The sequence below is a fragment of the Streptomyces sp. NEAU-YJ-81 genome (assembly GCF_017592595.1).
Classification (GTDB): domain Bacteria; phylum Actinomycetota; class Actinomycetes; order Streptomycetales; family Streptomycetaceae; genus Streptomyces; species Streptomyces hygroscopicus_B.
Map to the genome: position 1 here is coordinate 115,343 of NZ_JAGFNO010000007.1, position 113,201 is coordinate 228,543.

Consider the following 113,201-nt stretch of genomic DNA (forward strand, 5'->3'; position numbering starts at 1 on the left):
GGGCCGGTCCGCTCCGACCGGCGGCCAGGGGACCCGGCCGCCTCAGACCCGCGGCCACCGAGCCCGGAGCGGACCCGGCCGCCTCAGACCGGCGGCCAGGGGATGGCGGGCCACTGGCCGCTGGGCTCGGGGTGCTTCCCGGTCCGCAGCAGCGTGGCCACACGGGCCCTCAGGGCCTCGATCTCGGCCCCGGTGATCAGCTCCGCCAGCCGGGCGCAGAGCGGGCCGCCGTCGGCGAGCTGGTCCGCCAACCGGCGCAGCACCTCCAGCACATCGTCCGGCAGCGGCTCCCCGGCCCAGCCCCACAGCAGCGTGCGCAGCTTGTCGTCGGCGTTGAAGGTCACTCCGTGATCAATCGCATAGAGCCGGCCACCGGCCGCGGGCAGCAGATGGCCGCCCTTACGGTCGCCGTTGTTGATCACCGCGTCGAGGACGGCCAGCCGGCGCAGCCGTACGTCGTCGGCGTGGACCAGCAGCGCCGTACGGCCCTCGCCCACCTCGGCGTAGCCGATCGCCTTCCAGCCGGGGCCCGGTTCGTCGCCCTCGACGAGCGCGAGCAGCTCCCCTCCCCCGGTCTCCCCGGATCCATCGCCGTCGGCGTCGCCGTCCGCCCCGTCGGAGGCCACCTCGACCTCTATCCAGAGCTGGCACATCCCCTGCCCGTACGGCCCGTCGCGCAGCACAGTGGGCGGCACCAGGCCCCAGCCGGTGGCCTCGGAGATCTCGTACGCGGCGACCTCGCGCTGGGCGAGCGTGCCGTCCGGGAAGTCCCACAGCGGCCGTTCCCCGGCCACCGGCTTGTAGACGCAGGGGGCGCTGTGGCCGTCGTACTCGACCGTGCAGTACAGCACCGCGTTGGACGCCTCCCGGACCTGTCCGCGCACCGTCAGCTCACCGAGAGCCAGCAGCTCGGACGGGGGCAAGAGGCGCGAAGCCTCCGTTGAGGGTGGTGGTGGGAGACGGGTGGGCGGCGTCAGGCTCCGCGGCGGTATCCGTTCTGGCGCGGACATACGTGTCCCTCCGGGTCGAGCGGCAGACTGCACAGCGGGCAGGGCGGCCGGCCGGCGTTGACGACCTCCAGGGCGCGCTTGGCGAACGCGCGCGCCTGCGTCCCGGTGAGCCGCACCCGCAGCATGGGCGGGCCGTTCACATCGTCCTGGAGCAGCCGCTCCTCGGCCTCGGCCAGATCCTCCTCGGACTCGGCCTCCAGCTCGACCAGGGCCTGCGCCTCGACGATCATCCGCTGTTCCTCGCCATCCCAGGCGAGTGCCATGGTGCCGACCCGGAACTCCTCCTCCACGGGGGCTTCCAGCGGTGCGGTGTCGGTGAGTTCGGTCGGTGCGACGGCGGGGACCGGGGCGTTTCCGCCGGTGCGCCGCACCACCTCGTCCAGCAGCTCGTCTATCCGCTCGGCCAACGCGGCGACCTGCGTCTTCTCCAAGGCGACACTGGTGGTCCGGCCACTGGCGGACGCCTGCAGGAAAAAGGTACGGCGACCAGGCAGCCCGACCGTACCGGCGACGAAACGGTCCGGCGGGTCATAGAGGAACACCTGACGGGACAACGTCCTGCTCCATTTTGGTTCGACTGCTCGGCTGACTGACTGCTGACCGCTGGGTGCCACGACCGCCCGGTCAGGGCTGTCACGGCGCCCTCGCACCGCGGCACCACCCTACTGCGCACGGAGATCACGGTGCTCCCGCGTCGCCGCCCACCGCCGCGTCCCCGCCCCGGTCCCCGGTGGTCTCCTCGCGCGGCGCCAGTCCCGCGAAGTCGCCGGTGTCGCCGAGCCGGACGACGAAGGGCCGGGTCGGGGTGTACCGGATCGCGGTGACCGAGCAGGGCTCGACCGAGATCCGCTGGAAGAGATCGAGATGCAGTCCGAGGGCGTCCGCGACCAGTGCCTTGATGACGTCCCCGTGGGAGCACATCAGATAGACCGCGTTGGCGCCGTGCTCCTGCTCGATCCGGGCGTTCCAGTCGCGCACCGCCTCGACCGCGCGCGTGTGCATGGCGCGCATGGACTCGCCACCGGGGAAGGCGGCGGCGGACGGATGCTGCTGGACGACGTTCATCAGTGGTTCATCGGCGAGCTCGGCGAGCTTACGGCCCGACCAGTCGCCGTAGTGGCACTCCCCGATCCGGTCGTCGGGGTGCAGCGGCAGTTCGGGGCGGGCGGCGAGCAGCGGGGCCAGCGTCTCCCGGCAGCGCTGCAGGGGGCTGGTGACGGCGGCGGCCAGGGGCAGCCCGGCCAGCCTGCCGGGCAGCGCCGCGGCCTGGGCCGTACCGCGCTCGTCGAGGGCGACACCGGGGGTCCAGCCCGCCAGGACGCCCGCGGTGTTGGCGGTGGACCGGCCGTGCCGTACGAGGATCAGCATGGGCATGCCTGCCACCCTACGACCCTTCCGGCGCCGCTCAGCGGGGGTGCGCTCCGATCCCGCACAAGGGCCCCCCTGTGCGTACCGGCATCACGCGAGGCAGAATGCGCTGCGTGATCGTGGATTGTGCCATCTACCGGGACGGGTGCCGCACCGAGGGCCCCGCCGACTTCTCCGACGCCCTCGACGAGGCGCGCGCGAGCGGGGACGCCTTCTTGTGGATCGGCCTGCATGAGCCGACCGAGAAGGAGTTCGAGCTGGTCACCAGCGAGTTCGGACTTCATCCGCTGGCCGTGGAGGACGCCCTGTGCGCCCACCAGAGGCCGAAGCTGGAGGTCTATGACGACTCGCTGTTCCTGGTGCTCAAGCCGATCCAGTACGACGACAAGGCCGGCACCGTCACCGCGGGTGAGCTGATGGTCTTCGTCGGTGACTCCTTCGTGGTGACCGTAAGGCACGGCGAGGCGAATCCGCTCGGCGCGGTGCGGGACCGGCTGGAGAAGATGCCGGAGGTCCTGCAGCACGGTCCGACGGCGGTGATGTACGCGGTCTCGGACGCGGTCGTGGACCACTACCTGGACGTGGCCGACGCGCTGCACGGGGACCTGGAGGGGCTGGAGACGGAGGTGTTCGCCCCGAACGCGGGCGCCGGGCAGAACACCGCCGGGCGGATCTACGCCTTCAAGCGCGAGGTGATGGAATTCCGCCGGTCGGCCGGGCCGTTGGGGGAGCCGATGGAGCGGCTCACCGGCGCCGGGGTGCCGTTCGTGCACGAGGGCTCCCGGCCGTTCTTCCGCGATGTCAGCGACCATCTGACCCGGGTGAACGAACATGTGGAGGGGTTGGACCGGCTGCTGTCGGACATCCTCTCCGCCCATCTCGCGCAGATGGGCGTGCGGCAGAACGACGACATGCGGAAGATTTCGGCGTGGGCGGCGATGGCCGCGGTGCCGACGATGATCGCCGGGATCTACGGCATGAATTTCGACCATATGCCCGAGCTGAAGCAGCCCTGGGGATACCCGGGGGTGGTCGCGCTCATGGCCGGTGTGATCGCCGTGCTGTACCGCTGGTTCAAGCGCCGCGGGTGGCTCTGAGCCGGTGGCGCTGCCGAAGCCATAGTCGGGCTCAGACGAACTCGGGCGCCTCGGGTGCCCCGGAAGCGCTCTGGGCGGGCCCGCCGAGCGCGTTGCGCCGCTCGGGCATCCGCAGGGACACCATGCGCCGCCAGCCCCCCAGCCGCTCGTACATGTGCAGGGCGTGGATCCCGGCCGCGAACAGCGCGGACTTCGGCTCGGGCCAGCCGAGAACGCACCCCATGTGGGCCATCACGGCCAGGCTGACGTCCCGGTAGACCTCCATCTCGACGAGCGCGGTCTCCCGCAGGGCCCGCTGGATGGTCCGGCCGTATCCGGCGGCGGCCAGGCGCAGCAGCTCCTCGTGGCAGTAGGCGAGGTGGTTGTCCTCGTCCTCGGCGATCATGCGCACGGCACGGCCGAGGTCGGGGTGATCGCCGAAGTACCTGCGCAACATCACCATCTGCGCGGAGGCGCGCTGTTCGGTGACCCGGCTGTGTGCGAGGTAGATCACAATGTCGTGCTCGGTGAGCGGCTCATCGCGGCGCAGCTTGTCATGGGCGAGGCCGATGCCGCGCGCCTCCAGGAGCATCGTGTAGTCGGCCTCGCGCGGCACCTCCATGGGCTCCAGATCGCGCTTGCTCAGCAGGGCGTTGAAGATCCGGCCGTGTTTGTCCTCGTCGGCGCCATGGCGGGCGATCTTGGGGGCGAGGTCGCGCAGGCTCTCGGGCACGAGGGCGGCGATCCGGCCGTTCTCCCAGCCTCCCTGGGCCTCCCCGCTGGCCGCGACGGAGCAGAAGAGCCGGAACGACTCGTCGTCGTCGAGGATCTCCTGGAACACGCTTTTCGCCGAGAGCATCGCCGCCACCTCCGTGCGCTTGTCGTGCGCCGCCGTGCCGACATCCACGCAGGGGCTGCGCAGAAAAAGTCAACGGCCCGGTGGGCGCGGCGGCAACAGCTCAGGCTCACGGCTCGGCCGAACGGAGGACGGCGCGGGCGCCGCGTCCCCGTAACTGCTGGGCGGCGTAGGCGTTGTGCTGGATGACGGCCGTGGCGGGGAGACCCCCGAGCCCCCACCACGGCCGCAGAACTCTCCCGGCGCGGCGCCGAGCCGACTCCCCGGCCGAGCCGACTCCCCGGCCGAGCCGACTCCCCAAGGGCCTTCGACGGCCGCTGTGCGGCTTGCCACGGCCTCGCGTGCGCCATCGCGGCCTTACGGCGAGCAGGGCCGCCCCTGGCGCTCGTCGTCCCCTCAGCGCCCGATGGCGGCCCTTGGCGCTCGTCGCCGGCCTTTACGCGACTCCGGCCCGCTCCAGGGCCTCCACGCCCGCCCGCAGCCCGGCGAGGCGCTCCTCCAGCGTGAAGCCCGAGGGTGTGAGCGACAGGGTGGTGACCCCGGCCTCCGCGTACGCCTGCATGCGGTCCGCGATGCGCTCGACGGGGCCGAGCAGCGAGGTGGAGTCGATCAGCTCGTGGGGGACGGCCGCGGCGGCACCCTCCTTGTCCCCGGAGAGGTACTTCTCCTGGATCTCGGCGGCCTCCTTCTCGTACCCCATGCGCTGCGCGAGCTTGTTGTAGAAGTTCTGCTTGGCGCTGCCCATGCCGCCCACGTAGAGCGCCGTGTACGGGCGGAACTGGTCGGCGAGGGCGCGGACGTCGTCGCCGAGGGCCATGGGAACGGTGGGCACCACGTCGAAGCCCTCGAGGTCCTTGCCCGCCTTCTCCCGGCCCGCACGCAGCGAGCTGAGGGTGGTCGCCTCGGCGTGCTCGGGCGCGTAGAAGAGAACCAGGGCGCCGTCGGCGATCTCGCCGGTCTGCTCCAGGTTCTTCGGGCCGATGGCCGCGATGTACAGCGGGATGTACTCCCGCACCGGGTGCACGGTGAGCTTGAGGGGCTTGCCGGGGCCGTCGGGCAGCGGCAGCGTCCAGTTCTGGCCCTCGTGCGTCAGCCGCTCGCGTGACATCGCCTTGCGGATGATCTCCACGTACTCGCGGGTGCGGGCGAGCGGCTTGTCGAACCGCGTCCCGTACCAGCCCTCGGACACCTGGGGCCCCGAGACGCCGAGCCCGAGGCGGAAGCGGCCACCGGAGAGGGTGTCGAGAGTGGCGGCCGTCATGGCCGTCATGGCCGGGGTACGGGCCGGGATCTGGAAGATGGCGGAGCCGACATCGATGCGTTCGGTCTGCGCGGCGACCCACGCGAGGACCGTGGCCGCGTCCGAACCGTAGGCTTCGGCGGCCCAGCACACGGCGTAGCCGAGCCGGTCGGCCTCGCGGGCGACCTCGAGGTTGTCCGCGTCCATTCCGGCGCCCCAGTAGCCGAGGTTGATGCCGAGCCTCATACCGCACCCCTTACTGATCAGTAACGTCGCTGTTCCGGGGACTCTAGCGCGCATGGCCGGGATACGTCAGGGGTGGGTTATCCACAGGCTGCCACGAGGCGCTTTCCGGACAGTAATCTCGACGTTCATGGAGCTAAGGCACCTCGGCCGCACGGGCCTGCGCGTCTCCCGGCTCGGGCTCGGCACGCTCACTTGGGGGCGGGACACAGACGAGCACGACGCCGCGGATCAGCTCAAGGCGTTCTGGGAGGCGGGCGGGACACTGGTCGACACCGCCGATGTCTACGCGGACGGCGGCGCCGAATACCTCCTGGGGCAGTTACTGGAAGGGCTGTTGCCGCGGCGCGATCTGCAGATCGCCACCAAGGCCGGCAGCGTGCCCGATCCCGACCGCCGCTTCGACGGTTCGCGCGGCCATCTGCTGGGCGCGCTGGACGCCTCCCTGGAGCGGCTGGGCACGGACTATGTCGACCTGTGGCAGGTGCACGCCTTCGATCCGTTCACCCCGCTCGAGGAGACCTTGCAGGCGCTCGACATCGCGGTCAGCAGCGGCCGGGCCCGCTATGCGGGGGTGTCCAACTTCAGCGGCTGGCAGCTCGCGAAGGCCGCCACCTGGCAGCTAGCCGCCTCCGGTGCGCACACCCGGCTGGCCAGCACGCAGATGGAGTATTCACTGCTCCAGCGCGGTGTGGAGCGCGAGGTGCTGCCCGCCGCCCTCGACCTCGGCGTCGGGCTGCTGCCGTCCTCGCCGCTCGGCCGCGGTGTGCTCACCGGCAAGTACCGCCATACGACGCCCGCCGACTCGCGCGGCGCCTCCGAGCTCGCGGCCTTCGTCGCCCCGTATCTGGACGAGGAGGCGAGCCGGATCGTCGAGGCGGTCGCCATAGCCGCGGACGGCCTGGCGACCACCGCGCTCAATGTGGCGCTCGCCTGGGTCCGCGACCGCCCGGGGGTCACCGCGCCGATCGTCGGCGCGCGCAACGCACAGCAGCTGAGAGCGGCGTTGTCGGCGGAGAGCCTTAGTCTTCCGGACGAGATCTGCCAGGCGCTCGACGATGTGTCGGCGCCCGTGCACCGCTATCCCGATCAGGACTGGAGCACGCTGTGAGTACCGACCGCCTCGCCGGCGAGGCCGCATCCGCGCCCGAGGAGGCCGAGCCCAATCCCGCCGAGCCGGCGGAGCCGGGCGGGCCCGGGGCCCCGGAGCCGGGTGGGCCCGGAGGTCCCGACGCCGCCGGGACGGACCCGGACCACGCCCCGGGCGACCACAGCGAGCCCGGCGGCGCGGACGCCCTGGCGGGGGCGGACCGGAACGACGCGGGAACCGCGGCCGCCGGGCCCGCCCGACGGGGCGGGGCCGACGCTGCCGAGGCTCCCGCCGCCGGAACGGGCGGCACCCACGGCGGGAGCGCCGACCGCGAGCCGACCCCGGCTGCCCCCGGGGACGGGGTCGGCGGGAAGGGGCGGCGGTCGGCGGCGGCTGAGGCGTTGGCCGCCGCTGTGCGGGCCGTGGAGAGCGGTGAGCGGTCGGCGGCGTCGTTCTTCAACGACGCCCCCGCGCGCCGTCCGGCGGCGCCTGCCGCCCCAGCCGCACCCGTGCGCGAGCAGCCCCGTGCGGCGGCCCCCGCGCCCGCTCCCGTGCGCCCGCCGTCGGCCCGTCCGGCGTCCGGGCCAGGGGGCGAGGTCGCCGGCAGCAGCGACGTCCGGCAGGTGCTCGCGGCGGGTGGAGCCCCCGAGACCCTGGCGGGGCCGGTCGCCGAAACGCTCGGGGAGCGTGCCGCCGAGGCGCTGCGCGAGGACCCCTGGCAACTGCTGGCCGTGCCCGGCGTGCGCCCCGAACAGGCGGACGGCTTCGCCCGCTCCCTCCTCGGCCCGGCCTGCGAGCCCGGCGACGAGCGGCGTGCTCTGGCGCTCACCGGCTGGCTGCTCGAGCGCGCCGCCCTCGAAGGACACACCGCGCTGGAGTCGTCCACGCTGCGCGACGCGCTCGCCAAGGTATCCGTGCCGGACCCGGACGAGGCACTGCGCACCGCGATCGCGGAGGGCGCGGTGCTGGTCTTCCAGGACGCGCTCGACGCCCCGCCGGGGGCGCGTCCCCAGGCGGCCGACGACGAGGACGCCGAGCAGCCGGTGCGGGTGCTGCTGGGGCTGGACCGCTATGCCCTGGCGGAGGAGAGCCTGGCCGACGCTCTCGCCCGGCTGGCGAGCACCTTCGCCCCGTCACAGGGCGGCGCGGCAGACGGCGAGGCGCCCGCGGGCGCCCCCGGCGCGCCCGAGTGGGAGAGCGCGGCCGGCGCCGCGCCGACCGCCTCCGCCGCGGAGCTCATCCGTACGGTCGCGGCCCACGGCCTGGTCGCCCACAGCGGTGGCGAGGCGGCGCGCGCCGAACCGGCGGCACTGGTCGCCGCCGCCCGCGCCCTGGGCCTGCGGGCCTACGCGGCCGCGCACAGCGAGGACGGCAGGCGGCGGCTGGCCGCCGCGCTGAGCGAGGCCCCGGGCACCGGCCCGGAGGCCACCTCTGCGGATCCGGAGGCCGCCTCTGCGGCCGTCACCATTGCCGGGCTGCTGGCCGACGCCGAGGGTCCCGGACGCGACGAGGAGGGCGCGCTCGCGCTCGATCTGCTCGCCGTGCTGGACGCCCCGCGGCTCGATGTGGAGACGGCCGCGATGCTCGTCGAGTCGCTGCCGGACGGCGCCCGTCTGGTGCTGAGCGGGGATCCCGGAGTGCTGTGGTCGGCCGGCCCCGGCCGGGTCTTCGCGGATCTGGTGGCGGCCCGCCGCTGCCCGCAGGTCGTCTCCCGCACCCCCGACCCGGGCCCGATCGGCGAGCTGGTCTCGGGCATCGGGATCGGCGAGCTCAACCAGGTGGAGGCGCCCGGCAAGGAGGTCGTGATCGTGCCCGTGCGGGACGCGGGCGAGGCGGTGCACCGCACCGTGCAGCTCGTGGCCGACTCGGTGCCCCGTGCGATCGGCATCCCGGCCGAGCAGACCCAGGTGATCACCCCGGGCCACGGTGGCGCGGCCGGCACCCGCGCGCTCAACGCCGCACTGAAGACCCGGCTCAACCCCGGCCCCGGCCGGTTCGGCGGCTTCGACCCGGGCGACCGCGTGGCGTACACCCCGGCCCCGGGCCGTACGGTGCCGGGCACCGTGGTCTCGGCGGACGCCGAGGGGCTGCGTCTGGACTGCGCGGGCAGCCCCGTCGTGGTGCCACGCACGGAGGTCGGCGAGCTGGTGCGGCACGGCTGGGCCCTCACCGCGCACCAGGCGGCCGGAGCGCGCTGGCCCGCGGCCGTGGTGGTGCTGCCGGGCGACGCCACGGCGGGGCTGACCCGCGCCTGGATCTACACGGCCTTCAGCCGCGCTGAGCGCCATCTGTCGGTGGTCCACGGCGCGGACGCGGCGCTGCCCCGGGCAGTGGCGGAGATCCCCTTCAAGGAGCGCACCACACGGCTGCGCGCCCTGCTCCAGGCCCAGGTCCCGGCCGGGTCCGCGGGCTGACCGGCGGCCCGGCCGCGGCCCGCGACAGGCCCCCGGGAACACCATGGCCCCGGATCGCCCAGCCTGAGGCGGGGCGATCCGGGGCCGGGCGATCGGTCCGGAGCCGCGGTGCTCAGCTACCCGGTTCCAGCACCTCCAGCTCGTCCTCGTCCTCGAGCTCTTCGTCCTCAAGCTCCTCGTCGAAGACCGAACTCATGTCGAAGCGGCACACGACCATATGCGGATCCGCCTGGTCGAAGGGGGCCGAGAGCCACTCCCCCGGCTCCGGGGGCTCCTCGGCCGCCACCACCCAGAGCGTGGAGTCGCCCTCCTCGAGGCCGAACTCCTTGTGGCGAGAGGCGATCTCATCCGCCTCGAACTCGCCGAAGACCACGCCCAAGGCGGTGTGCACACTCTCCCCGGCGGCCGCGCCGCCGCCCTGCCTGTCGCTCCCTGTGTCGATGTCCGGATCCAGGTCAGCGATCCGCTGCGCCTGCGAGAGCAGCCGCTGCGGTTCGACGACGACGTAGTCCCTGCGGATCAGCACGCTCAGCGCGCTCGGCTCCTCCGGCCCGGCGTAGGCGGGGAGGCGGTCGTCACCAGGGATCTCGAAGGGCGTCACCTCGTCGTAGGCGTCATAGAGCAGCTCGTCGTAGACCTCGGCTGCCGCGGCCAGTTCGTTGAACGCGGCGTAGACGGCCGGATCGCCTTCCCCCGACCGGCGTTCGACAGCGTCGAGGTGACGATCCAGTGCGGCTTTCACCGCTTCGGCAGCGGCGCGTACCTCGGCAGCGGATGGCTGCGCAGCATCAGACATAGTGCAGACGCTATCCGTAGCAGGGCAGTTCCCGCACAATAGATGCGATGCCGGAATACGAATTCTGTGATGTGTATGTGCCGCGCGGGGTTTCCCGCAAGGCCACTACCCGCCTGCTCACCGACCATGCTGAGTACGGACACTGGGAGTTGGATCGCCTGAGACTCAACCCCGACGGCAGCCGCAGAGTGCGATTGCGGCGCCGGATCATCCGCCAACTCCGGGCCACCTGGTAGCGGGCCGGGACAAGACGGTGCGGGCCCCGCTTGGTGCGGGGCCCGCCGTGAGTGACGCCACGGTCACCCGGCGTAGGAGATCCGGTGTGTGATGCGTGACGTGCGAGGTGCGGTGCGCGGTGTGCGGTGCCCGGCGGGTGTCGCGTTACGACCACCGCACGGCACGATCAGCACCTGTCCCACCCGTCGCACCTGGCAGCGCGATGCGTGATCAGCGCTGCGCGGCGCGGGCCCGTCGGTAGAGCACCGTGCCCGCCAGCAGCAGGCCCGCGGCGGCCGGAATGGCCAGCTCGACGGGGCCGGCACCGGTGTGCGCCAGCTGCTCCTTGCCGCCGAGGTTCGCGGACGGGTCGAGGCCGTGGTTTCCCGCCTGCTCAGCGGGGTCATCCGAGTCACCGCCACCGGGGTTCGAGCCCCCGGGGTTACTGGGGTTGCCAGGATTGCCGGGGTTGCCCGGCTCACCGGGCTGCCCGGGGTTGCCAGGATTGCCGGGCTGACCCGGGTTCCCGGGGTTCCCAGGGTTGCCGGGGTTGCCAGGGTTGCCGGGGTTCCCAGGGTTACCCGGGTTGCCGGGGTTCCCAGGGTTACCGGGGTTACCCGGGTTCCCAGGGTTACCCGGGTTCCCAGGGTTCTCCGGTACCGCCGGGACCGTCTCAGCGCAGTCGCCGCCGTCGCCGGTGTTGCCGAACCCGACCGCGCTGATGTTGTTCCCGCACACATTGACCGGAACGCCGATCGGGGCCTGGATGTTGTTGCCGGAACCGATCCCCGACGAGTCACTGGCGCTGCCCTGCGCCTGCGGACCGCCGGCCTGGGTACCGCCACCGCCGGACGAGTCGTCCGAACCGCCGCCGCACCGCCCCCCACCGGCACCGTTGAAGACGCCGATGACGCTCACCGTGTTTCCGCACAGATTCACCGGCACATGCACCGGGGCCTGGATGTTGTTGCCCGAGACGACGCCCGGCGAGTACGCGGCGCCACCATCGGCCCCCGGACCCGCCGCCTGGGCGTAGCCGCCGGTCACGGCGAGAACGCCGCTCGCCGCGGCTACGGTGATCAGGCCCTTTTTCGCAACCTGTCGCATAACTTTCTGCTCCCCTAGCTTCTGTCCCGGCCGGAGTGCGCGCGGGCGATTTCGCCCGCACCCCCATCCCCGGGCGCCCCGGAGCACGCACACTCCGAAACCACCCGGGGCTCACACTCCGGTGGACCGTGACCCGATGTCACGTGATCGATGCGGTAGTTGCCGAAGGCGGGGTACAGCACCACCCCTTGTCGGCACCGCGGCCCGGTTACGGGCCGCACACACCATGTAACGAGAAGGGAGCAATCAAGCTATCAAGCTACGACACCATTCACCCTTTTTGGTTCCTTCGGTATGTGTGATCGATTAGGCCGTTCGTGCAGCCCTCAGCAGGCGTCCAGGAACCGGTCCAGCACCCTCACACCAAACTTCAGACCGTCCACCGGCACCCGCTCGTCGACCCCGTGGAACATCCCGGCGAAGTCCAGCTCGGGGGGCAGCCGCAGGGGCGCGAATCCGAAGCAGCGGATGCCGAGGTCGTCGAAGGACTTCGCGTCCGTACCGCCCGAGAGGCAGTACGGCACGGCGCGGGCGATCGGGTCCTCGGCCTTCAGCGCCGACTGCATGGCGTCGACCAGCGCCCCGTCGAAGTTGGTCTCCAGCGCCTTGTCCGCGTGCACGTCCTCCCGCTTGACCCGCGGGCCGAGGATGCGGTCGAGGTCGGCCAGGAACTCCTCCTCGAACCCCGGCAGGAAGCGCCCGTCCACATGCGCCGTGGCCTGCCCCGGAATGACGTTGACCTTGTAGCCGGCGCTGAGCATGGTCGGGGCGGCGGTGTTCTGGAGCGTGGCCCCGATGATCTTCGCGATGCCGCCCAGCTTGGCGAGCGTCTCGTCCATGTTCTCCGGGTCGAGCGGGGTGCCGAGCGCATCGGACAGCTCGTCCAGGAAGGACCGTACGGTCTTGGTGACCCGCACCGGGAACTTGTGCCGCCCGAGCCGCCCGACCGCCTCCGTGAGCTCCGTGATGGCGTTGTCGTTGTTGGTCATCGAGCCGTGCCCCGCGGTGCCGTCCACCGTGAGCCGCATCCAGTGCATGCCCTTCTGCGCGGTCTCGATCAGATAGAGCCGCAGATCCTCGTTGACGGTGAAGGAGAAGCCGCCGACCTCGCCGATCGCCTCCGTCACGCCCTCGAAGAGGTCGGGGTGGTTGTTGACCAGGTGCTTGGCCCCGTAGACCCCGCCCGCCTCCTCATCGGCGAGGAAGGCCAGCACGATGTCGCGCGGGGGCTTGCGGCCGCTGCGCAGCCGGTCCCGGACGACCGCGAGCGTCATCGCGTCCATGTCCTTCATGTCCACCGCGCCCCGGCCCCAGACGCAGTCGTCCACGATCTCGCCGGAGAAGGGGTGGTGGGTCCAGTCCTCGGCGTTGGCCGGTACGACGTCGGTGTGGCCGTGGATGAGCAGCGCCGGACGGGACGGATCCTCCCCCTCGATCCGTGCCACGGTCGACGCCCTGCCCTTGTGCGACTCGAAGATCTTCGGTTCGAGCCCCACCTCGGCGAGCTTCTCTGCGACGTACTCGGCGGCCGCGCGCTCACCGGGGCCGGAGTGGTCGCCATAGTTACTGGTGTCGATCCGGATCAGGTCACGGCAGAGGTCGACCACCTCGTCCTCGCCCCTGACCGTTCCGGTCGTCGTCGCGCCCGAAAGCGACTCACTCACGATGCCTCCTCGTCGTTGCGCTGCCGCGGGACGCCCAGGTACGGACCCCCGCGGCAGGGGTCACCCGCCCATCCTCCTCCGCTCGCCCGCCCAGCCCAAGGCTTCAATACCGCCGTCACGCCCCCGTCACACAGCGCGGCCGCGGAGGCGCGACCGGCTGTGATCGAGCACGTCCCGATGTTTGCTATGGTTTTCCACGTCGGAACGGCCGCGGGCCGACCGGCAGACACCTGGTCCGGGTGGCGGAATGGCAGACGCGCTAGCTTGAGGTGCTAGTGCCCTTTATCGGGCGTGGGGGTTCAAGTCCCCCCTCGGACACCAGCTAATACCCCACTTCATGTGGGGTTTTCTGCTTTCCGGGACGGTGGCGTGACCAACCACGTGTCCAACAGCCTGGCGTACCCCCATGTTCAGGCGCCCGCGCCCCCGTCGACCGGCACGATCGCGCCGGTCACCATCGAGGCACGGTCGCTGAGCAGCCACGCGGCCACCTCGGCCACCTCGCGGGGCTCGGCCATGCGGCCGAGCGGGGTCGCCGCGTTAATGCGCTCGCTGACGCCCGGGGATGCCGCCTCCCACGCGTCGATCATCTCCGTGGCGGTGCCGCCGGGGGTGATGCCGTTCACTCGGATCCCCTGAGGGCCCCAGGTCACGGCCGCGGTCTCGGTGATGCTGTTGAGGGCGCGCTTCATGGCGCCGTATGCGGGGAGGGCGGGGTTCGCGCGGCGGCTGCCGATGCTCGAGGTGTTGACGATCGCCCCGCCACCGTTTTGTCGCATGAGTGCGGCCTCGGCGGTCATGGCGGTCCAGTGCGAGCGGAAATTCACGGCGAACTGCTCGTCGATGTCCTCGTCACTCGTGGTCTCGAGCGGGCCGGGCTGCTGGATCGCCGCACCGTTGTTGAACGCGCCGTCGAGCCGTCCGTGCAGCTCCTCGACGCGGTCGACCGCCGCGCGGACGCTCGCACGGTCGGCGAGGTCGAGGGTGACGGCGTCGGCGACGCCTCCGTCGGCGCGGACCTCGGTGACGATGCGGTCGAGCGCGTCCGTGCTGCGGGCGGCGAGCACGACGGCGGCGCCCTCGGCGGCGAAGAGCCGGGCCGCGGCCGCTCCGATGCCGCGGCTGGCGCCGGTGATGAACACGACCTTGCCGGTGAGCAGGCCGATGGGTGCGATGTCGATGTTGTTCGTCATGACGACAGTGTCAGGCCGGCCTCGGGCCGGATGCAGGCACAGGCGGTACCAGGATCCGTGGCCGCGCGGCGGGCAGACTTGGGGTATGAACAGGCAGGAGCTCGGGGCGTTCCTCCGTAGCCGGCGCGAGCGGCTGCGGCCGCAGGATGTCGGCCTTCCCTCCGGACCGCGACGCCGGACACCGGGTCTGCGCCGCGAGGAGGCAGCGGTCCTCGCGCACATCTCCACGGAGTACTACGTCCGGCTCGAGCAGGGCAGGGCGCCGCGGCCGTCGGGCGAGGTCCTCGCCGGGATCGCGGGCGCGCTGCGGCTCACCGACGCCGAGTCCGACCACCTCCACGTCCTCGCGGGTACCGCGCCGACTCGTACCCGGGTGCACCGGCGCGACGTCCGCCCGAGCATCCTCGCGCTCCTCGAACGGCTGCCGCAGACGGCCGCTTTCGTGGTGTCCGCCGCGTTCGAGGTGCTCGCGTGGAACGACCTCGCGGCCGCGCTCATGGAGAACTTCGCCGGGCTCGCCCCAGAGGACCGCAATCTCGCGCGCCGGGCATTCCTCGGGCCGGTGCCACCTGACACGCCGCTGTACGGGATCTCCGACGCCGCCGAGTTCCGGCACCACGTCGTCATGGAGCTCCGTGCCACCCTCGCCCGCTACCCGACGGATCCCGCGGTGACCGGCCTCGTCGACGAGCTCCGCGACGCCAGTCCCGACTTCGCCCGGCTCTGGGAGCGGCACGACGTGCAGGCCGCGCCGATGCTCACGAAGACCTTCCGCCACCCGGTCGTCGGGGAGATCACCGTCGACTGCGACTCACTCGCGCTCACCGACCGCGACCAGCACCTCGTGCTCTACAGCGCGCCGCCGGGATCCCCTGGCGCCGAGGCTCTGGCTCTTCTGAATGTGCTGGGAGCCGAGGCCGGTGAATCTCTGCGGTAGCGGACACGGCCCGGTTCCCGGCCCGGCCCGCGCCCGCACCACCTTTTCTACGTCGTGGCGAAAAAAATCGACGCGGTGTAGATTTTCAGGTGAGAGAGGCCGGAGCGTACCCGCGGCGCGGCTGCCGCGGCCGAAGGATGTGAGTTGGATATGAAGACCTTCCTGATCACCGGTGTGAGCAGCGGGCTGGGGCAGGCGTTCGCCAAGGGGGCCCTCGCGTCGGGGCACACGGTGGTCGGCACCGTTCGCCGGGAAGCCGATATGGCGGCGTTCGAGGCCCTGGCGCCGGGACGTGCCCGTGCGCGGCTGCTGGATGTCACCGATGACGAGGCCGTATGCGCCGTGGTCGACGAGGTCGAGTCGACTGTCGGTCCACTCGATGTGGCGATCGCCAACGCCGGTTACGGCTTGGAGGGGATCTTCGAGGAGACACCGCTGTCGGCGGTCCGTGCGCAGTTCGCGACCAACGTCTTCGGTGCCGCGGCGACCCTGCAGGCCGTCCTCCCCCATATGCGCAAGCGGCGCGCGGGCCACCTGATGGCGGTGACCTCCATGGGCGGCCTGATGGCGGTGCCCGGTATGTCGGCCTACTGCGGGAGCAAGTTCGCGCTGGAGGGCATGCTCGAGAGCATCCGCAAGGAGGTCGCCGCGTTCGGCATCCACGTCACGGCCATCGAGCCCGGTTCGTTCCGTACGGACTGGGCCGGCCGGTCGATGACGCGTGCCGAACGTGCCATCGCCGACTACGACGCGTTGTTCACACCGATCCGCGAGGCGCGGGTCAAGGCCAGTGGCAACCAGCTCGGCAATCCGCGGAGCGCCGCCGAAGCGATGCTGCACATCCTCGACGTTCCCGAGCCCCCTGCCCACCTGGTGCTGGGCTCGGACGCGCTGCGCCTGATCACGGCGGCCCGGCAGGCGGTGGACGACGACATCCGCACCTGGGAGAAGCTGTCGCGGACCACCGACTTCCCCGACGGAGCTCAGCTCAACAGCTGATCACCGTGCCGGGACGCGGCCGCTGAAGGCCGTGGCGAGCGCGTGGCTCCTCTGCCGGACAACGGCCCTGCCGTGGGCCCTTGTCCGGCGGAAGTACAGTGCTCGGAAGAGTCGATCAGGGGAGACCGCAGTGGGAAGGCGCAGTGCCGCCCCGAGGAAGGGAGACCTGCGCGAGCAGGCCCTTCTGGACGCCGCCGAAGCGCTGCTCGAGCACACGAGTCTCGAGGAGCTCACGGTCGAGGCGATCGCCAAAGGCGCCGGGATCTCACGCGGCTCCCTCTACTTCTACTTCGGCAACAAGCACGAGGTCCTCGCCGCTCTCGTCGAGCGCACCATGCGCACCATCCGGGCCGCGGCCGACAGCACGGCGCAGGACGCGGCATCCCCGCCCGTCGATGTCATGGAACGGGCCGTCCACGGGGTGGAGCGGGTCTGGCGTGAGCACGGCACCGTCATGCGGGCGGCTGTGGACTACTCCGCGCTGCATCCGGTGGTCGGATCCGCCTGGAACGACACGGTCGACGCCTTCGCCCAGGCCATGACCCAGGTGCTGGGGCGGGCGGGGATCCCCGATGAGGACGGGCCCGGCGGAGCCGCCGCGCTGGCCCGCGCACTGTGCTGGATGACGGAACGGACCTTCTACCGCGCCGCCTGCTCGCCCGGGGAAGATCTCGCCGAGGCGACCGCGACCACCGTCGAGATCTGGCGTCGTGTCATGAAGTGATCATGACCCGGTCCTCGACGCGCACCCGAGGACCTCGGCACGGGCATGGCCAACACCCGCATCCCTCGCCCCAGCGCCCGTAAGGGTCGCGTCAAGGGGGTGCGGATCGGCGTATGGGACCCGTCAACGACGCTTGGATCCGGCCATGGGCGGGGTTTTCTTCTATCGATAACCCGTCCGATCCGCCGCTTGCGGATTCCCCCGACCTCTTTCCAGGAGTTCGCGATGGCCGATGTGGCCTTCGTCGTCACCACGCTCGCGGTGTTCGCGCTGGTGGCCTTTGTCGCCAAAGGGGTGGCGAAGCTGTGACCGTCGAAAACGTCGTCGGCCTCGTCGTCGCCGTCGCCCTGTTGGGCTATCTCGTCCTCGCCCTGATCTTCCCGGAGAGGTTCTGACGGTGACATCAGCTGCTACCGCGGCGGGAGGCATGGGTCCCGTACTCGCGGGCGTGCTCCAGCTGCTCGCCCTCATAGGGGCGCTGGCGCTCGCCTACGTCCCCCTCGGCAACCACATGGCCAAGGTCTACTCCTCCGAGAAGCACTGGCGTGTGGAGAAGTGGATCTACAAGGGGATCGGTGCCAACCCCGACACCGAGATGCGCTGGGCCTCGTACCTGCGCGGGGTGCTGGCCTTCTCGGCGGCCGGTGTGCTCTTCCTGTATCTGCTGCAGCGGCTGCAGGGCAGCCTGCCCGGTTCGCTCGGGTTCTCCTCGATCGAGCCGGCGCAGGCGTTCGACACGGCCGCGTCCTTCGTCTCGAACACCAACTGGCAGTCGTACTACGGCGAGCAGGCCATGGGCCACGTCGTGCAGACCGCCGGTCTGGCCGTGCAGAACTTCGTCTCGGCCGCCGTCGGTATCGCCGTCGCGGTGGCGCTGGTGCGCGGCTTCGCGCGCTCGCGCACCGGTGAGCTCGGCAACTTCTGGGCCGATCTGGTGCGCGGCACGGTCCGCGTCCTGGTGCCGGCCGCGGCGATCGCCGCCGTCGTGCTGGTCGCCTGCGGTGCCCTGCAGAACTTCTCGGGCATCCACGAGGTGGGCCAGTTCATGGGCGGCTCGCAGCAGTGGAACGGCGGGGCCGTGGCCTCGCAGGAGGCCATCAAGGAGCTGGGCACCAACGGCGGCGGTTACTTCAACGCCAACAGCGCCCACCCGTTCGAGAACCCGACCCCGTTCACCAACCTCTTCGAGATCTTCCTGATCCTGGTCATCCCGCTGGCGCTGACCCGCACCTTCGGCATCATGGTCGGCTCGGTCAAGCAGGGTTACGCGATCCTGGCGACCATGGTCACCATCTGGGTCGGCTTCGTCGCCCTGATGATGTGGACCGAGTTCGCCCACCACGGCCCGGCCCTTCAGGCCGCCGGTGGCGCGATGGAGGGCAAGGAGGCCCGCTTCGGTGTCGGCGCCTCGGCGCTCTTCGGGGTGTCGACCACGCTCACCTCGACCGGAGCGGTGGACTCCTTCCACTCCTCCTTCACGGGCCTGGGCGGCGGCATCACCATGCTCGGCATGATGCTGGGCGAGATCGCACCCGGTGGTACCGGATCCGGTCTTTACGGCATGCTGATCATGGCGATCATCGCGGTGTTCATCGCCGGGCTGATGGTCGGCCGTACGCCCGAGTATCTGGGCAAGAAGATCGGCGCCCGCGAGATGAAGCTGGCGGCCTGCTACATCCTGGTCACCCCGGCGCTGGTGCTGATCTTCACCGCCGCCTCCATGGCCCTGCGGACGCCGCCGAACTCGATGCTCAACTCCGGTGCGCACGGCTTCTCCGAGGTGCTGTACGCGTTCACCTCCGCCTCGAACAACAACGGCTCCGCCTTCGCGGGCCTGAACGCGAACACCGACTGGTTCAACACCACGACCGGTCTCGCGATGCTGCTCGGCCGCTTCGTGCCCATGGTCTTCGTCCTGGCGCTCGCGGGCTCGCTCGCCGAGCAGAAGCCGGTGCCGGCCACCGCGGGGACGCTGCGCACCGAGAAGCCGCTGTTCACGGGGTTGCTGGTGGGCGCGATCCTGATCATTACCGGTCTGACGTACTTCCCGGCGCTGGCGCTGGGGCCGCTGGCCGAGGGGCTGGCGTGATGACCACCCGCACAGAAAACCACGAGGACTCCATGTCCACTGCCACTCCGACCAGGGCGCCGCGGGGCGGCGTTCCCACCGGGCACAGCCCGGCCGAGGACCGTGTCGGCGCGGGCCTCTTCGATCCCGGACAGCTGCTGAAATCGCTGCCGGACGCCTTCCGCAAGCTGGACCCGCGGGTGATGGTGAAGTCGCCCGTGATGTTCGTCGTGCTGGTCGGGTCCGTGCTGACCACCGTGTTCTCGTGTCAGGATCCGGGCGACTGGTTCGGCTGGGCGATCAGCGCCTGGCTGTGGCTGACCGTGATCTTCGCCAATCTGGCGGAGGCGGTCGCCGAGGGCCGTGGCAAGGCGCAGGCCGACACCCTGCGCAAGGCCAAGACCGACACGGTGGCCCGGCGGCTGGCGGCGGACGGCACGGCCGAGGAGCGGATCCCCGGCACCGAGCTGAAGATCGGTGACCTGGTGGTCTGCGAGGCCGGCGATGTCATCCCCGGCGACGGCGATGTGGTCGAGGGCGTCGCCTCGGTCGACGAGTCGGCGATCACCGGCGAGTCGGCGCCGGTGATCCGCGAGTCCGGCGGCGACCGTTCGGCCGTGACCGGCGGCACCAAGGTGCTGTCCGACCGCATCGTCATCAGGATCACCACCAAGCCGGGCGAGACCTTCATCGACCGGATGATCAACCTGGTGGAGGGCGCCGCGCGGCAGAAGACGCCGAACGAGATCGCGCTGAACATCCTGCTCGCCTCGTTGACGATCGTGTTCCTGCTCGCCTGTGTCACGCTGCCGCCGTTCGCCGATTACGCGGGCACGCATCTGACGATGGTGGTGCTGGTGGCGCTGCTGGTCTGTCTGATCCCGACGACGATCGGCGCGCTGCTCTCCGCGATCGGCATCGCGGGCATGGACCGCCTCGTCCAGCGGAACGTCCTGGCGATGTCGGGCCGGGCGGTCGAGGCCGCCGGTGATGTCTCCACACTGCTGCTGGACAAGACCGGCACGATCACCCTGGGCAACCGGCAGGCAGCGGAGTTCGCGCCGGTGCGCGGCACCACCGAGGCCGAGGTCGCCGACGCCGCCCAGCTCTCCTCACTGGCCGACGAGACCCCCGAGGGCCGGTCCATCGTCGTCCTGGCGAAGGAGAAGTACGGGCTGCGCGAGCGCCACCAGGGCGAACTGGTGGGCGCCGAGTGGATCGAGTTCACCGCGCAGACCCGGATGTCGGGAGTGGACGTCGGCGAGCGGAAGATCCGCAAGGGCGCGGCCGGTTCGGTCATCGCCTGGGTCCAGGAGCGGGGCGGCACGGTCGCCGAGGACGCGGACCGGATCGCCCACCGGATCTCCGAGGCCGGCGGCACCCCGCTGCTGGTGGCGGTCCAGGACGCCGACGGGGCGCGGGTGCTGGGCGTCATCCACCTCAAGGACGTCGTCAAGGAGGGCATGCGGGAGCGGTTCGACGAGCTGCGCCGCATGGGCATCAAGACCGTCATGATCACGGGTGACAACCCGCTGACGGCCAAGGCCATCGCCGAGGAGGCGGGCGTCGACGACTTCCTCGCCGAGGCCACTCCCGAGGACAAGATGGCCCTGATCAAGCGGGAGCAGGCGGGCGGCAAGCTGGTCGCGATGACCGGCGACGGCACCAACGACGCCCCGGCGCTGGCCCAGGCGGACGTCGGGGTGGCGATGAACACCGGTACGTCGGCCGCCAAGGAGGCCGGCAACATGGTCGACCTCGACTCCAACCCGACCAAGCTCATCGAGATCGTGGAGATCGGCAAGCAGTTGCTGATCACCCGTGGCGCGCTGACCACCTTCTCCATCGCCAACGATGTCGCGAAATACTTCGCGATCATCCCGGCGCTGTTCGCGGCGGTCTACCCGGGCCTGGACAAGCTGAACATCATGCAGCTGTCCTCGCCGGACTCGGCGATCCTGTCCGCGGTGATCTTCAACGCGCTGATCATCATCGCGCTGGTGCCGCTGGCCCTGCGGGGCGTGCGCTACCGGCCGATGAGCGCGGACAGGATGCTGCGGCGCAACCTCGGGATCTACGGCCTCGGCGGCCTGATAGCGCCCTTCATCGGCATCAAGATCATCGACCTGCTCATCTCCCTCATTCCCGGGATCGGCTGACCGCCATGAACCATTCCGTCATGAACACCGCCCGGCTGTTCGGGGCCGGCCTGCGGGCCCTCCTCGTGCTGACCCTGGTCACGGGCGTCATCTATCCGCTGGTGGTCACCGGCATCGCCCAGGGACTGTTCCACGACAAGGCGAACGGCTCCGAGATGAAGGCGGACGGCAAGGTCGTCGGCTCCTCCCTGATCGGGCAGCCGTACAACCTGCCGCTGAAGAAGGGTCAGGAGACCCCGGACCCCGATCTGAAGTGGTTCCAGGGGCGCCCGGCGAACGGCCTCGGCACCAACAGCTTCAACACCCAGTACACGCTGCTGCTGTCCGGAGCCACCAACCTCTCCGCCGACAGCAAGGACCTCCTCCAGCAGGTCAAGGACGCCAAGGCCGCGGTCGTCAAGAACAACTCGGTGCCCGGCTACACCGTCAGGCCGTCCCAGGTCCCCGCCGACGCGGTGACGTCCTCCGGCTCCGGCCTGGACCCGGACATCTCCCCGCGCTACGCCGAGATCCAGGTCCACCGGGTCGCGGAGCAGAACGGGCTGTCCGTCGCCCAGGTCGAGAAGCTGGTCGAGGACAAGACCGAGGGCCGCACGATCGGCTTCATCGGCGAGCCGCGGGTGAACGTCCTCGCACTCAACATCGCGCTCAAGGACCTCGTGGCCGAGCACTGACGGCGTTACGCGCCCCGAGCGCCCCGAGAAGCGGGAGCCGGCGGCCGGAGACATTCTCCGGCCGCCGACTCCCGTCGTCATGTCCCGAGGACCGAAGTGGACCACTGGATCCTCGCGGACTCCGTCGGCTACGCGGCGCCGCCGCAGATCCGTGAACTCGTCACCGCCCCGCTCGCGCAGGTGCCCGCCGACCGCCTCACCGTGCAGATCCACGACGGGCGCGGGATGGGTCTGGCGGCCCTGCTCCCCCTGCTGGAGCTGGGCGTCCGTACCATCGACACCTCGCTCGCCGGCAGCGGCGGCCATCCCGCCATGCCCGGAACCCACGGCGGCGGTATGTGCACCGAGGACGCGGTGCAGCTTCTGGAACTGGCCGGGGTGCGCACCGGAATCGACCTGACCCGGCTCATCGACGCCGCCAACTGGCCGGCGGAGGAGGTCGGCTCGCCCGGCAAGGGATTCGTCCGGCACACCGGCCCGGTACCGGCCCCCGGCCGGCCGGGAAGGCCACTCGCCTTCACCTGGTGATACGCGGGTGAGCCGCTACGCGGGGGAACCGCTGCGCGGCCGCTCGGGCAGCACGGCCCGGTCCGGCGAGGGCGCGGTTGCCGTGGTGGTCACGGTGGTGGTGAGGTCTTCGATGCGGTCGGCGAACCCCGGTTCGGGCAGGGGGAGATCGATGTCGGGGTCGTCGGTGAAGTCGACGGCCCGGGCGACGTAGTGGATGACGGCCGTGGTGGCGGGCGGCACCTCTTGCTCCCTTTTCAGGCCGTGCAGGATGCGGAGGGCGGCGGCCATCTCATGGTCGGTGGCGGCCCAGTCCTCCACGGTGTCGGTGACCGGCGGGATCTCGTTGCCCGCCTGCTCGTGCCACCACTCGAGCCAGGCGTGCGCCTGGCCGTCCTCGCCCAGGGCCATGTGGTGGAGGTAGAGGCAGTACGCGGCGGCGGGGTCACCGGCGCCGGCGGCGAACTGCCACCAGAACTGGGCGTGGTCCTCATGGCCGGCCAGTTGCAGAACACACCCGAGGACACGGGAGCCGGGCGGTTCGAGGATGCGGCGGGTGAGGAAGTCCCGAAGCTGGGTCAGGGCATCGGGGCGGGCGATGATCGCCTCACACAGCGTGTGCAGGTCCTGCGCCATCCGTTCGTCCACGCCCTGCGCCGCGGCCCCCGCGGCCGCGGATGTCCGCTGAGCGTGCTGCGGAGGGCGCTCCTGGGGTGGGGCGCCGCCGGGGTCGGCGTGGCGGATGGCGAGCCGGGCCTCGGCGGCCTCGAAGTCGATGGGAGGGGTGGGGTTGAGCAGGGCCCGCGCGAGGATGCGGTCAATGGCTGAGGTCATCGGTCCTCCTTGGCCAGGAGTTGTTGCAGACGGCGGCGGGCGTAGCGGGCGGTGGAGCGGACTCCGGCCTCGGTGATGCCGAGGTGGGTGGCGGTCTCGGCGACGCTGTAGCCGCGGCAGTGGAGCAGGATGACCACGTCCTGCTGGCGCTCGGGGAGTTTCTTGATGGCCTGGTAGAGGTTCAGGCTCTCCTCGAGTACGGCGATGGGGTCGACCGCGTCCCTGAGCATCGCGGTCTCGAAGGTCGCGTTGTCCAGGAGGGCGGGGCCGCGGTTGCGGGCGCGGGCGAGGTCGATGGCCCGGTTCTTCATGACCTTCCAGGCGTAGGCTGCCGGATTCTCCATGCTCAGCACCTTGGGCCAGCAGCGCAGGAGTTGTTCGAAGGCGGCGTCGACGGCCTCTTCGGCGTCCGCGTGGTTGCCGAGGTAGACCACGGCCCGGTCGATGTACGCCTTCCGGTGGAGCTGGTGGAAGGCACGGAAGTCCGCGGGGAGTCCGGTGGTCATCGAGGTGGTTTCGCGCGAGCGCAGGAATTCGTTGGTCACCGCTCCCCTCCCTCCCGGTCGCTGCGATGCAGTTCCGATACGCCGACGCGGACTCCCATCGCGGCCGCGCGGCGCAGGAGGGCGATGGCGTCACTGCCGAATACCCGCGCGACGAGTACGGCGGTGACGACGTTCACCACGGTTTGAAGATTCACGGACTTCGTTGTCCTTCTGTTCGTTGTACGAGGGGTGGCCCCCACACGCCCCGCGAGTGCGCGGTGTTGCGCTCTCTGTTTCAGATAGCGCTCACGGACGCCGGTTCGTGCATCGGATGAGCTTAAAATCTTACGGAACGCATCGATCCAATTACGCAAATATGAAAAACATATGGACCTGGTCCGCTGATCCGGCCCCGATCGCGCCGCCGTGCGGGGGCGGGCTAGCCGGTGAGCGTCTGGGTGCCGAGCACGGTGAGCAGGGCGAGGCGTTCGGCGTCCTCGGTGCCGGGCTCGGCGGTGTACACCACGATGCGCAGATCGCTGCCCGCCACGGTGAGCACGTCACAGTCCAGCGTCAGCGAGCCCACCCGCGGATGGTCGATGGTCTTGCGCGATGCCTCATGGCGGCCGACGGTGCCGGAGTCCCACAGCTCGGCGAACCGCTCGCTGTTCGCGCGCAGCTCCGCGACCAGCTGCCGCAGCCGCTGGTCGGCCGGGTAGCGGGCGGCGGCCGTGCGGAGATCGGCGACCAGCGCGGCCTGGAACTCGCCGCGGGCCTCATGCGTCTGCCGGGATCCGCTGTCCTCGCCGACGAAGTGGCGCCAGACTCCGTTGCGCTCGTTGCCGCGCCACCGGGACGGATCGCCCCTCAGGGCCACGTACGGCGGATTGGCCATGAGCAGCGTCCAGGACGCGTCGCTCACGGCGACCGGTGTTCCGGTCAGCCGGTCCAGCAGCCGCTGGACGCTCGGGGTGATGTACGCCGGCACCGTCTCCGGACCCGGTGGCGCCAGCCCGGTCAGCCGGAAGAGATGGGCACGCTCGGCCCCCGACAGCCGCAGCGCCCTGGCCAGCGCCTCGACGACCTGGGACGAGGGATGGGCGGCCCGGCCCTGTTCGAGGCGGGTGACGTAGTCGACGGAGATCCCGGCCAGCATCGCCAGCTCCTCGCGGCGCAGCCCGGCCGCGCGCCGCTGCCCGCCGGACGCCAGCCCGGCGGCCTCCGGCGGGACCCGGTCCCGCCAGCGCCGTACCGCCTGCCCGAACTCCGTGGTCGCCATGACCACCAGTGTGCACCGCGGGCCAGGACCCTTCCTGGTACTCGCGGTCCCAGGAAGACGGGGCAGCTGGCTGCCCCCACGCCCCGGGCGCAGCCTGGAGACATGACGACAACACTTATCACCGGAGCCAACAAGGGTCTCGGCTTCGAGACCGCCCGCCGACTGATCGCCGCGGGCCACACCGTCTACCTCGGCAGCCGGGACGCCGACCGCGGACGCCGGGCCGCCGAGCGGCTGGGGGCGCGGCTGGTCGTCCTCGATGTCACCGATGACGCGTCCGTGGCCGCCGCCGCCAAGACCATCGAGGCCGACGGCGGGCTGGATGTGCTGATCAACAACGCCGGTATCGAGGCGCGGACGCCGGACGGCGGGGTGATCGGCGCCGCCGAGGTCACCGCCGACATGATGCGGACGGTGTTCGAGACCAACGTCTTCGGCGTGGTGCGGGTCACCCACGCCTTTTTGCCGCTGCTGCGGAGGTCCGCCGCTCCGGTCGTGGTCAATGTCAGCAGCGGCCTGGCCTCGCTGGAGCGGGTCTCCACCCCGGACGACCCGGCGCACGCCTATCCGGGGGTCACCTATCCGGCGTCGAAGGCCACGGTCAACATGGTCACCGTGCAGTACGCGAAGGCGTTCCCGCAGATGCGGATCAACGCCGTCGAGCCCGGCTACACCGCGACGGACCTCAACGCGCACACCGGCCACCAGACCGTCGAGGAGGGCGCCGAGATCATCGTCCGGATGGCCCAGGTGGGGCCCGACGGCCCGACGGGAGGGTACTTCGACATCGAGGGCACTCTCCCCTGGTAGAGCAGCGGGCCGGCGGCCTTCGACGCCGCCCTCACCGGGCCCCCGCACTCACCTCGGCCCGGCTGTCCCGGGTGCGCCACAGCCACCTGATGTCGCGGGCGAAGGACCAGCTGAGCAGGGTCAGGGCGAGCAGGGCGGCGCCGAAGGCCGGCGCGTAGGGCAGGACGTCGGCGCCGACGACCAGCAGCAGCACACCCTGGAGCGCGGCCACCGTCTTGCGGGCCGTGCTCGGGGGCAACTGGCCGTTCAGCCAGGGCAGCACCCGGGCCGCGGCGACGAAGACGTAGCGCATGGCGCCGATCAGCAGCACCCACGGGCCGAGCGAGGTGGCCACATAGACGCTGAGCACCAGGATGAGGACGGCGTCGACCTCCATGTCGAACCGCGCGCCCAGGGAGGACGAGGTGCCGGTGCGGCGGGCCACCTGGCCGTCGACCGCGTCCAGGAGCAGCGCGACCGCGGTGAGGGCCACCAGGACGGTGACCGGCGGCGGGCTCTCGAAGGAGTCCGCGACCAGCGCGGTCACCCCGCCGACGAGCGTGGCCCGCGCCAGGGTGACGCGGTTGGCCGCACCGAAGGAGGCGAGCCAGTGCCGCGACAGGGCGCGGGTGAGCACCGCCCAGGTGGCGACCGCGAAGGCCAGGCCGGTCAGCCAGCCCGCGGGTCCCAGGTCGAGCGCCGTGCCGAGCAGCACGAGCAGCAGCAGCTGCGCGGCGGCGCCCGCGGCCGTCTCGTTCCGCACCAGCGTCGTGTTGTAGGGATTGTTCAGGGCCACCGTGCACCCTCCGGGCTGTGTGGCGGAGTGGATGGGTGCCGCGTACCGTGTTCGCGGCTTCATGGTCATCGGTACGTGAGCCACCGCCCGATTGTTCAGCCCCTTTGGAGAACGTCGTATGACGCGCACCGCCCGCGCCTTCTGGCTCCGCTCCCCCGGCCGTGGCGAGATACGGGAGGTGGCCCTGCCCGACCCGGGGCCCGAGGACGTGGTGGTGCGCACGCTGTGCTCGGGGGTGAGCCGCGGTACGGAGACCCTGGTCTTCCGCGGTGGCGTACCGGAGAGTCAGCACACCGCGATGCGCGCGCCGTTCCAGGACGGTGAGTTCCCCGGGCCGGTCAAGTACGGCTATCTCAATGTGGGTCTGGTCGAGGAGGGGCCGGCGTCCCTGCTGGGGCGCACCGTCTTCTGTCTGTATCCGCATCAGACCCGCTATGTGGTCCCGGCGAGCGCGGTGACCCCGGTGCCGGAGGGCGTGCCCGCCCCACGCGCCGTGCTGGCGGGGACGGTGGAGACCGCGGTGAACGCGGCGTGGGACGCCGCGCCCCTGCTGGGCGACCGGATCGCCGTGGTGGGCGCGGGGATGGTGGGCGCCTCCGTGGCGGCGGTGCTGGCCCGGTTCCCCGCCGTACGGGTGCAACTGGTGGACGCCGAGCCGGCGCGCGCCGAGGTCGCGCGGGCGCTCGGGGTGGACTTCGCGCTCCCCGAGGAGGCGGCGGGCGACCTCGATCTGGTCGTCCACGCCAGCGCCACCGAACAGGGGCTCGCGCGCTCGCTGGAGCTCCTCGCCCCGGAGGGCACCGTGCTGGAGCTGAGCTGGTACGGGGACCGGCGGATCAGCCTGCCGCTGGGGGAAGCCTTCCACTCCCGCCGGCTGACGGTGCGCGCCAGCCAGGTGGGGACGGTCTCACCGGCCCGGGGCACCCGCCGCGGTTACGGCGACCGGATGGCGCTGGCGCTCGAACTGCTCGCCGATCCGGCCTTCGACGCCCTTGTCACCGGCGAATGCGCTTTCGAGGAGCTTCCTCAGGTGCTGCCGGGGCTCGCGTCCGGGGAGATTCCGGGGCTGTGCCACCGGGTTCGCTACGGCGCGGAATCTGCCGTGTCATCCGTCTGAACACGGGGAACGTGACGGCCGTACTAGAGGGCGTGCCCCGGCTGAGGGCCCGACGCGCCGTATCTGGAGGGTCATCCGTTGTTCAGCATCACCGTCCGCGATCACATCATGATCGCTCACAGTTTCCGCGGGGACGTCTTCGGACCCGCGCAGCGGTTGCACGGGGCGACGTTCCTCGTGGACGCCACCTTCCGCCGTGCCGAGTTGGACGACGACAACATCGTCGTCGACATCGGCCTGGCCACCCGTGAGCTGGGGGAGGTGTGCGGCGCGCTCAGCTATCGCAATCTCGACGACGAACCCGATTTCGAGGGGATCAACACCTCCACCGAGTTCCTCGCCAAGGTGATCGCCGACCGCCTTGCCGAGCGGGTCCACTCCGGAGCGCTGGGCGAGGGCGCCCGCGGGCTGTCCGCAATCGCCGTCACCCTGCATGAGTCGCATGTCGCCTGGGCGAGTTACGAGCGCGGCCTATGAGCCCGGCCGCACCGCGCACGGTGCACATCGTGATGCCCGGCGCCGTGGCCGACCCGGCCGCGCCGAGCGGCGGCAACGTCTACGACCGGCGGATCTGCCGGGATCTGCCCGGCGCCGGCTGGCGGGTCGAGGAGCACGCGGTCGAGGGTGACTGGCCCCGGCCCGGCCCCGCCGCCCGCGCCGAGCTGACCCGGATCCTGGCCGGGCTGGCGGACGGCACGGCCGTCCTGCTCGACGGGCTGGTCGCCTGTGTGCTCCCCGCCATCGTCGTCCCGCAGGCCCAGCGGCTGCGGCTGGCGGTGCTGGTGCATCTGCCGCTGGGCGACGAGACGGGGCTCACCCCCGGCCGGGCCTCGGAGCTGACGGCGCTGGAGGGCCGGACGCTGCGCTCGGTGCGGGCGGTGGTGGCCACCAGCGCATGGGCGGCCGGTCGGCTGGTGGATCTGCACGGGCTGGTGCCCGACCGGGTCCATGTGGCGGCGCCCGGCGCCGATATCGCGCCCCTCGCCACCTCGGGCGGCGAGGGCTCACGGCTGCTGTGCGTGGCCTCGGTGACCCCGCGCAAGGGGCAGCTACGGCTGGTGGAGGCGCTCGCGGACATCCCGGATCTGCCCTGGGCCTGCGACTGCGCGGGAGCCCTGGACCAGGACCCGGAGTACACCGCCCGGCTCCGGGAGCTGATCGAGAAGCTGGGCGTGGGCGACCGGGTGCGGCTGCTCGGCCCGAGGACCGGCGCCGAGCTGGCCGCCGATTACGCGGGTGCCGACGCGATGGTGCTCGCCTCGTACGCCGAGACCTATGGCATGGCGGTGACCGAGGCGCTCGCCCGGGGGATCCCGGTGCTGGCCACGGCCGTCGGCGGGGTTCCGGAGGCCATCGGGCAGGCACCCGACGGCAGGGTGCCGGGCATGCTCATCGACCCGGACGACCCCGGGGCGCTCACGGCGGCGTTGCGCCGCTGGCTGAGCGACCCCGGTATACGCCGCCGGCTGACCACCGCCGCGCGCGAGCGGCGCACCGCGCTGGCCGGGTGGGAGAACACCACCCGGAACCTGGCCGGTGCGCTGGAAGAGCTCCGAGACGAACCGCGGAGGGCCGCGTGAAGACGACCGACGTACCGCGTTACACCCCAGACTGGCTGGAGCTGCGGGAGAGCGCCGACGCGGCGGCCCGCTCCCCCGAACTCATCGAGGAGCTCCGCCCCCGGCTGTCCGGCCCGCCGCTGGTGATTCACGATCTGGGCTGCGGCACCGGCTCCATGGGGCGCTGGCTGGCGCCCCGGCTGAGCGGCCCGCAACTGTGGATCCTGCACGACCGCGACCCCGATCTGCTGGACCGGGCGGCCCTGCGGATGCCCCGGGCGGCCACCGACGGCAGCCGCATCGCCATCGCGACGGCGCGTGGCGACCTCGCCCGGCTGACCGCGAGCACGCTGGACGGCGCCTCGCTGGTGACGGCGTCCGCGCTGCTGGACGTGCTCACCGCCGAGGAGGTGGACGGGATCGCCGCGGCCTGCGCCGCGGCCCAGTGCCCGGCGCTGCTGGCGCTGTCCGTGGTGGGGCGGGTCGAGATCACCCCGGCCGATCCGCTGGACGCGGAGATCGCCGAGGCGTTCAACGCCCATCAGCGGCGCGGCGATCTGGTGGGCCCCGACGCGATGGCGGTGGCCTCCGAGACGTTCGCCCGGTACGGCGCGACGGTACGGACCCACGCCAGCCCCTGGACGCTCGGCGCCGACCACGCCGCGCTGACGGCCGAATGGCTGCGGGGCTGGGTGGGCGCTGCCGTGGAGCACCGGCCGGAGCTGGCCGGGCGCGCCGAGGCGTATCTGCGCCGCCGGCTGGCGATCGCCGCGACGGGCGCGCTGCGGGTGGTGGTGCATCACCGGGATCTGCTGGCGCTGCCCGCGTCCCGCACGATGGGGGCGGCCGCGTGACCGGCGCGCTGCGGGCCCGGCTCGGGGCGGCCGCGGGCGTCGCCATCCTCGGGGTGGTGCTGTGGCGGCTGGGCACCGGGGCCTTTGTGGACGGTCTGCGCACCATCGACGGCCTCACGCTGCTGGCGGCGCTCGGGCTCGGCCTGCTCACCACGGTCTTCAGCGCATGGCGCTGGTGTCTGGTGGCGCGGGGGCTGCGGATCCGGCTGCCGCTGGGCCCGGCCGTCGCCGACTACTACCGCGCGCTGTTCCTCAACGCCGCGCTGCCCGGTGGGGTCCTCGGCGATGTGCATCGCGCGGTGCGGCACGGGCGGGACGCGGGGGATGTCGGCCGGGGCGTACGCGCGGTGGTGCTGGAGCGGGTCGCGGGCCAGGTGGTGCTGATCGCGGTCGGGGTGGCGATCCTGCTGGCCCACCCCTCGCTGGCCCTGGCGCAGTTGGGGCGGCTGGTCGGCGGTCTCGGCGGCCCGATGGCCGGGGCGGCGGTGCTCGCGGGGTGTCTCGCGCTGCTCGTCACCGTGGCCGTACGGCGCCGCCGCCGCGCGGCGCCGGTGGCCACGCGGCGGCGGGGCGCGGTCCGCGGCGCGCTGACCGAGGCGCGCCGCGGACTGCTGGCCCGGGGGAGCTGGCCGGGGGTGGTGGTCTCCTCGGTCGTGGTGCTGGCCGGGCATCTGACGACGTTCGTCCTCGCCGCGCGGGCCGCGGGGTCACACGCTCCGCTGACCGAGCTGCTGCCCCTGATGGTGCTCGCCCTGATCGCCATGGCGCTGCCGCTGAACGTCGGCGGCTGGGGCCCCCGCGAGGGCGTCACCGCCTGGGCCTTCGGCGCCGCGGGCCTGGGCGCGGGCCAGGGGCTGACCGTGGCCGTGGTCTACGGGGTGCTCACCTTCGCCGCGAGCCTCCCCGGTGTCGCGGTGCTGGCCGTCCAGTGGTGCGCCCGGCTGCGGGGCCGACAGGTCGAGTTCGAAGAGGGTGTCCTCGCCGAGGGTGGAGCGGCGGACGGGCGGGCGCAGCGCGTCCCGCATGACCGGCGTCCCGTCGAAGCGCAGCCCGGGGATGCCGTCGCCGAGCAGGACCGGGGCCACGGTGACATAGAGCCGGTGCAGCGCCCTCGCGTGCAGAAAGCGGGACACGGTGACGCCGCCGCCCTCGATGAGCACCCGGCCCAGTCCGCGCCGCGCGAGCGCCCGCACCAGCCGGTGGGGGGCAAAGGCGTCGGGCTCCGTGAGCGTCAGCAGCTCCACCCCGTCCGGCGGCGCCGGCCGGCGCTCGCCGGTGGCGCCCACCACCCACAGGGTCGGAGCTGAGCCATCGGTGAACACGCGTCGGTCGAGCGGCACCCGTCCACGGGGATCGAGGACGACCCGTACCGGGTGGGTGCCCGCGCAGGCGCGGACGGTGAGCTGGGGGTCGTCCGCGACGGCGGTACCGGCCCCGACGACCACCGCGTCGGCCAGGGCGCGCAGCCGGTGGAGATGGCGGCGGTCCTCCTCGCCGGTGACGTAGTCGGCGTCGCCGGTGCGGGTGGCGATGAATCCGTCCAGGCTCTGACCGAGCTGAGCGATCGTCAGCCGCGGCCCGGCCAGGCACAGCGGGAGATAGCGGTCGGCCAGGAGCCGGGCCTCCGGCGAGGCGGGCTCACTCCACCGCCGCCTGCCGTCCGGGCCCCGCACCAGACCGGCGGCCCCGGTGTCCGCCTCGCTCCGGACGGAGCGCAGCCGCTCCCATGCCTCTTCCGTTTCCAGAAAGGTCATCACGCCTCCTTCTCGGCACCGACCAGGGAAAGATACTCGGCGAAGGAATCGACGAGCCCGGCCAGCAGTTCCTTTCCCTTATGCGCGGACGCCCTGGACGGCCGGCCGATGACGCCGGACTCCGTATAGGCGGACATACCGAGAGTGAGCAGATGTTTCCGATCGTCGGATATCCAGTCGGAGGTTTCATGACCGGGCCGGACGAGTTCTGGATGGGCATGCAGGAGTATGGATGTCTCCAGTTCCCCCGCATGCATATCGCTGTTCGACGGGGTGCGTACTCCGGCGCGGGTTCTGGCGGCGTCCCAGTCCGCCGATCCGGGGAATAGCGCCATACCGAAGTCACCCCCGGCGGATTCCTGAACGATGTTGCGCAGTACGTAATTTCCGCCGTGTCCGTTCACCAGAATCAGACCGCGTATACCCGAGCGCCGTAGCGAGTCGGCGATATCGCGGACCACGGCGTAGAGGGTGGCCGCGGACAGGGAGATCGTCCCTGGCCAGGCCGCATGTTCATGGGAGCAGGAGATCGTCACCGGGGGCAGGTGAAGCACCGGATACGCGGCCGCGATCTCGCCTGCGATCGTGCCGGCGATGACCGTGTCGGTCGCCAGTGGGAGAAATGCGCCGTGTTGTTCGAAGCTGCCTACGGGAAGCACGGCGACATCGGCCCGGTCGGCCCGCACTTCCTCCGTCGTCTGTGTCGGCAAGACCATGCCGACCTGCGGGCGCGTTCCCGAACCACTCATATCGTGGACCTTTCATGTGTCGACCGGACAGCTTGTTGCCGCGGCTTTGTCATTCTCCTGTACAAGGGCGGTGGTTTTCCAGATAAGATCGGGACATGACAGAAAGTGATGGCGTGTTCGATGTCGACGCCCGCCCCTCGGGTGTCGAACGAGTGGTGAATGTCCGGCTGTCCACGAAGCATGGCGACTTTCTCGCGATCGGCTATCGGGACCTCGTTCGCGGTGATGAACAAATGGCGCTGGTATACGGCGATGTCACCGGTGAGGAAGCGCTTACCCGCCTGCATTCGGAGTGCCTCACCGGAGACGCGTTCGGCTCCCGTCACTGCGAGTGCGGCGACCAGCTCTCCGCGGCGCTGAAGGCGATCGTGGCCGAAGGCCGGGGCATTCTCGTCTATCTGAGGGGTCATGAGGGACGAGGGATCGGGCTGCTCGCCAAGCTCCAGGCGATGAAGCTCCAGGCGGAGGGGCTGGACACGGTCGAGGCCAACCTCGCCCTCGGCCTGCCGGCGGACGCCCGGGACTACAAGGTGGCGGCGGATGTCCTGCACGACCTCAAGGTGCGCTCCGTGCGGCTGCTGTCCAACAACCCCCAGAAGCGGGACGCGCTGCTGCGGCATGGCGTCAGGGTCAGCGAGCAGGTGCCGCTGCTGATGACTCCGCACAAGGAGAACCTCCCGTATCTGCTCACCAAGCGGGATCGTATGGACCACTATCTGCCCCATCTGGAAGCCGTGATCCAGCGCACCTGAAGGAGAGCCCGGCCGGGGGCCGCGGCCCCGTCCACCGGCGTCGACCGGGCGCGAGCCGCGGCCCGCCATCGGTGTGGCCATACCGCCGAACGGGCGATCAGTGCCCATATGTCCGAGAATGGGGGTGCCGCGTGACGTTCCGACGGACGACGATCAAGGGTAGGGACCATGGACCTGGAGATCGAGCTCCGGGTGGACGGGACCGAGCACCGCCTCACCGTCGACACCCGTACGACGCTGCTGGACGCCCTGCGCGAGCAACTGGGGAACACCAGCCCCAAGAAGGGCTGCGACCACGGACAGTGCGGCGCCTGCACCCTGCTGCTCGACGGCCGCCGGGTCCTCGGCTGCCTCGCGCTGGCCGTCGCCCACCAGGGCGCGGACATCGTCACGGCGGCGGGGCTCACCAACGGTGAGCTGCATCCGCTCCAGCAGTCGTTCATCGCCCATGACGCCTTCCAGTGCGGCTACTGCACACCCGGTCAGATCGTCTCGGCGGCCGGAATGCTGCAGGAGGCCGGGGAGGGCTGGCCGAGCGCCGCGAGCAAGGACCTGGGCGCCACCGATGTGGTGCTGGACGACGAGGAGATCGCCGAGCGGATGAGCGGCAACCTGTGCCGCTGCGCCGCGTACGCGAATATCGTCCCGGCGATCGCGGAGGTGGCACACCGATGAGGCCCTTTCGCTACGAGCGCGCCGATGAGGTGTCGGCGGCCGTCACCACCCTGGTCCAGGAGCCGGATGCGGCCTACCTGGCCGGGGGGACCAATCTGGTCGATCTGATGCGGCTGGAGGTGGCGACCCCGGAGCTGCTGATCGACGTCCGGCGGCTCACCTCCGACCGGATCGAGGAGCTGCCCGACGGCGGGCTGCGGATCGGCGCGGCCGTGCCCAACAGCGATCTGGCCGCCGACCCCCGGGTCCGGCGGCGCTATCCCGTGCTCTCTCAGGCGCTGCTCTCGGGCGCCTCTGGCCAGCTGCGCAACCTCGCCACCACCGGCGGGAATCTGCTGCAGCGCACCCGCTGCCCGTACTTCCAGAACGTCACCACCGCCTGCAACAAGCGCACACCGGGCGCGGGCTGCTCGGCCATGGAGGGCTATCAGCGCGATATGGCGATCCTGGGCGCCTCCCCCACCTGTGTGGCCACCCACCCCTCCGACATGGCCGTCGCGCTGGCCGCGCTGGACGCGGTGGTGACGGTGACCGGCCCGGCCTCCGAGCGCCGGATCCGGCTGACCGAGCTGCACCGGCTGCCGGAGGCCACCCCCGAGCGCGACACCGTCCTGGCGCGCGGTGAGCTGATCACCGGGGTGGAGCTGCCGCCCCCGCATTCCGCGGTCCGCTCGCGCTACCGCAAGGTGCGCGACCGCGCCTCGTACGCCTTCGCGCTGGTCTCCGTCGCCGCCGCGCTGGAGGTCACCGACGGGGCGGTACGGGACGCGCGCATCGCGCTGGGCGGGGTGGCGCACAAGCCCTGGCGGGCCACCACGGCCGAGGCGGTGCTGCGCGGTGCGCCCGCGACCCGGGAGAGCTTCGTGGACGCGGCCGCGGCCGAGCTGTCCGCGGCGCGACCGCTGCCGGGCAACGCCTTCAAGGTCCCGCTCGCCCGCAACACGATGGTCGCCACCCTGCTGGAGCTGCTGGAGGAGGCGCGATGAGCCACGTCACAGCCCGCCCCCACGCCATCGGCCTCCCGATGGACCGTATCGACGGCGCGCAGAAGGTCACCGGCACCGCCACCTACGCCTATGAATGGCCCCTCGACCAGCCCGTCTATCTGTATCCGCTGCAGTCCACGATCGCCTCCGGCCGGGTCACCGGGATGGACAGCGCGCTCGCGGAGGCGGAGCCGGGGGTGCTGGCCGTGCTCAGCCATCTCAACGCGCCCACCCTGACCCGGCCCGACGATCCGGAGCTCGCGGTCCTGCAGTCCGACGAGGTCGCCTGGCGCGGCCAGTTCATCGGGGCGGTGGTCGCCGAGTCGTTGGAGACCGCGCGCCGCGCGGCGGGGCTCGTCCGCGTCGACTACGAGAGCCGGCCCCCCGATGTGGTGCTGCGCGCCGACCGCGACGACCTCTACTCCCCGGTGCACGCCGCCGCCTTCGGCACGGGCGGTGGAGAGCTGCAGGACGGCTCGCCCGCCGACAGTCTGCTGGGGGACGTCGATACGGCGCTGGCGGCGTCGCCGACCATGGTGGACACCACGTACGCCACGCCGATGTACCACAACAACCCGATGGAGCCGCACACCGCCGTGGTCACCTGGCTGAACGGCGAGCTGCTGGTGCGCTGCTCCACCCAGGGCGTCTCCATGAGCCAGGCCCTGATCTCCGGGGTGCTGGGGCTGGAGCCGGGGCGGGTGCGGGTGGTCTCCCCGCATGTCGGGGGCGCGTTCGGCTCGAAGGTCTACCCCCACGCGTACGCCGTCCTCGCCGCGATGGCCGCCCGGATCGTCCGGCGGCCGGTCAAGTTCACCCTCACCCGGCAGCAGATGTTCGCCCTGGTCGGCTACCGTCCGGCGTCGATCCAGCGGATCCGGCTGGGCGCCGGCCGGGACGGCAGGCTCACCGCGCTGGCCCACGATGTGATCGAGCAGACCGCCAAGGCCAAGGGGTACGCGGAGCAGGTGGGCGTCTGCTCCCGGCTGATGTACGCGGCGCCGCACCGGCGCACCACCCACCGGCTGGCCCCGCTGGACATCCCGGTGCCGACGATCATGCGGGCGCCGGGCGAGGCGCAGGGGATGTACGCGCTGGAGTCGGCCATGGACGAGATGGCGCTCGCCTGCGGTCTTGACCCGGTGGAGTTCCGGATCCGCAATGAGCCGGAGGTGCATCCGGAGTCCGGACTGCCGTTCTCCAGCCGCCATCTGACCGACTGTCTGCGCGAGGGCGCCCGAAGGTCCGGATGGGAGCACCGTGACCCGGCCCCCCGGGCGCACCGCGAGGGGCGCTGGCTGGTGGGCACCGGCGTGGCCGTCTCGACGTATCCCTCCCCCCGCTTCCCCGGCAACGCGGCCACCATCCGGGTCGGCCCGGACGGCCGCTACACGGTGCGGATCGCCGCCGCCGACCTGGGCACCGGCACCTGGACGGCACTCACCCAGATCGCCGCGGACGCGCTGAGCGTCCCGGTCGGACAGGTGGAGATGCGGATCGGGGACACGGCGCTGCCGGCCGCGTCGGTCGCCGGGTTCTCGGCCGGCATCAACAGCTGGGGCACCGCGATCTGGGAGGCGGCGGACCGGCTGCGGGACCGGCTGCGGGCCGAACACGGCGGTATCGCGCCGCCGGAGGGGCTGGAAGTCACCGCGGAGATGCCCGGCGGCAACCCGGAGGCCGAGCGCTACGCGATGCACAGCTTCGGCGCCCAGTTCGCCGAGGTACGGGTCGACGAGGACACCGGTGAGCTGCGGGTGACGCGGCTGCTGGGGATGTTCGACGTGGGCCGGGTCATCAATCCCAAGACGGCCCGCTCGCAGCTCATCGGCGGGATGACCCAGGGGATGTCGATGGCGCTGTACGAACACAGTGTGCTCGACCCGCGGTTCGGCCATGTGGTCAACCACGACTTCGCCCAATACCACATCGCCTCCCACGCCGATGTCCACGCGATCGAGGCCCACTGGCTGGACGAGCCCGATCCGTACACCAACCCCATGGGGGCCAAGGGCCTCGGCGAGGTGGGCATCGTGGGCACCGCCGCGGCCATCGGCAACGCCGTGCACCACGCCACCGGGGTCCGGGTCCGCGAACTCCCCATCACCCTCGACAAGCTGGTGTCCTAGCCATGGCCCCGGCACCCATCCTGGTGACCGGCGCCGCGGGGAGCGTCGGAGGCATCGGCCGCACCGTCGTGGAGGAGCTGCGCCGACGCGATCTGCCGGTGCGGGCCATGGTCCACCGGGAGGACGAGCGGGCCGACGCGCTGCGCGCGACGGGCGCGGAGGTGGTGGCGGGCGATCTGGCCCGCGCCCCGGACGTGGTCCGCGCGATGGAGGGCTGCGGACGGATGTACTTCGGCATGAGCGTCTCGTCGCGGTATCTGGAGGCCACGGTGACGACGGCGGCGGTCGCCCGCGAATACGCGCGGCTGGAGGTGCTGGTCAACATGTCGCAGATGACGGTCTCCCAGATGGACCTCACCAGCACCACGGAGTCCGATCAGCACCGGCTGCAGTGGCTGGGCGAACAGGCCCTCGACTGGTCCGGGTTGCCCGTCACCCACCTCAGGCCCACGGTCTTCATGGAGAATCCGCTCTTCTCGGTCTTCGTCTACTCCTCCATCGCGCAGGAGGGCACGATCCGGCTGCCGTTCGGCACCGGGCGCACCTCCCCGGTCGCGGCGCGGGACGTCGCCGCGGTGGTGACGGAGATCCTGGTGGACCCCTCCTCGCACATCGGGAAGACCTACCATCTGACCGGCCCAGCCTCGGTCGACATGACCACCATGGCCGGGGAGTTCGCCGACGCGCTCGGCCGGCCGGTCAGCTATGTGGACGTCTCCTACGAAGCCTGGGTCAACCACGACCTGCGGGCCCTGGGCCTGCCCGACCACGTCTTCCAGCATCTGGCGACCATGGCCCGGCTGCACGCGGAGAACCGCTACGACCGCCGGACCGACGACATCGAGACGATCACCGGGAGGCCCGCGACCGGGGTGCGGGACTACGTCCATGAGCACCCCGAGATGTTCACGAAATGACGTGGGCGGAACGGATTCGCGGTGCGGGTACCGCTGGGCATCATCGGCGCCGTCATCGTGCCGGGAATCTTCGCCTCGGTGCTGCGCACCCTGGTCATTCCCCGGCCGACCCCCGCCGGTTTCACCGGCTTCGTCACCTGCCGGCGGTACTCGACGCGGCCGCGCCACGGCTGGCCTTCAACCGTTCCCAGCCGCAGGCCCGGACCCGGCTGGCGCTGCGGGCGGGCTTCGTGCGCCTGCGCGACATCGCCGATATCCGCGGCATCCCGTACGACGCCGACCCGCGCCCGGAGGATCCGGTGCGGCTCGGCTACGAGGACTTCCTGCGCGGGGTGGAACGGATGCGCACCTACGGCTATCCGATGGAGCGCACCGCGGAGGAGGCGTGGCCGCACTTCCGCGGCTGGCGGGTGAACTACGAGACGCTCGCCTACCGCCTGGCCCAGGACATCGACGCGGTCCCGGCCCCCTGGTCGGGCTCCCGCCGCAGCACCCTGTCCGTCTGGTCCTCACTGACCCCGGTCGACCGTCGCCCGACGGGGTAACACATTCCCTGGAATACACCGCCAAGGGAGTAAATTTTCTCCATGGGCATGGACGAGGCCATCGCCGCGCGGATACGCATGATCACCGAGGCGGGTGACGGGCTGAGCGGCCCCGATCTGCTCGGATTCGCGCTCGACCACGCCGTGACGGAGACCGGCGGTCTCGGCGGCATGGTGCATCTGCGCGGCCCCGGCAGCCGGTCGCTGCGGCTCGCGGCGGTGCACGGGCTGATCCGTACGGTCGCCCGGGACTGGGATGCGGTCGAGGCGGCCGGCACCAGCGTCCCGGCCCGCGCGGTGGCCCAGGGCGCGCCGGTGTGGGCGCCGGCCCTCGGCGCCGGGTGCGGCACGGGCCCGGCGCTGCCCACCGGAAGCGGGCTGCTGTCGGTGCCACTGATCACTCCGGAGAAGGTCACCGGCGCGCTGTCGGTGCTGATGGCCCCGGCCGAGCGGCCCACACCGGAGCGGCGGGCGGCCGTCGAGGCGCTGGCGGCGTGGGCCGCCCCGCGGCTCCGGGAGAACCCTCCCGGCCGGGGCCGGGGCCGGGGCCGGGACCGGGGCGGCACCGGCAATATGCTGGCGGACGACCAGGTGAGCCAGGCGCTCTGGCATATGAGCGACGCGTTCTTCGCGGTCGACGGCGACTGGCGCATCACCTTCGTCAACGGCGAGGCGGAGCGGCTGCTCGGCGCCGCGCGGACGACTCTCGGCCGGACACTGTGGGACGCCTTCACGCGGTTGAGCGTCGACGACGCCGAGCCGGACCTGCGGAACCGCTACCGGCGGGCCGCCGAGAGCGGCACCCCGGTCGGGTTCGACGTGCGCTGGCCCACCAATCAGCGCTGGTACTCCATGCGGCTGGTCCCGGTGCCGAACGGGCTCACGGTCTACGCCGCCGATATCACCGCGAGCCGGGCGCGGGAGGCGGAGCGGGCCGCGGCCGAGCACGCGGCGGCCGAGCGCACCGCGCGGATCGGCGAGCTGACCGACGCCCTCGCGCAGGCCCTGACGATGCGCGACGTGGTGAACGCCATCGCCGACCGGGTGCTGCCGCCGTTCGGCGCCTCGGGGATGGTGGTGCAGCTCATCGAGAGCGACGTGATCCGGATCGCCGGGGCCGTCGGCTATCCGCAGCCCTTCCTGGAGTCGATCGACGGGGCCCCGATCCATGATGTGTCGCCGGTCTCGGAGGTGTACCGGACCGGGGCGCCGGCCTTCGTCGAGTCGGTCGAGGCGTACACCGCGCGCTATCCCGGCATGGGCGGGCGGCCCGCCGCGGCGCAGAAGCAGGCATGGGCCTTTCTGCCGTTGATCGTCTCCGGCCGGAACATCGGTTGCACCGTGGTCGCCTTCGCCGAGCCGCGCCGGCTCGACGCGGAGGAGCGGGCCCTGCTCACCGCACTCAGCGGACTGATGGGGCAGGCCATCGAGCGCGCCCGGCTGTACGACATGGAGCACACCCGGGCCAAGGAGCTCCAGCGCGGGCTGCTGCCCCGTGCTCTGCCGACGCTGCCCTCGGTCACCACCGCCGCACGCTATCTGCCCGCCAGCGAGGGCATCGACGTGGGCGGTGACTGGTACGACGTGATCCCGCTCTCCGGCGCCCGGGTGGCCCTGGTCATCGGCGATGTGATGGGTCACGGGCTGTCCGAGGCGGCCACCATGGGCCGGCTGCGCACCGCCGTGAGCACCCTGGCCGAGCTGGAGTTTCCGCCCGCCGAGTTGCTCACCCGCCTCAACGACCTGGTGAGCGACCTGGGGGACAATCTCTACGCGACCTGCCTGTACGCCGTGTACGACCCGGCCAACGCCACCTGCGTCTTCGCCAGCGCCGGACATCCACCACCGGCCGTCGTACGCCCCGGCCACCCGGTCCGCTTCGCCGGCGGCGCCCCCGATCCGCCGCTGGGCGCGGCCCGGCCGCCGTTCGAGACCACCGAGGTGGCTCTGGAGGAGGGCAGTCTGCTGGTGCTGTACACCGACGGTCTGGTGGAATCCGCCGCCCGGGACATCGACCGCGGAATGCGGCACCTGGCGAGCGCGCTGGCCGGCGCGGCCCGCGCGCCCGGCCCGGAGGACGCCCGGCGCGACGGAGACCGGGGCGACGGAGACCGGGGCGAGCACGCGTCGCTGGAGCGGCTGTGCGACGAGGTGCTGGCCGAGTTGCTACCGGAGAAGCAGCTCACCGCCGATGACGCGGCGCTGCTCATCGCCCGCACCCATGCGCTCGCCTCCGACCACATCGCCGCATGGCCGCTGTCCGAAGGGCCGATCGCCGCGGGCGAGGCCCGCGATCACGTCCGGGACCAGCTCACCCGCTGGGAACTGGCCCCGCTCACCCCCATCGCGGAGCTGCTGGTCAGCGAGCTGGTCGCGAACGCGATCCGGCACGGCAGGGGCCCGATCGGACTGCGGCTGCTGCGCAGCGAGGAGCTGATCTGCGAGGTGACCGACGGCTCTTTGACCACACCCCGGATCCGCCATGCCTCGGAGACCGACGAGGGCGGACGCGGGCTCCAACTGGTCTCGGCCCTCTCCCAGCGCTGGGGCACCCGCTACACGTCCACCGGCAAGTGCATCTGGACCGCCCAGCCACTCCCCTGACGCCCCGGCGGGAGGCGGCGATGTCCGTCGCGCTTCAGTCGGCCCAGGCGCCGCTCCCGGCGGTCTCGCGGACGTAGTCGGCGAAGTCCCGGGGCGCCCGGCCCAGAACGCGGTGAACGCCGTCCCCCAGCCGCGCGTTGCGCCCGTCCAGCAAGGTGGCGAACAGGCCGGTCAGAAACGACCCCAGCTCGTCCGGCAGCCCGTGGTCGCGCACCAGCGCGGCCCCGTACTCCTCGGCGGGGACCGGCGCATAGCGCACCGCGCGGCCCGTCGCCCCGGCGATCTCCGCGGCCGCCTCGGCGAAAGTCAGCAGCCTCGGCCCGGTGATCTCGTAGATCCGGCCCGCGTGTCCCTCCCCGGTCAGCGCCGCGACCGCGACCTCGGCGATGTCGTCGGCGTCCACGAAGGGCTCCTTGACGTCCCCGGCCGGGAAGACGAACTCGCCGTCGAGCACCCCGTCGCGCAGGATGCCCTCGTCGAAGTTCTGGCAGAACCAACTCGCCCGCAGCACGGTCCACTCCGCACCCGGCACCCGCACCGCCTCCTCGGCGGGCAGCGCCGCCTCCACGCCCCGGGCGGAGAGCAGCACCAGCCGCCGGGTGCCGCTCCCGGCCGCCCGTTCGGCGAAGGCGCGGAGGGTGGCGGCGGCGCCCGGGTCGCAGACGTCCGGGTAGTAGGCGAGGTACGCCGCGACGGCGCCGTCCAGCGCGGGCTCCCAGGTGCGCGGATCCTCCCAGTCGAACGGCGTCTCGCCGGACCGGGAGCCGATCCGCGCCGGGTGCCCGGTCCGGATCAGCCGGTCCGCGACCCGGCGGCCGGTCTTGCCGGTGCCGCCGAGCACCAGGACGGTCGGGTGTTCCCTGTTACGTGTCGTCATACGGCCAGTCAACTCGCGGGCGGTGAGACGGGCCATGGCCGAGAGGCTCGGCCGCATAAGCGAGCGTCTACGCTGTGCGCCATGGACGCGCTGGCGAGTCTGCTGGACGGCCCGCGGGCCCGGGGGGCCTTTCTGCTGCGGGTCGTGATGGAGCCGCCCTGGGCGGTACGGATCGAGGACCGGGCCCCGCTGTGCGTGATGACCATGGCGCGCGGCGAGGCATGGGTGGTGCCGGACGAGGGCGAGGCGGTGCGGCTGCGCCCGGGGGACGTGGCCATCGCGCGCGGCCCCGCCCCGTACACGGTCGCCGACGACCCCGCCACCGCGCCGCAGGCGTGGATCCTCCCCGGTGAGGTGTGCCGCACGGCGGACGGCGCGGATCTGGCCGAGGCGATGGCGCTGGGGGTGCGTACCTGGGGCAACAGCCCGGACGGCTCGGCCACGATGCTCATCGGCACCTATCAGCTGGACGGGGAGATCAGCGGACGGCTGCTGGACGCGCTGCCCCCGCTGCTGGCGCTGGACGGCGAGGTGTGGGACTGCCCCCTGATGCCCTGGCTCGGCGAGGAGATCGTCAGGGACGAGGCCGGGCAGGAGGCGGTCCTGGACCGGCTGCTGGATCTGCTGCTGATCTCCGTGCTGCGGGCCTGGTTCTCCCGACCGGAGGCCCGGGCGCCGGGCTGGTACCGGGCGCTGGGCGACCCGGTGGTGGGCCGTGCCCTGCGGCTGCTGCAGAACAACCCGGCCCATCCGTGGACCGTGGCCGGGCTCGCCGCCGAGACGGGGGTCTCGCGTGCGGCGCTGGCCCGCCGCTTCACCGCGCTGGTGGGCGAGCCGCCCATGGCGTATCTGACCGGCTGGCGGCTGGCGCTGGCGGCGGATCTGCTCCGGGACCCGGAGAGCACCCTGGCGGCGGTGGCCCGGCGGGTCGGCTACGGCAGTGCGTTCGCCCTCAGCGCGGCCTTCACGCGCGAGCGCGGCCTCAGCCCGCGGGCGTACCGCGAGGCGGCATTAAGTGGGGCTAACGCTTTGGGCAATAAAAGCTAACTCGATTTTTGCTTTTGGGGCGGGGACGCTGAAGGCATGTTCCCCCGTATCGCCTCGCGTCTTCACCGTCAGCCGTGCGGGCACCGGCAGCCGCCCCGGCCCGCGGCAGGTGCTGAAACTGCTCCGTGATCTGGCCCCGGGGCCTGACGATGACCGCGGTGAGGCCGTGCGACGCGATTGATTTCCTGCCTGATCGACCCCTGAACGGCAAGGGGCGGAGGCGGAGTCGGCACGGCGCGCGAGCCTTCTCAACCCGCGGGCGCGCCGCGCCGCGGCATGCGGCGGCTGATGGGTGACACCCGCAGACAGCCGTCCGGCCCGCAGGTGGTGGCGCGGTCGTAGAGGTCCATCAGGCGGCGGGCGCCGCGGGCGATGTCGTAGCGGTCGATGGCGTCCGGGACCGGGAAGCGCAGCGGGCCCCCGGCGGCCTGCCCGCGCAGGGCGTCGGCGAGGGCGGCCGGGCCGGGGGCGATACGGCGGGCGCCGGGGACGGCCCCGGCGGGGAGCTCGTCGAGGGCGGGGCAGACGGTGTGCAGCACCGGCAGCCCGGCCGCCAGCCCTTCCAGGGCCGCGAGGCCGAACGCCTCCTCGGTGGACGGCGAGACCAGGACGTCCATGGCGGCCAGCAGTCCGGGCAGCCCCGCGGGCCGGTCGTCCGGCGGGGCCACCGCGCCGTCGCGCTCCCCCAGCAGCCGCACCCGGTCGGCCACGCCGAGCCGGGCGGCCAGGTCCTCCAGGGCGGGGCGCTCGGGGCCCTCGCCGACCAGCAGCAGCCGGGTGTCCGGCACCTCGGCGATGGCCCGTACCGCCGCGTCGAACCGCTTGTCCGCCACCAGGCGGCCGACCCCGCCGACCACGAAGGCCCGGTCGGGGAGGCCGAGACGGGCGCGGGCGGCCGCCCGGGCGGCCGGTTCGAAGCGGAAGTGGCGGGCGTCGATCCCGTTCGGCACCAGATGGATCCGGGGGTTGGGCACGCCCCAGTCGCGCAGCCGGTCGGCGACGGCGGCCGAGACGGCGACGGTGGCCGAGCCCAGCCGCTCGGCGGCGAGATAGCGGGCGCGGAGGGCGGCCGTGAGCGGACGGCCGTCGATCCGCCGCTCGCCCAGGCTGTGTTCGGTGGCGATGACCGCCCGCACCCCGGCCAGCCGGGCGGCGATCCGGCCGAGCACACACGCCCGGTACAGATGGGTGTGCACCAGGTCGTAGCCGCCGGACCGGATGATCCGCACCAGCCTGGGCACCGTGGTGAGCTGCCGCTCGCGCCCGCTGCCCAGGGGCACATGGGTGACCGGGATGCCGTCCGCGCGGATGCCGTGCGCGGTGGCGCCGGGGCCCGAGAGGGCGATGACGTCACAGCGCACCGGCAAATGGCGCAGCAGCAGCCTCAGTTGCTGTTCGGCTCCTCCGGCCCCGAGGCGGGAGATGATGTGCAGGACTCTCATCGGGCGACTGCGCCCCATCCTCCGTATTCCGATGGGCTTCGATCGGTGCCGACCCTGCCAGACGGCGGGATGTAAATCACGTAAGACGCGCACCGCTGGGCCGTCGGAGTGGATGTCTTACGGGCCGTCAACAAGGGCGCGCCGAATATCCGATGTGCACCGCCAGCCCCCATGGGATTGTTACCTTCTCATCTCGCGCGATGACCTGAAGAATATGGCCCATATGGGTCATCGCGGCGCGCCATTCGGTTCGAGCCAGCCCCGCGGGAGTGCCCAGATGTCTGCACCGACCCCCGTCAGAGATTCCCCCCGGAAAGCCACCGCACACACCGTATCCGCCGGGATGCCGCCCGCGCGTACCGCGTCGGATTCCCGCGTCCCGCACCACCGTTCCGCCTCGGTGTACGAGTACAAGCGGTACAGCGAGCTGGCGGGCCCGCTGACCAACGCCCCCACGGACCGCCCCTACCGGGTGCGCTGCCGGAGTCTGCTGGCGCAGGAGCCGCACCGGATCCGTGCCGCGCTGCTGCTGTGCGCGGCGCCGGTGTGCTCGGCGCTGCTGCTGCTGTGGCTGCTGCACCCCGATCACTGGCTGGAGCGCGCCTATGCGCCGTGGTGGCAGCGGGCGGCGGACCTCGCGATGCTGGTCTCGATCGCGTTGATCGAGGGCTTTCGCCTGTTCACGGTCGTCTCCAACGCCCATGCGACGCTGGTGGCGCGGGATCCGGTGCCGGTGGTGGCCGAGCCGGGGACCCGGGTGGCGTTCCTGACCAGCTTCGTGCCCGGCAAGGAGCCGATCGCGATGGTCCGGGCCACGCTGGAGGGGGCGGTGCGGATCCGGCACACCGGGCCGCTGGACGTATGGCTGTTGGACGAGGGGGACGACGAGGAGGTCAAGGCGCTGTGCGCACGGCTGGGCGTACGGCATTTCTCCCGCAAGGGCATCGAGAAGTGGAATCAGCCGAAGGGCGCTTTCCGGGCGAGGACCAAGCACGGGAATTACAACGCCTGGCTGGACGCCCATGGCGACGCGTACGAATTCATGGCGTGTGTGGATACCGACCATGTGCCGCTGCCCAACTTCCTGGAGCGCATGCTGGGTTACTTCCGGGATCCGGATATCGCCTTTGTTGTCGGTCCGCAGGTCTACGGGAATTACGACACCCCGGTCACCAAGGCCGCCGAAAGCCAGCAGTTCCTTTTCCACGCGCTGATCCAGCGGGCGGGAAACGCCTATGGCGGCCCGATGTTCGTGGGCACCAACAACGCGGTGCGGATCAGCGCGCTGCGCTCGATCGGCGGGCTGTACGACTCGATCACCGAGGACATGGCCACCGGCTTCGAGCTGCACCGCCACCGCAACCCCGCCACGCGCAAGAAGTGGCGCTCGGTCTACACCCCCGATGTGCTCGCGGTCGGCGAGGGGCCGAGCACCTGGACGGACTTCTTCACCCAGCAGATGCGGTGGAGCCGCGGCACCTACGAGACCGTGCTCAAGCAGTTCTGGAAGGGCCCGTTCACCCTGTCGCCCGGCAAGCTGCTCAACTACTCGCTGATGATCGCGTACTACCCGATGACCGCGCTCAACTGGATCCTCTCCGCGCTGTCGTGTGCGCTGTTCCTGGTGCTGGGCGCGGCCGGGATCCACATCCCCGCCGAGATGTGGATGATGCTCTACAGCGACGCGGCCATGCTGCAGATCGGGCTGTACATCTGGAACCGGCGGCACAATGTCTCCCCGCATGAGCCGGAGGGCTCCGGCGGGCTGGCCGGGATGCTGCTCTCGGCGCTGTCCGCTCCGATCTACGCCAAGTCGCTGTGCGACGCGGTGCTGCGCCGCACCAGCCGGTTCGTGGTCACGCCCAAGGGCGACTCGTCCAGCCCGGACCGGCTCTCCACGTTCCGTATCCATCTGTTGTGGGCCGGGGTGTTCGGCTCCTCTCTGGTCGCCTCGTTCTTCCTGAGCCACGCCCATGCGGTGATGCGGACCTGGGCGGTGCTCGCCCTCGCCCTGTGTCTGGCGCCGGTGACGATCTGGTCGGTGGGGCTGCTGCGCCGCGGCCGGAAGCGCCCGGCGCGCGGAACGGTGCCGACGGCGCGCGACGCGGCCAGCCCCTGTGCCGTCCCGAAAGCGAAGAACAAGAAGAACAAGAGCAAGAACGAGGACAAGGAAAAGGCGCCGGTCTGCGCGCTGTGACCGGCGGCTGGACGGCTGGGCGGCTAGTGGCGGCGGGGGGCGTTACGGGCCAGATCGAGCGCGTACTCGGTCCACCAGCGGCCCGCCGGAGGGCCGCCGTTGCAGGTTCCGTCGGACTCTCCGGGCCGTTTGATCCACAGATAGGCGTCCACGAGGCGGTCCCCGGTGGTGGTGCTGGGCCGCTCGCCCAGCGCCCGCCCCGGCGGGTTGCACCAGGAGTCCCGGGCCCGGATACCGTGCCGGGCCGCGCCCCGGAGCCGCAGCGGGCCGTTGCCGTTCCGGCTGGTGTCGATGACGAAGTGGGCGCCGTCGAGGGCGGCGGAGAGCCGGTGGCCGTACGCCTTGGTGGGCCGGGTCGGCTGGAAGTTGGAGACGTTCAGCGCGAAGCCGTCCGCCTGCTCGATACCGCCCTCGCGCAGTGACCGCACCAGCCGGCCGGGATTCTTGATCCAGCCCGGGTTCCCCGCGTCCACGTACACCTGGACGTGGGGCAGCGCGGCGAACATGGCGACCGCGTCGCGGAGCATCGCCAGCCGGGCGGTGCGCAGCCTGGCCGGTACGCAGCCGTCGACGAGCTGGGCCACCGCGTCGGGTTCCAGGACGACGATCGCCTTGCGGTCGCCGATGCCCAGGGTGATCTGCTCGATCCAATGCCGGTACGCCCGGGCGCTCCGCGCTCCGCCCGCCGAGTACCGTCCGCAGTCGCGGTACGGGATGTGATAGGCGACCAGGACCGGGGTGGACCCGGTCCGCGCCGCGGATTCGGTGATGAAGCGGACCCGTTCACGGGGCGGCGCGGGGCCGAGCCACTCCGCGACCGGCTGCTGAGCGATCTGCCGGATGAGTGCGGCGTCACGGTTCTTTCCCTCGTCCTGCCGCTCACGGACCTGCCGGGCGGCCGGACTGTCCGGGTTCACCCAGAGCCCGCCCCGCCGCAGCGGGGCATCGAACATCCGGCAGCCGCTCAGCGGAAGCATCGCCACGGCGCACAGGGCGGCATGCATCGCAAGCCGCATAACGGTCTTTGTTGCACCTTTCTCGCGCATGCGACGCATCATGGCACCGGGTGTCACTGGTTCAGCGGACGTGGCGCTCGTGGCCACTGGTTCAGCGGATGCGGCGCGTGGCTATTGGTCCAGCGGTACGCGGCGTTCGTGGCCGCTGGTTCGGCGGACGTGGGTGCGTCGCACTGGCTCAGCGGACACGGTGTTCGTGGTCTCCGATGTCGTGCCCCGCGTCCTGGTGGCCGTCCGCGGCGTCCTCGTCCGTCCGCCACAGCGGATGCTCACGGGCCGCCCACGCCCGCTCGACCCTGCCCGTACGCATCCCCCGCCGGGCCTCCGGATCGGCGAACGCCTTGCCGATATGGCCGATCAGGACGATGCCGATGGCCAGCGCCAGCCAGTCGTGGACGAAGGTGGCGCTGGTACGCCACACCAGCGGGGCCAGACCGGTGAACCACATCAGCAGCCCGGTGCCCGCCATCACCATCACGGCGCCCGCGATATACCCCGCGTACAGCTTCTGCCCGGCGTTGAACTTCCCCGCCGGGCGCTCCTGTCGCCGGTGGTCGCGGCGCAGCGCCGCGCGCAGCCAGCGGCGGTCGTGCGGGCCGAAGCGGTTGAGCCGGGTGAGATCGGCGCGGAAGGCGCGGGAGGCGAGTCCGAGCAGGGCCGGGAGCGGCGTCAGGATGCCGCTCCACTCATGCACGGTGACGACGAGGGCGCGCCGGCCGACGAGTTCGGCGAGCTCGGGCAGATAGAGACAGCCCGCGCTGACCACACACACGCCCAGCAGGAGGGCCGTGGTGCGGTGGATCCAGCGCTCGGCGAGGCTGAACCGGCGCACCCGCTCAGGCGGTGGGGTCATCGTCGCGTCCGTTCGATTTACCGACCCAGGCGTCGACGTCATAGCCCCGGTCCTCCCAATAGCCGGGTCGCACCTCGTCGGTGACGGTGATACCGGAGAGCCATTTCGCCGACTTGTAGAAGTACATGGGCGCCACATACAGCCGCACCGGCCCGCCGTGGGAGTGTCCCAGCGGCTTGTCCCGCAGCTTCAGCGCGACCAGGACGTCCGCGCGCCGCGCCTGGTCGAGGGTCAGGCTCTCGCTGTACGCGCCGTCGAAGCAGGTGAAGCGGACGGCCTTGGCCCGTGGACCCACCCCGGCGGCGTCGAGCAGCGTCGACAGCCGCACCCCCTCGAACGGGGTCTCGGGCACCCGCCAGCCGGTGACGCACTGGACATCGCGGACCAGGCGGGTCTGCGGGAGCGCGCGCAGATCGGCGAGGCGGTACTCGGCGGGCTTGTCGACGAGTCCGTCGACGGTGAGGCGGTAGTTGCCGGCGTCCTTGTGGGGCACGGAGGAGGTGACGGAGTAGTAGCGGAATCCCCCGCCGTTGGGGAGGAGTCCGGTCACCCCCGTCGGGTCCTTGTCGGCCACCGCGCCCAGGGCGGTCTCCAGGCGGCCCTGCAGCCAGGGGGCCGCGGCCATCGCGCCCGCGCCGAGGCCGAGCATGCCGAGGACGAGGCGCCGGCCGACGGGGGCGCCGTGGCCGTCGGATCCGGCACCGGTGTTGGGGTCCATGGGTCGATAAGAGCACCGGGCGGGGGTGGTGCGCCAGATCCGCCCGGGATTCGTCAGACTTCGGTAAGACTCCGGGTCCCGGTGGCCGTGCGGGGCCTGCGGCACGTGCCAGGTCCACGCCACGCCCCGGGCCTACGCCACACCCCGGGTCCACGCCACGCGCCGGGCCTACCCCACCGCCTTGGCCGCCGCCCGGCCCGCCGTACGGCCCGAGAAGAGGCAGCCGCCCAGGAAGGTGCCCTCCAGGGAGCGGTAGCCGTGCACTCCCCCGCCGCCGAAGCCCGCCGCCTCTCCGGCCGCGTAGACGCCGGGCAGCGGTTCGCCGCCCTCGGTCAGGACGCGGGAGGAGAGGTCCGTCTCGAGGCCGCCGAGCGTCTTGCGGGTCAGGATGTTCAGGCGCACGGCGATCAGCGGACCCGCCTTGGGGTCGAGAATGCGGTGCGGGACGGCGGTGCGGATCAGCCGGTCGGCCACATACTTGCGGGTGCCGCGCAGGGCGGTGACCTGGAGGTCCTTGGTGTAGGGGTTGGCGATCTCGCGGTCCCGGGCGACGATCTCCCGCCGCAGCCCCTCCTCGTCGATGAGCGGCTCCTTGGTGAGCTCGTTCATCCGCCGGACCAGCGCCGTCAGCGACCGCTCCACGATGAAGTCCGCGCCGTGGTCCATGAACGCCTGGACCGGGCCCGGGACACCGGCCCGGCCTCGGCCGATCACATCGCGGACGCTCTTGCCGGTGAGGTCCGGGTTCTGCTCGGAGCCGGAGAGCGCGAACTCCTTCTCGATGATCTTCCGGGTGAGCACGAACCAGGTGTAGTCGTAGCCGGTCCGCATGATGTGCTCGAGCGTGCCGAGGGTGTCGAAGCCGGGGAACAGCGGCACCGGCAACCGCTTGCCGCGCGCGTCGAACCACAGGGAGGACGGGCCGGGCAGGATGCGGATGCCGTGCCGGGGCCAGATGGGGTTCCAGTTCTCGATGCCCTCGGTGTAGTGCCACATCCGGTCGCGGTTGATGATGCGGCCGCCGGTCGCCTCGGCGATGCCGAGCATATGGCCGTCCACATGGGCCGGGACCCCGGAGATCATCCGCTCGGGCGGGGAGCCCAGCCGCTCGGGCCAGTTGGCGCGGACCAGGTCGTGGTTGCCGCCGATCCCACCCGAGGTGATGATCACGGCTTGGGCGCGCAGTTCGAAGGCGCCGGCGACCTCGCGGCCGCTGGGGGAGCCGCGCTCGGCGTCGCTGGGCTCCAGGATGTCGCCGGTGACGGTGTCGACCGTGCCCGCGCTGCGGGCCAGCCCCGTCACCCGGTGCCGGAAGCGCAGCTCGACCAGGCCACGCGCGGCCGCCGCCCGCACCCGCCGCTCGAAGGGGGCCACGACACCGGGGCCGGTGCCCCAGGTGATGTGGAAGCGGGGCACGGAGTTGCCGTGCCCGGTCGCGTCGTAGCCGCCGCGCTCGGCCCAGCCGACGAGCGGGAACAGCCGCAGCCCCTGGGCGTGCAGCCAGGACCGCTTCTCGCCCGCCGCGAAGTCCACGTACGCCTCGGCCCAGCGGCGCGGCCAGCGGTCCTCCTCGCGGTCGAACCCGGCCGTGCCCAGCCAGTCCTGCCAGGCGAGTTCATGGCTGTCGCGGATGCGCAGGCGGCGCTGTTCGGGTGAGTCGACGAGGAAGAGACCGCCGAAGGACCAGTGGGCCTGGCCGCCGAGCGACTGCTCGGGCTCCTGGTCGAGCAGGATCACCTTACGGCCGGCGTCGGCCAGTTCGGCGGTGGCGGCGAGGCCCGCGAGCCCCGCGCCGACCACGATCACGTCCGCGTCGTACGCCATGGTGTGGTGTCCGTTCTCGTGAGCCCGCCGACGCCCGCCGACGGCGTCATGACCGCGATCCTGCCTACCGCCCAGTACGGCGTCAACCCAGGGTGTGGGAGCGGTTTCCGGCCCGCTTCCCGACCGCCAACTCCCCCCGCGAAACCTGGACGTAGAACAAAAGGTCACAATCGTTCACCGAGATTGGACACGGTTAGGCCAACCGTGCATCATCATCGACCATGGCTGACCGCTCCGTTGAGCATTCAGGGCCGACGCCCGAGGTGGAACGTCGCGTGGTGAACCCCACGCTCGTCACCCCCGGCCCGCAGCCCCTCCAGTCCGGGCCACCCGCGGACGAGGCACAGGTGCTCCGCGGCGAGGTGATCGGGCCCCGGCACGCCCGCCGCCCCATGGACAACCGCCGTAAGGCAGCCGCCGGGGCGATTCTGCTGTCCGCCACCGGCGCCGCCACCGCCCTCTTCATGCTCATGGGCAAGGACGCGCGTGAGGCGACGGCAGCCTCCGGACACGACACCTCGACGGCCGTCCCGGACGAGCCGGAGGGCCATGCCGTCCCGTACGCCGAGGCCGCGGTGGGCGACACCCCGCTGCGCGGCGCGCGCGCCGAGAAGCCCAAGCCGCAGCCGCCCGCCGCCCAGCCTGTGGCCCAGGCCCCGGCGGCCGACTCCACACCGGACAAGCCCCGCACCCCGTCGTCCGGCAAGGGCCGCTCCACGCCGTCCTGGCCAGACTGGTCGTCCCGGGGGCCGGGACAGTACGACGACTGGCAGGACGCGGTGGAGGCGTTCGACCGCTGGGCCGAGCAGCAGCAGGAGCGGCAGCGCGGCGAGAACGGCGGCTCCGGGCCGTACACGCCGGGGCAGGGCCAGGGACAGAGTGGCGGCTACGGGGACGGCTACGGCAGCGGGTACGACGGCGGCTATGGCGATGGAAACCGCTATGGCGGCGGCCATGGGGGCGACTACGGCGGCGGATACGGCGGTGGCCACCGGCGCTGACCGCGCCCGCTATCTGCTTGTATGGCGGTATGCCTGATCAGGAACCGCTTTCCGCCAACGAACTACTCGACATCGTGGACGAGCGGGACCGCGTGATGGGCCAAGCCCGACGCGGTGACGCCATGGCCCACCGGCTCCGGCACCGCTGCGTCTTCATCCAGGCCCGGGACGCCCAGGGCCGCGTCTTCGTCCATCGCCGCACCACCGAGAAGCTGGTCTTCCCCTCGCTCTACGACATGTTCGTCGGCGGGGTCGTCGGCGCGGGCGAGGGCTATGACGAGGCGGCGCTGCGCGAGGCGGAGGAGGAGCTGGGGGTGCGGGGGCTGCCCGCGCCCGTACCGCTGTTCTCGTTCCTCTACGAGACGCCCGAGCACACCTGGTGGAGCCGGGTCTACGAGGTGCGCTGCGAGCTGCCGGTCGATCCACAGGCCGAGGAGGTCGCCTGGCACGCCTTTCTCACCGAGGAGGAGCTGACCCGGCGGCTGCCCGAGTGGGAGTGGGTGCCGGACGGGCGGGAGGCGTACCGGCGGCTGCTGGAGTGGCGCCGTGAGAGGGTCGAAACGTGACCGAATCCTCCGGGCCCGGGCCTTCGGAACCTCCACGGCCTTCGGAGCCCGAGCAGCCTGCCGAACCGCGTGGCGGCGGTCTCGCCTCGGCGGCGGCGGACGTACGGCTGTGGTTCGCGCCCGAGCGGCTGCGGCAAGAGGGCGGCACCCCCGACTACCGCTTCTCACTCGCCAACGAACGGACCTTTCTCGCCTGGCTGCGCACCGCGATGGCGCTGGTGGGCGGCGGATTCGCGGTCGACCAGTTCCTCCCGGAGACAGCCCGGCCGCTGCGGCTCGCGCTGGCGCTCATCCTGCTGGCGGGCGGCGCGCTGTGCGCGCTGCGGGCCATCAGCCACTGGGTGCGCTGCGAGCGGGCCATGCGGCGGGGCGAGGACCTGCCGATGTCCCGCTTCCCGGTGGTGCTGGGGCTCGCGGTCGGGGTGGTCGCGCTGCTGATGGTGATCGTGGCCGCCTTCGGGTGGGGCGGCTGACCCGGGAGGTGTGAGGCGATGCCGGACGGGAAGGGGACGCACGGACCACGAACGCGGGACCGGGACCCCGGGCTCCAGCCGGAGCGGACGCGGCTGGCCTGGCGGCGTACGACGCTGGCGTGCGCGGTCGCCGCCTCGCTCGCGGGGCGGCAGACCCTGCACAGCGGTATCGACCCGGCCTCGCTCGTGGTCCTGGCCCTGGTGGTGGTGGCCTGGCTGGCCTTCCTGGCACTGGCCCACCGCCGCATCCGGGCCATGCGCATGCCACGTCCGCCCGCCCTGTCCCCGCGGGCGGCCGTGGCCGCGGTGGCCTGCACCCTCGCCCTGGCCGTCCTGGGGGCGGCGATGCTGCGCTGAGGCGGCCGGTGCCACGCCCCCGCCGTTCTTCTCAGCGCCATCACCCCACTGGTGCTGTCGCCCCAACGGCTATCAGGTTTCTGATTCTGTTGCCTTGCGCGATACGCCGGACCTCTTGGCCCGCCCGGTGTAGTACAGGATGTCTTGGTGGGCGCGTTCGATGATGTCGCGTGCTTCGGTTTCGGCCTGGTCCGGCTGGTGGTCGCGGATGGCATCGAGCACGCGTTTGTGGGCGGGCAGGGTGCGCCTGTGCCGGGTTTTCGACGTGGTGTGCATGCGGCGTTGGGCGTGAAGGGCGATTGCCAGCATGGAGTTGAGGTGGACCAGGAGTTCGTTCTCGGTGGCGTCGACGATGGCCGCGTGGAAGGCCAGGTCCGCTTCGACGAACTCGTCGGTGTCCTCGACTGCGTGCTTCATCCGCTGGAAGGCGTCCTCGATGGGATCGATGATGCGGCGGCTGGGGTTGTGAGCGGCTTGTCGGGCGGCCGCGGGTTCGAGGAAGAGACGCAGGCCGGTGAGGTCGTCCATGGCTGAGGCCGATGTGGTGTCGGTATAACGCCAGACGAGGACATCGGGGTCGAGAAGGTTCCACTGCGAAGGCCGCTGCACGATGGTGCCACGCCCGACGGTGGACTTCACCAGGCCCTTCCCCCGCAGCACACGGGTGGCTTCACGCACGACGGGACGGCTGACGCCGAACTTGGTGGTCAGCCGTTCCTCGGTGGGGATCGCCGATCCGGGCGGGTACTCGCCGGAGACGATGGCGGAGCCCAGCGCGTGAACGACTGCCCCGTGGGAGCCTTCGGACGGGTACAGCCGTTCGCTCGCAGCGTTCATGGTCGCTATTGTCGCATCGCTGTCGATCCGCGTGAGCGTTGGCGAAGACCGCGGTAAGCCGACGTCCGCCACTATGCGGAGACCCTCCGGACAGGTTCCGTGTGGACGGTGCCGGCTCGCGGCACGATCGCCCCTTGGTGGCCGATGGCATGGGCAGCGCACCGTGCCGCTTGAGCGGCGGCCTCCGCCGGTGAATGCCCTTTCAGCCTCGCGGCGAGACAGGCCCCGTTGACGGAATCACCTGCTCCGGTGGTGCGGCGGCTTCGCCGGCGGTCGTGGCCTCGATGTCGACGTGGCGGGTTTCGGGTGCGTACAGCAGCGCGATGAAGGTGATGGCGCTGAGGGTGATGGCCAGCAGGGCAACGGGCCAGGTGGCGTCGTCGGCTGCGGCGGAGATGGCGACGGCCGCCAAGGGGGCGAAGCCGCCGAAGATCGCGGCGCTGATCTCACGGCCGAAGACCAGCCCGCTGAAGCGGACCTGCGAGGAGAACAGTTCGGCGAAGAAGGCTCCCTGCGCGCCGAGCATGGCCGCGATGCCCACACCGATGCCGAGCACCATGGCGATGATGACCAGCCCTTCCGAGCGGGTGTTCACCAGGGCGAAGAACGGGAACGCGAACACCGCGGAGAAGGCTGCGCCGAAGAGGTAGACGGGCTTGCGGCCGATGCGGTCGGTGAGAGCGCCGAACAGCGGGGTGGTGACGACGGCGACGGCGGCCGCGCAGGCCACACCGACGGGGCCGACACTGGACGCCATGGCGAGAGTGCCGGCGATGTAGGTGATGACGAAGGTCTGGTAGATGTAGCTCACGCCGCTCTGGGCCACCTGGGAGCCCATGACGATCAGGACGGGCTTGCGCTGCTGGCGCAGCAGGTCCTTCAGGGGCGAGGCCGAGACGGCTTCCCGGGACTGCAGTTCCTGGAAGGCGGGGGTCTCGTCGATACGCAGCCGGATGATGAGGGCTACGGCGATCATGAGGACGCTGGCAAAGAAGGGGATGCGCCACCCCCAGGCCAGGAACTGCTCTTCCGGTAGCTGGGTGAGCAGAGCGAAGATGCCCGAGGAGAGCAGCAGGCCGATGTAGACGCCGACGCCGGGGAAGCTGCCGAACAACCCGCGGCGGTTGGGCGGTGCGTTTTCTGCGCTGAACACGGCCGCACCGCCGAATTCGGCGCCGGCCCCGAAGCCCTGGACCAGGCGCAGCAGGATCAGCATGACCGGCGCCCAGAAGCCCGCGGCTTCGTAGCTGGGGACGGCACCGATGAGGGTGGTTGCGCCGCCCATCAGCAGCAGGGTGACGACCAGGACCTTCTTGCGTCCGACGCGATCGCCCAGGGCACCGAAGTAGATGCCGCCCAGGGGGCGGACGAGGAAGCCGAGGGCGAGGGTCGCGAAGGCCGCGAGGGTTCCGATGAGCTCGTGCCCCGGAGGAAAAATGATCTTGCTGAAGACCAGTGAGGCCGCAGCTCCGTACAGGAAGTAGTCGTACCACTCAAGGGCGGATCCCGCGAGTGCCGCGGCTGCGACGGCTCGGGGGGAGGAGCGGCGTGGTTCGGGTGCGCTGGAGTGCGTCTTGGACATGGGATTTCCTCCTGACGGCGGGGCATCGTCGCTCATCCGCCGGGTGTGGCCTGTTTCGGCCATGCCGCGAACGTAGGCCGCGTATGACGCCGAGGTCAATGACTTGTCACATCTATCTGACGCATTTGTAAGACCAATCTGGACTCTTAGGCAGACAAAGTCGTAGCGTGGTGAAGCGACACATCCGCAGCCACCGCCGCCGGTGACTTCAGAGAGGCATCCCATGAGCGTTCTGGACGGCTACCGAGTCCTCGACCTGTCGATCGCGATGTCCGGGCCCTTCGCCGCGGCACGCCTGGGCGATCTGGGCGCCGACGTGGTCAAGGTCGAGCCGACCACCGGAGAGTGGCAGCGCCATGTCTCCGCCGGTGGAGCGACCGGGAACCGCATCAATGTCAGCTTCCTGTCCCTCAACCGCAACAAGCGCAGCCTCGCGGTGAACCTGAAGGACCCCGAGGGACGCGAGGCGCTGCTGGCGCTGGCCCGCACGGCCGACGTCTTCCTCCAGAACTATCGCCCCGGCGTCGCCGAGCGGCTGGGCGTGGACTACGAGTCCATCAAGGCCGTCAATCCGCAGATCGTGTACGTGTCGATCTCCGGCTACGGCGAGAGCGGCCCCTACGCCCAGCGGCCGGGACAGGACCTGCTGCTGCAGGGCATGTCGGGCTTCATGAAGAGTGCGGGCCGCGTCGGTGACCCCCCGCACCCGGCGCCGCTGTACGTGGTGGACGCGGTCACGGCCTCCACCGCGTTCGAGGCCGTCCTGGCCGGCCTGCTGCACAAGGAGCGCACCGGCCAGGGCCAGCTGATCACGGTCAACATGCTGGACTCGATCATCGCGCTGCAACTGCAGGAGATGAGCATCTACACCCAGGGCAAGGTGCAGGCCACCCGCACCGACGAGCCGCACGCCCACACCTACATCCGCGCTCCCTACGGCGCCTTCGAGACAGCGGACCGAGAGATCACCCTGGCGTTTCCCGAGCTGCCCAAGCTGGGCGCGCTCCTTGACCTGCCCGAACTCCTCGGCATGGACTCCGAGGTCGACGGGTTCGCCCAGCGCGATACGGTGTTCCGTCTGGTGGCCGACAAGCTGCGCGAACGCACCGCCCAGGAGTGGCTGGACCTGTTCGACGCCAACGGCATCTGGGCCGGCCCCGTCTACGGCTACGCCGACATCCCCGAGGACCCGCAGGTCAAGCACAACGGTTCGCTGCTGAGCTACGAGCATCCAACCGAAGGAACGGTGACCACCCCGGGCTTCCCGATCCACTTCACCCGGACGCCGTCCGCACTGCGTCACCCCACCCCACTGGCGGGCCAGCACAGCCGCGACGTCCTTCGCGAGGCGGGCATCAGCGAGGAGCGCATCGACGCGCTGCTGGCGTCCGGAGCCGTGGCATCCGAGCAGGCGTGACGATGACCACGCGACAGACCGCCACAGGGGACCAGACCGGCTCTCCCGTCAGCCTGTGCGGCATCACTTGGAACCACCCGCGCGGCTACGCACCGCTGGAGACCCTGAGCGAACTCGACCGGCTCGGCGCCCACCAGTACGGGCAGGCCACCGGAACCCTCATCTGGGAACGCCAGCCCCTGGAGGGCTTCGAGTCCACGCCGCTGAGCGACCTGGCGGACCGCTACGACCTGCTGGTCATCGACCACCCCCACCTCGCCGACGCGGTCGAGGCGCAGGCCCTGCTCCCCCTCGACACGCTCGTCGACGCCGCGGAGCTGGACCGGTGGCGAGCCCGCACCGCGGGTGCGTCGTTCGACAGCTACCAGCATCAGAACCGGCAGTGGGCCGTACCGCTGGATGCGGCCGCGCAGGTCGCGGCCGTCCACCCCGACGGGCCACCGGCTCAGGCGCTGCGCACCTGGAACGACGTGCTCACGCACGCGGTACGGCACAGCATCACGCTGTGCCTGGGCGGACCGCACGCCTTCCTGACCTTCACCTCGATCGCACTGGCGCACGGGGCGGCACCGGGTGGGGCAGGGAAATACCTGCCGCGCGCCCAGGCTCTGTCCGCGCTCGACCTGCTCGCCCGCCTGTATCAGCACTGCGACCGGGCAACCGCCGCCGGCAACCCGATCACCGTGCTGGAATCGGTTGCCGCCGGTGCCGGCCCCGCGGTGTGCCCGCTCGTCTACGGCTATGTCACCTACAGCCGCGAGCCACGCCTGGTGTTCCGGGATGCTCCGTGCGGTCCCGACGGCCTGATCGGCAGTGTCCTGGGCGGCACCGGCGTGTCCGTCTCCGCGCGGCGGGAACACCCCGAAGCGGCCGCCTCCCACGTGCGGCGCCTGATGTCTCCTTCCGTCCAGCAAGACCTGGTGCCGCAGACAGGCGGGCAACCCAGTTCCCGGGCCGCCTGGGCCTCGGAGCAGATCAACGACGACTGGAGCGGCTTCTACCGCAACACCATCCGCACGCTGGACGCGGCATGGGTACGCCCCCGCCGCCCAGGATGGGTGAGTTTCCAGGACGCGGCCTCTCAAGTCATCCGCGAGGGCCTGGCAGGCAAACAGCCTTCCGAGGCGATCACCGACCGCATCGACACCCTGTATTCCCGTTTCCTTTCCCCGATCTCGTGAGAGCCGCATCCATGAACGACATTGCTTTCGACATCGACCACCACATCGCCACCCTCACACTCACCCGCCCGCACAAGCTCAACGCGGTCACTCCCGACATGACCACGCGCATCCGCGAGGCCGCCCACGAGATCAACGCCAATCGGGACATCCGAGTGGTCGTGCTGACCGGCAGCGGCAAGGCATTCTGCGCGGGCAGCGACATCGCCGAGCTCGACACCTACCCCACCGCCTGGGAGTTCCGCGACCGCCCGGACTACTGCGACGCGATCCGCGGCATCCGCAAGCCCGTCATCGCCGCCATCAACGGCTACGCCTTCGGCGGCGGCCTGGAGATGTCCATGTCCTGCGACATCAGGCTCGCCGCCGACACCGCATCGTTCGCCGCCCCGGAAATCAAGCTCGGCTGGATCGGAGGAGGCGGCATGGCAGCGTTCCTCACCCACAGCATCGGCCCGTCCAACGCGGCCCTCATGCTCTACACCGGCGATCCCATCAGCGCCCAGCAGGCACTGGCCTGGGGCCTCGTCTCCGCTACGCACACATCTGAGGACCTGCTCCCGGCCGCCCGGGAGCTGGCCGGACGCATCGCCGAGCGGGCCCCGATCGCAGCCCAGACCGGCAAGCTCAGCCTCCGCGCCGCGCACGCCATGCCACTGGAGAACTGCATCCAGTACGAACGCGACCTGCAGACCGTGTCGTTCGCAACCCAAGATGCCGCCGAGGGCCGCGAAGCGTTCAAGCAGAAGCGCCCTGCCAAGTTCACCGGCCACTGAGCAGCCATCACCTCACACGTAACGGCAGGGCCGTCGAGAATCGTCCCGGGACGGGTGCAGACCCGTACCTCCATCGATAGCTCGGTCAGTCCACCGCGATGGCGATCTTGCCCCTGGCGTGGCCCTCCATGCTGAGACGCTGGGCGTCCGCCGTCTTCTGGAGGGGGAAGACCGCGGCGACCTCGACGCCGAGGGCGCCGCGCTCGGCGAGGTCGGTGAGGTCCTGGAGGTCGTCGGGGTCGGGGCGGACGAAGACGTAGTGGCCGCCGAGGCCGAGGACGGCGGGATCGGCGATGGAGGCCAGGCGGCCGTCGGGGGCGAGGAGTTCGGCGGAGACGGCGAGCGCGTCGCCGCCGACCGGGTCGAGCACGGCGTCCACGCCGTTCGGGGCGAGGGCGCGGACCCGCTCGGCGAGCCCCTCCCCGTACGTGGTCGGCTCCGCGCCGAGCGCGCGCAGATACTCGTGGTTGCGCTCGCCCGCGGTGCCGATCGCCCGGGCGCCCATATGCCGGGCAAGCTGGACCGCCATCGAGCCGACCCCGCCCGCCGCCGCGTGGACCAGGACGGTGTCACCCTCGCCGACCCTCAGTGCCCGCACCAGCGACTGGTAGGCCGTCAGGCCCGCCAGCGGGATGCCCGCGGCCTGCGTGAAGGAGAGGTTCCGCGGTTTGCGGGCGAGGGTGCGGATGGGCGCCGCCACATACTCGGCACAGGTGCCCCGGGAGAGGAAGTCCTCCCGTACGTATCCGATCACCTCGTCGCCGGGCCGGAACTCCGTCACCGCGGGGCCGGGCCGCTCCACGACCCCGGAGACGTCCCAGCCGGGGATCACCGGGAAGACCGCGTCCAGGAACGGTTCGAGGTTTCCGGCCTGCGCCTTCCAGTCGACGGGGTTCACGCTGGCGGCCCTGACCCTGATCAGGACGGAGTCGGGGCCGACCTTCGGCTCCGGCCGCTCCCCGTACTCCAGGATCTCGGGGCCGCCGTAGCGGCGGTAGGTGATGGCCTTCATGGTGGCGCTCCTCGCGGCTCTCGCGGCTCGTGCGTTCTCGCGGCTCCTCGCGGCTCTCACGTTCTCCTTGTCCCGCTCCTCTCCTTCGACGCTCCTGCTCCCCCACCGCCGGCGCAAATCCGCACCACCCCGGCCGCTACCCCGGCCGCTACCCCGGGCTCTGCGCCGCCAGCGGCGGCAGCGCGGCCCGTGGCTCCACCCCGCCGAACCAGAAGCCGAGCAGAAACGCGACGGTGGACTCCAGCAGGCCGGCCCGCTCCAGGCCCCCGGCGTCCAGCGGTACACAGCCCATGTCGCGCACCAGCGTGCGTACGGCCTCCAGAGCCTTCTCGTCGTCCCCGCACAGCGGGACCGCCAGTGGCCCGTCGGCGAAGACCGGCGGGGTCATCCGCCATACCGCGTCCGAGCAGTGGCAGAACGCCTTCACGACCCGCGCCCCCACGGCCCGCGCGGCGATCCGCTCGGCCATGCCGGGGCCGCCGTCGGTGGCCAGGGTGAAGCGCCCGGGGACGACCGCGTTGGTGCAGTCGATCAGCGCCCGGCCGCTCAGCGTGCCCTCGGCCGCGCCCGCCGCCTCCAGGGCCGCCTCGACGCCGTCGTACGCCACCGCCAGCAGCGTCACATCCCCGAATCCGGCGGCCTCGCGCGGACTCCCCGCCCGCGCGCCGTGGCCGATCCGCGCGGCCAGCGCCGCCGCCTTCGGCCGCGAGCGGCCGCCGATGAACAGCTCATGCCCCGCCCGCGCCCACTGGGTCCCCAGCGCGTCCGCCATCGTGCCCGTGCCCAGCACTCCGATCCGCATCGCGGCCTCCTCCTCGTTCTCGCCTGCCGATGGGGAAGGACACTAGGAAGTCCGTCGCACACCGTGCGGTGTGCGACGGATGCGCTAGGACGGCGGTCAGCAGGTCAGGAGGCCATCTGTGAGTGAACCGGCGACGACATCGCGGCCCCTCGCACCGGAGGGGTTCATCGCCGACTGCCGGGCGCGGCTGGGCTTCGATCTGCTGGCCCGCACCTGGACCGCCGTCGTGATCTTCGGGCTGCGGGAGGGGCCGCGCCGCCCCGGCGAGCTGCGCGAGGCGATCGGCGGCATCAGCCCGAAGGTGCTCAACGACACCCTGCGCCGCCTGGAGGACGACGGGCTGGTGGAGCGGCGCCGGTACGCGGAGGCGCCACCCCGGGTCGAGTACGCGCTGACCCCGCTCGGGGAGACCCTGCTGGGGCCGGTCGAGGCGCTCGGTGCCTGGTCGGTGGAGTACGGGGACGCGGTGGTCGAGGCCCAGGAGCGGGCCGAGGAGCGGGCCGAGGCGCGGGCCGAGGCGCGGGCCGAGCGGGGGCGGGGGCGGTAGTTCCAAGCCCTCCGGGCCGCGGCCCCGATGCGTCCGGCAACGGACACCTACTGGACTACATACCGACTGGTCGGCATCATGATGCGGAACAGTTCGCCCGCTCCCCCGACCGAGCGGCTGTGAGCAGTACCAAGAAGGACCGAGGAAACCCAGGAAGAGGTTCGATGAACGCAGGCAATCCCCCAGGGCTCGACCTCGATCGGCTCCGCGCCCACCTCGACCGCGAACGCGCGGGACTGGTGCGCGGGCCGCTGAGCGCCGAGCTGATCGAAGGCGGCCGTTCGAATCTCACCTACACCGTCACCGACGGCACCTCCCGCTGGGTCGTCCGCCGGCCGCCGCTGGGCCATGTGCTCGCCACCGCCCATGACATGGCGCGGGAACACCGGGTGATCAGCGCCCTGCACCCGACGGCCGTGCCGGTGCCGGAGCCGGTGCTGCTGTGCGAGGACGAGTCGGTGGTCGGATCGCCCTTCTACGTCATGGAGTTCGTCGAGGGCACCCCGTACCGCACCGCCGAGCAGCTCGCCGGCATCGGCCCGGAGCGCACCCGGGAGGTCGTCCTCTCCCTCGTCGACACGCTCGTGACGCTGCACTCCGTGGACCCGGCCGAGGTCGGGCTCGGCGACTTCGGGCGTCCGGAGGGTTTCCTGGAGCGGCAGCTTCGCCGCTGGGGCAAGCAGCTGGCGGCCTCGCGCAACCGTGAGCTGTCCGGGATCGACGAGCTGCACACCCGGCTCGCCAAGGCGCTGCCGGCCTCCCCCACTCCCACGGTCGTCCACGGCGACTACCGCCTGGACAACGTCCTGGTGAACGCCGACGACCGGATCACGGCGATCCTCGACTGGGAGATGTCCACACTCGGCGATCCGCTGACGGACCTCGGGCTGATCGTGATGTACAGCGGTCATCCGAATCTCGCCGATTCCCCCATCTCCTCCACCCAGGGCGCCCCCGGCCACCCCACCACGGACGAGCTGATCCAGCGCTATGCCGAGGGTTCGGGGCGCGATGTGAGCGGCGTGTCCTGGTACACCGCCTTCGCCTACTTCAAGCTCGCGGTGATCCTCGAGGGCATCCACTACCGCTACACCCTCGGCCAGACCGTCGGCGCGGGCTTCGACCGCATCGGCGACATCGTCCCCGCCTTCATCGACCACGGCCTCACCACCCTCGAGGAGAGCTGATCCCGTCATGGACTTCGCATTCGACGCCCGGACCGAAGAGCTGCGCGCCAAGCTGCTCGCCTTCATGGACGAGCATGTCCATCCGGCCGAGGCGGTCGCGGAGGAGCAGCGCGCGGCCCTGGACTCCCCGTGGCTGACCCCGGCGGTCGTCGGCGAGCTCAAGGCCGAGGCCCGCCGGCAGGGGCTGTGGAACCTCTTCCTGCCCGACGAGGAGTACGGCGCGGGGCTGACCAATCTGCAGTACGCCCCGCTCGCGGAGATCACCGGCCACAGCCCCCAGTTGGCCCCCACCGCCCTGAACTGCGCCGCCCCCGACACCGGCAATATGGAGGTGCTCGCCCAGTTCGGCGACGAGCGGCAGCGCAAGCAGTGGCTGGAGCCGCTGCTCGCGGGGGAGATCCGGTCGGCCTTCGCGATGACCGAGCCGGAGGTCGCCTCGTCCGACGCGACCAATATCGAGACCCGGATCGAGCACGACGGCGACGACTACGTCATCACCGGGCGCAAGTGGTACATCTCCGGGGCGATGAACCCCGACTGCAAGATCTTCATCGTGATGGGCAAGACCGACCCCGACGGCGCCGATGTGCGCCGTCAGCAGTCGATGGTGCTGGTGCCGCGCGACACCCCGGGCGTCGAGGTGCGGCGGGCCATGCGGGTGTACGGCTACGAGGACCACTACCACGGCGGCCACGCCGAGGTGGTCTTCGACCGGGCGCGGGTGCCGGTGAGCAACCTCATCGGCGAGGAGGGCGGCGGTTTCGCCATCGCCCAGGCCCGGCTCGGCCCCGGCCGGATCCACCACTGCATGCGGCTGATCGGCATGGCCGAGCGCGGTATCGAGCTGATGTGCCGACGGGCCGTGGACCGTACGGCCTTCGGCAAGGCGCTCGCCCAGCAGGGCCAGGTCCATGAGTGGATCGCGGACGCGCGGGTGGCGGTCGAGCAGCTTCGGCTGCTGGTGCTGAAGACGGCCTGGCTGATGGACACGGTGGGCAACCGCGAGGCGCACACCGAGATCCAGGCCATCAAGATCGCGACGCCGCGCACGGTGGTGCAGATTTTGGACCGGGCGGTGCAGTTGCACGGCGCGGGCGGGGTGAGCCAGGACTTCCCGCTGGCCGAGCTGTGGGCGGCGGCCCGCACGCTGCAACTGGCTGACGGGCCGGACGAGGTGCATCAACGGTCGTTGGCGCGGCGTGAGTTGAAGCGGTACGTGTAGCTGGAGCGGTGCGGGGCGGGGTTTGTTCCCCACCCCGCCCCTTCCCTCAACCGGGGCTCCGCCCCGGACCCCGGTCCTCAAGCGCCGGACGGGCTGGAAAATCCAGCCCGTCCGGCGCTTGAGGACATTTACGGCCGCAGCGCGCGCAGCAGCAGGTCGGCCAGGTGGTCGGCGACCTCCAGGGGGCCCAGCGGGCCGCCGGGCCGTTACCAGGTGCCCAGGTGGTGGACGGAGCCGAAGTGGTAGTCCACCACCAGATCGGCCGGGGTCCGGGAGCTGAACACCCCGGTCCGCTGCCCCTCCTCGATCAGCGCGCGGAACCGCTCGTGGTAGCGGCGCCGCTCGGCGCGCACCTGCTTGTGCTTCTCCGGGCTGAGTTGGTGCATCGACCGGAAGAAGATGGTGGCGTCGTCGAGGTTCTCGATGGTGGTCACCACGACATCGGCCGCCGCGTCCCGCAGCCGCCGCTCCACCGGAGCGTCGGCGTCCGCGAAGGCGTCCAGGCGCTCCTGCTGGAGCCGGAGCACCCGGCCGTAGATCTCATGGAGCAGATCGTCCTTGGAGCCGAAGTAGTGGTAGAGCGCGCCCTTGGTGACGCCCGCCGCCTCGACGATCTCCTGTACGGACGTCCGGTCGTATCCGCGCTCGGCGAACAGGCGGGTGGCAGCCGCCAGCAGCCGCTGTGGCACCGGCTGTCCGTCACCGTCCGTCGTTTTGGCCATGGTCGCCACCCGTTCTCTTCCTCTTCTCTTTCATCCTCGCAGTTCCCGCCGGAGGATCTTGCCACTCGTCGTCTTGGGCAACTCGGGCAGGATCTCCACCTCGCGCGGGTACTTGTACGCGGCGAGGCGCTCCGCACAGTACGCGGACAGCTCGTCCGGTGTGGCCTCGGCCTCCGGTCGGAGGCTCACATACGCCTTGACCGTCTCGCCGCGGTACGCGTCGGGTTTGCCGACGACCGCCGCCTCCCGCACGGCGGGGTGAGTGTAGAGCACATCCTCGACCTCGCGCGGCCATACCTTGAACCCCGAGGCGTTGATCATGTCCTTCTTGCGGTCGACCACGTACAGCCAGCCGCCCTCGTCCATGAAGCCGATGTCGCCGGTGCGCAGTTCCCCGTCCGGGAGGGCGGCCGCGGTGGCCTCCGGGCGCCGCCAGTAGCCGGGCACCACCATCGGGCCGCGGACGACGATCTCGCCCTGCTGGCCGAACGGCACGTCCTGCCCGGCGTCGTCCACGATGCGTACGACCGTGTCGGCGCCGGGGACGCCGACGGCGAGGGTGCCGGAGACCGGGTCGACCGGGGCGCGGACGCCGGGCGGGACGCTGGCGCAGGGCGCGGTGCACTCGGTGAGCCCGTAGCCGTTGTGCAGATACGGGCCGAGGGCCGACTGGAACCGCTCGACCAGCGCGGGCGGCAGCGGGGCGCCGCCGGAGGAGATGATCCGGAAGGACGCGAAGTGGTCGCGGGTGGCCTGGGGGTGGGCCATCAGCGCCATGAAGGCGGTGGAGGGGCCCACGGTGTAGGCGGGGCGGTGCTCGGCGAAGGCGTCGAGGACGACGCCGGTCTCGAAGCGGTAGGCCAGGGCCAGGGTGCCCGCTCCGGATATGCACGCACACAGCTCGCAGACCATGCCGGTGATGTGGAACAGCGGGGCCAGCGCGAAGAGCGTCGAGCCTTCGGGCAGCTCGTGGAGGAGGTGCTGCCGGTCGGCGTTGTAGGAGATGTTGCCGTGGGTGTTGGTGGCCCCCTTGGGGGTGCCGCTGGTCCCGGAGGTGTAGCTGATCAGCGCGATGTCCTCGGCGCGCGGTGCGGGGACGGACGGCGGGCGCGCCCCGGCGCGGGCGGCCGTAAGGAGGTCCTCGGTGTCCTCGGGGACCGGGAGGGGCTCATCGCGCAGCACCCGCTCGTCGTCGCGGGTCTGGAGCTCACGGGCGTCGGCGGTGAACGCGATGCGCACCGGGGACGCGGCGACCGTCTCGCGTATGTAGTCCTCCCAGGCGTGGCGGGAGCAGACCAGGGCGCTCACCTCGGCGTCGCCGAGGATGTGCGCGAGCTCCGCGCCCTTGTACATGGGGTTGACCGGGACGACCGTACCGCCCGCCTTCCACGCCGCCAGCAGCGCGATCACGAAGTGCGGGGTGTTCTGGAGCATGATCGCCATCCGGTCGCCGGGCCCGAAGCCACGCTCGGCGAGATGGCCGGCTATGCCATCGGAGAGCTCGTCGACCTCGCGGTAGGTCAGCCGTCCGTCGAAGTAGGCGAGCGCCGGATGGCCGGGGGCGGTGCGCACGGCGTCCCGGAACGCGTGCAGCGGACTCGGCCGCGGGGTGATCGTCCGGCGCTGTGCCTCGGTGAGCTGGGCGAGCCATGGCTGGTCCTGGTACGTGGTCATGGGTGCGGCCCTGTCTGGACGGGGGTGAGGGTGGTGGTGCGGAGAGTACGGGGAGCGGCGGCCCGTGGGGTCAGCCCGAGGTCCCGGATGCCGCCTCGAGATCCTCGAGCTTGCGCTGCAGCTTGTTGATGCCGCCCAGCCAGCGGTCGGTGTCGCCGGCGCGGGCCGCGTAGTGGCGGGCCACCTCGGGGTGCGGAAGGATCAGGAAGCGCTCCTCCTCGATGCCCGCGAGGACGGCGTCGGCGACCTGCTCGGGCTCGATCGCGGTGGGCGCCAGCACCAGGTCCCCGGCGGCCCCGGTGGCGGTCAGCATGTCGGTGCGCACCCCCTGCGGGCAGACGGCGTGGACGCCGATGCCGCGGTGGCGGTAGGTGCCCGAGAGCCATTCGGCGAAGGCGAGCGCGGCGTGCTTGGAGACGGCGTACGGCGCCGAGCCGATCATGGTGAGTATCCCGGCGGCGGAGACGGTGGCGACGAAGCGGCCGCTGCCGCGCTCCAGCCACTCGGGCAGCAGCTCCCGGGCGGCCCGCACATGGGCCATCACATTGACGTCCCAGGACTGCTGCCACAGCTCCTCGTCGGCCTCGGGGCCGCCGTCGTGGCCGACGCCCGCGTTGGCGCAGAAGATGTCGATGGCGCCGCCGAGCGCCTCACGGGCCGCGGGCACGATGCCGGAGGCGTCGCCGGGCACGGCGGTCGCGCCGATCTCCTCGGCGACGGCGGCGGCCTTGGCGGCGTCGAGGTCGTTGACCACGACCTGGGCGCCCTCGGCGGCGAAGCGCCGGGCGAGGGCGGCGCCGATGCCACCCCCCGCCCCGGTGACCACAACACGCGCCCCACGCACGGTACCCACGATTCGCAGCTCCTCGGATCGACTCGGATCGGCTCCTGCCCGCAGCGCAGACTAACCAGTCGGTATGTGTAAACGGAAGAGGCACACCTCCCGGCGCACGGCCGGCGGGTTACCGGCCGGGGCGCTTCTTGCGCATCACCCCGCGCCAGCGGGCGTTCTCCCCAGCGAGCGCGTCCCACAGCACATTGAGCGGATGGCCGGCGTCCTGCGCGGTGCGCTCCCCGGCCCGCACGAACACCCCGATCAGCACTTCCAGCTCCGGCCCCACGCCGTCGGTCAGCTCCAGGGTGCGCAGCCCGGCACCGGCGCGGATCCGCCCGTCGGCCACCGCGTCGCCGATGCCCTCGGTGACCAGCACACAGCCGCGCAGCACCCCCGAGGAGAGCAGCTCCAGCCCGTACTGCACGGTGTCGATCTCGGCCGCGATATGCAGCTCCTGGCGGTAGCGGGCGCCGAACCAGCCACGCAGAAAGCCGGGTATGAGCCCGTCGGCCGAGACCGCGAGCGGCAGCCGGGGCAGCTCGCTCACCGGGACCGAGGGCCCGGGCAGCTCCTCGGCGTCGAGGTTGGTGACCAGGGACAGCCCGCTGCGCCGCCACTCCATCACCTCGAAGCCGTCGAGCCGGCTGTCATGGCCCGCCGTGGTGAGGACGCTGCCGCATACCAGGTCGAGCTGCTTTGCGTCGAGCCGCTCCAGCAGATCCCGGGTGCGCACATGCTCGACCTTGAGCTCGACACCCCGGCGATCGAATTCCCCGGTGACCAACTCCACGGCATTCAGCAGAAAGCCGAGGGTGTAACGGGTGGAGCCGACACAGAGCCGGCTGCCGAGACGGCGGCGGCTGTCGTGCAGCCCCTCCAGCCAGTCCTCCAGGGTGCCGCGCGCGAGTCCGGCGAGCGACTCCCCGGTCGCGGTGAAGAGCACATTCTGACTGCGTCCCCGTTTGACCACCAGCGGCTCTCCGCACAGTGCGCCGAAGTTCCGGTTCAGGGTGTCCAGTTGTTTCTGCACACTGGACTGCTCCCGCCCCAGCAGCCGGGCGGCGCCCAGTGCGGTGCCCGCCTCATGGACCGCGAGCAACGTTCTGAGCTGGTCCATCGTGGTGTCCAGCAGCGCCGCCGGGTACTGCCATCGATCCTTTAAGGGCATTCCGGCCTTCCGCTCGAAGAGTATTCGGCACCCCAATGACGTTTCCGTTCGCAGCATAGTGCAGCGACTTCCGGATGAACTGATCCCGAGAACAGCGGGGATATCCTTCCGATGGATATTCGGGAATTCCCTATCTCCGGATGGCCGCGGAGTCCGGCATTCCAGGTTCCGCCCGCGTCATTCCGGGTAAGTCGAACGGCTGGCCGATTGTCCGACGGCCACCGTATGCGTGACGTATGGTCAGCGGACGGGGCAGTTGGGACGATGCACGCACATCGGGCCATCCAAGGGGGAGCAGCGATGACGGGGATGAGCGTACGGCCGTACTGGGAGCTGAGATTCGACGCCTACGGGGACGTCGACCTCCGGCAGCGGGACCGGCTGCTGGAACAGGCCGCCCAGCAAGACCTCACGGATCTGGTGGTGTTCGCGCACGGCTGGAACAACACCCGGACGATGGCCACACGGCTCTATGACCGCTTCTTCGCGCCCTTTCCAGAGCTGCTCGGCGAGGCGGGCCCGGCGCGGCCCGGCTATGTGGGGTTGGTGTGGCCGTCGATGCGGTTCGCGGACGAGTCGCTCGCGGGCTCAACCCCGGACCCGGCGCCCGGCGCGCCACCGGGCCTCGACGCGGACACCCCGCGCCCGGGGCTCGACGCGGAGACCCACCGGGCGCTGGACATGGTCTTCCCGGGGCGGCGGCAGATCGTGGCGCGCTTGGCCGAGCTGCTGGCCGAGCGGCCCGAACGGCTGGCGGCGCTGGACGAGTTCGGGGTGCTGGTGCGCGGGCTGGTCCGGGTACACGGGGAGTCCGGCGTGGCCGGGGACACGGCGGACGCCGACGAAGACGGCGTACCGGCGATGTTCGGGTCGGACGTGACGGAGGTCTGTGAGCGGTTCGCCGCCGCGCTCACCGAGGCGCGCGGCAAGACCGACACGGAGGACCGCGCCCTTCCCGACAGCGGGCTCGGCGGCCTCTGGGACGGGGCGCACGAGCTGCTCCGCCAGGGGACGTACTACGTGATGAAGCGGCGGGCCGGCGCGATCGGGCGCGAGGGCCTCGGACCGGTGCTGGGCGCTCTCGCGGCCGTCCGGCCCGCCCCGCGGCTCCATCTGGTGGGCCACAGCTTCGGCGGCCGGCTGGTGTCGTACGCGCTGACCGGGCTGCCGGAGGGCGCCACGGTGGCGTCGGTGACCCTGCTCCAGGGGGCGTTCTCGCACTACGCGTTCGCCGAGCGGCTGCCGCACGCCGCCGGCCGCGGCGGCGCCCTGCACTCCGCCGCCCACCGGGTCCGCGGGCCCGTGGTGTCCTGCCATTCGCACCATGACACCGCGCTCGGGCTGCTGTACCCGGTGGCGTCACGGGTCTCCGGGGACGATGCCTCGCTGCTGCCTGGCGACACCCGCTGGGGGGCGATCGGGTACGACGGCGTCCAGGCGGTGGAGGGGTGCCCGCGCCTGGACCTGGCCGAGGCGCTGGAGGGCCCGTTCCCGGCGGAGGGCTGTGTGAGCGTCGATGTCTCGGAGGTCGTACGGCACGGTGTGCCGCCGGTCGGGGCACACAGCGACATCTGCCATGCGGAGCTGGCCCGGGTGGTGCTGCGCGCGGGCCGCATCGGGGCAAAGTAGCGAGTCGGGCAGCAGGCCGGGGGCGGGGCCTCGCCGGGTGCGAGGCCCCGCCCCGGTGGCCTCAGCGGTGGGCCGGGAACTCCACGACCTGCTGGAAGGTGGGCCGGTTCTGCCAGCTCATCTTGTCGTGGGTCAGCCCGCCGACCGCCCGGTGGATGATGGCGTCGGCGCACCACTGGTCGCCCGCGGAGCAGTTGTCGTCCCCCGGGTAGACCTGGGCGGCGGTCTTGCCCACGGCCGTCTTCAGGCTGGTCAGCAGGGCGTCACGGCAGGCGCTGAGCTGTCCGCCGCCGCAGTACGGGCGGGCCAGCGGCCCCTTGACGTCCTCGCCGAGGACCGTGCGCAGATCCTTGTCGACATAGGACCACCAGCCGTACTGGAACGAGGACCCGGCGTGCGAGCCGGTGGGGCCGTGTCCGGCCGAGGGCGCTTCGTCGACCGTGAGATTGGCGCGCAGGGCGTCGTAGAGGCCGTCGCCCAGTCCGGATTTGAACTCGGCCTCGACCAGCAGCGGCCACCAGGCGTCCATGATCCGTACCGCGTCGGCGTGCCCGTAGGTGTGCGAGCCTGCGCTGGTCTCATGGCGCTGTGAGCCCGCCGACTGCCAGGAGTCGAGCTGCTGTGCGGCCGTGGCGAGCTGGGGGTCGTCGATGGGCCCCGAGCGCAGCACCTTCAGCAGCTCCGGCAGCACGTCCTCGCCGCGCAGATCGGTGACGGCGGCCTCGGCCATGGCGCGGGTGAGCGCGGAGCGGGTGACACCGCCCTTGTCGACCAGGGCGCGCACCCGGTCGTCGAGGAGGTTGCCGCGGTGCACCGAGCCGTTGCCGAAACCGGCCACGCTGTAGTCCTTGGCCAGCTTGTTGTTCCAGCTGATGTAGTAGTCCTGGTCGATGGACTGGGGGTGTTCGGCGGGCGGTGTGGAGGCGGCGGTGTTGTCCTTGGGATCGAAGTCCCGCCACTCGTAGGCGGCTTCACCCTTCACCGGCAGCGAGGCGTCGACGTCCGCGGCGCGCACCGGGTTGAGCCCGCTGTTGTAGTAGCCGGTCTGCCGGGAGTCGGCGTAGAACCAGTTGAAGGTGTAGTTGATGTTCTGCGCCGCGCTCTGGAAGGACTTGGCGTCCTTCACATAGTCCGGGTCGTTGAGCATCTGGAAGCCGATGATGGAGTCGGCCTCGTGGCGGTAGGTGGAGCGCAGCATGGTGTAGGCCACCGGTTTGCCGTCGACGGTCGCGCGATGGGTCACCAGCCCGTACTTGGTGCGGTAGACCTGCATCCGGTACGAGCCCGCGGCGGTGGAGTCGGCGAGGGTGGGCTTCCAGGCGTTGCGCCGCTCCAGCTTGTCCATCGGCACGCAGTCGCCGTGGTAGCGGTAGTACGTGGAGTCCTTGGACGGGGTGGAGCCGTCCGGGGAGCACAGCTCGACCGCGTAGGTGTCGGTGATGTCCTGGCCGGAGGTGGTGGCGCTCCAGGCGTAGTCCTGGCCCCGGCCGAGCTGGATGTACATCCCGACCCCCGCGAAGGAGGCGCCGCGGGCGCTGATCCCCGGGCCCTGGATCTCCTGGAGCATCAGGAGCTGCGGGGCGAAGTAGCCGGTCTGCGGGCCGAAGACGGCCACCGGGTGGCCGCTCGCGGTGTACTTGCCGGAGACCACGAGCGCGTTGGACATGCCCTTCTTGCGGCTGAACAGATCGCGGGGCAGCACCCCGTCGTCGTAGATGCCGCGCAGCGGCTCCAGTGCTGCCTTCGGGGCCTTGACCTTGGTGCGGGCCGTGGCGCCGGACTTGGTGGCGCCGCCCTCGCGGTCGTAGACGAGCTGTTCCGGGGTGACCGACCCGGCGTCGGGCAGCGCGCCGCCCTTGGGCGTCGCGGGCTTTCCGGCGTACGGGAAGCTGCCGTCGCGTACGGTCAGCGCCGCCTCCGGGTCGTTGCGCTCGCGGAAGGACTCCCACACCTTCGCGCCCTCGGTCAGGCCGTACTTCTGCTGGGCGGCGAGCAGCGAGAGCGCGCCCTCCACCTCGCCGCCCCCGCCGTTGCCGAAGAGGGCGCCGACGACGGAGGCGAGGGCGATCAGGTCGGTGAGCTTGAAGGGCTGGATCTCACCGGCGTTGGTGATCGCGTCGATATGGCCGGTGAGCACGTACTCACCGGGGAAGTAGCGGCCGTCCTTGGCCTTCTTGGCGTAGGCGTTGATGCCGTCGATGTACGCCTGGGCGTCGGCCAGTGCCTGGCGGCCGCGCTCGCCACCGTGGGCGAGGATGTAGTCGACCTGCGCCTGGTAGTCGTCCTCGGTGTACGGCGCCTGGCGGAAGAAGTCCTGTTCCAGCCCCTGGTTGGCGGGGGCGCCGCCGGCGAAGGAGGTCAGCTCGCCGCGGCCCACGTGGCGGAAGAGGTCCATCAGCCACAGCCGGTCCTGGGCGGCGGCGTATCCGGCGCCGAACTCGGTGCCCTCGCGGGTGGTGCCCTGGATGTGCGGGACGCCGGTCTTCTTGTCGCGGGTGATCGTGACGTCGCCGCGCGGCTTGGTCACGGAGGCGACCTGGTCGGCGGGGACTCCGAAGGAGGAGTCGTTGAAGAAGTTCGTCAGCTTGTCGTCGGTGAGGGTGGGGTAGCCGCTCGCCAGGTCGCCGTACGGGCCGAGCTGGTCGGCGCTGTGCTCGGGGTGGGTGCCCAGCACCCGGTTGGCGAGGATGTCGGCGAGGGTGGCGTTGCCGGTCGCGCCCGGCGGGAGGATGTCGGAGCACTGGCCCCGGCAGTAGTCGGTGGCCGCCGCGGCCGGCTCGGCCCGGGCCGGCTGGGGCACCGGGGCCGCGAGGGCGACGCCGAGGCCCAGCGCGGCGGCCACGGCGAGCACGGTATTGGTGAGCTTGCGGGTCCTGGTGGGCCTGGGGGTTCGTCGTCGCATGTGCGCTCCTCCCGATTGCCGTCGCGACGGAGGTTACCGGCGGTATTACCAGCCCGGAAGATGAGCGGACGTCAACTTCGTGACGCAAGAGGCCCAATGAGGACTGCCGGAGAAAGTCCGGGGAATTCGATGGATCCGGATCGCACTGCGTTACGTCCATTCGACAACGAGTCGGGTCCGCACTCGCGGAGGTGGTATGAAGTGGCCGGTTTCAGAGCACTGGCACGAGAAGTTCGCAATCCACGCAGACACATCACTGCTCGGCGCACATCGCTGCGCAAATGCCTTGAACGGTTCGCGCCGTACGGGCACCGGGCGACCTGGCACCATCTGTGCACCCGCTCCGGGATCCCCCCGGAGGACCGCAGGCCGGACCCCCTACGACTGCTCACCGCTTTGGAAGAGCTCGAGGAGGCCCGCACGCTGTGGCTCGCGTACGAGGCGGACTTCGCCGCCCGGCGCAGGCAGGAGAAACTTCTCGGCATCCGGCAGCCGAGCACCGTCGACGACTGGCATCTGAACACCTGGGGCGGATGCGACATCATTCCCTGCGAGAGCCCCTCGGCCCATCCCGGCGACCGCCTCGCGGACGTACTGCGACGGCTGATCGCGGCGATGGAGTCGGGACCGGGGTCGGCCTGCCCCGTATGTGCGCGACGGGGCCTGGTCTGGCGCGAGGACCTGGACCGCTATCCATCGGCCGGGCCGGTCTGCGCGGACTGCGGCATCGTGGTGCCGCTGCCGCTGCTGACCACCGAGGCCCTGGCAGCGTCCCGGGGCACGGTCCGGCTGGGCCGTTACGCGACCGTATGACGCGCCACCGTATGGCGCCCGGCCGCCTCTGGCCGGGAGCGCGCTCGCCGCAGTCCCCGCACGGGGTGGCCGGCGAGCGCGCGGGAACCCCTTGACGAGGACCGGCGAACGCTGACGTCCGCCGGTGGCCGCGTCGGCGCGGAGCCCGCGTACGGGGGCGCGGCGCGCGTTGACAGGATCCGGGTCGGCCAACCATGCTGAGCAGTCGCTTAGTGAGTGGTTGCCCGGGAGGCACGCATGGCAGAGCCCAGGATCTTCACCTCGCCCGATGACCTGCGGTCCGCGGTCGGCGAGGAACTCGGCCCCAGTGACTGGCTGGAGATCGACCAGAAGCGCATCGATCTGTTCGCCGACGCGACCGGCGACCACCAGTGGATCCATGTGGACCCGGACAAGGCCGCCGCCGGTCCGTTCGGCACCACGATCGCGCACGGCTATCTGACGCTGTCCCTGCTGCCGTCGTTCACCCCGCAGCTACTGCGGGTCGAGGGCGTGCGGATGGGCATCAACTACGGCGTGAACAAGGTCCGTTTCCCCTCCCCCGTCCCGGTCGGCTCCCGGCTGCGCGCCACCGGCCGGATCGTGGAGGTGGCCGAGGTCAAGGACGGGCTGCAGATGACGCTGGCGGTCACCCTCGAGCGGGAGGGCGGGACCAAGCCGGTGTGCGTGGCGGAGTGCGTCGTGCGCTACTACGCCTGACGACGGCCGTCGCTCCTACGGCAGGTCCTGACCGGCCGTCGTCCTTACGATGACGTCCGCCGGTCCTGACCGCCGTCGGCGCCCACCATGCGCAGCACCAGACCCGCGTAGAGGTCGCCGACCTCGTCGGGGGTGCTGCGCCCGCGGGCGTTGAACCAGCGGGCGACGTCGATGCACAGGGACAGCACCGCGACCGTGGCGCCGCGGACGTCCGGGACGTCGAAGGCGCCCGCCTTCACCCCGTCCTCGATGATCGAGCGCACCGCCCCGTCCGTGGCCTTGCGGACGGCGATGACCTCGGCGTGGTGCTCCTCGGCGAGCGCGCCGAGCTCGTACTGCACCACCCGCGCGGTCATATGGTGCTCGGCGTGCCAGCGGACGAAGGCGTGGACGGCACGGGCCAGCCGCTCGGCGGGCGTGCCCGCGCTGTCCCGCGCCCGCTCCACGATCTCCAGGGCCCGCTCATGGCCGACCTTGCTGATCTGGTAGAGCAGCTCTTCCTTGGTCTTGTAGTGGATGTAGAGGGCGGCCGGGCTCATTCCGGCGCGGCTCGCGATGTCCCGGGTGGTGGTGGCGTGGTAGCCGCGCTCCGCGAAGGCGTGCACGGCGGCGCTCACCAGCCGCCGGGCGGCGTCGGGGGTGATGTCGCCCCAGGGCTCGATCCCGCCCCCGCTGTTCTTCGGCTCCGCGTCCATGGCGGACACCCTACACGGAGAGTGAGCAAGCGCTTAGAGGTCCCCGGGGTCCCCGCAGGGCCACAACGGACGGCCGTGCCCGCTCGACGTCAGTGCCCGCTCGACGTCAGTGGCCGCTCGACGTCAGTGCCCGCTCAGCGCGCGGCCGCCGTCTCCGTGCCCACCCGGCCGGGGAACTCCGCGCCCAGCAGCCGCAGCAGCGGGGTCGCCTTCACGGCCGTCTCCTCGAACTCCTCGTCCGGGTCGGACAGCGCCACGATCGCCCCGCCCACCCCGTACCGGATCCGGTCCGGGGTCACCACCAGCGTGCGGATCACGATGCTCAGATCGCAGGCCCCGGACAACGAGAAGTAGCCGATGGCGCCCGAGTACACGCCGCGCGGGCCCTCCTCCAGATCGTCGATGATCTGCATAGTGCGGATCTTGGGCGCGCCGGTCATCGATCCGCCGGGGAAGGCGGCGCGCACGCTCTCGACCGCGGAGCTGGACGGCCGCAGGGTGGCGCGCACCGTGCTGACCAGCTGATGCACCGTCGCATACGTCTCCACGTCGAAGATCCCCGGCACCCGCACCGATCCGACCTCCGCGGTGCGGCCGAGGTCGTTGCGCACCAGGTCGACGATCATCAGGTTCTCGGAGCGGTCCTTCTCGCTGGTCGCCAGGTCGACGCGGAGCAACTCGTCCTCGGCCGGGGAGCTTCCGCGCGGCCGGGTGCCCTTGATCGGCTGGGACTCGACGGTGCCGTCCCCGAAGACCCGCAGAAAGCGCTCGGGCGAGGTGCTCAGCACGGACAGCGGGCCGAAGCGGAGCAGGGCGGCGAAGGGCGCGGGGCTGAGCCGGCGCAGGTACTGGTAGGCGGCCCATGGGTCCACCGGCCCGTCGGCCTCGGCCATGTTCGTCAGGCACACCTCATAGGTCTCCCCCGCGGTGATCAGCTCCTGGCAGGCGGCGATCATCTCCAGGTACCGCTCGCGGCCGTGGCGCAGCCGCACCTGACCCGGGCCGCCGTTGAGCGGGGTGCGACGGGGCTTGTGACCGGTCAGCTCCGCCAGCCGGGCGGCGGTCTCCCGCAGCCATGCCCGGGCCGGTTCCTCGCCGCCCCGCTCAGCGCCCTCCTCCGCGAGGGCGAGGAGATAGGTGGCCGAGGTCTCGTGGTCGAACACCACGGCGCGGTCCGCGAAGATCATCGCGGCGTCGGGCTCCGGGGAGCGGTGGGTCCGCTCACCGCCGCACTCGGCCTTGAGCTCATACCCGAGGTATCCGGTCCAGCCGAGGGCGAAGTCGAAGGGCAGCGAGGGGAGTTCGACCCGGGCGGCGCGCAGATCGCGCTCCAGCCAGGACAGGAACTCCTCGTGCAGGACCTCGCGGGAGCCGTCCGCGGTGACGGTGACCGTGCCCGCCCAGGTGTCGGCGGTGGCGACCCGGGCCAGCGGCCCCGAGGCGTCCCCCATCATCGAGAACCGCCCGCGCTCGCCCCCGACGGCGCTGCTGTCCAGCCAGAAGGCGTGCCGGTCGGCGCGGAAGAGCCGGTCGAAGACGACCTCGTCCGACCAGCGGGTGGGCAGGGTCTCCACCAGCACCCGCAGGGATCGCGGCGTGGCGCGCGGCGCGGCGGTGGGTTCGGCGACGCCGCGCGGGGAGCGCGGGCCGCGCCGTCGCGCCGGTGCCACGCCGTGCCCGGTCTGCCAGGAGCGGGTGAGGTCGGCGAAGTTGCTCAGCAGCAGCCGGCCGTGCTCGGTGCAGATGGACTCGGGGTGGAACTGGACGCCCCACAGGGGCCGTTCCCGGTGGGCGATCCCCATCAGCACACCGTCCTCGGTCCATGCGGTGGCCCGCAGCTCCTCGGGCAGGTCGGTGACGGTGAGCGAGTGGTAGCGGACGACGTCGAAGGGGCTGGGCAGCCCGGTGAAGAGGCCGGAGCCGTCGTGCGCCACCCGGGACAGCCGGCCGTGCCGGGGCTCCGGGGCCCGGACCACCCGGGCGCCGCTGAGCAGGCCCACCCCCTGGTGGCCCAGGCAGACACCGAGCAGCGGCAGGGCGCCGTCGAGGATGATGTCGCGGCAGACGCCGAAGTCGGCCGGGCGCTCGGGGCTGCCGGGTCCGGGAGAGATGACGACGTTGTCGAAGTCCCGCAGCATCTCGGGCTTCCAGCCGGGGTCGTCGTGCCGGATCACCTCGGGCTCCTGGCCGTTGACCTCGGCCAGGTAGTGGAACAGGTTGTAGGTGAACGAGTCGTAGTTGTCTACCAGCAGCGTGCGCATCGAAACCTCGAACCTATCGGAACTTAAGGATGACGGGCACGGTTCACGCCGCGCGGAGCAAGGCGGTGAACGCGTGGACCGCTTCGGCGGCCTGCTCGGGGTTCAGCCGGGGGTCACAGGGAGACCGGTACCGGGGGAACGCGGCGGTCCCGGCGTCCGCGGGATGGGCGACGCACTCGGTGACCGGTTCCGGTGTCATCTCCAGGTGCAGCCCGCCGGGCCACTGACGGCGGCCCCGCAGGATCCGGTGGAACGCGGCGACCTCGTCGAGGATCGCCCGCAGGCATCTGGTCTTGTGACCGCTTGCGGAGCGGATCGTGTTGCCGTGCATGGGGTCGGTCAGCCAGACCACCGGGATCCCGGTCTCCGCGACCGCCTCGACCAGCGGCGGCAGCAGCCACTCGATCCGGTCCGCGCCCATGCGCACGATGAAGGTCAGCCGGCCGGGCAGGCGCTCGGGGTTGAGCAGCCGCGCCAGCTCCACCAGATCCGCGGGGGTCGCGGACGGCCCGACCTTGACGCCGACCGGGTTGCGGATCGAGGCGGCCAGCCGGATGTGCGCGCCCCCGGGGTCCCTGGTCCGCTCGCCGATCCAGCCGAAGTGGGCGGAGGAGGCGTGGCCGCCGCCGTCGACCGCGTGGAGCAGGGGTAACTCATAGGCGAGCAGCAGCAGTTCATGGGAGGCGAAGATCCGCTCGGCCGCGTCGCGCGACGTCTGTTCGTCGGTCATCGTGGACAGGACGGCGGCCGCGCGGTCGTAGGCGGTGAGCAGCCGGTCCGGGTCGGGGATCCGGGCGCGGGGGTCGGCGGCGGCGCCGTTGACCGCGTCTCCCCGGTAGACGGGCAGTCGGGTGCCGTCGGGTAGCGGTTCGTACGGCATCGATCTGGGCTTGGCGTACTGGCCGGCGATACGCCCCATCGTCACCACCGGAAGGCCCAGCCCGGTGCGGATCGCCGCGGACAGCTCGCGTAGCTGCCCCAGCTTGCGCCGCACCACGGGGGGCGTGGCGTCGGCGAACAGCTCGGCGCAGTCGCCGCCCTGGAGGACCACCGCCTCCCCGCGCTGCACCCCGGCCATCCGCCGGGTCAGCTCCCCGGTCTCCTCTGGGGGGATGAGCGGGGGGCGGCCGCTCAGGGCGTGCCGGACCTCCTCGAGCCGGTCCGGGTCGGGCCACGGCGGCTGCTGAGCGGTCACCTTCTCCGCGGTCGGGCCGGGAGCGGTCATGTAAGGAAGCCTCCACTGGTCGAGCCGGACACATCCCGCTGCGGCGTCGCGACTTCCGCTGACGCGTCGCGACGGCGCGGGACACCTGTGGGGACCCCCGAACCGGCAGGCCGGACGGGTCGACGGAACCGAGGAAACAGACGAACCCGCTCCCGGCCGCAAAACCGCGACCAGCGAAGATAGAAAAGCTGGATATACGTCCGTCACTCCTTCGAGTGGATTTCTCCATCCACTCGAAAGGGTTTACCAGCGGTTACTACCGGAATTTCCGGCTCAGAGCCCCCGTTGCGCAAGCCGACGACAGGTCGAATCAGCGCGGCAGGGAGCCTAGCAATCGCCCGCAACCGTAAGCGACAGTTCCGCCCATATTTCGGCATGTGACGAGGGTCACATGCGTAGGACTTGCACTCAGTCTCGCCTTCTATAGTGTTTTCGACCTGCGCATATCCGACGGGGAAACCGCTTCGGATGGCGTAGCTGTCAAATGAGACTTACGGGGGTAAGTGAATGTCTCTTCGACCGAATCGTCTCCGAGCACCGGCTTCCGGAGAACGTCCATAACGCCTCGCCTCCTGGCAGTGGCTTTTTCGGCATATTCCCAGGTCAGACGGGTCGCCAGACCCTTGTGAGCGATTGCTGACCCGTAGGCCGCCGATCCATCGACAGCCATCCGCAAACGCCAGGACAAAGCCATACCCGCCCGCTGCGGCATGCCCGCACAGCGACGCGCCCATTCACATCCGAGCCGCATGCCGGCGTTGGAGCAATACGTCATGCACTTAAGCACGAAGTCCGTGCGCTCCGATACAAGAGCGCCCCGCAAACGCGTCATCCTCGCCGAACCCCGCGGTTTCTGCGCGGGTGTCCGCCGCGCCATTTCCATGGTGGAGCGGGCGCTTGAGGTATACGGCCCGCCTATTTATGTTCGAAAACAGATCGTCCACAACCACTACGTCGTCAGCCTCCTGGAGCGCAAGGGCGCACGCTTTGTGGAATCGGAATTCGAAGTTCCCGAAGGGGCGGTGTGCCTCTTTTCCGCACACGGCGTCTCGCCCGCGGTCCGCACCGGTGCCGCCGATAGAAACCTGCAGGTCATCGACGCCACCTGCCCACTGGTGGCCAAGGTCCACCAGCAGGCGCGCCGGGTGGTCCGGGACGGCCGGGTCCTGCTGCTGGTGGGGCACGAGGAACACGAGGAAACGGAAGGCACCCGGGGCGAGGCACCGCGCGAGACCCTGGTCGTCGAAACCGTCGAGGACGTCGAACGGCTGGACCTCCCCCGGGACACCCCGGTGGCCTATCTGACCCAGACCACCTTGTCGGTGGACGAGACGGCCGACATCGTCCGCGCCCTCACCGAGCGGTTCGACGACATCGTCGGCCCCGGGACCGACACCATCTGCTACGCCAGCCAGAACCGGCAGAACGGCATCAAGTCCCTCGCCCAGCAGGCCGATCTGGTGCTGGTCGTCGGCTCGGAGAACTCCAGCAACTCCCAGCGGATGGTCGATGTCGCCCGGGAGGCCGGAACCCCCGCCCAGCTGGTCCCGGACGTCTCCCGGCTGAACGGCGGCTGGCTGGAGGGCGTGACCACCGTCGGCGTCAGCTCCGGCGCCAGCGTCCCGGACGCCCTCGTCCACCAACTCCTCGACCGGCTGGCCGAGTTCGGCCATGACGAGGTCGAGATCGAGTCCACGGCCGTCGAGGACGTGGTCTTCTCCATGCCCCTGCAGCTCACCGACGGCATCCGGTCCGACGACCGGGAACGGCTCGACGACGCCTGGTCGAAGGTCCCACCGGACGCACCGGCCGGAACCCCTAGGAGGACGATGTGACTGCCCATGTGATGGCGACCGCCCGCCCCGCCTCGGCCCCGGCCACCACCGCCCGCCGGGCGCTGATGAGCCTGCTGCCCCGGGTCGAGGAGCGGCTGCACGCCTTCCTGTCCGCCGAGTACGACCGGTGGCATGCGCTGGACCCACGCTCCAGCGTCCCCATCGACGGGATCGCCGACCTGGTCAACGCGGGCGGCAAGCGCATGCGCCCCACGTTCTGCCTGAGCGGCTATCTGGCCGTCGGCGGCGATCCGGAGGACCACCGCGTCATCCCCGTCGCCGCCGCGCTGGAACTGCTCCACGCCTGCGCGCTGATCCATGACGATGTGATGGACGAGTCCCCGGTGCGCCGTGGCGCGCCGACCGTGCACACCAGCCAGGCCGCGCTGCACCGCGAGCGCGGCTGGCGGGGCGCGGCGGGCCGCTACGGGGAGAACGTCGCGATCCTCGCGGGCGATCTGGCCCTGGTCTACTCCGACGAGATCATGGCCGAAGTGGAGCCCGCGGTCGCCGCCGAGTGGCATCTGCTGCGCTCGGAGCTGATCATCGGCCAGTACATGGACGTCGCGGCGTCCGTGGAGTTCGAGCCCGACCCGGAGACCTCGCGGTGGATCGCCATCGCCAAGTCCGGCCGCTACACCATCCACCGCCCACTGGTCCTGGGCGCCGCGGTGGCCGGCCGCCCCGACGCGGCACCGGCCTTCGAGGAGTACGGGGCCGCGCTCGGCGAGGCGTTTCAGCTGCGCGACGACCTCCTGGACGCCTTCGGGGACTCCGAGGTCACCGGCAAGCCGAGCGGTCTGGACTTCGAGCAGCACAAGATGACGCTGCTGATGGCCCTGGCCATCCAGCGCAACGCGCACATCCGGGAGCTGGTGCCCGCTCAGCTACGGGGCGCCGACCACCTGCGGGAGCTGCTGATCAAGACGGGTGTGCGCGACGACGTCGAGAAGCATATCGACGGGCTCGTGGAGCGGGCCTGCCGTGCCATCGCCGCCGCCCCGCTGGAGCCGGAGTGGCGGGAGGAACTGGCCGCCATGGCCCACGAGGTCGCCTACCGAAACGCGTGAGGACGGCCGATGGGCACCGACAGCGACCGCACCCGGTGGCGGCACCGACGCGGAGGGAAAGAGCCCGGATGACACTGCTGGAGACCATCCACGGTCCCGCCGACATCAAGCACCTGAACGCGAGCCAACTGACCGATCTCGCGAGTGAGATCAGGCACTTCCTCATCGACAAGGTGCTGCGGACCGGCGGGCACCTGGGGCCCAACCTGGGCACCGTCGAACTCACCATCGCGCTGCACCGCGTGTTCGACTCCCCGCGGGACCGCATCCTGTGGGACACCGGGCACCAGGCGTACGTACACAAGATCCTCACCGGCCGCCGGGAGGGTTTCGACCGGCTCCGGCAGAAGGGCGGCCTGTCCGGCTACCCCTGCCGGGCGGAGTCCGAGCACGACACCATCGAGAACAGCCACGCCTCCACCGTCCTGTCCTACGCGGACGGCCTCGCCAAGGGGTTCCGGCTGCGCGGCGAGTCAGACCGCGCGGTGGTGGCCGTCATCGGGGACGGGGCGCTGACCGGCGGCATGGCCTGGGAGGCGCTGAACAACATCTCGGGCGCCCCGGACCGCCCCGTCGTCATCGTGGTGAACGACAACGGCCGTTCCTACGCGCCGACCACGGGCGGCCTCGCCACCCATCTGGCGGGCCTGCGCACCTCCCCCGACTACGAGCGGTTCCTGGAGTGGTCCAAGCACCAGCTACGGCAGACCCCGAAGCTCTACGAGGCGCTGCACGCGGTCAAGACGGGCCTGAAGGACATGCTCGCCCCGCAGGGGCTCTTCGCCGACCTGGGCCTGAAATACCTCGGGCCCGTGGACGGACACGACATCGCGGCGGTGGAGGCCGCCCTGCGGCAGGCCGCGGGGTTCGGCGGGCCGGTCGTGGTGCACTGCCTGACCCGCAAGGGCCGCGGCTACCGGCGCGCGGAGGCCGACGAGCGCGACCACCACCACGCGGTCGCCGCCGGCGACCCGGCGACCGGCGAACCGCTGGGCTCCCCGGGCCCGTCCTGGACCTCGGTCTTCGGCGCGGAGCTGGTCGAGATCGCCCGTGAGCGCCCCGAGGTGGTGGCGGTGACGGCGGCGATGCTGCAGCCCACCGGGCTCGCGGCGTACGCCGAGGAGTTCCCCGACCGGGTCTTCGACGTCGGCATCGCCGAGCAGCACGCGGTCACCTCGGCCGCGGGGCTGGCCATGGCCGGGATGGTGCCGGTGGTGGCCGTGTACTCCACCTTCCTCAACCGCGGCTTCGACCAGCTTCTGATGGACGTGGCGATGCACTCCTGCCCCGTGGTGTTCGTCCTCGACCGGGCCGGGGTCACCGGTGACGACGGGGCCTCCCACAACGGCATGTGGGATCTGTCGGTGCTCGGGATCGTGCCCGGCCTGCGGGTCGCGGCACCCCGCGACGGGGCCTCGTTGCGCGCCGCGCTGCGCGAGGCGGTGGCGGTCACCGACGGCCCCAGCGCCATCCGGTTCCCCAAGGGGCCGGTGGGGCCCGACATCCCCGCCGTCGACCAGCACGACGGCATCGACGTACTCCACCGCTCCCCGGGCGACGACGTCCTGCTGGTGTCCGTGGGCGCCATGGCCGCGACCGCCTGTGACGCGGCGCGCCGGCTCACCGAGGAGGGCCTGGGCGTCACCGTGGTGGACCCCGGCTGGATCAAACCGGTCAGCCCGTCCCTGATCAAGCTGGCGGAGCAGTACCGGCTCGTCGTCACCGTCGAGGACAACCTGCGCGTCGGGGGCTACGGCTCGCTGCTCGCCCAGGAGTTGCGCGACGCCGGCGTCCCGGCCCCGGTGTCCGGTTTCGGGATTCCGCAGCGCTTCCTCGACCACGGCAAACGCGCCGAGCTGCTCGCCGAATGCGGCCTGAGTCCCGAAGACCTGGCCCGTTCCATCCGGTCGCGGATCGCGGCCGACCGTGCGCCGGGTGTCCGGGCGCTTGAGGAGGATTCCCGATGACCGTCGATCTCGGCCTGCCCGCCGCGCCGCCACCGGTGCTCGGAAAGCGCCGCGTCACCCGTCAGCTCGGTGTGGGCGCGGTGGGGGTCGGCAGCGACTTCCCCGTCTCCGTGCAGTCCATGACGACCACCGTCACCGCCGATGTCAACGCCACCCTGCAGCAGATCGCCGAGCTGACCGCGACGGGCTGCGACATCGTCCGGGTGGCCTGCCCCAGTCAGGACGACGCCGACGCCCTGCCGCAGATCGCCCGCAAGTCCAAGATCCCGGTGATCGCCGACATCCACTTCCAGCCCAAGTACGTGTTCGCCGCGATCGAGGCGGGCTGTGCGGCGGTGCGGGTGAATCCGGGAAACATCAAGAAGTTCGACGACAAGGTCAAGGAGATCGCCCGCGCGGCGAAGGACCATGGCACCCCGATCCGCATCGGGGTGAACGCCGGCTCGCTGGACGCGCGGCTGATGGCCAAGCACGGCAAGGCCACCCCCGAGGCATTGGTGGAATCGGCGCTGTGGGAGGCGGAGCTCTTCGCCGAACACGACTTCCACGACCTGAAGATCTCGGTGAAGCACAACGATCCGGTGGTCATGGTGCGCGCCTATGAGCTGCTCGCCGAGTCCTGCGACTATCCGCTGCACCTGGGGGTGACCGAGGCGGGCCCCGCGTTCCAGGGCACCATCAAGTCCGCGGTGGCCTTCGGTGCGCTGCTGCGGCAGGGCATCGGCGACACCATCCGGGTGTCGCTGTCGGCGCCTCCGATGGAGGAGGTGAAGGTCGGCGCGCAGATCCTGCAGTCGCTCAATCTGCGGCCGCGCAAGCTGGAAATCGTCTCCTGCCCCTCCTGCGGCCGGGCCCAGGTGGATGTGTACAAGCTGGCCGACCAGGTCACCGCGGGTCTCGAGGGCATGGAAGTGCCGCTGCGGGTCGCGGTGATGGGGTGTGTGGTCAACGGCCCCGGTGAGGCCCGGGAGGCCGATCTCGGTGTCGCCTCGGGCAATGGCAAGGGCCAGATCTTCGTCAAGGGGAAGGTCATCAAGACCGTCCCCGAGAGCAAGATCGTGGAGACCCTGATCGAGGAGGCCATGCGCCTGGCCGAGGAGGCGGGCCCGCAGGACGCCGCCGAGTCCCCCACCGTCAGCGTGCGGTGAGGGGGACATCGGTGAAACGCCTGAACACGCGGGTCGCGATCGTCGGGGCGGGACCCGGCGGCCTGCTGCTCTCCCATCTGCTCCAGCGGTGCGGGGTGGACTCGATCGTGCTGGAGCGGCGGAGCCGGGAGTACGTGGAGAAGCGGGTGCGGGCCGGGTTGCTGGAAGGCGGCACCGTGGACTTCCTGCGCGAGGCCGGTCTGGCGGACCGGCTGGAGCGCGAGGGGCTGGTCCACGAGGGCTTCGTCTTCCGGTTCGGCTCGCGCGCCCACCGAATGCCCTTCACCGAGCTGACCGGCCGGACCGTCCATATGTACGGCCAGCAGGAGCTGGTGAAGGACCTGATCCGGGCCAGGACGGCGGCCGGGGCGCGGCTGTGGTTCGACGTCCCCGATGTCGAACCACAGGGTCTGGACACGGACACGCCGACCGTGCGGTGCACGGTGGCGGGCGAACCGGTGGAGATCGCCTGCGACTTCGTCGCGGGCTGCGACGGATTCCACGGGGTCTCCCGCCGGTCCGTGCCGCCCGGAACGTTCTCGACCTACGAGCGCACCTATCCGTACGCCTGGCTCGGCGTGCTGGCCGAGGCCCCGCCCGCCGCCGAGGAGCTGATCTACGCGGTGCACAGCCGGGGCTTCGCGCTGCACAGCATGCGCTCGCCCGCGGTGAGCCGGCTCTATCTGCAGGTGGAGGCCGGCGAGCGGGTGGAGAGCTGGCCCGATGAGCGGATCTGGAAGGAGCTGCACACCCGGCTGGACATCGACGGTGCGCCCGAACTGGCTGAGGGGCCGATCCTGGAGAAGAGCTGTGTGGCGCTCCGTGGCTTCGTGACCGAGCCGATGAGTTACGGCCGGCTGTTCCTGGCCGGTGACGCCGCGCATATCGTGCCGCCGACCGCGGCCAAGGGGCTCAACCTCGCCGTGGCGGACGTCAGGGTGCTCGCCGCGGCCTTCGGGGAGTTCTACGGAAGCGGCGACCGCACCGCGCTGGACGGTTATTCGGCCGCCTGTCTGCCCGGGGTCTGGCAGGCGCAGGAGTTCTCCGACTGGATGTCGGGGCTGCTGCACCGGCCCCCGGAGGGCCAGGTGTTCGACGGGCGGCTGCAGGACGCCCGGCTCGCGTCCGTGGTGAACTCCCCCGCCGCCGCGCGGACCTTCGCCGAGAACTATGTGGGCCTGGCGCGGGAGCGGACCCCGGCCCGGGGAGGCCGGCCATGACCTCACTGACCAGCGAGAGCCGGCGGACGGCGCGCGCCCGCGGTGGCGGGGAGGTGGCGCGCGGTCTGTTCCGGCTGTCGAAGATCTTCGTGTACCAGAACTACTTCGGGTGGGGCATGGCGTGGCTGACCCTGAGCCCGCAGGTGCGCGACCGCCCGGGGACCACCGCCGCCATGCTGCTGTTCCTGCTCGGCTCCATGGGCATCGTCACCTGCACCTGCGCCACCGACGACCTGGTCGGCTTCCGCAACGGCAGCGACGCCCGCAACTACAAGGCCGGTGACACCAAGCGCGACATCCGCGGCAAACCGCTGCTCAGCGGGGCGGTGACCGAGCGCGAGGCGGTACGGTTCATCGCCTGCGCGGCCTCGGTCGCGGTGCTCGCGGGGATCGGCGCGTTCTGGGCGCTGGACTGGCGGGCTCCGGCCGTGGCGTACGTCCTCTACGGGGTCGGGTTCTTCTTCAGCGTGCAGTACTCGGCCGGGCTGCGGCTGAGCTACCACCGGGGCGGTGCGGAGACGCTGCTGTGCCTGGCCACCACCGCCGGGCTGCTGGCTCCCTATCTGGCGGTGGAGCGGCACTGGTCCTCCCCCGCGGTGCTGGTGGGCCTGTTGCTGGGGCTCTGGCTGGTCATGGTGAGCAGCTACTCCAACGTCAACGACGCCGACGGGGACCGCTCGGTGGGCCGCAGGACGCTCGCCGCGTCGACCGGGCCGCGGGTCTACAAGACCGCCATGGTCGCCTTCGTCCTGGTGTCGGCCACGCTGATCTGCGTCCTGGGCCTGGCCACGCCGTGGCCATGGTGGACCCTGCTGACCCTGCTGCCCGCCACCGTCCTCCATGCGGCCCAGCTGCGCGAGGGCCCGGTGCGGGGACACTGGCTGACCGCCCGCAAGCTCGGGCTGTACGCCTACGACCTGGGCTTTCTGGGGCTGCTGGCGCCCACGCTGTTCCTTCTGACCTAGCCGTTCGTTCTGTCCCAGCCGTTTCGCACCCCCCATAGACGAGGAGATGAGGCATGGCGGCGCGTTCCCAACGGCCCGTCAACGTCGGCCGACTGTTCCACCGGGCCGCCGAGCAGGGCAAGCCGACGGTCATGCATCTGGACCGGCCCTTCGACATCGCCCCGGATGCCGGCACCCGCTTCGATGTGTCCGCCCTGGCGGCGACGGTGGAGGACGCCGCGGGCTGGCTCCACGGGGCGGGGCTGCGCCACGGCGACCGGCTCGCCATCGTCAAGGAGAACCACTACGACTTCATCCTGCTCGCCGCGGCCGCCGCCCGGCTCGGGGCCCTGCCGGTGATGATCGCGCCCATCAGGTCGACCACGCATATCCGCACCCTGCTCACCAGGATCTCCCCGAAGGTACTGGTGATGGGCACGACGGTGCTCGAGCGGATGACCGCCGCCGGTATCGCGCTGGACGATCCGGGGATGACCATGGTGGCCGTCGGCGCCGACCGCCCGGGGCTGCCCGGCGGAACGCTGCGGATCGACGATGTGCGCGACGGCTCCCGGCCGCCGGTGCGATTCCGCGGCCTCCACGAACCCATGCTGGTCACCCACACCTCGGGCACCACGGGTGTCCCGAAGCTGGTGGTGCACTCGCCCGCCACCACCCTGGCGGCCGTGCCGTTCCGCATCGAGTCCTACCGGCTGCCGCTCATGACCTCCGGTCCCGGGGACGTGGTGGCCAGCGGGATCTCCTTCGCCCACAACCGCAATCTGTCCTGGACCAACGGGACGCTGTTCCGCGGGCCGCGGAAGATGGTGATCCTCTCCGATCCGGCGCTGGACAGTGTGGCCCGCACGCTGGCCGCGCACCCTCCCACCTCGCTGGAGGCATGTCCGAACGTCTTCCAGTACTGGGAGGAGCTGGCCGACACCCGGCCCGAGCTGTTCTCGGGCGTACGGCGCTTCATCAGCACCTTCGACGCGGTCCACCCCAGGACCGTCCGCAAGTTCCTCGGCGCCTCCCGGGCCCGGCTCCCGCTGTGGGCCTGGGGCGTGGGGCAGTCCGAGATCGCGGGCATCGCCGCCGGGGTGGCCACCCGCTCCATGGTCCGCCCGGACAAGCCCCGGGCGCATGACGCCACCAACGTCGGGTTCCCGCCCCTGGTCCGGGTCAAGGTCGTGGACCCGGAGACCGGCCGCAAACGGCCCCGGGGAAAGCCGGGGCTGCTGATGGTCAGGACCAAGTCGCGGTGTCTGACCTACCTGGGCGAGGACGACCGGCACCGCGCCAAGGACCGGGGCCGCTGGTGGAACACCGGCGACCTGGGCGAGTACGCGGGCTACGGCCGCATCCGGCTGATCGACCGCGAGGTCGACATGATCCCCGGGATGAGCTGCATCGAGCTGGAGTCGACCCTGCTCGACCGGTTGGACCGGGCCTCCGAGGTGATCGTGCTGGGGGTCCCGGGGCAGTTGCCGATCCCGGTGCTGTGCATGCGCGACGACGCCCTCGACCCCCAGGAGTGGGACCGGGCCTGCCGGGGCCTGCCCGAGCTGGACAAGCCACGGCTCGTCCCCTGGGAGGAGATGCCGCGCACCGCCACCTGGAAGGTGCGCCGGGGGGAGCTGCGCGAACAGTTGCTGGGCTCCAGCGACACCTATGGCACCGGGCAGTGGACCTGACCCGCGCCACGCGAAGCAACGCCATACAAAGCAACGCCACGCAACGCGTCGAGACAACCGTATCCACCGTGAACGAGGGGTAATTAGCCGTGTGGTTCCCGCCCGCTCTCTTCGATCTCCCGGACATCGCTCCGGTGACCCTGCCGGAGGCGGACCGGCCGAGTTGGCTGTTCTGGATCCTGATGGGCCCATGCGCATCGGGCTGGCTGGTGGCCTACGGGCTCGCCATCTACCGCGCCAAACTGGACAAGCGGGTGGGGATTCCCGTCTTCGTGGTCGAGGTCAACCTCGCCTGGGAGTTCACCCTCTCCCTGATCCTGGACCAGGCCGATGTGCAGCGCCCGATCAATCTCAGCTGGTTCCTGGTCGACTGCTTCATCCTCCGGCAGACGCTGCGCTACGGGTGGAAGGACTATCCGTCGATGAGCCGGCGGGCCTTCCGGTGGATGGTCTTCGGCGTCATCGCGTGGTCCGCGGTCTTCCACATCATGACGACCTATGAGCTCAAGGACGCCACCGGCATCTACACCGGCACCGGGCTGAACGTGTTCCTGAGCCTGTCGTTCATCTTCATGCTGAGCCGCCGCGGATCCTCGCTCGGGCAGTCGATGTACGTGGCGCTCGCCAAGGGCATCGGATCGTTCTTCGCGGGGTGGACGGTGCTGGTGATGTACCCGGGCCACCACCTGTTCATCTTCCTCTTCCTGACCGTCTGGACCATCGACGCGACCTACTGCGTACTGCTCTACCGGAAGGTCCGCGAGGAGGGCCGCTCGCCGTGGGCGTGGAACCGGCCCCCGGCCGCGGTCCCCGACGCTCCGGACGGCCTCGCCACCGCCGGGAGCGCACCGCGCCAGGAGGAGCGGGAACCGGCCGTCCGCAGCGGGGCGTCGGGCTGAGCCGCGCCCGGGCCTGTTTCGTCCACGGAGAATGACCATGACCACGCAACGTCTGGACGTCTGCCTCATCGGTGCCGGGCCCCGGGGGCTCTCGGTCCTGGAACGGCTGTGCGCGAACGCCGCCGAGGCGGCGCCCACCACCCCGGTCACCGTCCATGTGGTGGACCCGTATCCGCCGGGGGCGGGGCGGGTCTGGCGCTCCGGCCAGTCCCGCCATCTGCTCATGAACACCGTCGCCGGCCAGGTCACCATGTTCACGGACGAGACCGTGGAGATGGCCGGGCCGGTCCTGCCCGGGCCCAGCCTGTACGAATGGGCCCGCTTCGTGAGCCTCACCGGCGCCCTCGACGAAGGCGGGTACGACGAGGCCGTCCTGGCCGAGGCGCGGCGCCTGGGCCCCGACTCGTATCCGACTCGCGCCTTCCACGGGCACTATCTGGAGTGGGTCCACCGGCGGGTGACGGGCACCGCGCCGGCGTCGGTGCGCACGGTGACCCACCGCTCGCGGGCGGTCGGGCTGGAGGAGCGCACGGCGCACGGCGGGCAGATCGTCGTGCTGGAGGACGGCACCCGTATCGAGGGGCTGCACGCCGTGGTGCTGGCGCAGGGACATCTGCCGCAGCGGCGGTCGCCGCGGGAGGCGGCCTACGCGGCCTTCGCCGAGGCTCGGGGTCTGCGCTACCTCCCGCCCGCCGGCCCGGCGGAGGTGGACCTGTCCGGCATCCGGCCCGGGGAGGCCGTGGGCCTGCTGGGGCTGGGGCTGAACTTCTTCGACTACCTGGCGCTGCTCACCGAGGGCCGGGGCGGACGGTTCGAGCGGCGGGCGGGGCGTCTGGTCTACCGGCCGTCGGGCCGGGAGCCGCGGCTGCTGGCCGGCTCGCGCCGGGGCGTGCCGTTTCACTCCCGGGGCGAGAACCAGAAGGGCCCGCACGGCCGTCACCTCCCGCTGGTGCTCACCCCGAAGGTGATCCGCGGTCTGCGGCGGCGCGTCCATGAGCGGGGCGGTCTGGACTTCCGCTCCGAGCTGTGGCCGCTGATCTCCAAGGAGGTGGAGACGGTCTACTACACCGCGCTCCTCACCTCCCAAGGGCAGGAGGCGGCCGCGCGCCGGCTGCGCGCCGCCTATCCGTCGGCTCCCCGGGGCGGCGCCGAAGAGGACCGGCTGCTGACCGAGAGCGGCATTCCCCCTCACCGGCGCTGGAATTGGGACCGGATCGCCCGGCCCTGCCCCGCCCACGGCCTCCGGTCGCCCCAGGCGTTCCGGTCCTGGCTGCTGGAGTATCTGCGGGCGGATCTGGACGCGGCGCGGGCGGGCAATGTGCACGGCCCGCTGAAGGCGGCCCTGGACGTGCTGCGCGATCTGCGCAACGAGATCCGGCTGGTGGTGGACCACGGCGGGCTGACGGACCGTTCGCACCGCGACGACCTGGACGCCTGGTACACCCCGCTGAACGCCTTCGTGTCGATCGGTCCGCCGGCCCGGCGCGTCGAGGAGGCGGTCGCGCTCATCGAGGCGGGCGTGCTGACCGTGCTGGGGCCGCGCACCGTGGCACGCGCCGACGCCGAGGAGGGGGCCTTCGTCCTCGAATCCCGTGCCGTTCCCGGCTCGTGGGGGCGGGTGACCACGCTGATCGAGGCCCGGCTGCCGGGCACCGATGTGCGCTCCAGCGCCGATCCGCTGCTGTCGGCGCTGCTGGCGAGCGGTCAGTGCGGCCCCTATGTGGTCGGCGGCAGCGGCGACGGGCAGGGCGGTCATGAGACGGGCGGGCTCGCGGTGGGGCCGAGCCCCTACCACCTGCTGGACGCCTGCGGCCGGCCGCATCCGCGGCGGTTCGCCTTCGGTGTGCCCACCGAATCCGTCCACTGGGCCACGGCGGCGGGCGTCCGGCCTGGTGTCGGCTCCGTGATCCTGGCCGATGCCGACGCGATAGCGCGTACCGTGCTGGCGCTGAGTGATGACTCGCTCACCGGTCCCACCGATCCCGCCGGCCCCGAGACGATCGAGGTTTCCGTTCCATGACCGACGCCCAGAACGATGCCACCGACGACGCCCCGCGCCATGCCGACGCGGGTCTGCTGAGCCCCGCCCGGGCCGGCACCCCGGCCGAGGCGACCACGTCGGACGGCGCCTGGCTGCAGGCGATGCTGGACGCGGAGGCGGGCCTGGTGCGGGCGCAGGCGCGGCTGGGTCTGGTGCCCGAGGCGGCGGCCCGCACCATCACCGCGCTCGCCGGGGCCGAGCGCCTGGACGTGGTGGAGATCGCCCGGCTGGCCCGGGGCGCGGCCAATCCGGTGGTGGCGCTGGTCCGGGCGTTCACCGCGCTGGTGGCCGCCGAGGACCCGGCCGCCGCGGAGTATGTGCACCGGGGCTCGACCAGCCAGGACATCATGGACACCGCCGCCATGCTGGTGGCCCGCAGAACCCTCGGGCCCCTGGTGGCCGACTTGGAGCGGATCGCGCGGGCGCTGCGTGAACTGGCCGTGGCACACCGGGAGACGCTCATGCCCGGCCGTACGCTCGCCCTGCACGCCGTGCCCACCACCTTCGGCCTGAAGGCGGCGGGCTGGCTGAGCGGTGTGGAGGACGCGGCGGCCCGGCTGGCCCGCATCCGCGACCATGAACTGCCGGTCCAGCTCGGCGGCGCGGCGGGCACGCTGGCGGGGTACACCGAGTACGCCCTGATGGATCAGCGGACACGGCCCGGGGCGCCGGGGCCCAGCGAGTTCGCGGAGCGGCTGATGGCGGAGTTCGCCGCGCAGGTCGGGCTGAACGAGCCCGTCCTGCCCTGGCACACCGCCCGTACGCCGGTCGCGGGGCTGACCGCCCAACTGGCCTTGGCCACCGGGGCGCTCGGCAAGATCGCGGTGGACGTACAGCTACTGTCGCGCACCGAGACGGGCGAGGTCGCCGAGCCCGCCGCCGAGGGCCGGGGGGTGTCCTCCGCGATGCCGCACAAGCGCAACCCCGCCCTGGCCACCCTGGTGCGCTCGGCGGCGCTGCAGGTTCCGGCGCTGGCGAGCGCGGTCATGGGGTGCATGCTCGCGGAGGACGAGCGGTCGGCCGGGGCGTGGCACGCCGAGTGGCTTCCGCTGCGCGAGTGTCTGCGGCTGACGGGCGGGGCGGCGCACACGGCCGTCGAACTGGTCGAGGGGCTGGCCGTCTTCCCGGACCGGATGCGCGCCAATCTGGGGCTGACCGGCGGACTGATCGTCTCGGAGCGGCTGGCCGCGGTGCTGACCCCGGTGCTGGGCAAGGGGCCCGCGAAGGAGCTGATGAGCCGGGCGTCGGCGGAGGCGGCGCGCGGCGGGCGGACGCTGGGCGAGGTGCTGGCCGCCGCCCCCGAACTCGCGGGCCGTTACCGGGCGGAGGAGCTGGCCGCCCTGCTGGACCCGGCGAACTATCCGGGGGTGGCCGATCTGCTGGTGGACCGGGCGGTTCAAGGGCCCGGGGACCGGTCCTGACGGCCGCTCGGGAAGCGGCCGCGGTCGGCGATGTCACATCCGGGCGGGGCTCGGCGTCTGGGATGCCGAGACGGATATCCAGACGCCGTGCTGGACGGGATTCCAGACGCCGTGTGCTTGAGGAAGGAAGAGGGAATGCTGGACAGACTGGCCGGTTTCGTCGTGCGGAAACGCCTGGCGGTGTTGGTCGTCGGCCTGCTGCTCGCCGTGATCGGCGGGGTGGCGAGTACGACATTGTTCGACAAGCTGACGGCGGGCGGTTTCGACGATCCGACGTCGGAGTCCTCGCGGGCGATCACCGCGCTGGACGAGAGGTTCGGGCAGGGGCTGCCCAATCTCACGCTGCTGGTGACCTCGAAGGGGCGGGTCGACGATCCGTCGGTGACGGCGGCGGGCACCGAGCTCACCCGGAAGCTGAGCCGGGAACCCGGAGTGGCGAACGTCAGCTCCTACTGGACCACCGGGAAGGCCCCGCAGCTACGCGGCAAAAGCGGCCACAAGGCCCTCATCATGGGGACGGTCACCGGGGACGACACCGCGTCGCAAAAGCGCGTCGCCGAGCTGGCGGACCGCTACCAGGGCTCGCGGGACGGGCTGGAGGTGACGTTCGGCGGCTATACGAAGTTCCAGCGGGAGCTGCTGGAGCAGGGGCAGAAGGACGCCACCACCGGCGAGACGGTCGCCATCCCGATCACGCTGGTCGCGCTGGTGTTCATCTTCGGCAGCGTGGTGGCCGCGGCGCTGCCGCTGGCCGTCGCCCTGGTGGCGATGATGCTGACGATGGGGCTGACGTGGATCCTGGCGAGCGTCACGACGGTCGGCTCGCTCGCGGCGAGCGTGGTGACCCTGCTGGGCCTGGGCCTGGCCATCGACTACAGCCTGCTGATGGTCAGCCGCTACCGCGAGGAACTGCGGTCGGGGCTCGCCCCGCCGGACGCCATCCGGGCGACGCTGACCTCCGCCGGGCGCACGGTGACCTTCTCGGCGCTGACCGTCGCCGTGTCGTCCCTGGCCATGGCCTGGTTCCCGCTGCAGGCCGTCCGGTCCATGGGCTATGCGGGGGCGCTCACGGCGCTGCTGTCCGGCGCGGCCTCGCTCATCGTGCTGCCGGCCCTGCTCGCCCTGCTCGGCGACCGGATCGAGAAGGGGCGGGTGTTCCGCCGGCGGCGGACCGCGGCGACCGGCGGGACGGGCACCGACGCCGCCGGCCGGAGCGTGGAGAGCGGCTTCTGGCACCGGCTGGCCACCACCGTGATGCGGCGCCCGGTGCCGATCGTGACCATCGTGACCGCGTTCCTGCTGCTGCTCGGCGCGCCGTTCCTCGGCATCAACCTCGGCATGCCGGACGAGCGGGTGATGCCCTCGTCCTCGTCGGCCCGTCAGGTCGCCGACACCGTGCGGGCCGAGTTCGACAGCAGTGAGCAGAACGCGCTGCAGGTCGTGGCGCCCGAGGGGGGCACCGACCGGGCGGCCGTCGGCGCGTATGCGAAGCGGCTGTCCCAGCTGCCGCACGTCGCCGCGGTCCGCACCGCCACCGGCGCCTACGCCGAGGGTCGGCAGGCCGCCCCGCCCGATCAGCGGTACGCCCGCTTCGCCTCGGGCGACGCCGTCTACTTCGCCGTGGTGCCGGAGACGGCCAGCGCGGACGACGCGGACCGGCTGGTCGGCGAGATCCGGTCGCAGAAGGCGCCGTTCGAGGCGTTGGTGGGCGGGGCCGCGGCCACCAACCACGACGCCGCCTCGGCGCTGGAGAAGTGGCTTCCGTACGCGCTGGGCACGGTGCTGCTGACCATGCTGGTGCTGCTGTTCCTGGTGACCGGCAGCGTCATGTTGCCGTTCCTGGCGCTGGTGCTCAGCGCGCTGAGCCTGACGGCCACCTTCGGCGCGCTGGTGTGGGTCTTCCAGGACGGCCATCTCGCGGGCCTGTTCGGCGACTTCACGCCGACCGGCAACATCGCGGCGACGATCCCGGTGATGCTCTTCGGCCTCGCCTTCGGGCTCGCGATGGACTATCAGGTCTTCCTGCTGTCCCGGATGCGGGAGGAGTACGAGCTGACCGGTTCGCCGACGGCCGCCGTGGCCCGGGGTCTTGAGCGCACCGGGCGCATCGTCACGGCGGCGGCGGTGGCGATCTCGGTGGTCTTCCTGGCCTTCACCGTCTCCGGCATCTCGCTGGTGAAGGCGTACGGCATCGGGCTGCCGCTGGCCGTCCTGATGGACGCGACGCTCATCCGCGGGGCCGTGCTGCCCGCCGCGATGCGGCTGGGCGGGCGCGCCACCTGGTGGGCCCCGGCCCCGCTGCGCCGGCTGCACAGCCGGTACGGCCTGCGGGAGGAGCCCGCGGCTGCGGCGCCACGGCGCGACGGCGACCGGGCGCTGACCGGCTGACCGGCCCACCACGCACGGCGGCTCACGGGTCCGCCTCATGCGGGCGGCCTTGTACGCGGGATCTTTCCCCTCCCCGCCCCTTCCCGTGACCAGGGGCTCCGCCCTGGACCCCGGGGCCTGGGGCGGAGCCCCTGTCCGGGGTCTGGGGGCGGCGCCCCTGGTTCGGGGTCTGGGGCGGAGCCCCAGGTTCGGGAAGGGGCGGGGAGGGGCGGGGCCCGCCGCAGGCGGCGCGAATCGCCCGGCGCCCGCCCCTCATGCGGGCCGTCCTACAGCGGTTCCGCTTCCGTCGCGGCGTACTCCTTGCGCAGGGTTTCCAGGACGGGATGCTCCGGGTCGAACTCCACCCCGTCGATCGACCGGATCGGCCGCACCCCCACCCCCGCGTTCAGGGCGAACGCCGCGCGCAGCTCGCCGAACCGGTCACGGTCGATCCGCTCGGTGTGCTGCGGGCCGCCGTGGCCGCGGCGGAGCAGTTCCTGGGTGACGCCGGGCAGGCACCCGGCCTCCGGCCACAGCAGGCGATGGCCGTCGAAGAATCCCACGTTCCAGGTCGCGCCCTCGGACACCGCGCCCCGCTCGTCCGTCAGCAGCACATCGTCGTAGCCGTCGAGTTGGGCGAGGCGGCGCAGCCGCAATAGCCCGAACAGCCCGACGTGTTTGACCTCCGGCAGGTCGCGGCGGTGCGCTGCGGTGCGCACGCTCAGCGGCGGCAGCGAGGGGGCGGCGGCCGGCCGGGTGGTGACCAGGATCCGCGGGTCGGCCTCGGCCCCGGGCCGCTCCAGCCCGAGGTCGGGGTCGTACACCGTCACCCGGACCGTGAGCGGCCCCGTGGTGTCCGCGACGGCCCGCCGCGCCAGTTCGCGGATCCGGTCCCGGTCCGGTGCGGTGCCGAAGAGCACCCCGCTGTCCCGTACCAGCCGGTCCAGATGGAGGGACAGCCCCCGTACCCGACCGTCCTCCACCCGCATGGTGGTGAAGTGACCGTAGTTGGTCATGGCCAGCGCCGTCAGCTCGCGGATTCCCGCCGGTTCCCCGTTCAGCTCTGTCATGGGGCCAGTCTTTCAGCCGGGCCGGACGGCCTCGGCGAGTCCGGCCAGCTTGTCCGGGTTGACCAGACCGTAGATACCGCGCACCCGGTCGCCGCCCGGCGCGGGGTCGAGCGCGGCGGCCGCGTAGAGCGTCCCGCCGACGAACAGGACCACCCCCGGGCCCCCGTTGAGCTGCACCGGCCGCATGGCGAAGGTGGACAGCCGCGCGCTGACGGCGGCCACCAGGCGGGCCACTTTCTCCCGGCCCTCGACCACGCGGAGAGCGGCACGGCGCTTGCCCCCGCCGTCGCTCCACATGACCACCTCCGGGGCCAGGACGTCCATCAGGGCGTCGAGGTCGCCGCCGAGGGCCGCGTCGAGGAACCGCTCGGTGACGATCCGCTGGGTCCCGCGGTCGAGGTCGTAGCGCGGCCGGCGGGCCTCGACGCGCTCCTTGGCGCGGTGGGCGAGCTGGCGGACGGCGGCGGAGCTGCGGCCCAGGATCGCGGCGATCTCCGCGTGGTCGTAGGCGAACGCCTCGCGCAGCACGAACACCGCGCGTTGCAAGGGGGTCAGGGTCTCCAGGACCACCAGCATCGCCAGGGACACCGATTCGGTGCGGATCGCGGTGTCGGGGGTGTCCGGTTCGGTCAGCACGGGCTCGGGCAGCCAGGGACCGATATAGCTCTCCCGGCTCCGGCGGGCGCGGCGCATCTGGGTGAGCGCGTGGTTGACGGCGATCCGCACCAGATAGGCGCGGGGGTGGGCGATCTCCTTGTCCTGGACCGCGGCCCAGGACAGCCAGGTCTCCTGGACCACGTCCTCGGTGTCGGTGACCGTGCCGAGCATGTTGTAGACGATGGAGAAGAGCAGTTCACGATGGTGGAGGAAGTCCTCGCTCCCCGCATCCGGCACCGGCCTGTCCTGCGGTCCCGCGCGGTCCTTCCACGGTGATACGGGGGTCTCCATGCACCGATGGTAGGCGTCACGCCCCTCCCGCCACCGCTTAGGATCGGCTCATGGCCGATCTCGTATTCGTGAACTACACCAAGTACGACGGCACTTTGCACTGGAACCTGCGGATGCGCAGGCTGGGCGAGGACGACCACGGCGTCTGGCTGGGGCTGCCCGGCGGGACGGTCATGCGCAAGGGGTACGGCCCGATGGTGCCGATCGCCTGCGCGCATGTGATCCTCCTGCCGCGCGAGGCGTGGTGGACCGCGGCGTTCAACGCCCCGCCCCGGGAGACCGAGATCTACTGCGACATCGCCACGCCGCCGCGGTGGGTCTCCTCCCACGAGGTCACGATGGTGGACCTGGACCTCGATGTCATCCGCAAGCGGGACGGCAGGACCCTGCTGGACGACGAGGACGAGTTCGCCGAGCACCAGGTGCGGTACGGCTATCCGGCGGATGTCATCGCGGAGGCCGAGGCGGCGGGGCGGTGGCTGATGGACGCGGTCGGCGGGCGCGCCGAGCCGTTCGGGGACGCCTGCGAGCGGTGGCTGGGCATGGTCGACGGCGAGCGGCCCTGAGGCGGCTCACCGTCATCCCACCGCCGTCTCACCGGGGTGGGTGTCCCGCGCCCCGCGAGGCCGAAGTCCCTTCCGTACGCCGCTCCCTGGGCGCGGGCCGGGTCTCGCCGGGATCCGCGGCCGGGCGCCCGCGCAGCGGCCGGACGGCTATGCCCGCCGATATCAGGAGCAGTCCGCCCAGCATGACGAAGGGGGCGGCCGTGCCCGCGAGCCCCGCGAGCACACCGGCGGAGGCGGGGGCGGCGACCTGGCCGAGCCGGTTGCCGGTCAGCCGCAGCGCGAGGGCCGTGCTGCGCGCCTCCTCCGGGGCGGCCTGGACGACGGTCGTCATCGACAGCGGCTGTCCGACGCCGAGGCAGAAGCCGAGCCCGGCCAGCAGCACCCCGAGCGCCCAGGCGGGCACCGGCAGGGCGATGCCCGCGCACAGCAGCGCGGCGCCCAGACAGCTGACGGCCATCAGCACGGTGCGGCCCATCAGCCGGATCATCGGGGTCATGGCGAGCCGGCAGGCCACGGTGGCGGCGGCGCGCAGGCTGAGCAGCACCCCCACGACCGCGGGCGAGATACCGCGCTGTTCGCCGACGACCGGCAGATAGGCGGTGAGGATGTCGGTGGCGGAGAGCACGGCGAGGCTGATGAACATGCCGGAGGCGACCCCGCGGGTGGTCAGGATGGACCGTACGGAGACCTTCCGGGCGGAGGCCTCCTTGGCGGGCGTGGCCGCCGTACCGGCCGGGCGGCGCTCGATGCGCCACAGCGAGGTGAAGGAGAACGCCGCGAGGGCGGCGGAGACGAACAGCGCGACGGCGCTGGTGCGGGCCATCGCCCCGTCGTGTCCGGAGACCACCAGACCGGCCGCGATGGGCCCGATGAGCTGGCCGAGCGAGGCACCGATGGTGAAGTGGCCGAAGTTGCGGTCCTGTTCGTCGGGGGCGCTCTGGCGGGCCACGATCGACTGGGCGCCGATGACGAACGACAGATGGCCGAGCCCCATCACCCCGCTCCACGCGGCCATCGCGGGCAGCGACCCGGCCGTGCCGCTGAACGCGCAGCCGGTGGCGATGAGGGCGACCCCGATGGGCAGCAGCGGGGCGCACCGCCCGTGGTCGGTGCGCCGCCCCAGCGGTACGGCGGCGAACAGCGGCAGCAGGGCGTAGATACCGGCGATCACACCGACCGCGCGGGCGTCGGCACCGAGCGCGAGGGCCCGGTAGGAGACGGCGGGCCGCGCCATGCTCACCGCCCCCTGGGTGAACGAGAAGGCGATGACCAGACGCAGCAACCAGCCCCTACCGGGCTCTGAACTCTTCACGGGTCAGATGATGCCGAAGAGGAGACCGGCGGCGAGCACCACCAGGGAGGTGAGCACCGCCCATTTCACGGTGAACCGGGTATGGTCGCCGAATTCGACCTTGGCCATGCCGACGAGCACGTAGACCGCGGGGACCAGCGGGCTCGACATGTGCAGGGCCTGTCCGACGAGCGAGGCGCGGGCGATCTCCAGCGTGGAGACCCCGTGCGCGGCCCCGGCCTCGGCGAGGATCGGCACGATGCCGAAGTAGAAGCCGTCGTTGGACATGAAGTAGGTGAGCGGGATGGACAGCACACCGGTGACGATGCCCATCTGCGGGCCCATGCCCTCGGGGACCCCGTCGACCAGCCAGCGGGCCATGTGCTCGACCATGCCGGTGCCGGTGAGGACGCCGGTGAAGACGGCGGCGGCGAAGACCATTCCGGAGACGTTGACGACGTTCTCGGCGTGTGCGGCGATGCGGGCCTTCTGGTCGTTCATCTGCGGGAAGTTGACGGTGAGCGCGACGGCCGCGGCGAGCAGGAAGAGGACCGGGATCGGCATGGTCTCGGTCACCATCAGGGCGAGCAGCGCGATGGTGATGGCCGCGTTGAACCAGTAGAGCTTGGGGCGCAGGGTGGCGCGGTTCGGGTCGAGGCCCTTGAACTCGTCGTCGTCCGCGTCGGAGGCGTCCGAGGTGCCGGAGCCGTTCGGGGACTGGGCCTCCGCGTCGGTGCCGGAGCCCGCGCCGCCGGTCAGCGCGGCCTTGCCGCCCTTACCGCCCTTGGCCCCCTTGCCACCGGAGCCCGCGCCGACCAGCACCTGCTCGGGGTCGCCCGCGGTGACCTCGTCCAGTGTCAGCACGCCGAGCCGCTTGCGCTCCCGCAGACCGAGGCCGTAGGAGAGGGCGATCACGAAGAGCAGACCGGCCGCGAGGGCCGGGATCATCGGCACGAAGATGTCGCTGGCGTCGACCTTGAGCGCGGCGGCGGCGCGGGCGGTCGGGCCGCCCCAGGGCAGCGTGTTCATCACGCCGTTGGCCATGGCCGCGACACCGGTCATCACCACGAGGCTCATCTTCAGTCGCCGGTAGAGCGGCACCATCGCCGACACGGTGATCATGAAGGTGGTGGAGCCGTCGCCGTCGAGCGAGACGATCGCCGCGAGGATCGCGGTGCCGACCACCACCCGCATCGGGTCCGCCTTGCAGAACCGCAGGATCATCCGGACGATCGGATCGAAGAGGCCGACGTCGATCATCACCCCGAAGTAGATGATGGCGAACATCAGCATGGCGGCCGTGGGTGCCAGCTCGCCGACGCCCTTGAGGACGTAGTCCCCGAGGTGCGCCCCCTTCCCGACAAGCACACAGAACAGCGCGGGGATGAGCACCAGGGCGCCCATCGGGGACATCTTCTTCATCATGATCAGGACAAGGAATGTCGCGATCATGACGAAGCCGAGGATGGTCAGCATAATTTGGCTACCTCACGTTCGCCTTTGAACTCCCCCAGTTTTGGCGGTCGAGGTGACGTTAGGTGCGGCAACTTTCCGTTAACAAGGTCTTGACGCGTGAGCAATAAGCGCAAAACCCCAGGTCAGTGCTGTAGCGAGGGCGAAACGTGCACGGGGTGGCCATTGAGCACCGCCGTACCCGAGAGCGGATCCAGCCGTGAGCCGTCGAAGAGCTGGTTGACATTGACCCCGGGGCTGGCCCCGGCCACGGACAGCTGGACGCCGGCCCGGGCGTGACCCCAGCCGTGCGGCAGGCTCACCACTCCGGCCCGTACCGCGTCCGTCACCTCCACCGGCACCTCCAGCTCCCCGCCGTCGCCCTTGATCCGGGCCAGGCCGCCGTCGGCCAGGCCCAGTCGGACGGCGTCCTCGGGGTGCATCTGGAGCGTGCAGCGGTTGGTGCCGCCCATCAGGGCCGGGACGTTGTGCATCCAGCTGTTGTTGGAGCGCAGATGGCGGCGGCCGACCAGCAGCAGCCCCGAGGGCCGGTCGGCCAGCGACCGGCGCAGCCGCTCCACATCGGCGGCCAGCGGCTCCGGGCACAGCTCCACCGTGCCGCTGCGGGTCTTCAGCAGTCCGGGGACGCGCGGGCGCAGCGGCCCCAGGTCGATGCCGTGCGGATGGGCGAGCAGCTTCTCAAGGCTCAGCCCGTCGGGGTCGGCGCCGAACCCGTCGCCGTACGGGCCCAGCCGCAGCATCATGTCCAGCCGACGCTCGGGGCCGTCCACCCCGGTCAGCCGCGCGGCCAGCTCGGCGGGCTCGCGTCCGTACACCGGCGACGCCGGGTCGGCGACCTCCTTGCCGAGGGTCCCCTCGATCGCCATCGCGTCCACCGCCGCCGGATCGGCGCCGCCGTGCCCGCTCACGCACAGCACCAGCCGCGCCAGGATGGCGCTCTCGCTCAGCCGGTCCGCTTCCAGCGGGATCACCGGGCGGGTGTAGCGGACCTGGTTGCGCACGGACAGGCTGTTGAAGGCGTAGTCGAAGTGGGGGCTGCGGCTGGGCGGGGGCGGGGGCAGCACCACATGGGCGTGGCGCGAGGTCTCGTTGAGGTACGGATCGACGCTGACCATGAAGTCGAGCCCGGCCAGCGCCCGGTCGAGGCGGTCGCCGTCCGGTGCGGAGAGCACGGGGTTGGCCGCGAGCGCCAGCACCGCCCGTATCCGCCCCTCGCCCGGGGTCTCGATCTCCTCGGCGAGCGCGACGGTCGGCAGCTCGCCCTTGGCCTCGGGATATCCGCTGACCCGGCTGTGCCAGCGGCCGAGCGCGAACCCCTTCCCCGGCCGCGCCGGGCGCTCCCGCCGGCCCGTGGCGGCGAGCGGGAACATCATGCCGCCGGGCCGGTCAAGCTGTCCGATGAGCACGTTGACCACATCGACCAGCCAGCTCGTGAGCGTGCCGAACTCGACGGTGGTGGAGCCGATCCGCCCGTACACCACGCCCCTGGGCGCGGCGGCCAGCTCACGGGCGAGGGTGCGGATCTCCTCGGCGGGCACATCGCACGCCTCGGCCACCGCCTCCGGCGGGAAGTCCGCGGCCAGCCGCCGCACCTGAGCCACCCCGCTGAGGTGCTCGGCGAGCGGGCCCGGCGCCACCAGGTCCTCGGCGAACAGCACCTGCACCATGGCGAAGAGCAGCAGGGCGTCGGTGCCGGGCCGGATCGCCACATGGCGGTCGGCCATCTTGGCGGTCCGGGTGCGCCGGGGGTCGACCACCACCAGCCGGCCGCCGCGCCGCCGCAGCGCCCGCAGCCGCCCGGGGAAGTCGGGGGCGGTACACAGACTGCCGTTCGAGTCCAGCGGGTTGGCGCCGAGCATCAGCAGATGGTCCGTACGGTCCAGATCGGGTACCGGAATGGCGTTGGCGTCGCCGTACAGCAGCCCGCTGGAGACATGCTTGGGCATCTGGTCGAGGGTGCTGGCGCTGAAGACATTACGGGTGCGCAGCGCGCCGAGCAGAAGCTGCGGATAGAGCCCTCCGGCCACGGTGTGCACATTGGGGTTACCGAGCACGACCCCCACGGCCTGCGGTCCGTGCTCGCCCAGCAGCGGGGCCAGCCCCTCCCGCACGGCGGCGAACGCCTCGTCCCAACTGGTCTCCTCAAGGCGCCCGGCGCGGCGTACGAGGGGGCGCCGCAGCCGGTCGGGGTCGGCGTCGAGCTCGCCGATCGCGGCGCCCTTGGGGCAGATGAAGCCACGGCTGAAGACGTCCTCGCGATCGCCGCGCGCCCCGGTCACCCTCCCCTCGTCGATGGTGAGGGTCAGCCCGCAGGTGGCCTCGCAGAGCGGGCAGATACGCAGGGCAGTGCTCATCGGTCTCTCCCAGGGACGGCGGCGAGGCCGCGATGACGCGCCGGACCCGGTCACCATACCGACTGGTAGGCATGTCGGGGAGGTGTCGACGGGAAGTACCGAGGAGGGGCGGGAAGTGCCGATGGTCCCCGGATCAGTCCAAGACCCGGGCCAGATAGGCGCGCAGCAGCTCCTTCGTCTCCGCCACGATCGCCGGATCGCCCTCCGGGTCCACCCGGAACGCCAGCCGCAGCAGCGCGTCCGCCGTCTCGACCGCGAGCAGGAAGGCCACCCGCAGCCGCTCCTCGGCCGCCTCGTCCCCGGCGGTGTCACCGGCCCCGCCACTGTCACCGGCCCCGCCGGGACCGCCGCTCGCGAGCCGGTCGGCGAGCAGCATCCGCAGCCGGTCGGCGACCAGATGGTTGGGCTGCTGCGGCTGTGCGGTGGCCGGGACCGGATTCCCGAACTCGATGAGCGCGAACCCGGGCGCCCCGCGCTTCATCGCCAGATACTCGTCGACGACGACGTCCATCGCCTCCCGCCAGCCGCCGCCCCCGTCCGGCCCGGAGCCCGGCCCGTTGTCCGACCCGGGCTCCGAGGCGGCCAGCCGCCGGGTGATCCGCGCCGCGTACTCGTCCAGATTGCGGTGGGCCAGCGCCTCGGCCATCGCCCGCTTGTTGGAGAAGAAGCGGTAGACCGAGCCAATGGGGACATTGGCGCGCTCGGCGACGGCCCGGGTGCTCAGCTCTTCGTAGCTGATCTCGTCGAGCAGCTCGGCACAGGCGTCGAGGATCCGGCCGAGGCGCTCGGTGCTGCGGCGCTGGACCGGCTGGCGGCGGAGGGGCGGTATGGGCACGCCCCCATCCTGCCCGATCATTGACGCACCCGGGTTTCGATTCCTATCGTATGACAGAGGAATCCAGCGGTGCGGCGGAGCGGTGGGAGCGCGCGATGGGCGATGGCACGGGCATCGAGCAGGGGATCGAGCAGGCGCGGAAGACGGCCGAAGGGCTGGCGTACGCCTCCGGCTTCGGCAATGAGCACAGCAGCGAGGCCGTGCCCGGCGCACTTCCCATCGGCCGCAACTCCCCCCAGCGCGCCCCTCTCGGGCTCTACGCGGAGCAGCTCAGCGGCACCGCCTTCACCGAGCCGCGCGCCACCAACCGGCGCTCCTGGCTGTACCGCATCCGGCCGTCCGCCGCGCATCCGCCGTTCACCCGGATCGCGGGCGGCGCGCTGCGCGGCGCGCCCTTCACCGAGGCCGTGCCCGACCCCAACCGGCTGCGCTGGGATCCGCTGCCGGAGCCGCCGGAGGGCACCGACTTCCTCAGCGGGCTGTGGACGCTGGGCGGCAACGGCGACGCCACCCAGCGCGCGGGAATGGCCATCCACCTCTACGCCGCCAACGCGCCCATGACCGACCGGGTGTTCAGCGACGCGGACGGCGAGCTGCTGATCGTCCCCGAGCGGGGCGGGCTGCTGCTGCGCACCGAGTTCGGCCTGCTGCGCGCCGGGCCGGGGCATGTCGCGCTGATCCCGCGCGGGGTGCGGTTCCGGGTGGAGCCGCTGGAGCCGTCCGTGCGCGGCTATGTGTGCGAGAACTACGGCCGCCCCTTCACCCTGCCCGACCTCGGCCCGATCGGCGCCAACGGGCTGGCGAACCCCCGCGACTTCCTCGCCCCGGTCGCCGCGTACGAGGACGTGGAGCGCCCGGTGGAGGTGGTCAACAAGTTCTGCGGCAACCTGTGGGCCGCCCGTTACGACCACTCGCCGCTGGATGTGGTCGCCTGGCACGGCAACCATGTGCCGTACGTGTACGACCTGCGCCGGTTCAATGTGCTCGGCACCATCAGCTACGACCACCCGGACCCGTCCATCTTCACGGTGCTCACCTCGCCCTCCGACACCCCCGGGCTCGCGGGCGTGGACTTCGTGGTCTTCGCCCCGCGCTGGCTGGTCGGGGAGGACACCTTCCGGCCGCCGTACTTCCACCGCAATGTGATGAGCGAGTACATGGGGCTGATCGAGGGCGCGTACGACGCGAAGACCGGCGGCGCGGGGGGCTTCGTACCGGGCGGTGGCTCGCTGCACAACATGATGTCCGCACACGGCCCGGACCATGAGACCTTCGAACGGGCGAGCGCGGCCGAGCTGGCGCCGCACCGGCTGGACGACGGGCTGGCCTTCATGTTCGAGACCCGCTGGCCGGTCACGGCCACCCGGCAGGCGCTGGAGGCGGACCATCTCCAGGGGCACTATGACGACGTATGGCAGGGTCTGGAACGCCATTTCCGCCCCTGACCGCCGCCGTTGACGCCGTTGGACGGTGCCGCTGACGCGGTTGACCGCCACCGTGCGGCCGCTGCCGTGACTCGTGACCGGAGACCGCGTGACCACCTTCGCCCCCGACTCCCTCGCCCTCAACCGCAAGTTGCCGCTGTGGTACCAGGTCTCGCAGTCGCTGCGGGCCTCGATACTCGGGCGGGCCCCGCACGATCCGCTCCGGCTGCCGACCGAGGACCGGCTCGCCGAGCACTACGGGGTCAGCGTGCTCACCATGCGGCAGGCGCTCAAGGAGCTGGAGACGGAGGGGCTCATCAGCCGCCACCGCCGCCGCGGCACCTTCATCGAGCCGAGCGCGCGGCGCGCCGCGCCGGTGCGGCTGCTGGGGTCGGTGGACGCGATCGTGGCCCAGCAGTCGGGTGAGCGGACGACGGTGCTGGAGCACGGCCCGGCGCCGGTGCCGGCGGAACTCGCCGAGTACTTCCCCGGCCTGGACGAGACGACCGCCTACCGCCGGCTGCGCCGCGACGGCCACAGCGGTGAGCCCACCAACTGGGCGGAGAACCTGGTCCACCCCGAGCTGGCCGACCGCATCGACCTCGCGGACCTCGCCCGGTGGCCGATGACGAAGGTGCTGCGGGACGCGGTGGGGGTGCGGATCAGCCGGATCACGGACACGGTGGAGGCCCGGCTCGCCGACCCCGAGACCTCCCGCCTGCTGCAGGTCCCGCTGCTCAGCCCGATCCTGCACTACACGGGGGTGACCTACGACGAGAGCGGCCGGGTGGTGGACGTGGCCCGCATCCACTACCGGGGCGACCGTTTCTCCTTCTCGGTCACGGTCGAGGCGGACTAGGTATCGATAGCGGACTAGGTATCGATATACGGCTCCGAATCCAGCCCCTCCGGCCTTCCAGCCCCTCCGGCGATTGAGGAGCGGGGCCCAGGGGCGGAGCCCCTGGCAACGCACTCCAGCCCCTCCGGCGTTTGAGGAGCAGGGTCCGGGGGCGGAGCCCCGGCGAGGGCCGGGGCGGCATCGATACCATGCCGGGCGTGGGAGAACGTGAGGCGCCGCCGCTGGGGGATCTGATGCCGTGGGCCGTGGGGCCGCTGCGGCTCGGGCGGGCGTGGGTCATGGCACCGGACGCGGCCTCGCTCGGGGCGCGCTGGGAGCGGCTGACCCGGGCCGAGGACGAGGCGGCGCGGGCCGCGCTGTTCCGGCCGACCCGCGCCCGTACGCTGCACAGCTCCGTACCGCAACTGCCCGGCCAGGCCACCTCCACCGCCCGGCTGGCGCGCGAGGACGGGCCGTGTCCCGAGCCGGTGCGGATCGCGCACGGGCCCTTCGACCAGCTCTGGCTGATACCGGATCACCGGCTGATCGACGCCGCCCGCCCCGAGCTGTGGCGGGTGGCGGACGACCGGCAGATCCATGTCATCGAGGCCGCCGGACCGGACCCGGACCCGGTGCTCGGCTTCTCCGCGCTGCTGCCGGACGGCCACTCCCCCGCGGGCCGCCCCGGCCGTATCCGTCCGCTCTACCGCCGCCCCGGCGGGCAGGAGCCCAATCTCGCTCCGGGGCTGCTGGACCACCTCGCCACGCGGCTCGGCCGCCCGGTGGCCGCCGAAGACTTGCTGGCGTGGACCGCCGCCACGGCGCGCGGCGCCCCGTGCGCCGTACCCCTGACCGCCGACCCCGAGGTGTGGGAGTCGGGCGTGGAGCTGGGCCGCCGTGCGCTGTGGCTCCATACGCGCGGGGCGCACAGTGGTGAACGCCCGCGCATGCCGGGTGGCCAGCGCCCCTACGTTCGTGCCGCGCTTCCGTCGAGCGGGCTACCGGACTCCCTGGGCTTCGACCCGGACGAGGAGGCCCTGCTGCTGGGCGAGGGCCGTATCTCGCCGGTGCCACGGGCGGCATGGGAGTTCCAGGCGGGCGGGGTGCGGGTGCTGGAGACGTGGTTCGAGCAGCGCACCGCCCCACGGGAGCCGGGCACGCTGGAGGCGATCGGCCCGGCGGGCTGGCCGCCCGCGTGGACCTCGGAGCTGCTGGAGCTGATCACCGTGCTGGCGCTGCTCGCCGAGCTGCGCCCGGAGCTGCGGGCGCTCGCCGACCGGCTGGCGGACGGCACGCTCATCGACGCGGCGGAGCTGCGGGAGGCGGGGGTACTGCCGGTGCCCGGAACGGCCCGGCGCCCGGCTTCCGTGCTGGACCACCATGAGGAGGGCCCGGAGGGGCAGTTCGCCCTCCTCTGAGCCCGCCTGCCTGACCTGGGTCCGGCTGCTCTCGGGCCGCCTCTCCTTCTAAATACAGTAGGCGCGCCCGTCTCCGGGCGCGCCTACCACTGGCAACGGCCGTGCGGCCGGCCTGGCCTCTCGTCGGCATCCCACAGCGACAGCGGCGTGGGGTGGACCACAGCACGGACTCACCGGCTGGAGCGAACCGGTTGACCCCGTGCCTGCCCGGGATGACGAACGAAGACGCCTACGGGCCGGCCGGGTCAGCCGTGGTTGCCGAACAACGTGCGGCGCAACCGGCGCAGCGGCGCGAACAGCGACACCCGCGCACCCCGGCTGTTCTTCGCGCGCGTGTGATCGCGTGCGATCAGCTCCTGCATCAGCACCGTCGCGCCCTCCGCCTCCCGCTGGGGGACGGCAGGGCCGCCCATCACCGCGAGATGGCGCTCGAGCCGCGCGCTGGACGCACCGCTTCCGCAATTGATCGCAGGCACTCGTGGCCTGCTCCGTACCGTTATCTGCTCCATGACACTCCCCACCCGTACGAGGGCACCCGCCCCGGGCAGAGTAACCCTACCTCCCCGAGCCGTCACCCACGCATCCCAGGTTCCGGATTCACCACCGCGTCAAGGGTGTTGACGATACCTATCACGCGCAAACAAATTCCCGGGCCGACCAATCCATCCGTTCGCCAGGCCCGAATAGCCGCTTGAAGGACTGCTCCGACAAGCGTGCGAAGGACCTACAGGATGACCGCAATCACCAAGAGCTTGGCCGCGCTGGTCAGCTGCGCACTGGCCGCCGGCGGGCTCACTGCCGCCGGTGTGGCCGTGCTGCAGCCCGGGACGGCGCAGGCTTCGAGCCACCGCGAGGCGCCGCTGATCTCCGGTCAGCCGCAGTACGACGCCACGGACGTCTACGCGTTCGTCAGCCCCGACAAGCCGGACACGACCACCATGGTCGTCAACGTGCTCCCGTTCCAGGACCCGGCGGGCGGCCCCAACTTCTACAAGTTCGCCCATGACGCCCGCTACGACCTGCACGTCGACAACAACGGCGACGGCCAGGGCGATCTGCTGTTCCGGTGGACCTTCAAGGACCACCTCAAGAACGGCGACACGTTCCTCTACAACACCGGCCCGGTGAACTCCCTCGAGGACGCGACCCTCAACTTCACCCAGACATACGACCTCGAAGTCATCAAGCTGAAGCATCAGAAGGCCGTCGCCCGCGCCAAGCTCGGCAGCGATCTGCCGGTCGCCCCGTCGAACGTCGGCAAGGCGTCCATGCCCGACTACCAGAAGCTCCGCGACCAGGCGGTGCAGAAGATCGGCTACAGCGGGGGCTCGACGGCCTTCGCCGGCCAGTCCGACGACCCGTTCTTCCTCGATCTGCGCGTCTTCGACCTGCTGTACGGCGGCGACATGTCCGAGGTCGGCAATGACACCCTCAAGGGCTACAACGTCCAGTCGATGTCCCTCCAGGTGCCGACGTCGGCGCTGACCGAGTCCAAGGACCAGCCGGTGATCGGCGTATGGGCCACCACCCACCGCCAGACCGCCAACGGCGACTGGACACAGGTCTCCCGGCTCGGCAGCCCGCTGGTCAACGAGGTGGTCATCCCGCGCAAGGACAAGGACAAGTTCAACGCCTCCGCGCCGTGGGACGACGGGCAGTTCCTGAAGTTCGTCCAGGAGCCCGAACTCCCCAAGCTGGTCGAGCAGATCTACAAGATCAAGGCGCCGGACACCCCGCGCGACGACCTGGTGCAGGCGTTCCTCACCGGTGTGCCCAAGCTCAACCAGCCGCCGAACGTCCGCCCCGCCGAGGAGCTCCGGCTCAACACCTCCATCCCGCCCACGGGCAGCCCCAAGCGGCTGGGCGTCCTGGACGGTGACAACGCGGGCTTCCCCAACGGCCGCAGGCTCTCCGACGACGTCCTGGACATCGCGCTGCAGGCCATGGAGGGCGAGCTGCTCGGCAAGAAGAACGACCTGGGCGACGCGGTGGACGAGAACGACCAGAAGTTCGGCGGCTCCTTCCCGTATCTGGCGCTGCCCAGCTCCGGTTCGGACGCCAAGGCCGTCTCGAAGAGCGCCGGGCAGTCGCTGCTGAACGGCGGTTCGGGCATCGGCTCCTCCTCCGACGACAACATGGTGCTGGCCGGGTCCGCGGCGGCCGGTGGCGGGGCCGTGCTGCTGCTGGGCCTCGGATTCCTCTGGATGCGGTCACGCCGGCGGGCTCCCCGCATGCGCCGGCACTGAACCACGGGCGCCCTCGGGCCCGTATCACCGGGCGCGGCCCCGCCGACACCCGCGCGGCGGCCGCGCCCACGCCCCGCCCCTTCCGTTCGCCCGTCCCTTCCGTCCGCCCGTCCCACCGCGCGTTCGTGCTCATGCGAAAGGCAGCTGTCACCATGGCTCTTCGGCCATTCCTCCCCCATACGGCCCGGACCGCGGCCGTGGTGTTCGCGCTCGCCGCCGGGCTGACCGCCACCTCGGTCGTGATCGGCGCCTCGGACGGGTCGGGCGGGTCCGGCGGCGGGCAGGACGCCGCCCGCGGGGTGCGCCCGGCCGCCGCGCGCTACGAGCAGCTCAGCGGCGACGGCCTCGCCCGGCAGATCGGCGCCATGCAGACCCATCTGCGCAGCGAGCCGAAGGACGCGGAGAGCTGGGCCGGTCTCGGCTCGGCCTATGTCGAGCAGGCCAGGACCAGCGGCGACCCCACCCGCTATCCGCAGGCGGAGAAGGCGTTCGCCCGGTCCCTGTCCCTCCAGCCGCGCGACAACGACGTGGCGCTCGCCGGGCGCGCCTCGCTCGCCGCCGCCCGCCATGACTTCCGGGGCGCGCTGCGCGACGCCGACCAGGCCCTGAAGGTGAACTCCTACAGCCAGGGGGCGCTGGCCGTCCGGGTGGACGCCCTCGTCGAGCTGGGCCGCTACCAGGACGCGTACAAGGCCGCCAAGAAGGCCGACTCGCTGCGCCCCGGCATCCCCGTCTTCACCCGCCTCGGCTACGTCCTCGAACTGCGCGGCGACCCGGCCGGTGCGCGCCGGGTGCTGCTGCGCGCACAGGACTCCGCGACCTCGCCCAGCGATATCGCCTACGTCTCGACGGCGCTCGGCCAACTCGCCTGGAACCAGGGCGAGTACGACACCGCGCGGCGCGCCTACTCCACCGCGCTGCGCGCCGTTCCCGGCTATCTCCCGGCGCTGGAGGGGCGCGGCCGCACCTCGGTCGCGGACGGCCGTCAGAAGGCGGGGATCCGCGATCTGGAGGCGGTCGTACGGCGCTATCCGCTGCCCGCGGAGCTCGCGGCGCTGGGCGAGGCGTACGAGGCGCGGGGCGACCGCTCCCTGGCGCGCCGGCAGTACTCGGTGGTCGGCACCTGGATCACGCTCGCGCGGGCCAACGGTGTGGCGACCGACCTGGACAGCGCGCTGGTGGCGGCCGACCACGGCGAGGTGAAGGAGGCGCTGAAGGCGGCCCGAGCCGAGTGGGACCGGCGGCGGACGGTGCACACGGCCGATGCGCTGGCGTGGGCCCTGCACCGCAACGGCGAGGACGACAAGGCCCTGGAGTACGCCGAGCGCGCCGCCGGGCCCGGCTACCGCAACGCGGCGTTCCTCTACCACCGGGGCGTCATCGAGAAGTCCCTCGGCGACGACAAGTCGGCGCGCCGCCACCTGGAGGCCGCGCTCGACCTCAACCCGGGCTTCTCCCCGACCGGCGCGCGGGCGGCGAAGGCGGCGCTGAAGGCGCTGGGGGGTGCCCGATGACCTTTCCGCACCCCGCCCCGTCCCGAGCGGCCTCCCGCCCCCGAACCCCCGTCGGCGACACCCGGGGCACGCCCCCGAAGCGGCGCGCCCGTTGGCGGCTGACGGCCGCTGGTGTGCTGATGGCGGCCGTCGCGCTGGTGGTGCTCCCCACCGGGAGCGCCGAGGCGCACCCGCTCGGCAACTTCACCGTCAACCGTTACGACGGGCTGGTGGTCACCCCCGGGACGCTGCGGGTCGACCATGTCGAGGACCTCGCCGAGATCCCGTCCGCGCAGGCGAAGCCGGAGATCGACCGCGACGGCGACGACACGCTGTCCGGGCGGGAGTTGGGCGCGTGGGCGGCGCGGCGGTGCGCGAGCGCGGCGGAGGGGGCGCGGCTGACCGTCGACGGGCGCCAGGTGCCCGTACGCGACGGGCGCGCCCAGGCGCGCCGGCGCCCCGGCCAGGCCGGGCTGCCGACGCTGCGGGTGGAGTGCGGACTGACGGCCGCGCTGGGGCACGGCGAACGGGCGACGGTCGCGTATCGCCCGCGGGACATCGGTACGGGTCCCGGCTGGCGGGAGGTGACGGCGCAGGGCGACCGTATGACGCTCACCGACGCCGACGTCCCCAAGACCTCGGCCTCCCACCGGCTGACCCGCTATCCGGCGGGACAGCTCTCCTCGCCGCCCGATCAGCGGTCGGCCGCGCTGAGCGTCACGGCGGGCGGCCCCGCGCTCGCCGCCACGGCACAGTCCGGCCGGGACGACGCGATCGGCTCGTCGGTGCTGCCGCGCGGTGTGGACCGCTGGACACAGGCGCTCACCTCCATGGTGGCGCGCCATGACATCACCCTCGGCTTCGCCCTTACCGCCTTCGCCACCGCCGTACTGCTGGGCGCGATGCACGCCCTGGCCCCCGGCCACGGCAAGACGATGATGGCGGCGGCCGCCGCGGCGGGCGGGCGCAGCGCGCTGCGCGATGTGCTGGCGCTGGGCGCGTCGGTGACGGTCACGCACACCTTGGGGGTATTCGCGCTGGGGCTGCTGGTCACGGCGGGTTCGGCGGCGGCCCCATCGGTGATCTCATGGTTGGGCATCGCGAGCGGCGTGCTGGTGGCGGTGGCCGGGGCGGGGCTGCTCCGCAAGGCGCTGCGCCGCCACCGGCAGGCGCGCGCCCATCACCACGGCCACGATCACGGCCATGACCACACGCACGGCCATGCACACGACCACGAGCATGACCACGCACACGGCCACGCGCATACGCACACGCACGACCACGGCGACGGTCACACCCACACCCATGAGGTGCGGCCCACTCTCCGCGGCACGCTGCTGCTCGGCTTCGCCGGGGGCATGGTGCCCAGCCCCTCCGCCGTCATCGTGCTCGTCGGCGCGGCCGCGCTGGGCCAAGCGTGGTTCGGCTTCGTCCTGGTGGTGGCGTACGGGCTCGGGCTGGCGCTGACGCTCACGCTGGCCGGGTTCGCCGCGGTCCGCCTGGGCGTGCGGGCCACAGAGCGGCTGGCGGCCCGTAAGGCGTCGGGGAGCCGGATCGACCGGCTGCTGGGGGCGGTGCGCCGCGCCTCGCCCGTCGGAACCGCCGCCGTGGTGCTCGCGCTGGGGTGTGGACTGGTGCTGAGGGGGGCGGCAACCACGCTCGGATGAGGTGGACCCGGGCCGAGTCGCCCGGTGACCACGGCCTGCGAGGAGGCCCCGACAGTCGGGGCCTCCTCTTCTGCGTGTGGTGGCGGGCGTCCGTCAGGCGGCGGAGCTGAAGACCGGGAGGTAGCCACCGGACTGGCCGGCGGGGGTGGGGTGGTAGGACTCCTCGACGGGGAAGGTGACGCTGTTCAGCCAGGCGTCGCCGGAGCAGATCTCATGTCCGGTGAACGTCGCGGTGACGTCGCCGAAGCTG

Annotated in this window: 99 protein-coding genes, 1 tRNA gene and 3 pseudogenes (1 of these 103 cut by a window edge); 60 read left to right on the forward strand and 43 right to left on the reverse strand. The window is 71.8% G+C overall.

Features of this window, described 5'->3' with window-relative positions; translation table 11 throughout:
- Positions 1-83: 83 nt before the first annotated feature.
- The 3 genes from J5X86_RS18340 to J5X86_RS18350 all read right to left on the reverse strand — a co-directional run bounded on the left by J5X86_RS18340 (position 84) and on the right by J5X86_RS18350 (position 2,384).
- A complete protein-coding gene (locus tag J5X86_RS18340; RefSeq protein WP_208517863.1) occupies positions 84-1,010 on the reverse strand; it encodes an SCO1664 family protein in 927 nt (308 codons plus the stop codon).
- Entirely contained in the window at positions 974-1,564 is a 591-nt protein-coding gene (locus J5X86_RS18345; RefSeq protein ID WP_078640529.1) for a DUF3090 domain-containing protein, read from the reverse strand. The genes J5X86_RS18340 and J5X86_RS18345 overlap by 37 nt, the downstream gene beginning before the upstream one ends.
- A gap of 124 nt (positions 1,565-1,688) precedes the next feature.
- Positions 1,689-2,384: a histidine phosphatase family protein gene (locus tag J5X86_RS18350; RefSeq protein WP_208517864.1), complete on the reverse strand. Its 696-nt coding sequence runs from the start codon at positions 2,382-2,384 to the stop codon at positions 1,689-1,691.
- Positions 2,385-2,482: 98 nt separating this feature from the next.
- On the opposite strand from J5X86_RS18350, the gene corA reads away from it, so the two are divergent.
- Entirely contained in the window at positions 2,483-3,475 is a 993-nt protein-coding gene (corA, locus tag J5X86_RS18355) for a magnesium/cobalt transporter CorA (protein ID WP_208517865.1), read from the forward strand.
- Positions 3,476-3,506: 31 nt separating this feature from the next.
- On the opposite strand, the gene J5X86_RS18360 is transcribed toward corA, so the two are convergent.
- Positions 3,507-4,313, reverse strand: a complete 807-nt coding sequence (locus J5X86_RS18360; RefSeq protein WP_208518029.1) for a ferritin-like domain-containing protein — start codon at positions 4,311-4,313, stop codon at positions 3,507-3,509.
- Positions 4,314-4,746: 433 nt separating this feature from the next.
- Positions 4,747-5,796, reverse strand: coding sequence for an LLM class F420-dependent oxidoreductase (locus J5X86_RS18365; RefSeq protein WP_208517866.1), 1,050 nt, complete (start codon positions 5,794-5,796; stop codon positions 4,747-4,749).
- Between the two features lie 127 nt (positions 5,797-5,923).
- Between J5X86_RS18365 and J5X86_RS18370 the strand changes: the two genes are divergently transcribed.
- Entirely contained in the window at positions 5,924-6,904 is a 981-nt protein-coding gene (locus J5X86_RS18370; protein WP_208517867.1) for an aldo/keto reductase, read from the forward strand.
- Entirely contained in the window at positions 6,901-9,297 is a 2,397-nt protein-coding gene (locus J5X86_RS18375) for a helix-hairpin-helix domain-containing protein (protein WP_208517868.1), read from the forward strand. Before J5X86_RS18370 ends, J5X86_RS18375 begins: the two co-directional genes overlap by 4 nt.
- A gap of 112 nt (positions 9,298-9,409) precedes the next feature.
- Here the strand turns inward: J5X86_RS18375 and J5X86_RS18380 are convergent, their stop codons facing one another.
- Complete coding sequence (locus J5X86_RS18380; protein WP_014059546.1) at positions 9,410-10,093, reverse strand: hypothetical protein; 684 nt, start codon at positions 10,091-10,093, stop codon at positions 9,410-9,412.
- A 47-nt stretch (positions 10,094-10,140) separates the two neighbouring features.
- Here J5X86_RS18380 and J5X86_RS18385 point away from each other — a divergent pair, with 47 nt between their 5' ends.
- Positions 10,141-10,329, forward strand: a complete 189-nt coding sequence (locus J5X86_RS18385; protein ID WP_014059547.1) for a DUF5703 family protein — start codon at positions 10,141-10,143, stop codon at positions 10,327-10,329.
- A 211-nt stretch (positions 10,330-10,540) separates the two neighbouring features.
- Here J5X86_RS18385 and J5X86_RS18390 read toward each other — a convergent pair whose 3' ends face one another.
- Together J5X86_RS18390 and J5X86_RS18395 are read right to left on the reverse strand one after the other, a co-directional pair.
- Positions 10,541-11,416 carry a chaplin gene (locus J5X86_RS18390; RefSeq protein ID WP_208517869.1) on the reverse strand — a complete coding sequence of 292 codons (876 nt, stop codon included), beginning with the start codon at positions 11,414-11,416 and terminating at the stop codon, positions 10,541-10,543.
- 326 nt (positions 11,417-11,742) lie between these two features.
- On the reverse strand, positions 11,743-13,080 hold the full coding sequence (locus J5X86_RS18395; RefSeq protein WP_208517870.1) for a M20/M25/M40 family metallo-hydrolase: 1,338 nt from the start codon (positions 13,078-13,080) through the stop codon (positions 11,743-11,745).
- 233 nt (positions 13,081-13,313) lie between these two features.
- Between J5X86_RS18395 and J5X86_RS18400 the strand changes: the two genes are divergently transcribed.
- A tRNA-Leu gene (locus J5X86_RS18400) sits at positions 13,314-13,401 on the forward strand.
- An 89-nt stretch (positions 13,402-13,490) separates the two neighbouring features.
- Here the strand turns inward: J5X86_RS18400 and J5X86_RS18405 are convergent.
- Positions 13,491-14,273 carry an SDR family NAD(P)-dependent oxidoreductase gene (locus tag J5X86_RS18405; RefSeq protein ID WP_208517871.1) on the reverse strand — a complete coding sequence of 261 codons (783 nt, stop codon included), beginning with the start codon at positions 14,271-14,273 and terminating at the stop codon, positions 13,491-13,493.
- Between the two features lie 85 nt (positions 14,274-14,358).
- Here J5X86_RS18405 and J5X86_RS18410 point away from each other — a divergent pair, with 85 nt between their 5' ends.
- The 9 genes from J5X86_RS18410 (at position 14,359) to J5X86_RS18450 (ending at position 22,362) form a co-directional block, all read left to right on the forward strand.
- Positions 14,359-15,210, forward strand: coding sequence for a helix-turn-helix transcriptional regulator (locus tag J5X86_RS18410; RefSeq protein WP_208517872.1), 852 nt, complete (start codon positions 14,359-14,361; stop codon positions 15,208-15,210).
- Between the two features lie 150 nt (positions 15,211-15,360).
- The gene (locus tag J5X86_RS18415) at positions 15,361-16,209 is read left to right on the forward strand and encodes an oxidoreductase (RefSeq protein ID WP_374229264.1); all 849 of its coding nucleotides are present in this window, start codon (positions 15,361-15,363) and stop codon (positions 16,207-16,209) included.
- 130 nt (positions 16,210-16,339) lie between these two features.
- Positions 16,340-16,933, forward strand: a complete 594-nt coding sequence (locus tag J5X86_RS18420; protein WP_208517874.1) for a TetR/AcrR family transcriptional regulator — start codon at positions 16,340-16,342, stop codon at positions 16,931-16,933.
- Positions 16,934-16,978: 45 nt separating this feature from the next.
- Entirely contained in the window at positions 16,979-17,242 is a 264-nt protein-coding gene (locus tag J5X86_RS18425) for a hypothetical protein (protein ID WP_208518053.1), read from the forward strand.
- Complete coding sequence (gene kdpF, locus J5X86_RS18430; RefSeq protein ID WP_037770757.1) at positions 17,239-17,328, forward strand: K(+)-transporting ATPase subunit F; 90 nt, start codon at positions 17,239-17,241, stop codon at positions 17,326-17,328. The genes J5X86_RS18425 and kdpF overlap by 4 nt, the downstream gene beginning before the upstream one ends.
- A gap of 32 nt (positions 17,329-17,360) precedes the next feature.
- A complete protein-coding gene (gene kdpA, locus J5X86_RS18435; RefSeq protein ID WP_208517875.1) occupies positions 17,361-19,022 on the forward strand; it encodes a potassium-transporting ATPase subunit KdpA in 1,662 nt (553 codons plus the stop codon).
- Positions 19,022-21,160 carry a potassium-transporting ATPase subunit KdpB gene (kdpB, locus tag J5X86_RS18440; RefSeq protein WP_208517876.1) on the forward strand — a complete coding sequence of 713 codons (2,139 nt, stop codon included), beginning with the start codon at positions 19,022-19,024 and terminating at the stop codon, positions 21,158-21,160. Before kdpA ends, kdpB begins: the two co-directional genes overlap by 1 nt.
- 5 nt (positions 21,161-21,165) lie before the next feature.
- The gene (locus J5X86_RS18445; protein WP_208517877.1) at positions 21,166-21,834 is read left to right on the forward strand and encodes a potassium-transporting ATPase subunit C; all 669 of its coding nucleotides are present in this window, start codon (positions 21,166-21,168) and stop codon (positions 21,832-21,834) included.
- A 96-nt stretch (positions 21,835-21,930) separates the two neighbouring features.
- Positions 21,931-22,362 (forward strand): hypothetical protein, encoded by a 432-nt coding sequence (locus tag J5X86_RS18450; RefSeq protein ID WP_208517878.1) that lies wholly within the window; start codon positions 21,931-21,933, stop codon positions 22,360-22,362.
- Positions 22,363-22,377: 15 nt separating this feature from the next.
- Here the strand turns inward: J5X86_RS18450 and J5X86_RS18455 are convergent, their stop codons facing one another.
- The 4 genes from J5X86_RS18455 to J5X86_RS18470 all read right to left on the reverse strand — a co-directional run bounded on the left by J5X86_RS18455 (position 22,378) and on the right by J5X86_RS18470 (position 24,939).
- Positions 22,378-23,175 (reverse strand): hypothetical protein, encoded by a 798-nt coding sequence (locus tag J5X86_RS18455; RefSeq protein WP_208517879.1) that lies wholly within the window; start codon positions 23,173-23,175, stop codon positions 22,378-22,380.
- Complete coding sequence (locus J5X86_RS18460) at positions 23,172-23,720, reverse strand: sigma-70 family RNA polymerase sigma factor (protein WP_308124609.1); 549 nt, start codon at positions 23,718-23,720, stop codon at positions 23,172-23,174. The genes J5X86_RS18455 and J5X86_RS18460 overlap by 4 nt, the downstream gene beginning before the upstream one ends.
- Complete coding sequence (locus tag J5X86_RS18465; RefSeq protein WP_014059559.1) at positions 23,717-23,875, reverse strand: hypothetical protein; 159 nt, start codon at positions 23,873-23,875, stop codon at positions 23,717-23,719. The genes J5X86_RS18460 and J5X86_RS18465 overlap by 4 nt, the downstream gene beginning before the upstream one ends.
- A 224-nt stretch (positions 23,876-24,099) precedes the next feature.
- On the reverse strand, positions 24,100-24,939 hold the full coding sequence (locus J5X86_RS18470; protein WP_208517880.1) for a helix-turn-helix transcriptional regulator: 840 nt from the start codon (positions 24,937-24,939) through the stop codon (positions 24,100-24,102).
- A gap of 102 nt (positions 24,940-25,041) precedes the next feature.
- Here J5X86_RS18470 and J5X86_RS18475 point away from each other — a divergent pair, with 102 nt between their 5' ends.
- Positions 25,042-25,749, forward strand: a complete 708-nt coding sequence (locus J5X86_RS18475; protein WP_208517881.1) for an SDR family NAD(P)-dependent oxidoreductase — start codon at positions 25,042-25,044, stop codon at positions 25,747-25,749.
- A 31-nt stretch (positions 25,750-25,780) separates the two neighbouring features.
- On the opposite strand, the gene J5X86_RS18480 is transcribed toward J5X86_RS18475, so the two are convergent.
- Positions 25,781-26,524 (reverse strand): CDP-alcohol phosphatidyltransferase family protein, encoded by a 744-nt coding sequence (locus J5X86_RS18480; RefSeq protein ID WP_208517882.1) that lies wholly within the window; start codon positions 26,522-26,524, stop codon positions 25,781-25,783.
- Positions 26,525-26,642: 118 nt separating this feature from the next.
- Here J5X86_RS18480 and J5X86_RS18485 point away from each other — a divergent pair, with 118 nt between their 5' ends.
- The 5 genes and pseudogenes from J5X86_RS18485 to J5X86_RS50760 all read left to right on the forward strand — a co-directional run.
- Entirely contained in the window at positions 26,643-27,641 is a 999-nt protein-coding gene (locus J5X86_RS18485) for a zinc-binding alcohol dehydrogenase (protein ID WP_208517883.1), read from the forward strand.
- A gap of 78 nt (positions 27,642-27,719) precedes the next feature.
- Positions 27,720-28,118 (forward strand): 6-carboxytetrahydropterin synthase, encoded by a 399-nt coding sequence (locus tag J5X86_RS18490; protein ID WP_078640548.1) that lies wholly within the window; start codon positions 27,720-27,722, stop codon positions 28,116-28,118.
- On the forward strand, positions 28,115-29,221 hold the full coding sequence (locus J5X86_RS18495) for a glycosyltransferase family 4 protein (protein WP_208517884.1): 1,107 nt from the start codon (positions 28,115-28,117) through the stop codon (positions 29,219-29,221). The genes J5X86_RS18490 and J5X86_RS18495 overlap by 4 nt, the downstream gene beginning before the upstream one ends.
- Positions 29,218-30,054 (forward strand): SAM-dependent methyltransferase, encoded by an 837-nt coding sequence (locus J5X86_RS18500; protein ID WP_208517885.1) that lies wholly within the window; start codon positions 29,218-29,220, stop codon positions 30,052-30,054. The genes J5X86_RS18495 and J5X86_RS18500 overlap by 4 nt, the downstream gene beginning before the upstream one ends.
- A gap of 86 nt (positions 30,055-30,140) precedes the next feature.
- Positions 30,141-30,896 (forward strand): annotated as a pseudogene (locus J5X86_RS50760) (YbhN family protein); the annotation flags it as partial.
- Between the two features lie 273 nt (positions 30,897-31,169).
- Here the strand turns inward: J5X86_RS50760 and J5X86_RS50765 are convergent.
- Positions 31,170-31,808 (reverse strand): annotated as a pseudogene (locus J5X86_RS50765) (RibD family protein); the annotation flags it as partial.
- Positions 31,808-32,557 (reverse strand): creatininase family protein, encoded by a 750-nt coding sequence (locus J5X86_RS18510; protein ID WP_208517887.1) that lies wholly within the window; start codon positions 32,555-32,557, stop codon positions 31,808-31,810. The gene J5X86_RS18510 and the pseudogene J5X86_RS50765, both read right to left, overlap by 1 nt.
- A 95-nt stretch (positions 32,558-32,652) precedes the next feature.
- Here J5X86_RS18510 and ribA point away from each other — a divergent pair, with 95 nt between their 5' ends.
- From ribA to J5X86_RS18545, 7 genes are all read left to right on the forward strand, one after another.
- Positions 32,653-33,309 (forward strand): GTP cyclohydrolase II, encoded by a 657-nt coding sequence (gene ribA, locus J5X86_RS18515; RefSeq protein ID WP_078640553.1) that lies wholly within the window; start codon positions 32,653-32,655, stop codon positions 33,307-33,309.
- A 168-nt stretch (positions 33,310-33,477) separates the two neighbouring features.
- A complete protein-coding gene (locus tag J5X86_RS18520) occupies positions 33,478-33,984 on the forward strand; it encodes a (2Fe-2S)-binding protein (protein WP_078640554.1) in 507 nt (168 codons plus the stop codon).
- Complete coding sequence (locus J5X86_RS18525) at positions 33,981-34,970, forward strand: xanthine dehydrogenase family protein subunit M (RefSeq protein ID WP_208517888.1); 990 nt, start codon at positions 33,981-33,983, stop codon at positions 34,968-34,970. The genes J5X86_RS18520 and J5X86_RS18525 overlap by 4 nt, the downstream gene beginning before the upstream one ends.
- A complete protein-coding gene (locus tag J5X86_RS18530; RefSeq protein ID WP_208517889.1) occupies positions 34,967-37,099 on the forward strand; it encodes a xanthine dehydrogenase family protein molybdopterin-binding subunit in 2,133 nt (710 codons plus the stop codon). The genes J5X86_RS18525 and J5X86_RS18530 overlap by 4 nt, the downstream gene beginning before the upstream one ends.
- Positions 37,100-37,101: 2 nt before the next feature.
- Entirely contained in the window at positions 37,102-38,016 is a 915-nt protein-coding gene (locus J5X86_RS18535) for an NAD(P)H-binding protein (RefSeq protein ID WP_208517890.1), read from the forward strand.
- 230 nt (positions 38,017-38,246) lie between these two features.
- Positions 38,247-38,561 (forward strand): hypothetical protein, encoded by a 315-nt coding sequence (locus tag J5X86_RS18540; protein ID WP_243980722.1) that lies wholly within the window; start codon positions 38,247-38,249, stop codon positions 38,559-38,561.
- A 42-nt stretch (positions 38,562-38,603) separates the two neighbouring features.
- Entirely contained in the window at positions 38,604-41,165 is a 2,562-nt protein-coding gene (locus J5X86_RS18545; RefSeq protein WP_208517891.1) for a SpoIIE family protein phosphatase, read from the forward strand.
- A 34-nt stretch (positions 41,166-41,199) separates the two neighbouring features.
- On the opposite strand, the gene J5X86_RS18550 is transcribed toward J5X86_RS18545, so the two are convergent.
- Positions 41,200-42,042: an NmrA family transcriptional regulator gene (locus tag J5X86_RS18550; protein ID WP_208517892.1), complete on the reverse strand. Its 843-nt coding sequence runs from the start codon at positions 42,040-42,042 to the stop codon at positions 41,200-41,202.
- Between the two features lie 81 nt (positions 42,043-42,123).
- On the opposite strand from J5X86_RS18550, the gene J5X86_RS18555 reads away from it, so the two are divergent.
- Positions 42,124-43,089: an AraC family transcriptional regulator gene (locus J5X86_RS18555; RefSeq protein ID WP_208517893.1), complete on the forward strand. Its 966-nt coding sequence runs from the start codon at positions 42,124-42,126 to the stop codon at positions 43,087-43,089.
- A gap of 248 nt (positions 43,090-43,337) precedes the next feature.
- Here the strand turns inward: J5X86_RS18555 and J5X86_RS18560 are convergent, their stop codons facing one another.
- The gene (locus tag J5X86_RS18560; protein WP_208517894.1) at positions 43,338-44,531 is read right to left on the reverse strand and encodes a glycosyltransferase; all 1,194 of its coding nucleotides are present in this window, start codon (positions 44,529-44,531) and stop codon (positions 43,338-43,340) included.
- A gap of 277 nt (positions 44,532-44,808) precedes the next feature.
- Here J5X86_RS18560 and J5X86_RS18565 point away from each other — a divergent pair, with 277 nt between their 5' ends.
- Entirely contained in the window at positions 44,809-46,728 is a 1,920-nt protein-coding gene (locus J5X86_RS18565) for a glycosyltransferase family 2 protein (RefSeq protein WP_208517895.1), read from the forward strand.
- Between the two features lie 23 nt (positions 46,729-46,751).
- Here the strand turns inward: J5X86_RS18565 and J5X86_RS18570 are convergent, their stop codons facing one another.
- From J5X86_RS18570 to J5X86_RS18585, 4 genes are all read right to left on the reverse strand, one after another.
- Positions 46,752-47,744, reverse strand: coding sequence for a glycoside hydrolase family 6 protein (locus J5X86_RS18570; protein WP_243980726.1), 993 nt, complete (start codon positions 47,742-47,744; stop codon positions 46,752-46,754).
- A 178-nt stretch (positions 47,745-47,922) separates the two neighbouring features.
- Positions 47,923-48,597, reverse strand: a complete 675-nt coding sequence (locus tag J5X86_RS18575; protein ID WP_243980728.1) for a cytochrome b/b6 domain-containing protein — start codon at positions 48,595-48,597, stop codon at positions 47,923-47,925.
- Positions 48,581-49,315 carry a molybdopterin-dependent oxidoreductase gene (locus tag J5X86_RS18580; protein ID WP_208517898.1) on the reverse strand — a complete coding sequence of 245 codons (735 nt, stop codon included), beginning with the start codon at positions 49,313-49,315 and terminating at the stop codon, positions 48,581-48,583. The genes J5X86_RS18575 and J5X86_RS18580 overlap by 17 nt, the downstream gene beginning before the upstream one ends.
- 168 nt (positions 49,316-49,483) lie before the next feature.
- Positions 49,484-51,139, reverse strand: a complete 1,656-nt coding sequence (locus J5X86_RS18585) for an FAD-binding dehydrogenase (RefSeq protein ID WP_208517899.1) — start codon at positions 51,137-51,139, stop codon at positions 49,484-49,486.
- A 275-nt stretch (positions 51,140-51,414) separates the two neighbouring features.
- Here J5X86_RS18585 and J5X86_RS18590 point away from each other — a divergent pair, with 275 nt between their 5' ends.
- The 4 genes from J5X86_RS18590 to J5X86_RS18605 all read left to right on the forward strand — a co-directional run bounded on the left by J5X86_RS18590 (position 51,415) and on the right by J5X86_RS18605 (position 53,536).
- Positions 51,415-52,140, forward strand: a complete 726-nt coding sequence (locus J5X86_RS18590) for a hypothetical protein (RefSeq protein ID WP_208517900.1) — start codon at positions 51,415-51,417, stop codon at positions 52,138-52,140.
- Positions 52,141-52,169: 29 nt separating this feature from the next.
- On the forward strand, positions 52,170-52,706 hold the full coding sequence (locus tag J5X86_RS18595; RefSeq protein ID WP_208517901.1) for an NUDIX domain-containing protein: 537 nt from the start codon (positions 52,170-52,172) through the stop codon (positions 52,704-52,706).
- Between the two features lie 107 nt (positions 52,707-52,813).
- Complete coding sequence (locus J5X86_RS18600) at positions 52,814-53,179, forward strand: YidH family protein (protein WP_208518031.1); 366 nt, start codon at positions 52,814-52,816, stop codon at positions 53,177-53,179.
- Between the two features lie 18 nt (positions 53,180-53,197).
- Complete coding sequence (locus tag J5X86_RS18605) at positions 53,198-53,536, forward strand: DUF202 domain-containing protein (RefSeq protein ID WP_208517902.1); 339 nt, start codon at positions 53,198-53,200, stop codon at positions 53,534-53,536.
- A 72-nt stretch (positions 53,537-53,608) separates the two neighbouring features.
- Here J5X86_RS18605 and J5X86_RS18610 read toward each other — a convergent pair whose 3' ends face one another.
- Genes J5X86_RS18610 through J5X86_RS18615 form a run of 3 tightly spaced genes read right to left on the reverse strand, consistent with a single transcriptional unit; the run spans position 53,609 to position 55,955 of the window.
- A complete protein-coding gene (locus J5X86_RS18610) occupies positions 53,609-54,445 on the reverse strand; it encodes a FadR/GntR family transcriptional regulator (RefSeq protein ID WP_208517903.1) in 837 nt (278 codons plus the stop codon).
- A complete protein-coding gene (locus tag J5X86_RS52875; protein ID WP_374229267.1) occupies positions 54,445-54,579 on the reverse strand; it encodes a hypothetical protein in 135 nt (44 codons plus the stop codon). The genes J5X86_RS18610 and J5X86_RS52875 overlap by 1 nt, the downstream gene beginning before the upstream one ends.
- Positions 54,576-55,955, reverse strand: coding sequence for an MFS transporter (locus tag J5X86_RS18615; RefSeq protein WP_208517904.1), 1,380 nt, complete (start codon positions 55,953-55,955; stop codon positions 54,576-54,578). The genes J5X86_RS52875 and J5X86_RS18615 overlap by 4 nt, the downstream gene beginning before the upstream one ends.
- Positions 55,956-56,178: 223 nt before the next feature.
- On the opposite strand from J5X86_RS18615, the gene J5X86_RS18620 reads away from it, so the two are divergent.
- Genes J5X86_RS18620 through J5X86_RS18630 form a run of 3 tightly spaced genes read left to right on the forward strand, consistent with a single transcriptional unit; the run spans position 56,179 to position 59,329 of the window.
- Positions 56,179-57,372 (forward strand): CaiB/BaiF CoA-transferase family protein, encoded by a 1,194-nt coding sequence (locus tag J5X86_RS18620; RefSeq protein WP_208517905.1) that lies wholly within the window; start codon positions 56,179-56,181, stop codon positions 57,370-57,372.
- Between the two features lie 2 nt (positions 57,373-57,374).
- A complete protein-coding gene (locus tag J5X86_RS18625) occupies positions 57,375-58,553 on the forward strand; it encodes a carbohydrate ABC transporter substrate-binding protein (protein ID WP_208517906.1) in 1,179 nt (392 codons plus the stop codon).
- 11 nt (positions 58,554-58,564) lie between these two features.
- Positions 58,565-59,329, forward strand: coding sequence for an enoyl-CoA hydratase/isomerase family protein (locus J5X86_RS18630; protein ID WP_208517907.1), 765 nt, complete (start codon positions 58,565-58,567; stop codon positions 59,327-59,329).
- 85 nt (positions 59,330-59,414) lie between these two features.
- On the opposite strand, the gene J5X86_RS18635 is transcribed toward J5X86_RS18630, so the two are convergent.
- On the reverse strand, positions 59,415-60,341 hold the full coding sequence (locus tag J5X86_RS18635; RefSeq protein WP_208517908.1) for an NADP-dependent oxidoreductase: 927 nt from the start codon (positions 60,339-60,341) through the stop codon (positions 59,415-59,417).
- A 148-nt stretch (positions 60,342-60,489) separates the two neighbouring features.
- Positions 60,490-61,143, reverse strand: coding sequence for an NADPH-dependent F420 reductase (locus tag J5X86_RS18640; protein ID WP_208517909.1), 654 nt, complete (start codon positions 61,141-61,143; stop codon positions 60,490-60,492).
- Positions 61,144-61,261: 118 nt separating this feature from the next.
- Between J5X86_RS18640 and J5X86_RS18645 the strand changes: the two genes are divergently transcribed.
- The 3 genes from J5X86_RS18645 (at position 61,262) to J5X86_RS18655 (ending at position 64,099) form a co-directional block, all read left to right on the forward strand.
- On the forward strand, positions 61,262-61,690 hold the full coding sequence (locus J5X86_RS18645) for a helix-turn-helix domain-containing protein (protein ID WP_208517910.1): 429 nt from the start codon (positions 61,262-61,264) through the stop codon (positions 61,688-61,690).
- Positions 61,691-61,854: 164 nt separating this feature from the next.
- Positions 61,855-62,877 (forward strand): phosphotransferase family protein, encoded by a 1,023-nt coding sequence (locus J5X86_RS18650; RefSeq protein ID WP_208517911.1) that lies wholly within the window; start codon positions 61,855-61,857, stop codon positions 62,875-62,877.
- 7 nt (positions 62,878-62,884) lie between these two features.
- Positions 62,885-64,099 carry an acyl-CoA dehydrogenase family protein gene (locus tag J5X86_RS18655; protein ID WP_208517912.1) on the forward strand — a complete coding sequence of 405 codons (1,215 nt, stop codon included), beginning with the start codon at positions 62,885-62,887 and terminating at the stop codon, positions 64,097-64,099.
- A 128-nt stretch (positions 64,100-64,227) separates the two neighbouring features.
- Here J5X86_RS18655 and J5X86_RS18660 read toward each other — a convergent pair.
- The 4 genes and pseudogenes from J5X86_RS18660 to J5X86_RS18675 form a co-directional block, all read right to left on the reverse strand.
- A pseudogene (locus J5X86_RS18660) lies at positions 64,228-64,821 on the reverse strand (TetR/AcrR family transcriptional regulator).
- 30 nt (positions 64,822-64,851) lie between these two features.
- The gene (locus tag J5X86_RS18665; protein WP_208517913.1) at positions 64,852-66,495 is read right to left on the reverse strand and encodes an AMP-binding protein; all 1,644 of its coding nucleotides are present in this window, start codon (positions 66,493-66,495) and stop codon (positions 64,852-64,854) included.
- A gap of 70 nt (positions 66,496-66,565) precedes the next feature.
- Entirely contained in the window at positions 66,566-67,348 is a 783-nt protein-coding gene (locus J5X86_RS18670; protein ID WP_208517914.1) for an SDR family oxidoreductase, read from the reverse strand.
- Positions 67,349-67,457: 109 nt separating this feature from the next.
- Positions 67,458-68,498, reverse strand: a complete 1,041-nt coding sequence (locus J5X86_RS18675) for a LysR family transcriptional regulator (RefSeq protein WP_208517915.1) — start codon at positions 68,496-68,498, stop codon at positions 67,458-67,460.
- 300 nt (positions 68,499-68,798) lie between these two features.
- Between J5X86_RS18675 and J5X86_RS18680 the strand changes: the two genes are divergently transcribed.
- Positions 68,799-70,127 carry a serine-threonine protein kinase gene (locus tag J5X86_RS18680; RefSeq protein WP_208517916.1) on the forward strand — a complete coding sequence of 443 codons (1,329 nt, stop codon included), beginning with the start codon at positions 68,799-68,801 and terminating at the stop codon, positions 70,125-70,127.
- Positions 70,128-70,188: 61 nt separating this feature from the next.
- Here J5X86_RS18680 and J5X86_RS18685 read toward each other — a convergent pair whose 3' ends face one another.
- A complete protein-coding gene (locus J5X86_RS18685; protein ID WP_208517917.1) occupies positions 70,189-73,029 on the reverse strand; it encodes a penicillin acylase family protein in 2,841 nt (946 codons plus the stop codon).
- Between the two features lie 201 nt (positions 73,030-73,230).
- On the opposite strand from J5X86_RS18685, the gene J5X86_RS18690 reads away from it, so the two are divergent.
- A complete protein-coding gene (locus tag J5X86_RS18690; protein WP_208517918.1) occupies positions 73,231-73,842 on the forward strand; it encodes a hypothetical protein in 612 nt (203 codons plus the stop codon).
- A 237-nt stretch (positions 73,843-74,079) separates the two neighbouring features.
- Positions 74,080-74,541, forward strand: coding sequence for a MaoC family dehydratase (locus tag J5X86_RS18695; protein WP_208517919.1), 462 nt, complete (start codon positions 74,080-74,082; stop codon positions 74,539-74,541).
- 44 nt (positions 74,542-74,585) lie between these two features.
- Here the strand turns inward: J5X86_RS18695 and J5X86_RS18700 are convergent, their stop codons facing one another.
- The 3 genes from J5X86_RS18700 to J5X86_RS18710 all read right to left on the reverse strand — a co-directional run bounded on the left by J5X86_RS18700 (position 74,586) and on the right by J5X86_RS18710 (position 78,722).
- Positions 74,586-75,236 carry a TetR/AcrR family transcriptional regulator gene (locus J5X86_RS18700; protein WP_208517920.1) on the reverse strand — a complete coding sequence of 217 codons (651 nt, stop codon included), beginning with the start codon at positions 75,234-75,236 and terminating at the stop codon, positions 74,586-74,588.
- A gap of 134 nt (positions 75,237-75,370) precedes the next feature.
- Entirely contained in the window at positions 75,371-77,497 is a 2,127-nt protein-coding gene (pabB, locus tag J5X86_RS18705; RefSeq protein ID WP_208517921.1) for an aminodeoxychorismate synthase component I, read from the reverse strand.
- Positions 77,498-77,540: 43 nt separating this feature from the next.
- Entirely contained in the window at positions 77,541-78,722 is a 1,182-nt protein-coding gene (locus J5X86_RS18710; protein ID WP_208517922.1) for a 3-deoxy-7-phosphoheptulonate synthase, read from the reverse strand.
- Between the two features lie 773 nt (positions 78,723-79,495).
- Between J5X86_RS18710 and ispH the strand changes: the two genes are divergently transcribed.
- The 11 genes from ispH (at position 79,496) to J5X86_RS18765 (ending at position 95,349) form a co-directional block, all read left to right on the forward strand.
- The gene (gene ispH / locus J5X86_RS18715; RefSeq protein ID WP_208517923.1) at positions 79,496-80,557 is read left to right on the forward strand and encodes a 4-hydroxy-3-methylbut-2-enyl diphosphate reductase; all 1,062 of its coding nucleotides are present in this window, start codon (positions 79,496-79,498) and stop codon (positions 80,555-80,557) included.
- Positions 80,554-81,627: a polyprenyl synthetase family protein gene (locus J5X86_RS18720; RefSeq protein WP_308124611.1), complete on the forward strand. Its 1,074-nt coding sequence runs from the start codon at positions 80,554-80,556 to the stop codon at positions 81,625-81,627. Before ispH ends, J5X86_RS18720 begins: the two co-directional genes overlap by 4 nt.
- Before the next feature lie 68 nt (positions 81,628-81,695).
- Positions 81,696-83,594 (forward strand): 1-deoxy-D-xylulose-5-phosphate synthase, encoded by a 1,899-nt coding sequence (gene dxs / locus J5X86_RS18725; protein ID WP_208517924.1) that lies wholly within the window; start codon positions 81,696-81,698, stop codon positions 83,592-83,594.
- Positions 83,591-84,742 (forward strand): flavodoxin-dependent (E)-4-hydroxy-3-methylbut-2-enyl-diphosphate synthase, encoded by a 1,152-nt coding sequence (gene ispG / locus J5X86_RS18730; protein WP_208517925.1) that lies wholly within the window; start codon positions 83,591-83,593, stop codon positions 84,740-84,742. The genes dxs and ispG overlap by 4 nt, the downstream gene beginning before the upstream one ends.
- Before the next feature lie 11 nt (positions 84,743-84,753).
- Positions 84,754-85,962: a 4-hydroxybenzoate 3-monooxygenase gene (locus J5X86_RS18735; RefSeq protein WP_308124612.1), complete on the forward strand. Its 1,209-nt coding sequence runs from the start codon at positions 84,754-84,756 to the stop codon at positions 85,960-85,962.
- Positions 85,959-86,927, forward strand: coding sequence for a UbiA family prenyltransferase (locus J5X86_RS18740; protein WP_208517926.1), 969 nt, complete (start codon positions 85,959-85,961; stop codon positions 86,925-86,927). Before J5X86_RS18735 ends, J5X86_RS18740 begins: the two co-directional genes overlap by 4 nt.
- Before the next feature lie 53 nt (positions 86,928-86,980).
- Entirely contained in the window at positions 86,981-88,600 is a 1,620-nt protein-coding gene (locus J5X86_RS18745; RefSeq protein ID WP_208517927.1) for a class I adenylate-forming enzyme family protein, read from the forward strand.
- An 89-nt stretch (positions 88,601-88,689) separates the two neighbouring features.
- Positions 88,690-89,499 carry a hypothetical protein gene (locus J5X86_RS18750; protein ID WP_208517928.1) on the forward strand — a complete coding sequence of 270 codons (810 nt, stop codon included), beginning with the start codon at positions 88,690-88,692 and terminating at the stop codon, positions 89,497-89,499.
- 37 nt (positions 89,500-89,536) lie between these two features.
- On the forward strand, positions 89,537-91,519 hold the full coding sequence (locus J5X86_RS18755) for an FAD/NAD(P)-binding domain-containing protein (RefSeq protein ID WP_208517929.1): 1,983 nt from the start codon (positions 89,537-89,539) through the stop codon (positions 91,517-91,519).
- Complete coding sequence (pcaB, locus tag J5X86_RS18760; RefSeq protein ID WP_208517930.1) at positions 91,516-92,961, forward strand: 3-carboxy-cis,cis-muconate cycloisomerase; 1,446 nt, start codon at positions 91,516-91,518, stop codon at positions 92,959-92,961. The genes J5X86_RS18755 and pcaB overlap by 4 nt, the downstream gene beginning before the upstream one ends.
- A gap of 135 nt (positions 92,962-93,096) precedes the next feature.
- Positions 93,097-95,349, forward strand: coding sequence for an MMPL family transporter (locus tag J5X86_RS18765; RefSeq protein ID WP_243980730.1), 2,253 nt, complete (start codon positions 93,097-93,099; stop codon positions 95,347-95,349).
- 266 nt (positions 95,350-95,615) lie between these two features.
- On the opposite strand, the gene J5X86_RS18770 is transcribed toward J5X86_RS18765, so the two are convergent.
- Positions 95,616-96,398 (reverse strand): aminotransferase class IV family protein, encoded by a 783-nt coding sequence (locus J5X86_RS18770; RefSeq protein ID WP_208517932.1) that lies wholly within the window; start codon positions 96,396-96,398, stop codon positions 95,616-95,618.
- Positions 96,399-96,410: 12 nt separating this feature from the next.
- On the reverse strand, positions 96,411-97,346 hold the full coding sequence (gene sigJ / locus J5X86_RS18775) for an RNA polymerase sigma factor SigJ (RefSeq protein WP_078640598.1): 936 nt from the start codon (positions 97,344-97,346) through the stop codon (positions 96,411-96,413).
- 50 nt (positions 97,347-97,396) lie between these two features.
- On the opposite strand from sigJ, the gene J5X86_RS18780 reads away from it, so the two are divergent.
- A complete protein-coding gene (locus tag J5X86_RS18780; RefSeq protein WP_208517933.1) occupies positions 97,397-97,912 on the forward strand; it encodes a DUF402 domain-containing protein in 516 nt (171 codons plus the stop codon).
- A 28-nt stretch (positions 97,913-97,940) separates the two neighbouring features.
- Here J5X86_RS18780 and J5X86_RS18785 read toward each other — a convergent pair whose 3' ends face one another.
- The 4 genes from J5X86_RS18785 to J5X86_RS18800 all read right to left on the reverse strand — a co-directional run bounded on the left by J5X86_RS18785 (position 97,941) and on the right by J5X86_RS18800 (position 103,886).
- Positions 97,941-99,146: an MFS transporter gene (locus tag J5X86_RS18785; protein ID WP_374229268.1), complete on the reverse strand. Its 1,206-nt coding sequence runs from the start codon at positions 99,144-99,146 to the stop codon at positions 97,941-97,943.
- Positions 99,147-99,227: 81 nt separating this feature from the next.
- Complete coding sequence (locus J5X86_RS18790) at positions 99,228-100,679, reverse strand: CitMHS family transporter (RefSeq protein ID WP_208517935.1); 1,452 nt, start codon at positions 100,677-100,679, stop codon at positions 99,228-99,230.
- Positions 100,680-100,801: 122 nt separating this feature from the next.
- The gene (locus J5X86_RS18795; RefSeq protein WP_208517936.1) at positions 100,802-103,030 is read right to left on the reverse strand and encodes a molybdopterin oxidoreductase family protein; all 2,229 of its coding nucleotides are present in this window, start codon (positions 103,028-103,030) and stop codon (positions 100,802-100,804) included.
- Positions 103,031-103,163: 133 nt separating this feature from the next.
- On the reverse strand, positions 103,164-103,886 hold the full coding sequence (locus J5X86_RS18800) for a TetR/AcrR family transcriptional regulator (RefSeq protein WP_208517937.1): 723 nt from the start codon (positions 103,884-103,886) through the stop codon (positions 103,164-103,166).
- 74 nt (positions 103,887-103,960) lie between these two features.
- Between J5X86_RS18800 and hmgA the strand changes: the two genes are divergently transcribed.
- The 3 genes from hmgA to J5X86_RS18815 all read left to right on the forward strand — a co-directional run bounded on the left by hmgA (position 103,961) and on the right by J5X86_RS18815 (position 107,545).
- Entirely contained in the window at positions 103,961-105,310 is a 1,350-nt protein-coding gene (gene hmgA / locus J5X86_RS18805) for a homogentisate 1,2-dioxygenase (protein WP_208518034.1), read from the forward strand.
- Positions 105,311-105,398: 88 nt separating this feature from the next.
- A complete protein-coding gene (locus J5X86_RS18810; protein WP_014059608.1) occupies positions 105,399-106,148 on the forward strand; it encodes a GntR family transcriptional regulator in 750 nt (249 codons plus the stop codon).
- Positions 106,149-106,336: 188 nt separating this feature from the next.
- Positions 106,337-107,545, forward strand: a complete 1,209-nt coding sequence (locus J5X86_RS18815) for a type ISP restriction/modification enzyme (protein WP_208517938.1) — start codon at positions 106,337-106,339, stop codon at positions 107,543-107,545.
- Positions 107,546-107,790: 245 nt separating this feature from the next.
- Here the strand turns inward: J5X86_RS18815 and J5X86_RS18820 are convergent, their stop codons facing one another.
- Entirely contained in the window at positions 107,791-108,054 is a 264-nt protein-coding gene (locus tag J5X86_RS18820) for a hypothetical protein (protein ID WP_093460623.1), read from the reverse strand.
- 222 nt (positions 108,055-108,276) lie between these two features.
- Between J5X86_RS18820 and J5X86_RS18825 the strand changes: the two genes are divergently transcribed.
- From J5X86_RS18825 to J5X86_RS18835, 3 genes are all read left to right on the forward strand, one after another.
- Complete coding sequence (locus J5X86_RS18825) at positions 108,277-109,791, forward strand: DUF4331 domain-containing protein (protein ID WP_208517939.1); 1,515 nt, start codon at positions 108,277-108,279, stop codon at positions 109,789-109,791.
- A 152-nt stretch (positions 109,792-109,943) separates the two neighbouring features.
- On the forward strand, positions 109,944-111,305 hold the full coding sequence (locus tag J5X86_RS18830; RefSeq protein WP_243980732.1) for a lipopolysaccharide assembly protein LapB: 1,362 nt from the start codon (positions 109,944-109,946) through the stop codon (positions 111,303-111,305).
- Positions 111,302-112,951 carry a sulfite exporter TauE/SafE family protein gene (locus J5X86_RS18835; RefSeq protein ID WP_243980734.1) on the forward strand — a complete coding sequence of 550 codons (1,650 nt, stop codon included), beginning with the start codon at positions 111,302-111,304 and terminating at the stop codon, positions 112,949-112,951. The genes J5X86_RS18830 and J5X86_RS18835 overlap by 4 nt, the downstream gene beginning before the upstream one ends.
- A 93-nt stretch (positions 112,952-113,044) precedes the next feature.
- On the opposite strand, the gene J5X86_RS18840 is transcribed toward J5X86_RS18835, so the two are convergent.
- Positions 113,045-113,201 carry the 3' portion of an SGNH/GDSL hydrolase family protein gene (locus J5X86_RS18840; protein ID WP_208517940.1) on the reverse strand. The gene runs 650 nt beyond the window's last position, so 157 of the gene's 807 nt are visible here — the last part of the coding sequence; its start codon lies beyond the right edge, outside the window; the stop codon is at positions 113,045-113,047.

What these genes read in the sequence shown, in the direction of transcription:
- J5X86_RS18340 (WP_208517863.1), bottom strand. Translation starts at nt 1,010, where the DNA reads ATGTCCGCGCCAGAACGGATACCGCCGCGGAGCCTGACGCCGCCCACC.
- J5X86_RS18350 (WP_208517864.1), bottom strand. Translation starts at nt 2,384, where the DNA reads ATGCCCATGCTGATCCTCGTACGGCACGGCCGGTCCACCGCCAACACC.
- corA (WP_208517865.1), top strand. Translation starts at nt 2,483, where the DNA reads ATGCGCTGCGTGATCGTGGATTGTGCCATCTACCGGGACGGGTGCCGC.
- J5X86_RS18360 (WP_208518029.1), bottom strand. Translation starts at nt 4,313, where the DNA reads ATGCTCTCGGCGAAAAGCGTGTTCCAGGAGATCCTCGACGACGACGAG.
- J5X86_RS18365 (WP_208517866.1), bottom strand. Translation starts at nt 5,796, where the DNA reads ATGAGGCTCGGCATCAACCTCGGCTACTGGGGCGCCGGAATGGACGCG.
- J5X86_RS18370 (WP_208517867.1), top strand. Translation starts at nt 5,924, where the DNA reads ATGGAGCTAAGGCACCTCGGCCGCACGGGCCTGCGCGTCTCCCGGCTC.
- J5X86_RS18380 (WP_014059546.1), bottom strand. Translation starts at nt 10,093, where the DNA reads ATGTCTGATGCTGCGCAGCCATCCGCTGCCGAGGTACGCGCCGCTGCC.
- J5X86_RS18385 (WP_014059547.1), top strand. Translation starts at nt 10,141, where the DNA reads ATGCCGGAATACGAATTCTGTGATGTGTATGTGCCGCGCGGGGTTTCC.
- J5X86_RS18390 (WP_208517869.1), bottom strand. Translation starts at nt 11,416, where the DNA reads ATGCGACAGGTTGCGAAAAAGGGCCTGATCACCGTAGCCGCGGCGAGC.
- J5X86_RS18405 (WP_208517871.1), bottom strand. Translation starts at nt 14,273, where the DNA reads ATGACGAACAACATCGACATCGCACCCATCGGCCTGCTCACCGGCAAG.
- J5X86_RS18410 (WP_208517872.1), top strand. Translation starts at nt 14,359, where the DNA reads ATGAACAGGCAGGAGCTCGGGGCGTTCCTCCGTAGCCGGCGCGAGCGG.
- J5X86_RS18415 (WP_374229264.1), top strand. Translation starts at nt 15,361, where the DNA reads ATGAAGACCTTCCTGATCACCGGTGTGAGCAGCGGGCTGGGGCAGGCG.
- J5X86_RS18425 (WP_208518053.1), top strand. Translation starts at nt 16,979, where the DNA reads ATGGCCAACACCCGCATCCCTCGCCCCAGCGCCCGTAAGGGTCGCGTC.
- kdpA (WP_208517875.1), top strand. Translation starts at nt 17,361, where the DNA reads ATGGGTCCCGTACTCGCGGGCGTGCTCCAGCTGCTCGCCCTCATAGGG.
- kdpB (WP_208517876.1), top strand. Translation starts at nt 19,022, where the DNA reads ATGACCACCCGCACAGAAAACCACGAGGACTCCATGTCCACTGCCACT.
- J5X86_RS18445 (WP_208517877.1), top strand. Translation starts at nt 21,166, where the DNA reads ATGAACCATTCCGTCATGAACACCGCCCGGCTGTTCGGGGCCGGCCTG.
- J5X86_RS18455 (WP_208517879.1), bottom strand. Translation starts at nt 23,175, where the DNA reads ATGACCTCAGCCATTGACCGCATCCTCGCGCGGGCCCTGCTCAACCCC.
- J5X86_RS18470 (WP_208517880.1), bottom strand. Translation starts at nt 24,939, where the DNA reads ATGGCGACCACGGAGTTCGGGCAGGCGGTACGGCGCTGGCGGGACCGG.
- J5X86_RS18475 (WP_208517881.1), top strand. Translation starts at nt 25,042, where the DNA reads ATGACGACAACACTTATCACCGGAGCCAACAAGGGTCTCGGCTTCGAG.
- J5X86_RS18485 (WP_208517883.1), top strand. Translation starts at nt 26,643, where the DNA reads ATGACGCGCACCGCCCGCGCCTTCTGGCTCCGCTCCCCCGGCCGTGGC.
- J5X86_RS18495 (WP_208517884.1), top strand. Translation starts at nt 28,115, where the DNA reads ATGAGCCCGGCCGCACCGCGCACGGTGCACATCGTGATGCCCGGCGCC.
- J5X86_RS18510 (WP_208517887.1), bottom strand. Translation starts at nt 32,557, where the DNA reads ATGAGTGGTTCGGGAACGCGCCCGCAGGTCGGCATGGTCTTGCCGACA.
- ribA (WP_078640553.1), top strand. Translation starts at nt 32,653, where the DNA reads ATGACAGAAAGTGATGGCGTGTTCGATGTCGACGCCCGCCCCTCGGGT.
- J5X86_RS18520 (WP_078640554.1), top strand. Translation starts at nt 33,478, where the DNA reads ATGGACCTGGAGATCGAGCTCCGGGTGGACGGGACCGAGCACCGCCTC.
- J5X86_RS18525 (WP_208517888.1), top strand. Translation starts at nt 33,981, where the DNA reads ATGAGGCCCTTTCGCTACGAGCGCGCCGATGAGGTGTCGGCGGCCGTC.
- J5X86_RS18530 (WP_208517889.1), top strand. Translation starts at nt 34,967, where the DNA reads ATGAGCCACGTCACAGCCCGCCCCCACGCCATCGGCCTCCCGATGGAC.
- J5X86_RS18535 (WP_208517890.1), top strand. Translation starts at nt 37,102, where the DNA reads ATGGCCCCGGCACCCATCCTGGTGACCGGCGCCGCGGGGAGCGTCGGA.
- J5X86_RS18545 (WP_208517891.1), top strand. Translation starts at nt 38,604, where the DNA reads ATGGGCATGGACGAGGCCATCGCCGCGCGGATACGCATGATCACCGAG.
- J5X86_RS18550 (WP_208517892.1), bottom strand. Translation starts at nt 42,042, where the DNA reads ATGACGACACGTAACAGGGAACACCCGACCGTCCTGGTGCTCGGCGGC.
- J5X86_RS18555 (WP_208517893.1), top strand. Translation starts at nt 42,124, where the DNA reads ATGGACGCGCTGGCGAGTCTGCTGGACGGCCCGCGGGCCCGGGGGGCC.
- J5X86_RS18560 (WP_208517894.1), bottom strand. Translation starts at nt 44,531, where the DNA reads ATGAGAGTCCTGCACATCATCTCCCGCCTCGGGGCCGGAGGAGCCGAA.
- J5X86_RS18565 (WP_208517895.1), top strand. Translation starts at nt 44,809, where the DNA reads ATGTCTGCACCGACCCCCGTCAGAGATTCCCCCCGGAAAGCCACCGCA.
- J5X86_RS18570 (WP_243980726.1), bottom strand. Translation starts at nt 47,744, where the DNA reads ATGCGGCTTGCGATGCATGCCGCCCTGTGCGCCGTGGCGATGCTTCCG.
- J5X86_RS18575 (WP_243980728.1), bottom strand. Translation starts at nt 48,597, where the DNA reads ATGACCCCACCGCCTGAGCGGGTGCGCCGGTTCAGCCTCGCCGAGCGC.
- J5X86_RS18580 (WP_208517898.1), bottom strand. Translation starts at nt 49,315, where the DNA reads ATGGACCCCAACACCGGTGCCGGATCCGACGGCCACGGCGCCCCCGTC.
- J5X86_RS18585 (WP_208517899.1), bottom strand. Translation starts at nt 51,139, where the DNA reads ATGGCGTACGACGCGGACGTGATCGTGGTCGGCGCGGGGCTCGCGGGC.
- J5X86_RS18595 (WP_208517901.1), top strand. Translation starts at nt 52,170, where the DNA reads ATGCCTGATCAGGAACCGCTTTCCGCCAACGAACTACTCGACATCGTG.
- J5X86_RS18605 (WP_208517902.1), top strand. Translation starts at nt 53,198, where the DNA reads ATGCCGGACGGGAAGGGGACGCACGGACCACGAACGCGGGACCGGGAC.
- J5X86_RS18615 (WP_208517904.1), bottom strand. Translation starts at nt 55,955, where the DNA reads ATGTCCAAGACGCACTCCAGCGCACCCGAACCACGCCGCTCCTCCCCC.
- J5X86_RS18620 (WP_208517905.1), top strand. Translation starts at nt 56,179, where the DNA reads ATGAGCGTTCTGGACGGCTACCGAGTCCTCGACCTGTCGATCGCGATG.
- J5X86_RS18625 (WP_208517906.1), top strand. Translation starts at nt 57,375, where the DNA reads ATGACCACGCGACAGACCGCCACAGGGGACCAGACCGGCTCTCCCGTC.
- J5X86_RS18630 (WP_208517907.1), top strand. Translation starts at nt 58,565, where the DNA reads ATGAACGACATTGCTTTCGACATCGACCACCACATCGCCACCCTCACA.
- J5X86_RS18635 (WP_208517908.1), bottom strand. Translation starts at nt 60,341, where the DNA reads ATGAAGGCCATCACCTACCGCCGCTACGGCGGCCCCGAGATCCTGGAG.
- J5X86_RS18640 (WP_208517909.1), bottom strand. Translation starts at nt 61,143, where the DNA reads ATGCGGATCGGAGTGCTGGGCACGGGCACGATGGCGGACGCGCTGGGG.
- J5X86_RS18650 (WP_208517911.1), top strand. Translation starts at nt 61,855, where the DNA reads ATGAACGCAGGCAATCCCCCAGGGCTCGACCTCGATCGGCTCCGCGCC.
- J5X86_RS18655 (WP_208517912.1), top strand. Translation starts at nt 62,885, where the DNA reads ATGGACTTCGCATTCGACGCCCGGACCGAAGAGCTGCGCGCCAAGCTG.
- J5X86_RS18665 (WP_208517913.1), bottom strand. Translation starts at nt 66,495, where the DNA reads ATGACCACGTACCAGGACCAGCCATGGCTCGCCCAGCTCACCGAGGCA.
- J5X86_RS18675 (WP_208517915.1), bottom strand. Translation starts at nt 68,498, where the DNA reads ATGCCCTTAAAGGATCGATGGCAGTACCCGGCGGCGCTGCTGGACACC.
- J5X86_RS18680 (WP_208517916.1), top strand. Translation starts at nt 68,799, where the DNA reads ATGACGGGGATGAGCGTACGGCCGTACTGGGAGCTGAGATTCGACGCC.
- J5X86_RS18685 (WP_208517917.1), bottom strand. Translation starts at nt 73,029, where the DNA reads ATGCGACGACGAACCCCCAGGCCCACCAGGACCCGCAAGCTCACCAAT.
- J5X86_RS18695 (WP_208517919.1), top strand. Translation starts at nt 74,080, where the DNA reads ATGGCAGAGCCCAGGATCTTCACCTCGCCCGATGACCTGCGGTCCGCG.
- J5X86_RS18700 (WP_208517920.1), bottom strand. Translation starts at nt 75,236, where the DNA reads ATGGACGCGGAGCCGAAGAACAGCGGGGGCGGGATCGAGCCCTGGGGC.
- pabB (WP_208517921.1), bottom strand. Translation starts at nt 77,497, where the DNA reads ATGCGCACGCTGCTGGTAGACAACTACGACTCGTTCACCTACAACCTG.
- J5X86_RS18710 (WP_208517922.1), bottom strand. Translation starts at nt 78,722, where the DNA reads ATGACCGCTCCCGGCCCGACCGCGGAGAAGGTGACCGCTCAGCAGCCG.
- ispH (WP_208517923.1), top strand. Translation starts at nt 79,496, where the DNA reads ATGCACTTAAGCACGAAGTCCGTGCGCTCCGATACAAGAGCGCCCCGC.
- dxs (WP_208517924.1), top strand. Translation starts at nt 81,696, where the DNA reads ATGACACTGCTGGAGACCATCCACGGTCCCGCCGACATCAAGCACCTG.
- ispG (WP_208517925.1), top strand. Translation starts at nt 83,591, where the DNA reads ATGACCGTCGATCTCGGCCTGCCCGCCGCGCCGCCACCGGTGCTCGGA.
- J5X86_RS18740 (WP_208517926.1), top strand. Translation starts at nt 85,959, where the DNA reads ATGACCTCACTGACCAGCGAGAGCCGGCGGACGGCGCGCGCCCGCGGT.
- J5X86_RS18745 (WP_208517927.1), top strand. Translation starts at nt 86,981, where the DNA reads ATGGCGGCGCGTTCCCAACGGCCCGTCAACGTCGGCCGACTGTTCCAC.
- J5X86_RS18755 (WP_208517929.1), top strand. Translation starts at nt 89,537, where the DNA reads ATGACCACGCAACGTCTGGACGTCTGCCTCATCGGTGCCGGGCCCCGG.
- pcaB (WP_208517930.1), top strand. Translation starts at nt 91,516, where the DNA reads ATGACCGACGCCCAGAACGATGCCACCGACGACGCCCCGCGCCATGCC.
- J5X86_RS18765 (WP_243980730.1), top strand. Translation starts at nt 93,097, where the DNA reads ATGCTGGACAGACTGGCCGGTTTCGTCGTGCGGAAACGCCTGGCGGTG.
- J5X86_RS18770 (WP_208517932.1), bottom strand. Translation starts at nt 96,398, where the DNA reads ATGACAGAGCTGAACGGGGAACCGGCGGGAATCCGCGAGCTGACGGCG.
- sigJ (WP_078640598.1), bottom strand. Translation starts at nt 97,346, where the DNA reads ATGGAGACCCCCGTATCACCGTGGAAGGACCGCGCGGGACCGCAGGAC.
- J5X86_RS18780 (WP_208517933.1), top strand. Translation starts at nt 97,397, where the DNA reads ATGGCCGATCTCGTATTCGTGAACTACACCAAGTACGACGGCACTTTG.
- J5X86_RS18785 (WP_374229268.1), bottom strand. Translation starts at nt 99,146, where the DNA reads ATGGCGCGGCCCGCCGTCTCCTACCGGGCCCTCGCGCTCGGTGCCGAC.
- J5X86_RS18790 (WP_208517935.1), bottom strand. Translation starts at nt 100,679, where the DNA reads ATGCTGACCATCCTCGGCTTCGTCATGATCGCGACATTCCTTGTCCTG.
- J5X86_RS18795 (WP_208517936.1), bottom strand. Translation starts at nt 103,030, where the DNA reads ATGAGCACTGCCCTGCGTATCTGCCCGCTCTGCGAGGCCACCTGCGGG.
- J5X86_RS18800 (WP_208517937.1), bottom strand. Translation starts at nt 103,886, where the DNA reads ATGATCGGGCAGGATGGGGGCGTGCCCATACCGCCCCTCCGCCGCCAG.
- hmgA (WP_208518034.1), top strand. Translation starts at nt 103,961, where the DNA reads ATGGGCGATGGCACGGGCATCGAGCAGGGGATCGAGCAGGCGCGGAAG.
- J5X86_RS18815 (WP_208517938.1), top strand. Translation starts at nt 106,337, where the DNA reads ATGCCGGGCGTGGGAGAACGTGAGGCGCCGCCGCTGGGGGATCTGATG.
- J5X86_RS18820 (WP_093460623.1), bottom strand. Translation starts at nt 108,054, where the DNA reads ATGGAGCAGATAACGGTACGGAGCAGGCCACGAGTGCCTGCGATCAAT.
- J5X86_RS18825 (WP_208517939.1), top strand. Translation starts at nt 108,277, where the DNA reads ATGACCGCAATCACCAAGAGCTTGGCCGCGCTGGTCAGCTGCGCACTG.
- J5X86_RS18830 (WP_243980732.1), top strand. Translation starts at nt 109,944, where the DNA reads ATGGCTCTTCGGCCATTCCTCCCCCATACGGCCCGGACCGCGGCCGTG.
- J5X86_RS18835 (WP_243980734.1), top strand. Translation starts at nt 111,302, where the DNA reads ATGACCTTTCCGCACCCCGCCCCGTCCCGAGCGGCCTCCCGCCCCCGA.